The sequence below is a fragment of the Azoarcus sp. L1K30 genome (genome assembly GCF_018122735.1).
GTDB lineage: Bacteria > Pseudomonadota > Gammaproteobacteria > Burkholderiales > Rhodocyclaceae > Parazoarcus.
The window spans coordinates 1,792,823-1,908,165 of sequence record NZ_JAGRRD010000001.1; the positions used below are offsets into that span (position 1 = coordinate 1,792,823).

100 protein-coding genes and 3 tRNA genes (1 of these 103 cut by a window edge) are annotated in these 115,343 nt (G+C 63.3%); 37 read left to right on the forward strand and 66 right to left on the reverse strand.

Features of this window, described 5'->3' with window-relative positions:
• The 5 genes from J5J83_RS08170 to J5J83_RS08190 form a co-directional block, all read left to right on the forward strand.
• Nucleotides 1-1,835: RHS repeat-associated core domain-containing protein (locus J5J83_RS08170; RefSeq protein ID WP_212347693.1), on the forward strand; the 1,835-nt coding region annotated here is incomplete at its 5' end.
• Between the two features lie 864 nt (nt 1,836-2,699).
• Nucleotides 2,700-3,065, forward strand: a complete 366-nt coding sequence (locus J5J83_RS22920; RefSeq protein WP_212347696.1) for an RHS repeat-associated core domain-containing protein — start codon at nt 2,700-2,702, stop codon at nt 3,063-3,065.
• 291 nt (nt 3,066-3,356) lie between these two features.
• On the forward strand, nt 3,357-3,767 hold the full coding sequence (locus J5J83_RS08180; protein WP_212347699.1) for a hypothetical protein: 411 nt from the start codon (nt 3,357-3,359) through the stop codon (nt 3,765-3,767).
• A gap of 1 nt (nt 3,768) precedes the next feature.
• A complete protein-coding gene (locus J5J83_RS08185; RefSeq protein ID WP_212347702.1) occupies nt 3,769-4,374 on the forward strand; it encodes a hypothetical protein in 606 nt (201 codons plus the stop codon).
• 419 nt (nt 4,375-4,793) lie between these two features.
• Nucleotides 4,794-5,423, forward strand: a complete 630-nt coding sequence (locus J5J83_RS08190) for a hypothetical protein (RefSeq protein ID WP_212347705.1) — start codon at nt 4,794-4,796, stop codon at nt 5,421-5,423.
• 177 nt (nt 5,424-5,600) lie between these two features.
• Here J5J83_RS08190 and J5J83_RS08195 read toward each other — a convergent pair whose 3' ends face one another.
• The 3 genes from J5J83_RS08195 to J5J83_RS08205 form a co-directional block, all read right to left on the reverse strand.
• Nucleotides 5,601-5,999 (reverse strand): DUF192 domain-containing protein, encoded by a 399-nt coding sequence (locus J5J83_RS08195; RefSeq protein WP_249115930.1) that lies wholly within the window; start codon nt 5,997-5,999, stop codon nt 5,601-5,603.
• Between the two features lie 96 nt (nt 6,000-6,095).
• Nucleotides 6,096-6,713 carry a pseudouridine synthase gene (locus tag J5J83_RS08200; protein WP_212347708.1) on the reverse strand — a complete coding sequence of 206 codons (618 nt, stop codon included), beginning with the start codon at nt 6,711-6,713 and terminating at the stop codon, nt 6,096-6,098.
• Nucleotides 6,714-6,786: 73 nt separating this feature from the next.
• Nucleotides 6,787-7,728 (reverse strand): LysR family transcriptional regulator, encoded by a 942-nt coding sequence (locus J5J83_RS08205; protein WP_212347710.1) that lies wholly within the window; start codon nt 7,726-7,728, stop codon nt 6,787-6,789.
• 332 nt (nt 7,729-8,060) lie between these two features.
• Here J5J83_RS08205 and J5J83_RS08210 point away from each other — a divergent pair, with 332 nt between their 5' ends.
• The 6 genes from J5J83_RS08210 to J5J83_RS08235 all read left to right on the forward strand — a co-directional run bounded on the left by J5J83_RS08210 (nt 8,061) and on the right by J5J83_RS08235 (nt 15,076).
• Nucleotides 8,061-9,728, forward strand: a complete 1,668-nt coding sequence (locus J5J83_RS08210) for an ABC transporter substrate-binding protein (protein ID WP_249115655.1) — start codon at nt 8,061-8,063, stop codon at nt 9,726-9,728.
• A gap of 94 nt (nt 9,729-9,822) precedes the next feature.
• Nucleotides 9,823-10,776, forward strand: coding sequence for an ABC transporter permease (locus J5J83_RS08215; RefSeq protein WP_212347713.1), 954 nt, complete (start codon nt 9,823-9,825; stop codon nt 10,774-10,776).
• Nucleotides 10,773-11,675, forward strand: a complete 903-nt coding sequence (locus J5J83_RS08220) for an ABC transporter permease (protein ID WP_212347716.1) — start codon at nt 10,773-10,775, stop codon at nt 11,673-11,675. Before J5J83_RS08215 ends, J5J83_RS08220 begins: the two co-directional genes overlap by 4 nt.
• Before the next feature lie 15 nt (nt 11,676-11,690).
• Complete coding sequence (locus J5J83_RS08225; protein WP_212347719.1) at nt 11,691-12,767, forward strand: oligopeptide/dipeptide ABC transporter ATP-binding protein; 1,077 nt, start codon at nt 11,691-11,693, stop codon at nt 12,765-12,767.
• Between the two features lie 11 nt (nt 12,768-12,778).
• Nucleotides 12,779-13,822, forward strand: a complete 1,044-nt coding sequence (locus J5J83_RS08230; protein WP_212347723.1) for an ABC transporter ATP-binding protein — start codon at nt 12,779-12,781, stop codon at nt 13,820-13,822.
• Nucleotides 13,823-13,888: 66 nt separating this feature from the next.
• On the forward strand, nt 13,889-15,076 hold the full coding sequence (locus J5J83_RS08235) for an amidase (RefSeq protein ID WP_212347727.1): 1,188 nt from the start codon (nt 13,889-13,891) through the stop codon (nt 15,074-15,076).
• A gap of 84 nt (nt 15,077-15,160) precedes the next feature.
• Here the strand turns inward: J5J83_RS08235 and J5J83_RS08240 are convergent, their stop codons facing one another.
• The 4 genes from J5J83_RS08240 to J5J83_RS08255 form a co-directional block, all read right to left on the reverse strand.
• Entirely contained in the window at nt 15,161-16,444 is a 1,284-nt protein-coding gene (locus J5J83_RS08240) for a Zn-dependent hydrolase (RefSeq protein WP_349251870.1), read from the reverse strand.
• Nucleotides 16,445-16,458: 14 nt separating this feature from the next.
• Nucleotides 16,459-17,952 carry a CoA-acylating methylmalonate-semialdehyde dehydrogenase gene (locus tag J5J83_RS08245; protein ID WP_212347732.1) on the reverse strand — a complete coding sequence of 498 codons (1,494 nt, stop codon included), beginning with the start codon at nt 17,950-17,952 and terminating at the stop codon, nt 16,459-16,461.
• Between the two features lie 28 nt (nt 17,953-17,980).
• Nucleotides 17,981-19,288: an aspartate aminotransferase family protein gene (locus J5J83_RS08250; protein WP_212347735.1), complete on the reverse strand. Its 1,308-nt coding sequence runs from the start codon at nt 19,286-19,288 to the stop codon at nt 17,981-17,983.
• 247 nt (nt 19,289-19,535) lie between these two features.
• Nucleotides 19,536-21,395, reverse strand: coding sequence for an alkaline phosphatase PhoX (locus J5J83_RS08255; protein WP_249115656.1), 1,860 nt, complete (start codon nt 21,393-21,395; stop codon nt 19,536-19,538).
• A gap of 364 nt (nt 21,396-21,759) precedes the next feature.
• On the opposite strand from J5J83_RS08255, the gene J5J83_RS08260 reads away from it, so the two are divergent.
• From J5J83_RS08260 to J5J83_RS08280, 5 genes are all read left to right on the forward strand, one after another.
• Nucleotides 21,760-22,764, forward strand: coding sequence for a class I SAM-dependent methyltransferase (locus tag J5J83_RS08260; protein WP_249115657.1), 1,005 nt, complete (start codon nt 21,760-21,762; stop codon nt 22,762-22,764).
• A gap of 431 nt (nt 22,765-23,195) precedes the next feature.
• The gene (locus tag J5J83_RS08265) at nt 23,196-25,223 is read left to right on the forward strand and encodes a methyl-accepting chemotaxis protein (protein ID WP_212347743.1); all 2,028 of its coding nucleotides are present in this window, start codon (nt 23,196-23,198) and stop codon (nt 25,221-25,223) included.
• A gap of 84 nt (nt 25,224-25,307) precedes the next feature.
• The gene (locus tag J5J83_RS08270) at nt 25,308-26,756 is read left to right on the forward strand and encodes a PLP-dependent aminotransferase family protein (protein ID WP_212347746.1); all 1,449 of its coding nucleotides are present in this window, start codon (nt 25,308-25,310) and stop codon (nt 26,754-26,756) included.
• 156 nt (nt 26,757-26,912) lie between these two features.
• Nucleotides 26,913-28,340 carry a cytochrome c oxidase accessory protein CcoG gene (ccoG, locus tag J5J83_RS08275; protein ID WP_212347749.1) on the forward strand — a complete coding sequence of 476 codons (1,428 nt, stop codon included), beginning with the start codon at nt 26,913-26,915 and terminating at the stop codon, nt 28,338-28,340.
• 165 nt (nt 28,341-28,505) lie between these two features.
• Nucleotides 28,506-29,423 (forward strand): DMT family transporter, encoded by a 918-nt coding sequence (locus tag J5J83_RS08280; protein WP_212347752.1) that lies wholly within the window; start codon nt 28,506-28,508, stop codon nt 29,421-29,423.
• Nucleotides 29,424-29,845: 422 nt separating this feature from the next.
• Here J5J83_RS08280 and J5J83_RS08285 read toward each other — a convergent pair.
• The 10 genes from J5J83_RS08285 to J5J83_RS08330 all read right to left on the reverse strand — a co-directional run bounded on the left by J5J83_RS08285 (nt 29,846) and on the right by J5J83_RS08330 (nt 41,423).
• Nucleotides 29,846-29,921 (reverse strand) — tRNA-Ala (locus J5J83_RS08285).
• Nucleotides 29,922-29,970: 49 nt separating this feature from the next.
• On the reverse strand, nt 29,971-31,038 hold the full coding sequence (locus tag J5J83_RS08290; protein ID WP_212347755.1) for an L-threonylcarbamoyladenylate synthase: 1,068 nt from the start codon (nt 31,036-31,038) through the stop codon (nt 29,971-29,973).
• Nucleotides 31,035-32,201: a 5-(carboxyamino)imidazole ribonucleotide synthase gene (locus J5J83_RS08295; protein WP_212347758.1), complete on the reverse strand. Its 1,167-nt coding sequence runs from the start codon at nt 32,199-32,201 to the stop codon at nt 31,035-31,037. Before J5J83_RS08295 ends, J5J83_RS08290 begins: the two co-directional genes overlap by 4 nt.
• Before the next feature lie 13 nt (nt 32,202-32,214).
• Nucleotides 32,215-32,706 (reverse strand): 5-(carboxyamino)imidazole ribonucleotide mutase, encoded by a 492-nt coding sequence (gene purE, locus J5J83_RS08300; protein WP_212347760.1) that lies wholly within the window; start codon nt 32,704-32,706, stop codon nt 32,215-32,217.
• Nucleotides 32,707-32,724: 18 nt separating this feature from the next.
• A complete protein-coding gene (folD, locus tag J5J83_RS08305) occupies nt 32,725-33,579 on the reverse strand; it encodes a bifunctional methylenetetrahydrofolate dehydrogenase/methenyltetrahydrofolate cyclohydrolase FolD (RefSeq protein ID WP_212347763.1) in 855 nt (284 codons plus the stop codon).
• Nucleotides 33,580-33,705: 126 nt separating this feature from the next.
• The gene (locus J5J83_RS08310) at nt 33,706-34,308 is read right to left on the reverse strand and encodes an indolepyruvate oxidoreductase subunit beta (RefSeq protein ID WP_212347766.1); all 603 of its coding nucleotides are present in this window, start codon (nt 34,306-34,308) and stop codon (nt 33,706-33,708) included.
• Nucleotides 34,309-34,318: 10 nt separating this feature from the next.
• Nucleotides 34,319-36,184: a thiamine pyrophosphate-dependent enzyme gene (locus J5J83_RS08315; protein WP_212347769.1), complete on the reverse strand. Its 1,866-nt coding sequence runs from the start codon at nt 36,182-36,184 to the stop codon at nt 34,319-34,321.
• A gap of 75 nt (nt 36,185-36,259) precedes the next feature.
• Entirely contained in the window at nt 36,260-38,026 is a 1,767-nt protein-coding gene (locus J5J83_RS08320; RefSeq protein ID WP_212347772.1) for a potassium/proton antiporter, read from the reverse strand.
• Nucleotides 38,027-38,098: 72 nt separating this feature from the next.
• Nucleotides 38,099-38,737, reverse strand: coding sequence for a response regulator transcription factor (locus J5J83_RS08325; protein WP_349251871.1), 639 nt, complete (start codon nt 38,735-38,737; stop codon nt 38,099-38,101).
• Nucleotides 38,712-41,423: a PAS domain S-box protein gene (locus tag J5J83_RS08330; RefSeq protein ID WP_212347778.1), complete on the reverse strand. Its 2,712-nt coding sequence runs from the start codon at nt 41,421-41,423 to the stop codon at nt 38,712-38,714. The genes J5J83_RS08325 and J5J83_RS08330 overlap by 26 nt, the downstream gene beginning before the upstream one ends.
• A 196-nt stretch (nt 41,424-41,619) precedes the next feature.
• Between J5J83_RS08330 and J5J83_RS08335 the strand changes: the two genes are divergently transcribed.
• The 6 genes from J5J83_RS08335 to mltB all read left to right on the forward strand — a co-directional run bounded on the left by J5J83_RS08335 (nt 41,620) and on the right by mltB (nt 52,173).
• A complete protein-coding gene (locus J5J83_RS08335; RefSeq protein ID WP_212347780.1) occupies nt 41,620-42,825 on the forward strand; it encodes an ABC transporter substrate-binding protein in 1,206 nt (401 codons plus the stop codon).
• Nucleotides 42,826-43,199: 374 nt separating this feature from the next.
• Nucleotides 43,200-45,881, forward strand: a complete 2,682-nt coding sequence (gene aceE, locus J5J83_RS08340; RefSeq protein ID WP_212347783.1) for a pyruvate dehydrogenase (acetyl-transferring), homodimeric type — start codon at nt 43,200-43,202, stop codon at nt 45,879-45,881.
• 20 nt (nt 45,882-45,901) lie between these two features.
• Nucleotides 45,902-47,551: a dihydrolipoyllysine-residue acetyltransferase gene (gene aceF / locus J5J83_RS08345; RefSeq protein WP_212347786.1), complete on the forward strand. Its 1,650-nt coding sequence runs from the start codon at nt 45,902-45,904 to the stop codon at nt 47,549-47,551.
• Between the two features lie 12 nt (nt 47,552-47,563).
• On the forward strand, nt 47,564-49,351 hold the full coding sequence (lpdA, locus tag J5J83_RS08350; RefSeq protein ID WP_212347789.1) for a dihydrolipoyl dehydrogenase: 1,788 nt from the start codon (nt 47,564-47,566) through the stop codon (nt 49,349-49,351).
• A gap of 444 nt (nt 49,352-49,795) precedes the next feature.
• A complete protein-coding gene (locus J5J83_RS08355) occupies nt 49,796-51,130 on the forward strand; it encodes a transglutaminaseTgpA domain-containing protein (RefSeq protein ID WP_212347792.1) in 1,335 nt (444 codons plus the stop codon).
• Nucleotides 51,127-52,173 carry a lytic murein transglycosylase B gene (gene mltB / locus J5J83_RS08360; protein ID WP_212347795.1) on the forward strand — a complete coding sequence of 349 codons (1,047 nt, stop codon included), beginning with the start codon at nt 51,127-51,129 and terminating at the stop codon, nt 52,171-52,173. The genes J5J83_RS08355 and mltB overlap by 4 nt, the downstream gene beginning before the upstream one ends.
• Before the next feature lie 36 nt (nt 52,174-52,209).
• Here the strand turns inward: mltB and rpoS are convergent, their stop codons facing one another.
• The 26 genes from rpoS to J5J83_RS08490 all read right to left on the reverse strand — a co-directional run bounded on the left by rpoS (nt 52,210) and on the right by J5J83_RS08490 (nt 77,572).
• Nucleotides 52,210-53,145 (reverse strand): RNA polymerase sigma factor RpoS, encoded by a 936-nt coding sequence (gene rpoS, locus J5J83_RS08365; RefSeq protein ID WP_212347798.1) that lies wholly within the window; start codon nt 53,143-53,145, stop codon nt 52,210-52,212.
• Nucleotides 53,146-53,156: 11 nt separating this feature from the next.
• Nucleotides 53,157-54,074, reverse strand: a complete 918-nt coding sequence (locus tag J5J83_RS08370) for a peptidoglycan DD-metalloendopeptidase family protein (protein ID WP_212347800.1) — start codon at nt 54,072-54,074, stop codon at nt 53,157-53,159.
• Nucleotides 54,071-54,715, reverse strand: coding sequence for a protein-L-isoaspartate(D-aspartate) O-methyltransferase (locus J5J83_RS08375; protein WP_212347803.1), 645 nt, complete (start codon nt 54,713-54,715; stop codon nt 54,071-54,073). The genes J5J83_RS08370 and J5J83_RS08375 overlap by 4 nt, the downstream gene beginning before the upstream one ends.
• Nucleotides 54,712-55,455 (reverse strand): 5'/3'-nucleotidase SurE, encoded by a 744-nt coding sequence (gene surE, locus J5J83_RS08380; RefSeq protein WP_212347806.1) that lies wholly within the window; start codon nt 55,453-55,455, stop codon nt 54,712-54,714. Before surE ends, J5J83_RS08375 begins: the two co-directional genes overlap by 4 nt.
• A 224-nt stretch (nt 55,456-55,679) precedes the next feature.
• Nucleotides 55,680-57,041 (reverse strand): ATP-binding protein, encoded by a 1,362-nt coding sequence (locus tag J5J83_RS08385; RefSeq protein ID WP_349251872.1) that lies wholly within the window; start codon nt 57,039-57,041, stop codon nt 55,680-55,682.
• 13 nt (nt 57,042-57,054) lie between these two features.
• A complete protein-coding gene (locus J5J83_RS08390; protein ID WP_212347814.1) occupies nt 57,055-58,515 on the reverse strand; it encodes a nickel-dependent hydrogenase large subunit in 1,461 nt (486 codons plus the stop codon).
• A gap of 85 nt (nt 58,516-58,600) precedes the next feature.
• On the reverse strand, nt 58,601-59,596 hold the full coding sequence (locus tag J5J83_RS08395) for a HupU protein (RefSeq protein WP_212347817.1): 996 nt from the start codon (nt 59,594-59,596) through the stop codon (nt 58,601-58,603).
• 21 nt (nt 59,597-59,617) lie between these two features.
• The gene (locus tag J5J83_RS08400) at nt 59,618-61,063 is read right to left on the reverse strand and encodes a sigma-54 dependent transcriptional regulator (RefSeq protein WP_212347820.1); all 1,446 of its coding nucleotides are present in this window, start codon (nt 61,061-61,063) and stop codon (nt 59,618-59,620) included.
• Nucleotides 61,060-62,790 carry an enoyl-CoA hydratase-related protein gene (locus J5J83_RS08405; RefSeq protein ID WP_212347823.1) on the reverse strand — a complete coding sequence of 577 codons (1,731 nt, stop codon included), beginning with the start codon at nt 62,788-62,790 and terminating at the stop codon, nt 61,060-61,062. The genes J5J83_RS08400 and J5J83_RS08405 overlap by 4 nt, the downstream gene beginning before the upstream one ends.
• Before the next feature lie 10 nt (nt 62,791-62,800).
• Nucleotides 62,801-63,856, reverse strand: a complete 1,056-nt coding sequence (hypE, locus tag J5J83_RS08410; RefSeq protein WP_212347826.1) for a hydrogenase expression/formation protein HypE — start codon at nt 63,854-63,856, stop codon at nt 62,801-62,803.
• A 33-nt stretch (nt 63,857-63,889) separates the two neighbouring features.
• Nucleotides 63,890-65,032 carry a hydrogenase formation protein HypD gene (hypD, locus tag J5J83_RS08415; protein ID WP_212347829.1) on the reverse strand — a complete coding sequence of 381 codons (1,143 nt, stop codon included), beginning with the start codon at nt 65,030-65,032 and terminating at the stop codon, nt 63,890-63,892.
• Nucleotides 65,029-65,268, reverse strand: a complete 240-nt coding sequence (locus J5J83_RS08420) for a HypC/HybG/HupF family hydrogenase formation chaperone (protein ID WP_212347831.1) — start codon at nt 65,266-65,268, stop codon at nt 65,029-65,031. Before J5J83_RS08420 ends, hypD begins: the two co-directional genes overlap by 4 nt.
• Nucleotides 65,269-65,271: 3 nt before the next feature.
• Nucleotides 65,272-67,632, reverse strand: coding sequence for a carbamoyltransferase HypF (gene hypF, locus J5J83_RS08425; RefSeq protein ID WP_212347835.1), 2,361 nt, complete (start codon nt 67,630-67,632; stop codon nt 65,272-65,274).
• Complete coding sequence (gene hypB, locus J5J83_RS08430) at nt 67,632-68,567, reverse strand: hydrogenase nickel incorporation protein HypB (protein ID WP_212347838.1); 936 nt, start codon at nt 68,565-68,567, stop codon at nt 67,632-67,634. The genes hypF and hypB overlap by 1 nt, the downstream gene beginning before the upstream one ends.
• Nucleotides 68,568-68,624: 57 nt before the next feature.
• Nucleotides 68,625-68,966, reverse strand: coding sequence for a hydrogenase maturation nickel metallochaperone HypA (hypA, locus tag J5J83_RS08435; RefSeq protein WP_212347841.1), 342 nt, complete (start codon nt 68,964-68,966; stop codon nt 68,625-68,627).
• Nucleotides 68,959-70,092 carry a nickel-dependent hydrogenase large subunit gene (locus tag J5J83_RS08440; RefSeq protein ID WP_212347843.1) on the reverse strand — a complete coding sequence of 378 codons (1,134 nt, stop codon included), beginning with the start codon at nt 70,090-70,092 and terminating at the stop codon, nt 68,959-68,961. The genes hypA and J5J83_RS08440 overlap by 8 nt, the downstream gene beginning before the upstream one ends.
• Complete coding sequence (hybE, locus tag J5J83_RS08445; RefSeq protein WP_212347846.1) at nt 70,089-70,634, reverse strand: [NiFe]-hydrogenase assembly chaperone HybE; 546 nt, start codon at nt 70,632-70,634, stop codon at nt 70,089-70,091. Before hybE ends, J5J83_RS08440 begins: the two co-directional genes overlap by 4 nt.
• On the reverse strand, nt 70,631-70,843 hold the full coding sequence (locus J5J83_RS08450; RefSeq protein ID WP_212347849.1) for a rubredoxin: 213 nt from the start codon (nt 70,841-70,843) through the stop codon (nt 70,631-70,633). Before J5J83_RS08450 ends, hybE begins: the two co-directional genes overlap by 4 nt.
• A gap of 103 nt (nt 70,844-70,946) precedes the next feature.
• Nucleotides 70,947-71,804 (reverse strand): hydrogenase expression/formation protein, encoded by an 858-nt coding sequence (locus J5J83_RS08455; RefSeq protein ID WP_212347852.1) that lies wholly within the window; start codon nt 71,802-71,804, stop codon nt 70,947-70,949.
• A 13-nt stretch (nt 71,805-71,817) separates the two neighbouring features.
• Nucleotides 71,818-72,279, reverse strand: a complete 462-nt coding sequence (locus J5J83_RS08460) for a hypothetical protein (protein ID WP_212347855.1) — start codon at nt 72,277-72,279, stop codon at nt 71,818-71,820.
• Entirely contained in the window at nt 72,276-72,629 is a 354-nt protein-coding gene (locus tag J5J83_RS08465; protein ID WP_349251873.1) for a HypC/HybG/HupF family hydrogenase formation chaperone, read from the reverse strand. The genes J5J83_RS08460 and J5J83_RS08465 overlap by 4 nt, the downstream gene beginning before the upstream one ends.
• Nucleotides 72,589-73,212 carry a HyaD/HybD family hydrogenase maturation endopeptidase gene (locus J5J83_RS08470; RefSeq protein ID WP_212347860.1) on the reverse strand — a complete coding sequence of 208 codons (624 nt, stop codon included), beginning with the start codon at nt 73,210-73,212 and terminating at the stop codon, nt 72,589-72,591. The genes J5J83_RS08465 and J5J83_RS08470 overlap by 41 nt, the downstream gene beginning before the upstream one ends.
• A 170-nt stretch (nt 73,213-73,382) precedes the next feature.
• The gene (locus tag J5J83_RS08475) at nt 73,383-73,724 is read right to left on the reverse strand and encodes a HigA family addiction module antitoxin (RefSeq protein ID WP_212347863.1); all 342 of its coding nucleotides are present in this window, start codon (nt 73,722-73,724) and stop codon (nt 73,383-73,385) included.
• A gap of 58 nt (nt 73,725-73,782) precedes the next feature.
• The gene (gene cybH, locus J5J83_RS08480) at nt 73,783-74,490 is read right to left on the reverse strand and encodes a Ni/Fe-hydrogenase, b-type cytochrome subunit (protein WP_212347866.1); all 708 of its coding nucleotides are present in this window, start codon (nt 74,488-74,490) and stop codon (nt 73,783-73,785) included.
• Nucleotides 74,491-74,684: 194 nt separating this feature from the next.
• Nucleotides 74,685-76,475, reverse strand: coding sequence for a nickel-dependent hydrogenase large subunit (locus J5J83_RS08485; RefSeq protein WP_212347869.1), 1,791 nt, complete (start codon nt 76,473-76,475; stop codon nt 74,685-74,687).
• Nucleotides 76,476-76,477: 2 nt separating this feature from the next.
• Nucleotides 76,478-77,572 carry a hydrogenase small subunit gene (locus tag J5J83_RS08490; protein ID WP_212347871.1) on the reverse strand — a complete coding sequence of 365 codons (1,095 nt, stop codon included), beginning with the start codon at nt 77,570-77,572 and terminating at the stop codon, nt 76,478-76,480.
• 329 nt (nt 77,573-77,901) lie between these two features.
• Here J5J83_RS08490 and J5J83_RS08495 point away from each other — a divergent pair, with 329 nt between their 5' ends.
• From J5J83_RS08495 to J5J83_RS08525, 7 genes are all read left to right on the forward strand, one after another.
• Nucleotides 77,902-79,281, forward strand: a complete 1,380-nt coding sequence (locus tag J5J83_RS08495; RefSeq protein WP_212347874.1) for an L-serine ammonia-lyase — start codon at nt 77,902-77,904, stop codon at nt 79,279-79,281.
• A 184-nt stretch (nt 79,282-79,465) separates the two neighbouring features.
• The gene (locus J5J83_RS08500) at nt 79,466-81,610 is read left to right on the forward strand and encodes a bifunctional TVP38/TMEM64 family protein/FAD-dependent oxidoreductase (protein ID WP_212347877.1); all 2,145 of its coding nucleotides are present in this window, start codon (nt 79,466-79,468) and stop codon (nt 81,608-81,610) included.
• A 237-nt stretch (nt 81,611-81,847) separates the two neighbouring features.
• Complete coding sequence (locus J5J83_RS08505) at nt 81,848-85,846, forward strand: RHS repeat-associated core domain-containing protein (protein ID WP_212347880.1); 3,999 nt, start codon at nt 81,848-81,850, stop codon at nt 85,844-85,846.
• Nucleotides 85,847-86,253: 407 nt separating this feature from the next.
• Nucleotides 86,254-86,634: a hypothetical protein gene (locus J5J83_RS08510; RefSeq protein ID WP_212347883.1), complete on the forward strand. Its 381-nt coding sequence runs from the start codon at nt 86,254-86,256 to the stop codon at nt 86,632-86,634.
• A 416-nt stretch (nt 86,635-87,050) separates the two neighbouring features.
• Nucleotides 87,051-88,781, forward strand: coding sequence for an RHS repeat-associated core domain-containing protein (locus J5J83_RS08515; RefSeq protein ID WP_212347886.1), 1,731 nt, complete (start codon nt 87,051-87,053; stop codon nt 88,779-88,781).
• Complete coding sequence (locus J5J83_RS08520) at nt 88,769-89,149, forward strand: hypothetical protein (protein ID WP_212347889.1); 381 nt, start codon at nt 88,769-88,771, stop codon at nt 89,147-89,149. The genes J5J83_RS08515 and J5J83_RS08520 overlap by 13 nt, the downstream gene beginning before the upstream one ends.
• 24 nt (nt 89,150-89,173) lie before the next feature.
• Nucleotides 89,174-89,545 (forward strand): hypothetical protein, encoded by a 372-nt coding sequence (locus J5J83_RS08525; RefSeq protein ID WP_212347892.1) that lies wholly within the window; start codon nt 89,174-89,176, stop codon nt 89,543-89,545.
• Nucleotide 89,546: 1 nt separating this feature from the next.
• Here J5J83_RS08525 and istB read toward each other — a convergent pair whose 3' ends face one another.
• Both istB and istA read right to left on the reverse strand, forming a co-directional pair.
• A complete protein-coding gene (gene istB / locus J5J83_RS08530; protein WP_212352900.1) occupies nt 89,547-90,383 on the reverse strand; it encodes an IS21-like element helper ATPase IstB in 837 nt (278 codons plus the stop codon).
• Nucleotides 90,383-91,795, reverse strand: a complete 1,413-nt coding sequence (istA, locus tag J5J83_RS08535; protein WP_249115659.1) for an IS21 family transposase — start codon at nt 91,793-91,795, stop codon at nt 90,383-90,385. The genes istB and istA overlap by 1 nt, the downstream gene beginning before the upstream one ends.
• Nucleotides 91,796-91,814: 19 nt before the next feature.
• On the opposite strand from istA, the gene J5J83_RS23125 reads away from it, so the two are divergent.
• Nucleotides 91,815-92,702, forward strand: a complete 888-nt coding sequence (locus J5J83_RS23125; protein WP_212347895.1) for an RHS repeat-associated core domain-containing protein — start codon at nt 91,815-91,817, stop codon at nt 92,700-92,702.
• 14 nt (nt 92,703-92,716) lie between these two features.
• Entirely contained in the window at nt 92,717-93,082 is a 366-nt protein-coding gene (locus J5J83_RS08545) for a hypothetical protein (protein WP_212347898.1), read from the forward strand.
• Between the two features lie 668 nt (nt 93,083-93,750).
• Here J5J83_RS08545 and J5J83_RS08550 read toward each other — a convergent pair.
• The gene (locus J5J83_RS08550; protein ID WP_212347901.1) at nt 93,751-94,683 is read right to left on the reverse strand and encodes a LysR family transcriptional regulator; all 933 of its coding nucleotides are present in this window, start codon (nt 94,681-94,683) and stop codon (nt 93,751-93,753) included.
• A gap of 118 nt (nt 94,684-94,801) precedes the next feature.
• Between J5J83_RS08550 and J5J83_RS08555 the strand changes: the two genes are divergently transcribed.
• The 6 genes from J5J83_RS08555 to J5J83_RS08580 all read left to right on the forward strand — a co-directional run bounded on the left by J5J83_RS08555 (nt 94,802) and on the right by J5J83_RS08580 (nt 99,072).
• A complete protein-coding gene (locus J5J83_RS08555; RefSeq protein WP_212347904.1) occupies nt 94,802-95,788 on the forward strand; it encodes a 2Fe-2S iron-sulfur cluster-binding protein in 987 nt (328 codons plus the stop codon).
• A 72-nt stretch (nt 95,789-95,860) separates the two neighbouring features.
• Complete coding sequence (locus tag J5J83_RS08560) at nt 95,861-97,123, forward strand: aromatic ring-hydroxylating dioxygenase subunit alpha (RefSeq protein ID WP_212347907.1); 1,263 nt, start codon at nt 95,861-95,863, stop codon at nt 97,121-97,123.
• Nucleotides 97,120-97,611: an aromatic-ring-hydroxylating dioxygenase subunit beta gene (locus J5J83_RS08565; protein ID WP_212347910.1), complete on the forward strand. Its 492-nt coding sequence runs from the start codon at nt 97,120-97,122 to the stop codon at nt 97,609-97,611. Before J5J83_RS08560 ends, J5J83_RS08565 begins: the two co-directional genes overlap by 4 nt.
• A 10-nt stretch (nt 97,612-97,621) precedes the next feature.
• Complete coding sequence (locus tag J5J83_RS08570) at nt 97,622-97,936, forward strand: non-heme iron oxygenase ferredoxin subunit (protein ID WP_212347913.1); 315 nt, start codon at nt 97,622-97,624, stop codon at nt 97,934-97,936.
• Nucleotides 97,937-98,105: 169 nt separating this feature from the next.
• Nucleotides 98,106-98,561 (forward strand): hypothetical protein, encoded by a 456-nt coding sequence (locus J5J83_RS08575; protein WP_212347916.1) that lies wholly within the window; start codon nt 98,106-98,108, stop codon nt 98,559-98,561.
• Between the two features lie 277 nt (nt 98,562-98,838).
• Nucleotides 98,839-99,072: a DUF3460 family protein gene (locus tag J5J83_RS08580; protein ID WP_249115935.1), complete on the forward strand. Its 234-nt coding sequence runs from the start codon at nt 98,839-98,841 to the stop codon at nt 99,070-99,072.
• Nucleotides 99,073-99,268: 196 nt separating this feature from the next.
• On the opposite strand, the gene J5J83_RS08585 is transcribed toward J5J83_RS08580, so the two are convergent.
• The 20 genes from J5J83_RS08585 to rpsA all read right to left on the reverse strand — a co-directional run.
• A tRNA-Pro gene (locus tag J5J83_RS08585) sits at nt 99,269-99,345 on the reverse strand.
• A 48-nt stretch (nt 99,346-99,393) separates the two neighbouring features.
• Entirely contained in the window at nt 99,394-99,774 is a 381-nt protein-coding gene (locus tag J5J83_RS08590) for a MerR family transcriptional regulator (protein ID WP_212347923.1), read from the reverse strand.
• Nucleotides 99,755-100,066: an integration host factor subunit alpha gene (locus tag J5J83_RS08595; protein ID WP_108947619.1), complete on the reverse strand. Its 312-nt coding sequence runs from the start codon at nt 100,064-100,066 to the stop codon at nt 99,755-99,757. The genes J5J83_RS08590 and J5J83_RS08595 overlap by 20 nt, the downstream gene beginning before the upstream one ends.
• Nucleotides 100,063-102,453, reverse strand: a complete 2,391-nt coding sequence (gene pheT / locus J5J83_RS08600; RefSeq protein WP_212347926.1) for a phenylalanine--tRNA ligase subunit beta — start codon at nt 102,451-102,453, stop codon at nt 100,063-100,065. Before pheT ends, J5J83_RS08595 begins: the two co-directional genes overlap by 4 nt.
• A 7-nt stretch (nt 102,454-102,460) precedes the next feature.
• On the reverse strand, nt 102,461-103,492 hold the full coding sequence (gene pheS, locus J5J83_RS08605) for a phenylalanine--tRNA ligase subunit alpha (protein ID WP_212347930.1): 1,032 nt from the start codon (nt 103,490-103,492) through the stop codon (nt 102,461-102,463).
• Nucleotides 103,493-103,561: 69 nt separating this feature from the next.
• Entirely contained in the window at nt 103,562-103,921 is a 360-nt protein-coding gene (rplT, locus tag J5J83_RS08610; RefSeq protein WP_108947616.1) for a 50S ribosomal protein L20, read from the reverse strand.
• Nucleotides 103,922-103,933: 12 nt separating this feature from the next.
• Nucleotides 103,934-104,131, reverse strand: a complete 198-nt coding sequence (rpmI, locus tag J5J83_RS08615) for a 50S ribosomal protein L35 (protein WP_108947615.1) — start codon at nt 104,129-104,131, stop codon at nt 103,934-103,936.
• 152 nt (nt 104,132-104,283) lie between these two features.
• Nucleotides 104,284-104,808 carry a translation initiation factor IF-3 gene (gene infC, locus J5J83_RS08620; protein ID WP_212352905.1) on the reverse strand — a complete coding sequence of 175 codons (525 nt, stop codon included), beginning with the start codon at nt 104,806-104,808 and terminating at the stop codon, nt 104,284-104,286.
• Between the two features lie 26 nt (nt 104,809-104,834).
• On the reverse strand, nt 104,835-106,751 hold the full coding sequence (gene thrS / locus J5J83_RS08625; protein ID WP_212347933.1) for a threonine--tRNA ligase: 1,917 nt from the start codon (nt 106,749-106,751) through the stop codon (nt 104,835-104,837).
• 198 nt (nt 106,752-106,949) lie between these two features.
• Nucleotides 106,950-107,026, reverse strand: a tRNA-Val gene (locus J5J83_RS08630).
• 69 nt (nt 107,027-107,095) lie between these two features.
• On the reverse strand, nt 107,096-107,884 hold the full coding sequence (locus tag J5J83_RS08635) for a 3'-5' exonuclease (protein ID WP_212347935.1): 789 nt from the start codon (nt 107,882-107,884) through the stop codon (nt 107,096-107,098).
• Complete coding sequence (locus J5J83_RS08640; protein WP_212347938.1) at nt 107,884-108,294, reverse strand: YdbL family protein; 411 nt, start codon at nt 108,292-108,294, stop codon at nt 107,884-107,886. Before J5J83_RS08640 ends, J5J83_RS08635 begins: the two co-directional genes overlap by 1 nt.
• The gene (locus J5J83_RS08645; protein WP_212347941.1) at nt 108,291-108,482 is read right to left on the reverse strand and encodes a hypothetical protein; all 192 of its coding nucleotides are present in this window, start codon (nt 108,480-108,482) and stop codon (nt 108,291-108,293) included. Before J5J83_RS08645 ends, J5J83_RS08640 begins: the two co-directional genes overlap by 4 nt.
• A 39-nt stretch (nt 108,483-108,521) precedes the next feature.
• Entirely contained in the window at nt 108,522-110,492 is a 1,971-nt protein-coding gene (locus J5J83_RS08650) for a hypothetical protein (protein WP_249115660.1), read from the reverse strand.
• Between the two features lie 25 nt (nt 110,493-110,517).
• A complete protein-coding gene (gene cysM / locus J5J83_RS08655; RefSeq protein WP_349251946.1) occupies nt 110,518-111,414 on the reverse strand; it encodes a cysteine synthase CysM in 897 nt (298 codons plus the stop codon).
• A gap of 32 nt (nt 111,415-111,446) precedes the next feature.
• Nucleotides 111,447-112,769, reverse strand: a complete 1,323-nt coding sequence (locus J5J83_RS08660; protein ID WP_212347950.1) for a UDP-glucose/GDP-mannose dehydrogenase family protein — start codon at nt 112,767-112,769, stop codon at nt 111,447-111,449.
• A 33-nt stretch (nt 112,770-112,802) separates the two neighbouring features.
• Nucleotides 112,803-113,978 carry a lipopolysaccharide assembly protein LapB gene (lapB, locus tag J5J83_RS08665; protein ID WP_212347952.1) on the reverse strand — a complete coding sequence of 392 codons (1,176 nt, stop codon included), beginning with the start codon at nt 113,976-113,978 and terminating at the stop codon, nt 112,803-112,805.
• A gap of 5 nt (nt 113,979-113,983) precedes the next feature.
• Entirely contained in the window at nt 113,984-114,289 is a 306-nt protein-coding gene (locus J5J83_RS08670; protein ID WP_212347954.1) for a LapA family protein, read from the reverse strand.
• 83 nt (nt 114,290-114,372) lie between these two features.
• Nucleotides 114,373-114,657 carry an integration host factor subunit beta gene (locus J5J83_RS08675; protein ID WP_108947605.1) on the reverse strand — a complete coding sequence of 95 codons (285 nt, stop codon included), beginning with the start codon at nt 114,655-114,657 and terminating at the stop codon, nt 114,373-114,375.
• A gap of 11 nt (nt 114,658-114,668) precedes the next feature.
• Nucleotides 114,669-115,343, reverse strand: the 3' portion of a protein-coding gene (gene rpsA / locus J5J83_RS08680) for a 30S ribosomal protein S1 (RefSeq protein ID WP_212347957.1). 1,029 nt of this gene lie beyond the right edge of the window; only the last 675 of its 1,704 coding nucleotides appear in the window; the start codon falls outside the window, past its right edge; the stop codon is at nt 114,669-114,671.

A 115,343-nucleotide genomic window follows, 5' to 3' on the forward strand; every position in this document is an offset into this window, starting at 1 on the left:
ATTTCGCCTGGCGCGCCGATGGCCAGCTGGCCTCCTTTGCCAGCCCCACCGCCGAGGTGCGCTTCGCCTTCGATGCGGCCGGACGAGTGTTGCGCGAGTCGCAATCCCACTCCGCTCAGTCTCATGCCGATCAGGCGCAGACGGATCAGTGGCACTACGCCTGCACCCACCGCCACGGCCTCCTCGGCCAGCCCGAGGCCACCACCTATGGCGACGCCCCCAAGTGTGCGTGGCTCAGCTACGGCTCGGGCCACGTCCACGGCCTGCAGGTGGACGGCATCGCGATCGATTTCGAGCGCGATGCGCTGCACCGCGAGGTGTCGCGTAGCGTACGGCCCGAAGGCCCTGCGCTGGGCGGCACCCCCATCTTGAGGGAAACCCGCGCCTACACCGCGCTCGGCCAGCTTTCACGCAGCGCACTGGCCACGACCCACGCCGAGCCCTTGATACGCGAGTACGCCTACGACGCCCACGCGCAGCTCGCCTCGATCCGCCAGCGCGATGGCGCCGGCACCCGCGCCATCGCCTACGCCTACGATGCCTCGGGCCGGCTCATCGCCAGCCAGCACGGGGAGCAGCGCCACAACTACCGCTTCGACCCGGCCGGCAACCGCCTCGATGTCACCATCCCCGACGGCACGCTCTCAGCCCCGGCCGATGACGACTGGGCCCGCACCGTGGCCCGTAACCTGAGCGACCCCGAGTTCAACCTGCTCGGCAATAGCAAAGACGGCCGTCCTACCCCGAACACCGCACACTGGCCCGACAACCGCGTCACCGACCTCGCCGGCGTCAGCAGCCGCTTCGATGGCGCGGGCAATCTGGTCGAGCGCACGCTCGCCGATGGCACGCGGCTGCAACTGGGTTACGACGGCGCGCATCGCTTGGTGGCGCTCGAGCGGATCGCCCCCGACGGCACCCGAACACAGGCCATCTACGCTTACGACGCCCTCTCGCGCCGCATCGCCAAGACCGTCACCACCGGCCACGACACCCGCACCACCCGCTACGGCTGGGACGGCGAGCGGCTGGTGTGCGAGGCGACCGACACACTCACCACCACCCTCCTCTACGAGCCCGCCAGCTTCGTGCCGCTCCTGCGAATCGAACAGGACCGGGTCGAACCCGAGGACGCGGAAGACCGGGAGAATGCACGCGAGGAAAGCGCGCTCTTTGCGCAGATGTCGACGCTGCTGGCCGCGCACGGACTGGTCGTACCCAACCCGTTCAAGCCCCAGGCCCCGACAGCACGCGTGAGCGTGTTCGTGACCGACCATCTGGGTACGCCGTTGCGGCTGGTGGATCACAATGGCAAGACGCGCTGGGCGGCACAGTCCGATGACTGGGCGGCAGTCGCGGAAGAAAACGGCGTCAGACAGCCGATCCGGTTTCAGGGGCAGTGGCTCGATGAGGAGTCCGGGCTTTATTACAATCGGTACCGGTACTACGATCCACGGCAGGGGCGGTATGTGACGCAGGATCCGATTGGGTTGATGGGGGGTGTAACCTCCTATTCATATGGCAAGGAAAATCCAATTAGTTACATCGATGCAAGAGGACTCTCTCCTGATCCAATAGGGAAATGCAACAAAGGCGCAGACGCACAACTAAAACAATGTCTTGAAATTGCTCACGATCTATATAGCGACATGGAGGGAAAATTTGATAACGCATGCAAAACCGCTTGCAGCAATCTCGGCCCTGAATATGGAGGAAACGCCTCTTGCGAGGTGATATGTGGGGCAGGACTAGAGCCTTCAGTCGCCTTAACCTATCTTCAGTACATGGGAATGGTTGCTGGTTGCTATGCCGTCTATAACGCAAAGTGTCTTTAGGTGAGGTTTCTACAGTGCTCCCCATTTATGAAAATAGTCGCGACCATTTGGAGGGCGCAAAAATTCTATGGTGGCTTATTCAAATCAATGCTGCCTTATGGTTTCTTATGCTAGGCACGCTTGCTCGGGAAGATGAATCGTTATCAAATACTGGAATGGCCATCATTGGATTACTCTTCGCAGGAGTTCTCGAATATATTTCATACAAAAATATTTACAAGAAGTATATTCGCCAGATAAACAACTAGTTCTTACTAAAAAGAAGGTTGGGTGCCGTACATGAGCATTCCTCTGAAATCCGCTCTACAGCTGGTTTTCGAGAAACATCGTGCCGGAATTCCATGTACGGTTACCAACCTACTTCTTAGTAACGCTCAGAAAATTTAGGACAGGCCGAGTCAAACCACATTTAATGGAGACGCCGGTGTGATGGACAAATCTGCGTTACATTCGGTCTTTTCGGTAGCCTACCCACACCATCACTCAGCGTAGGTGGAATGGACGAATGAACTTGTCACTGGGCGCGCTCGCAATCGCAGTCACACTTAACCTTGCCTATGCCATCCTTGGCATAATTGCCTTTACACACGCTGACCGGAAAAATGACTCAGGACTATCTCCCATTCTTTCTCTCACCCTATGGTGGCCGTTCTATGACATATATGATGAGCACGGGAAACGGCTCTGCACGGCGGGTCGTTTGACTCTCCTGCTGACTGGGGCAATGTACTTGATTGCGTGGCAGATCCCAGACACTTGGTAAGGATCGATATAGCTCGTCGTCAAGAATGGGGAGCCAAGAATAGAAGTAGACCACATTAGTACCACGACCTCCTCGGCCAGCCCGAGGCTCCGAAAGCACCGGTGATCGTGTTCGTGACCGACCATCTGGGCACACCGTTGCGGCTGATCGATCACAACGGCAAGACACGCTGGGCGGCGGTCGCGGAAGAAACTGGCGTACAGCAGCCGATCTGGTTTCAGGGGCAGTGGCTCGATGAGGAGTCCGGGCTTTATTGCAATCGGTACCGGTATTACGATCCATGGCAGGGTCGGTATGTGACGCAGGATCCGATTGGGTTGAGGGGTGGAGTAAACACCTACAGCTATGTTAACGAGAGTCCGGTTTCAAGAATCGACCCGCTTGGACTTTGGAATTTTGTTTTCAATGCTGGAGCCCACGGCATTGGAAGCTCTTTACCATTGAGCGTAACAGTACCCGCAAAGTAATCAAAATGCTAGATGCTATCGGTATTGGACTTGTTATTGCGGGAGTGCTCGTAGCCCTCATCGGAGACAAGGCAGTAGCTACTACAAAAGGGCCGCTAGGCAAACTGTTCTCTAGGCCACCTAAAATGGCTAGCCGCTTAAAGGTGGCTATTGTGTTAGCACTGATTTATTCCGGATTAGTGCTTTTGACATCAACAAACCCCTCCTAGCAGGGCAGGGCAATCGCACCTTCACGTTAAGATCCCGAGCAACTCGGCCCTGAACCCGTCAATCGTCGAAGCAAATATGTGCTTGGGTTTGATACTCGCTTGTTTGATGAAAATTTGGGCAGAGATCATTGAATGCCACGGTCTGAAAGCCCTGCGCTGGGCGGTGCTCCCATCCTATGAAAAACCGCACCTACACTGCGTTCGGCCAGCTATTCTCTGCGTCCGTACAGTCGGAGATAAGTGCGGGGACGAAGAAATCGGGATCGGCACCAACTGGATGAAGGAGAAATTCAAGACCGTGAAGAAATGGCCGGGGCTAGGCGACTGGGTTGATGTCTCTGGCGACATCCTTTGTATCGATCCGAACGCGGCGGTGAAAACAGTCGCAGGTGAGACAACGCACCAGCTCGAGAATAGCGGCGGATTGCTGGGTGGTGCGACGGATGCTGCCAAAAACCGAAACCGTAGAATCGACGAAGCATCAGGATACTGACATGCCCAAGCATATACGGATAATCACCCTTTCCATGGCGGTAATCTACGGTCTTGTGGCTCTTGCCATCAATATCTACTTGCCCTACGGAAATCACGTCTTCACTGCTGCAAGCGGTCGCTCTCCTAAAGGCATGGAGCGCCTCTTCTTGTCTCCTGTTGTGTCACGTTTCTTTCTTTCCGTTTTTCCGATCCAGTGCGGTTACTCCGTGATGGATGAAGCCTGGGTCATCCACAAGGATACGGCGGACAACCTCGGTCTGATTGCAATAATTCGCATCATTGACGAGAAGATCAAACTGGGAGAATTGTCCGAATCTGACTTCAGCCTGGTCTTCGCACGCCGCCTGATTGGCCAGTGCAACCCCAACGATTTTCCGCCTGATGACTATCCACCACTATTTCACGCGATCTTGACCCAGAGGGAGGACCTTGTTCGCTACCTTGTGGCGAACAAGGCCGATCTGAAGCTACGAATTTTGCAACCGGGGAAGCCGACGGATGGGATGAGCGCACACGACTTCTCGATTCATCTCATGAATAGAGCTACTGATCCAAAATCGAAGGAGGCGCTATTCAGAATCTCAAATCTATTGATGACTGACTGATCGGTTGATTGAGAAGTGAGAAAGGTCGTCAATCGCAGAGTCCAACGAGTTAATCAGCCGTCTGCTTTGCACAGTAGAGATCGCTACTTTGCAGCGAGACCTAATCGCTCTGATCGCTGCGGTGGCGTCGGAGCAGACACCGTGGGCAGGTCCTAGCATAGTGGCGGCCGGCTACGGCTCGAGCCACCTCCACGGCCTGCACGTGGTCGGCATCGAGATCGATTTCGAGCGCGATACGCTTCACCGCGAGGTGCCGTGCAGCGTACGGCCTGAAGGCCCTGCGCTGGGCGGCGCCCCCCATCCTGAGGGAAGCCCGCGCTTACACCGCGCTCGAGCAGCTTTTCACTGGGTCAATACAGTCTGAGAGACGTGCGGGGACTAAAATAATCAGGACCGGCACTAAGGTGAGGGTTTCGTTCGTGAAGAAGGTTGCTTGGTGGACAGCAGGAGTGGTAAGTGTGTCGGTTGTCGGATACGCATTTGTTGATAATGCGCGGCTGCCGTATGGAGATCACATCGTAGTTGCAACGAACTTGATGGGGCACGCATTCCCGAAACATCCACTTATCTCGAGGTTCTTCTTGTTGGCAAAAAAGGATCCGAACTGTCGGTTGGTCGGGACGGCTAACAACGCAATGATCTCAATCGAGAACGGGCGCTTACAGTTCTTGATGGCGGCATGGGAGCGGGAGATCGCAACTGGTTGGAAGCGAAAAGTTGATCGGAATTTGCTTCGATCAATGTTATACGAGGCAATCGCAGAGTGCGATCCGAATAGTTTTTCTAAAGCTATTGGCCCGTTCCGACCTTTAACCTACGCCATTTTGTCGCGAGACACAGATTTGGTGGAGAAGTTATTGGATCGTGGTGCTGATCCTATGTTGAGGATTGATACACCAGGACGGCGTGCCGATGGAGTAAATCTGATCGAATTCGCGGAAATAACTGGGGACAAGCTGACGAGTTCAGATGATGTGGAAAGCCTTAACCGGATCATCTGGCTCATGCGGTCGCATGTAATTTCGCGCAAAGAGTTGAGACACAAATAGAGCGGCGCCGAGGTCAGGTCTAGCTTAGTGGCACCCGGCTACTGCTCGAGCCACCTCCACGGCCTGCACGTGGACGGCATCGATTTCGAGCGCGATACGCTTTACCGCGAGGTGTCGCGCAGCATACGGCCCGAAGCCCCTGCGCTGGGCGCCTCTCCCGACTTGGCCACAGACACGTCAGCGCCCGGCCGGCAGGCGCTCGATGCCACGCACCGCATCGCCCACCTTGAATCCACGTTCGCGAAACCAGCCCTGGTTCATTTCCAGCGCATAACGTGCGGGCCCGGCAGCGCAGTGGCTGTCCTCGGTCTGGGGCAACATGTCCTCGATATTCAGGATGCGGCCCTTGTCATCGAGAAAGGCCACCGACAGCGGCAGCAGCGTATTCTTCATCCACATGCAATGCCTCGCATCCTGGGTGAACACGAACACCATCCCATGCTGGAGCGGCATGCTCTTACGGTTCATCAGGCCGAGCTGCCGGTCCTGATCGGTGAAGGCCACCTCGGTTTCGATGCGGAACATCCCCAGCCCCAACTCGGTCGTCGGCATCTGTGCGCCGACCATGGCGGGCATCCACGCCGCCAGCACGCAACCGACACGAAGGACCCGCCCGACCTCACGCCTCATGTTCATCGACTCCATCCGTCACCCATTGAATTGGCGCCGATTCTAACGCCTGTGGCTGCCTTGCCGACGGCCGTCGCGCGAACGCAACGGCGCCGCCGCACGCTGCGCCATTGCGGCCGGCACCGGCACCTCGCGCCACTGTCCAGGCAGGAGGCCATCCAGCGTCCACTCGCCGATCCGTGTGCGCACCAAGCGCAGCGTGGGCAGCCCCACCTTCGCCGTCATGCGCCGAACCTGGCGATTCTTGCCTTCGCGCAGCACGATCTCCAGCCATGCGGTGGGCACCGTCTTGCGAAACCGTACGGGCGGGTCACGCGGCCACAACCAGTCCGGTTCGCCCGCTACCCGCGCTTCGCACGGCAAGGTGACGAAATCGCCGAGGTCGACGCCCGCGCGCAGGCTGGCGAGCGCCCCGTCGTCCACTACCCCCTCCACCTGCACCAGATAGGTCTTGGGCAGCTTGTGGCGGGGGTCGGCAATGCGGTGCTGAAGACCCCCATCGTCGGTCAGCAACAGCAAACCTTCACTGTCGGTATCGAGCCGACCGGCGGCGTACACACCGGGTACCGCGACATGGTCCTTGAGCGTCGCCCGCCCGGCCTCGTCGGTAAACTGGCACAGCACGCCATAAGGCTTGTTCAGAAGAATCAGTCGGGTCATCTTGCGGTCCCCGTGCCGCACGGACAGCGCACTTGCTGATATCGACATCGCATCGACATGCGTCCACCTGCGCTCATCCCAACGTCACCTCACTGGCAGGCGCTCCATGCAACACGCGCAGACGGCTGGTGAAATGACGGGCGATTCTCCCCGGTGCCGGGCTGCGAGCAATCGACACATGCCAGTCACACCGATACTGCAAGGTATCGGAGGGTATACGTTTCAGCACCCCTGCCTGCTCGAATGACAGTGCGTAGTGTTCGGGCAAGAAGCCCAGGTAGCGCCCCGAACGGATCAGTACCACGCTGCCTTCCTGCTCGTGCGCCCTCGCGGCGGGCTGCAGCCCGAGCCGCCAGAAATGTTCCATGTTGGGCGAATGATAGCCGAGGCCGACAAAGTCGGCCTTACGCAGGGTAGCGTCGTCGAGCGCAATGCCCGCGCGCAGCAACGGATGATCGGGCGCCCCATACAACGACATCTGTTCCGAGAACAGGGGCCAGCTCAGAAGGCTCTCGCTGGCCCGGTGAAAAGGATGAATCGCCACCTGGAACAGGCCTTCAAGCAGCCCCTTCTCGATCGCGATCGTCCCCGACACGTGAAGGTTCAGCGTGACGCCGGGCGCTTCGACGCCAAAAGCGGCGATGGCTTCCGCCAGTTTGCATTCCGGATTGGTCACGAACTTGTCGAACACGGCCAGATTCAACTCACCACGCATGCCGCCATGCAAACCGGCGACTTCGCGCCGGAACCCCTCGATCTGCGACAGCAGCCGCCGGGCCGCGTCGAGAACCGTCCCGCCCTCCTCCGTGAGCGCAAAACCTGAGCGGCCACGCTCGCACAGGCGCACACCGAGGCGGATTTCAAGGTCTTTCAAATGACGGCTGATCACCGAGCGACTGATGTTCAGTCGCAACTCGGCAGCAGCAAGACCACCGGATTCGGCAATCGCAATGAATATTCTCAGCAAGCGAAGATCCGCTTCGGCAAGGCTGGTGAGCAAGGCACGGGGTTTCATGCCGAAATTGTTTCACAAATCGGAAACCCAGCTTTCGCTATTTGTAGTTTTTTGCACCAAACACAGCCTCTAAGGTTTGCCCAAGTCCTGTGACTCGGATTCATGACCCGCCAAGTTCGCTGGCAAGCAATATCCCCGACTTGGTGCATCGAAGGCAGGGCCGCAACGAGCGAAGAGACAAGTCGGCCCCGGATAGCTCTGAATAATCCATTACAGAACATGAGTTTACTTTTTTTGTATGCATTTTCATGGAATTGGCACGGTGCTTGCGCTGACACGATCGGGCCTGTTCTCGAATTTCGACTTTTCCACTACCTCAGCAAGGAATCACCATGAGCACACGTAATCGGCCCACCCGTCGGCTGTCCGCCATGATCGGCAGCACCCTCCTTGCACTGTCCTTCGCTTCCGGTGCCGTCATGGCACAGGAAAAGGTGCTGCGCATCGGCATGACGGCCGCGGACATTCCACGCACGCTTGGTCAGCCCGACCAGGGCTTTGAAGGCAACCGCTTTACCGGCATCCCGATGTACGACTCGCTGACGCAGTGGGATCTGTCGAAGGCAGATGCGGCCAGCGTCATCATTCCCGACCTCGCCACCTCCTGGGCCGTCGATGCCAAGGACAAGACCAAATGGGTGTTCAAACTGCGACCGGGGGTGAAGTTCCACGACGGTTCGGCCTTCAACGCCGATGCCGTGGTGTGGAACGTTCAGAAGGTGCTGGACAAGACCGCGAAACACTTCGACGCCAGCCAGGTCGGCGTGACCGCTTCGCGCATGCCCACCTTGCGCAGCGCACGCAAGATTGACGACCTCACGGTCGAACTGAGCACCTCGGAGCCGGACGCCTTCCTGCCGATCAACCTCACCAATCTATTCATTGCGTCGCCGACCCAGTGGGAGGCCAAATTCAAGGCGGTCGATGCATCGGTGAGCGATCCGGCCGAGCGTGCCAAGAAAGCATGGACGGCATTTGCCGCAGACGCTTCCGGCACCGGTCCATTCAAGATGTCCGCCTTTGCGCCGCGCGAACGTCTTGAACTGGTCAAGAACGCCGGCTACTGGGACCCCAAGCGCACGCCCACCATCGACAAGGTCGTGATGCTGCCACTGCCCGAGGCCAATGCCCGCACCGCTGCGCTGCTTTCGGGCCAGGTGGATTGGATCGAGGCGCCGGCGCCCGACGCCATGGATCAGATCAAGAGCCGCGGCTTCACCATCTACTCCAACCCGCAGCCCCACATTTGGCCGTGGCAGTTGTCCTTCGCGGAAGGCTCGCCCTGGCTGGACAAGCGCGTACGTCAGGCCGCAAACCTGTGTATCAACCGTGGCGAACTCAAGCAGCTGCTCGGCGGCATGATGGGTGAGGCGAAGGGCATCGTATCGCCCGACCATCCGTGGTGGGGCAATCCGAAGTTCGACATCAAGTTCGACCCCGAGACGGCAAAGAAGATGATGGTCGAGGCCGGCCATACGGCGGACAAGCCGCTGAAGGTGAAGATCCAGGTATCGGCTTCGGGTTCGGGCCAGATGCAACCGTTGCCGATGAACGAGTACATCCAGGAAAGCCTGAAGCAGTGCTACTTCGACGTGCAGCTCGACGTTCTGGAGTGGAACACGCTGTTCACCAACTGGCGCAAGGGCGCCAAGGACCCGTCGGCCAATGGCGCCAACGCCATTAACGTGTCGGCGGCGGCGATGGACCCCTTCTTTGCCATGGTGCGATTCGTCAGCACCAAGGCTTTCCCCCCGGTCTCGAACAACTGGGGCTACTTCGGCAATGACGAGTTCGACACCCTGGTCGCCACCGCACGCACCAGCTTCGACGACAAGGCACGCGATGCCGCGCTGGCGAAACTGCATGCCCGCATCGTGGAAGAAGCGCCCTTCATCTTCGTCGCGCACGACGTCGGCCCGCGCGCCATGTCACCCAAGGTCAAGAACGTCGTCCAACCCAAGAGCTGGTTCATCGACATCGCCACGATGAAGATGGACTGATGGTCCCGACGCGCCGCCGCATTGCGGCGCGCAGCGGACTTGCCGCCGGCCGGCGCGCCGGCGGTTTCAACCACCCGACCCATGGGGCCGAACGATGATTTTCTATCTCCTGCGCCGCATCGTCTACACGATTCCGATCATGATCGGTGTCGCCTTTTTTTGCTTTCTGCTGGTCCATATCTCACCCGGCGATCCGCTGGTTTCCATCCTGCCTCCTGACGCATCCATCGAGTTGCAGAAGCAGTTGATGAGACTGTACGGTTTCGATCGCCCCTGGTACGAACAATTCGCCACCTGGTTCTGGCGTGCGCTCAACGGTGATCTCGGCACTTCGATCGCCTCGGGTCGTCCGGTGGCCACCGAAGTCATGCGCGCCGTGGGCAACACCTTGATGCTCTCCTGCATGGCCACGCTCATCGGCTTTCTGTTCGGTGGCTTGTTCGGCTTTGTCGCCGGCTACTTTCGCGACTCCTGGGTGGACCGCGTCGCCTCGGCCTTTTCGGTGCTCGGTGTCAGCGTGCCGCACTACTGGCTCGGCATGGTGCTGGTCATCATCTTTTCGTCGTGGCTGATGTGGCTGCCCGCCACCGGCGCCGGTCCGGGCGGTTCGGGTGAATGGGCCTGGGACTGGGCGCACATCCAGTTCATGGTGCTGCCAGCGATCACCATGTCGGTGATTCCAATGGGCATCATCGCCCGCACCGTGCGTGCGCTCGTAGCCGACATCCTGGCTCAGGAGTTCGTGGTCGGACTGCGCGCCAAGGGCTTGACCGACCTCGGCATCTTCCTCCACGTGGTGAAGAACGCCGCCCCTACCGCGCTGGCCGTGATGGGCCTGCAACTGGGCTACCTGCTCGGCGGCTCGATCCTGATAGAAACCGTGTTCTCGTGGCCGGGCACCGGCTTTCTGCTCAATTCGGCCATCTTCCAGCGCGACCTGCCACTGTTGCAAGGCACGATCCTGGTCCTCGCCACGTTCTTCGTCGTGCTCAACCTGCTGGTGGACGTGCTGCAGACCACCCTCGACCCGAGGATCCAGAGATCATGAACACCAATGTCAGCCTCACCCTCCCCGCGCCGACAGCAAAGGTCGAGGCCATTGAACGATCGCCGGGATTCTGGTCCGGCGTCATCGCAAAGCTCATGCGCGATCCGGTGGCGCTCGGCGCATGCGCCGTGCTGTTCGCGCTCATTCTGATTGCCGTATTCGCTCATCAACTGGTGCCTTCCGATCCGTACCAGACCTCGATGATCAAGCGTCTGAAGCCGATCGGCTTCGACGGTTTTCCGCTCGGCACCGACGAGCTCGGTCGCGACATGCTGTCGCGCCTGATGCTGGGCACGCGACTGTCGCTGTTCATGGGCATCACCCCGGTGCTGATCGCCTTCGTCATCGGCAGCGGCATCGGCATCCTTGCCGGTTATGCGGGCGGGCTGATCAACACCCTGATCATGCGCACCATCGACATCCTCTACGCCTTTCCTTCCGTGCTGCTGGCAATCGCGCTGTCGGGCGCGCTCGGTGCGGGCATCGGCAACGCCCTGCTATCCCTGACCATCGTTTTCATCCCGCAGATCGCGCGCGTGGCCGAAAGCGTGACGACCCAGGTCAGGGGGCGTGACTATGTCGAAGCTGCCCGCGCCTCCGGTGCCCGCCCCTTCACCATCGTCCGCGTGCATGTACTGGGCAATGTGCTGGGGCCGATTTTCGTCTTCGCTACCAGCCTGATCGCAGTATCCATGATTCTCGCCTCCGGCCTCTCTTTCCTCGGACTTGGCGTACGACCGCCCGAGCCCGAGTGGGGGCTGATGCTCAATACGCTGCGTACCGCCATCTACACCCAGCCCTGGGTGGCCGCGCTCCCCGGCGTGATGATCTTCATCACCTCGATTTCCTTCAATCTGCTGTCCGACAGCCTGCGATCGGCGATGGACGTCAAGAGCTAACCCAGGGGGTCAATCATGAGTATCGGAATCAGCATCGACCATATCGGTGCGGCGACAGGTGGCGACCGTGGCGGCCCCGCACAGCCACTGTTGACCGTCAACAGACTGGTCAAACACTTCGACCTCAAGAAGAGCTTCATCGAAACCCTGATCGGCGGCGGCAAGGTCGTGCGTGCGGTCGACGGTGTCGACTTCAGGATCATGAAGGGCGAAACGCTTGGCGTGGTGGGTGAGTCCGGCTGCGGCAAGTCGACCACCGCGCGCCTGCTGATGCATCTGATCGCCCCCTCGGCCGGCGAGATCGTATTCGACGGCGAGACCGTCGGGTCACCCGCCCTGCCCCTGCGCGAATACCGACGACAGGTACAAATGGTGTTTCAGGACAGTTACTCGTCGCTCAACCCCCGCCTCACCATCCAGGATTCGATCGCCTTCGGCCCCCAGGTGCACGGTGTGCCCAAAATTGAATCCATCTCCCGCGCCCGCGATCTGCTCGCACGCGTCGGGCTGGAACCGCGTCGCTTTGCCGGTCGCTACCCGCACGAACTGTCGGGCGGCCAGCGTCAACGTGTAAACATCGCACGCGCGCTGGCCAGCAAGCCGCGCCTGGTCATCCTCGACGAAGCGGTCTCGGCGCTCGACAAATCAGTCGAAGCGCAGGTGCTGAACCTGCTGATGGATCTCAAGGACGAATTCGGTCTCACCTACCTTTTCATCAGCCATGACCTGCACGTGGTGCGTTACATCTCGGACCGCGTGATGGTCATGTACCTTGGAAAAGTCGCAGAAACAGGCCCTGCCGAGGCGGTATTCGAGCAGCCGCTCCATCCGTACACGCGCGCACTGCTATCGTCGATGCCCTCAATGGACCCCGACCACCGTACCGAAGAAGCGGCGTTGGTGGGCGACCCGCCCAACCCCATCGATCCGCCGCCTGGCTGCCGCTTTCATACCCGCTGCCCGCAGGCCGAGGCCATCTGCGCGCGCACGGTACCCAGCCTGGAAGCCACTGACGGGCGTGAAACGGCCTGCCTGATCCACGAACCCGGCAGCGGCCACTCCCGGGCCGATGCAGTGATTTACGCAGCGTGACCGGAGAGACCATGAACGCAAGCACAGACTCCGCAGCCAAAGAAGCCATCGTGTCGGTGCGCGACCTTCACGTCACCTTCACTGCCGGCAAGAAGCCCGTCGAGGCCGTCAACGGTGTTGATCTGCAAGTCGCCCGCGGCGAGACCGTTGCGCTGATCGGCGAATCCGGATCGGGCAAGAGCGTCACGCTGCGCTCACTGCTGCGCCTGCACCCGGCGCGACACACGCGCATCGAGGGCCGCATCGAGGTGGCTGGCGCGAACGTCCTGTCGATGGGCAGCCGCGCGTTGGCTGACTACCGTGGCCGCGTGGCCTCGATGATCTTCCAGGAACCGCTGCTGGCGCTCGACCCGGTCTACACCGTGGGCGCCCAGATCATCGAATCCATCCGCCGCCACGAGAACATCAGCACCGCCGATGCACGCAAGCGCGCACTGGAGCTTTTCGAGCGGGTGCGCATTCCCAGCCCCGAGCGAAGACTCGATGCCTATCCTCACGAGATGTCCGGCGGTATGCGCCAGCGGGCCATGATTGCGCTCGCATTGGCCTGCCGCCCGCAGGTACTGCTGGCCGACGAGCCCACCACCGCGCTCGATGCCACGGTACAGATCCAGATTCTGTTGCTGTTGCGCGAACTGCAGCGCGAACTTGGCCTGGCCATCGTCTTCGTCACCCACGACATGGGCGCCGCAGTCGAAGTGGCGGATCGCTTTGCAGTGATGTACGCCGGCCGCATCGTCGAGGAAGGCCCCACCCGCGAGGTGATCCGTAATCCTCGCCACCCCTACACGCTCGCGCTCATGCAGGCGCGTGCCGATGGTGCGATGGAGAAAGGCGCACGCCTGGCCAGCATCCCCGGCGCGCCGCCCGACCTTGCGCATCTCCCGATGGGCTGTGCCTTTGCCGAGCGCTGCACCTTCGCCCAGCCCGCCTGCCTGCAGACCCGGCCTGACGCGGTCGAACTCGGCGGTGACCATCGCGCACGCTGTCTGCGCACCGACGCCACCATCCAGTTCGGGCGCCCCCGGATGGAGCGCCCCGCCATCCCGGCCTGATCATCGCGCAATGTTCAATTCAAACGTCACCAATCCGCCTCCCCTTACGCTCTCACGGAACCCCACATGCTGATCGATCGCGACCCTGCCCATGCCTTTGTCCCCTACCCCGCAGTCGAACTGGCGCATGCGGCGGAAGGCCCGCTTGCCGGCCTCAGCTTTGCCGTGAAAGATCTTTTCGACGTCACCGGCTACCCCACCGGCGGCGGCAACCCGCATGTGCTTGCCCTGTCTGGCATCAAGACACGGACGGCGCCCACGGTGCAGCGCCTGCTCGACAGCGGCGCCCGCTTTGTCGGCAAGACCTATACCGATGAACTTGCGTTTTCGATGAACGGCATCAATGCCCACTTCGGTGCGCCGATAAACGGCGGTGCCCCCGAGCGCATCACCGGCGGATCCTCGTCCGGCTCGGCGGCGGCCGTCTCCAACGGCCTGGTGGATTTTGCCCTCGGCACCGACACCGGCGGCTCCGTGCGCTGCCCGGCCAACCATTGCGGTCTCTTCGGTCTGCGCCCGACCCACGGTCGCATCAGCCTCGAGAACTGCCTGGATCTCGCACCCAGCTTCGACAGCTGCGGCTTCTTTGCCCGCGACGCCGGCACCTTCGCCCGTGTCGGTGACGTGCTGCTGGGGATCGACACGGCGCCCTTGCCCGCACATGTGCGCATGCTGTATCCGGAGGACGGCTGGGGCCTGCTCGAAGACATCGTTTGCGATGCCCTCAAGCCCGCCCTTGACCGCATCGAAGCACTGTTCGGCAAAGCCGCCTTCATGCAGATGGCGCCCAAGGGCTTCGATCGCAACTACTGGGCCTTCCGCTATATCCAGGGACGCGAAGCCTGGCAGACGGATGGCGACATGATCGAACGCCACGGCCTCGCCCTCGGCCCCGGCGTGCGTGACCGCTTTGCCTGGTCGAAGCAGGTGACCGATACGCAGGTCGAGGAAAGCGAGGCGATTCGCAGTGAGGTCACCGCCGTGCTGAGCCATGTGTTGGGCGAGGATGGCGTCATGGTCCTGCCCACCATGCCCGATATCGCCCCGCTACTGAGTACAGACGAAGCCGGGCTCGAGGACTACCGCAACAATGCGATCAAGCTCTTGTGCCTCGCCGGCCTCAGCGGCTTTCCGCAATTGTCGATGCCCTTGGCGACGCGCCTCGGCGCACCGCTGGGCATCTCCTTGCTCGGCCCCGCAGGCAGCGATCGAAGCCTCATCGCCATGGCGCAGAAAATCGCGTCTGCGGCGTAACCGCGCCCGCGAAATGAGATGGCTCCGGCATCCGCCAAGTGCGGGCCGGAGCCATCTCATTGACGCCCTCAAGAATGTCGCAACTCAGCCGGCGACGCCGGCCCGCGCCAGCACCGCATGCAGCAACACATTGGCACCTGCCGCCAGGTGAGCGGGGTCGGCATCCTCGATCTCGTTATGCGAAATGCCGTCCTTGCACGGCACGAAGATCATTGCGGTCGGTGCCGTTGCCGCCACATACACCGCGTCGTGTCCCGCACCGCTGACGATGTCGAGATGGCTGCAGCCCGCACGCACAGCCCCATCGCGGATCGCATCGACGAGCTCGGGCGCGAACGCGGCCGGGGCGTAGTACACCACCTGTTCGACCGCCACCTGCACCGGGAAGTCGCGCTGCAGCGCATCGGCCGCCTGCCGCAATGCGGCGTCCATCGCCAGCAGTCCCTCATCATCGCCATGGCGAAAGTCGACCGTAAACGTGACTTTGCCCGGAATGACGTTGCGCGAATTCGGGTACACGTGCACGCAACCCACTGTCCCGCGCCCATCGGGCTGGTGCGCAAGCGCGATGTTCACCACATCCTGCATCAGGTGGGTGGCAGCAAACAGGGCATCCTTGCGCAGTCTCATCGGGGTGGGGCCGGCATGCGACTCCATGCCACTCACGGTGACGTCGTACCAGCGCTGACCGAGCGCACCGGTGACTACGCCAATGGTGATGTTCGCATCTTCGAGTACCGGCCCCTGCTCGATATGCGCTTCGAAATAGGCACCGAAGCGCGACGCGCCGGCATTCACCGAAGCCGGCGCCGAACCGGCATAGCCGATGGAAGTCAGCGCTTCGGCCACGGTGACGCCATCGTGATCCGTGCGGCTGAGCGCATGCTCGAGCGAGAACGCGTCGATATACACGCCGGAACCCATCATCACCGGCACGAAGCGCGAGCCCTCCTCATTGGTCCACACGCACACCTCGACCGGTGCTTCGGTACGGATGCCATGCTGGTTGAGCGTACGCAGGACTTCAAGCCCGGCCATCACGCCATAGTTACCGTCGAACTTGCCACCGGTGGGCTGGGTGTCGATATGACTACCGGTGGCAATGGCGGGCAACTCGTCGCGCACGCCGGCTCGGCGGGCGAAGATGTTCCCGATCTGGTCGATGCGAATGCTGCAGCCCTCGGCGCGGCACCATGCAACAAACAGATCGCGCGCCTGACGGTCGAGTTCGGTGAGCGCCAGACGACACACGCCACCCTTTGCGGTCGCGCCAATCTGCGCCAGGTCCATCAGCGACTGCCACAGCCTGTCGCCATCGATGGCAAGGGCTGCTATGGACGTGTTTACAGCGGGAAATCGATCATTCACGACGTCAGCTCTCATCAACCGTTGCTGGGAAAGGCAAACTGCGCCTTCTCGATACCGGCGCTCGGCCAGCGCTGGGTCAGTGTCTTGCGCCGGGTGTAGAAGCGCACCGCGTCCGGACCGTAGGCATAGAGATCGCCGAACAGCGAGCGCTTCCAGCCACCGAAGCTCTGGCACGCCACCGGTACCGGCAACGGCACGTTCACGCCGACCATGCCGACCTGCACGCTGTCGGTGAAGTGACGGGCGACGGCACCATCGCGGGTAAAGACGCAGGTGCCGTTGCCGAACTCATGGGCGTCGATGAGCGCGATGGCTTCGGCCAGGCTGTGCACCCGCACGATGGCGAGCACCGGACCGAAGATCTCTTCCTTGTAGATGCGCATCGTCGGCTTGACGTGGTCGAACAGCGTGCCGCCGAGGAAGAAACCGTTCTCGTGCCCGGCCACTTTCAGTTTGCGGCCGTCGACGAGCAGTTCGGCCCCCTCTTCCGCGCCGAGGTCGATGTACCCTCTGACCTTGTCACGGTGCGCGCCGGTGACCAACGGCCCCATGTCCAGCCCGCGCGCACTGCCATTGCCGATCACCAGCGCCTCGACCTTGGGCTTGAGGCGCGCCACCAGTGCGTCGGCCACGGCGTCGCCCACCGCCACCACCACCGAGATCGCCATGCAGCGTTCGCCGCAGGAGCCGTAAGCCGCACCCATCAGCGCATTGACGGCGTTATCGAGGTCGGCATCCGGCATCACCACGGCGTGGTTCTTGGCCCCACCCAGCGCCTGCACGCGCTTGCCGTGCGCCGTGCCGGTGGCATAGATGTACTCGGCGATCGGGGTCGAGCCGACAAAACTCACGGCCTTCACCCGCGCATCGGTCAGCAGGGTATCGACGGCTTCCTTGTCGCCATTGACGACGTTGAACACGCCCGGCGGCAAACCCGCCTCGGTAAGCAGTTCGGCCAGGATCATCGGCGCCGACGGGTCCTTCTCCGATGGCTTGAGGACGAAGCAGTTGCCGCACGCGATCGCCATCGGGAACATCCACATCGGCACCATCGACGGAAAATTGAACGGGGTAATCCCGGCCACCACGCCCAGTGGCGGAAATTCCGACCAGGAATCGATCTCGGGACCGACGTCGCGACTGTGCTCGCCCTTCAGGAACTCCGACGCGCCGCAGGCGTACTCGACCACCTCGATGCCGCGCTGCAGTTCGCCTTGGGCGTCCTCCCACACCTTGCCGTGCTCCTCGACAATGGCGGCGACGATGCGGTCGGCATGCTTGTCGAGCAATGCCTTGTAGGCGAACAGGATGCGTGCGCGCTTGAGCGGCGGCGTCTTGCGCCATGCCGGGAACGCAGCCTCGGCGGCGGCGATGGCCTGTTCCACCGTGGCGCGACTGGCCATCGCCACCTGGCGCACGGGCTCGCCCAGCGCGGGATTGAACACCGGTTGCGGGCGGTTGCTGTCGGTGATCGACTCGCCATTGATGTAATGACCGATCGTATTCATGGTTTCTGTCTCTCTGTTGTTCGGGGGTTCAATCGACCACGCGCAGCGCCTGGCGGACGGTTTCGAAGATACGGCCGAGTTCGTCCGGCGTCGAGTCGAGGAAGGGTGAAAACTGCAGGATGTCGCCGCCATTCCGGATGACGACCCCCGCCTCGAAACACTTGAGGAAGACCTCGAACCCGCGCGCACCGGGCGCACCCGGACGCGGCGCGAGTTCGATCCCGCCCATGAGGCCGAAGTTGCGGATATCGATCACATGCAGCGCGCCCTTGAGGGCATGGATACTCTCCTCGAAGACTGGCTCCAGCGCCTGCGCACGGGCGAAACTGTCTTCTTCACGATAAACCTTCATCGTCGCCAGCCCGGCTGCCGCCGCCAGCGGATGCCCGGAGTAGGTGTAGCCGTGAAAGAGCTCCACCGCGTTGTCCGGCCCCTGCATCAGCGCCTGGTAGATGTCCTCGCGCACGATGACTGCCCCCATCGGCACCACGCCGTTGGTCAGCCCCTTCGCGGTAGTGATGATGTCGGGGGTGACGCCGAAGCGGGCCGCCGCGAAGGGTGCGCCGACACGGCCGAAGGCGGTGATGACCTCGTCGAAGATCAGCAGGATGCCGTGTCGGTCGCAGATCTCGCGCAGGCGCTGAAGGTAGCCGATCGGGGGTACCAGAATGCCAGTGGACCCCGCCACCGGCTCCACGATCAGAGCGGCGATGTTCGACGCATCGTGCAGGCCGACCAGACGCTCGAGGTCTTCTGCCAGATCGCCACCCCAGGTCGGCTGCCCTCGGCTGAATGCCATGTCGTCGCGGCTGTAGGTATGGCGGATGTGATCCACGCCTGGCAGCAAGGCCGCACTGAAGACCTTGCGGTTACCCGGAATGCCGCCGACCGACATGCCACCGAAGTTGACTCCGTGATATCCGCGCTCGCGTCCGATCAGCCGCGTGCGCTGGCCCTGGCCCCGTGCACGATGATAGGCCAGCGCGATCTTGAGTGCGGTATCCGCCGACTCCGATCCGGAGTTGGTAAAGAACACCCGGTCGAGCCCGGCCGGCGCCAGTTCTGCAACCTCGCGCGCCAATGCAATTGCACGGTCGTTTGCAACCTGGAAACTCATGCAGTAGTCGAGTGTCGCAACCTGGTCTTGCACCGCAGCCACGATCGCAGGATGGCAATGACCCAGTCCCGAGGTCCACAGGCCGGAAAAGCCGTCGAGCAGTTGTCGACCGTCCTCGGTGGTGTAGTAGTGACCACGCGCCGACTTGATGACGCGGGGCGTTTTCCAGAATGCGCGGTTGGCGGTATACGGCAGCCAGAACGCTTGATCGTGACTCATGACAGCACCTGTGATGGAATACTTTCATCATAGGCATCAATTCACGTGCAAAAAACCACTGGATACGTCACCGAAGTTTCAGCCAGCCGAAACGATATCCGGCCATCGGGCGACGAAGCACGTCTGGCAGGAGAACCATTCTTCAAAAAAACAGGGCCTCCCCGAAGGAAGGCCCGCGCAAGCACTGCTCAGAATCTTGTTATTCTGCGATGACGCCACCGTGGTTGGCGGCGACAGTCAGAAGGGCTCAGTCGAGTTCCGGCATCCCGGTGATATAGCCCACAGCTGCGCCAAAGCGGTTCTTGTAGTTTGCCTTCACCAGTGGATCCAGGGTGTCCTTCACCACATCATGCAAGGGGCTCTCCCAGTCACCTGCGTGCTGGAAGTTGCTCATGATGTAGGTCCAGCCATTGATCTCGTCCACCGCATGGAGGCCCGTGCATTCGGCACCTGCCGGGCAGGACAGCACTCGCGACAGCGTCTTGGTATCGACGTTGTAGGCCCACAGGAAGTTATTGACGTGGTTGCCGCTGTCTTCACCGATGAACAGGGTACGCATCTTCTCTGCGTACTTGATGTTGTCCGGGTTGGCGATCTTGTTTGCATTGGCGAGGTTGCCGAGCGCATCGGCAGTGGCCAGATCCTCGCCGGTCACGCCGGCAGGTGCCGACATGTGGGTGGACACCCATTCGCTGTTGATCGCAGCACCGCCACTGTCCTTCTGGCCGCCCGCCAGCACATGCTCGTACACCGCACCTGCAACGGGACCTTGCACATGGATGTCATTCTTGCCATCGGTCATGGTCTTGTAGATGTAGGACATGGCCGAATAGGCGATCTTGTCCTTGACGTTGACCGTGGTGCCCTCCATCTTGGTGAAGGCCATCGACCCGCCCATCAGGCCTGCGTACCGGTGGGTCTCGAGGAAGGCCGCTGCCTTTTCCATGCCGGGGACGAGCTTGACCCACTGATTCTTGCCGTTAAACCAGATCTTGGTATAGCTCGCGTCCGAAGGATCGGAAGTCTTGACATCCATGATGTCGGACGACTTGATGCCGCCATCCACCAGCGCCTTGATCTCGGCGCTGGTTGCGTGCCCCAGCCTGATCCACGAGATATCGCCCGCGCCGGGACCGACGCCCGATACCTGCGTCCACTTGGCGACATACAGCGTACCGGCCGACAGATCACGCGCGGTATCGGCGATGAACATGAACAACCCACCGCTGGTGGCGTCGTCTCCCATCAGTACGGTGCGCTCGTCCGGCATGACCTGCACCAGCTCGTGCGAGATGCGGCCCATGCAGTAGTGCTTCTTGATCGTGCCGGTACCATCCGGATTCACCGTCACTTCCGGCATGTGGCCATAGTCGTAAGGCTTGGCCGTCGCGGCGTCGCCGAACAGGTTGGTACTGAAGGCCTCGAGTTGCGCGTTGCTGGCGAGGGTGGCGTCCGGCTCGTACTCTTCGCTGGAGAGGTGGGTGTTCCACGGCGACAGGCTGGCACCACAGGTGATCCACAGGCCCTTGGCGGCACTGGTATCCACGTTGTGATATTTCACCAGACTGAGGTGGCCGGTCTTCGGATCCTGGCTCAATGTCAGTACCGCAATCGGCGACGGCAGCTTGCCGTACATGCTGTCACCGGCGGCATTGCGAGAGGTGTACTCGAACTGGACAACGGCAAACACCGTGTTGCCGCTGACGCCCGCGACGCTGGCGTTGTTCAGCTTCAACAAGCTGGAACCGTCGGGGCAATCGGAAAAGAACTGGTCGCCGTTGGCATCCAGGATCGGCGCGCCATTGATGTCGAAGTAACCGCCCGCACGAATTTGTCCGCCCTTGCCGTCCGACACCAGGTCACCGGTCACGAAGAAGGGCTGGTATCCGAGCGCATAGGTCTTGGAGGTGCCGTTGGAGTAATTCACCACCATCGACGATTTGACGCTAGTCGTTGCCATCTCGGCAGCATTGCTCAACGTCGGCGCGGCCATCGACGTGAAGCTGACGGACTCGAACTTTGCCGACGACGAAGACGACGAACCGCCGACGCAACCCGCAAGCATGAAGCTCGAGGCACCTGCGACACCGGTTGCCAACGGCAGCATGGGAGCACCAGCAAGGAATTTGAGGGTACGACGACGGCTTTGATCGATCGAATGAGACATGGCTTGAGTGAATCCTTGTACGTTTCGGCAAGATTGAGCGGATTGGAATTTCCGGCCGACGCAGTGCATGCACGGGCGTCGGGCGCAATTGCAGCGCGCCCAATCGTAGATTCCGCCAATGACACGCTTTTTACAGATATATGACTCGCTGTCATACCCGCAGCGCAACTCCGGTCCGCCCGCATGCGCCCCCCGTATCGGCAAAGCCCGCTCTGAGGCATACTCACGGCCCAGCGACTCTTACCGCGTCCGGTCGCGCGTACGCCATGCGACGCGCGCCTCGCCGCCACTCATGCACACTGCATTGCTCGCACGAATTGACGCGGCCCTCTCCGTCCGCGCGCCCCTGATCGCACAACTGGCCGCGGAAGAAACCGACGCCTACCGCTTGTTTCACGGCAGCGTCGAGGGCGAAGCAGGTCTGACCATCGACCGCTACGGCAGCGCCCTGCTCGCGCAGACATTCCATCGCTCGCTCGAAGCGGACGCATTTGCCGCGATCCAGGCCTTCTACGCCGAGGCCTTTCCCGGCCTGCCGCTGATCCTGAACGACCGCAGCCCGGCCAATTCGCGCATCGTCAACGCGCTCACACCCGAGCAAATCGAGATCGCGCAGCAAGCGCGCGAATTTCGCGAGCTGGGCGTTCGCTACCGTTTCCAGGCCCGCCATGAGGGCCAGGATCCGTGGCTTTTCCTGGACCTTCGCGCCGGACGCCGGCGCGTCATGCAGGAAGCCGCGGGCAAGTCCGTCCTCAATGTATTCGCCTACACGTGCGGCATCGGCATCGCCGCGGCACGTGCAGGTGCGCGCCACGTGGTCAATGTGGATTTTTCCGAGTCGAGCCTTGCGGTCGGCAAGGACAACGCCCGCCTCAACGATCTGCCGATCCGTGTGCGCTTCGTCAAGAGCGACGCCTTTGCCGCATTGCGCCAGCTCTCTGGCCTCGGCCAGCCGAAGATGGTGCGGGGCAAGCGCATGCCCCCCTTTCCGGAACTCGAACCGCACCAGTTCGATCTGGTCTTTCTCGATCCCCCGCGCTACGCCCGCAGCCCATTCGGCGTCGTCGACCTGGTCAAGGACTACCCCGCCCTGCTCAAACCCGCACTGCTGTCGACGGCCGAAGGTGGAACCCTGATCTGCTGCAACAACGTGGCCCAGGTCAAGCGCGACGATTGGATCGACCAGCTCCAGCGCAGCGCGGCGAAGGCAGGGCGGCCGATCCGCGAAGTGGAGTGGATCGAGCCCGAAAGCGACTTCCCGAGCCCGGACGGCAATCCACCGCTGAAGATCGCGCTGCTCAGGGTCTGAGCCAACACCACGCAACGCGCTCGGACCTGGACAACGGCGCTGAGCAGGAAGGACGCCAACGTCCCTTCGCGATACAAGGCAGTGTTCCGTTCTGGCACAAGGTACGCGGCACGGCTCATCGCAAGTCCAATGCATCGGCGGCGACAGGCGCCCCCTGGCGGTAGCGGGCAGGAACGCCGCAAACGACGTTTTCGCGTCACCACACGCCCCGCAAAGTCGAATTCGGCGCGTTCTGCGTGCGCACCAGGCGATCCATCGCTGCGCGGCGACGAATCCGCCACCCGGTGGGCGCAGGCCTGTGCCCATATTTCCCTCTTTCCCGCGTCAGACAAGCACGCTTCTTGCTGAATCCCGGGGATTCAAGCTTTCGGCGCGCATGCCGTTAGCGGTCATGCGGAGAGGGCAGCCATCGCTGCCGACAAGGGGGAATCATGAGACTGTTCAACAACAGGGCGGCTCGCAGCACTGCCGGCGTCACCACGCTTCAGGCCCGCTCGGGCGAGCTCGCCGCAGCACTTGTACGGGTATCCATCAAACCGACCTTCATCACCGCCTTTGTTTCGCCGAACATCAATATCGACACCGTGGCCAGCGAGCTCGGACGACGATTTCCCGGTACGCCGATGGCTCTCTGTACGACGGCCGGCGAACTGTGCAGCGAAGACGGGCCGGCGCTCTACTGCGACACCGGAACCGGCTGGGACCGCGTGGTAGTGCAGTGCTTCGACGCCAGCATCATCAGCCAGGCCGAGGTCGTGACCATACCGCTCGGCAGCGAAGACCTCCGCAGCGGCTCGACGGCGGTCGACCTGGGCGCACGCATCGACCGTCTGGTCAACAATATCCGCAGCACCCGCAGCTCGATCGACATCGACCACCGCGACACCTTCGCCTACGTCCTGTTCGACGGTCTGTCGGCCTCGGAATCCTTCTTCATGGAGGCGCTCTACGAGTCCGGGCGCTTCCCCTGCCTGTTTGTCGGTGGCTCGGCCGGCGGCAAGCTCGACTTCCAGAAGACCGCCATCCATGACGGCCGCAAGCAGCTCGAAAACCATGCGCTGCTCGCCTTCGTGAAGACGGCGCCGGGCATCCGCTTCGGGGTCTTCAAGAGCCAGAACTTCGAGCCCGAAAAGCTCTCCTTCCACGTGTTGCACGCATCACTGGAGCGCCGCCATGTGGCCCAGGTCATCACCCATACCGGCACCATCCTGCCCATGGTCGATGCCTTGTGCGAAGCGCTGCGCTGCGCCCCGGAGGCGCTCGAGCAGAAGCTGGCCGACTACTCCTTCGCCATTCGCGTCGGCGATGAGCTGTTCGTACGCTCGATCTCGAAAATCGACCTGCAAACCAAGCTGGTGCATTTCTACTGCGACATTGCCTCGGGCGAGGAACTCGTGCTGGTGCGACGCACCGGCTTTGTCGCCACCACCGAGCGCGATCTGGGCAAGTTCATGCAGGGTAAGCCGGGCAAGCCGATTGCAGGCATCATGAACGACTGCATCCTGCGCCGCCTGTACAACCAGAGCGAGCTCAAAGGCATCGACCGCCTCGTCGCCGGCATCCAGATTGCCGGCTTCTCCACCTTCGGAGAAATTCTCGGTCTCAATCTCAACCAGACACTCACCGCGATCTTCTTCTTTCGGGTGCCCAAGGGCACCCACTTTGCCGATGAATACGTGGACAATTTCGTCGCCCACTACGGTGAGTTCAAGGCCTTCTTCCTGCGCCGGCAGATCGGCAAGCTGGCCGGCCTGTCGCAAGTCATGCTGCAGCAGATTGAAGGCTACAAGGCCGAGCGCTTCGACGACGCCCTCGACCCCGAGGATTTCGACGGCAACTACGCACCTGTCGTGCGCGGCCTCAACGATCTCGGCGCCACGCTGCAGCAGGCCAACGCCTTGCGTCAGGCCACATCGAACCAGCTCGAGTCGTGCGCTACCGACCTCTACACATCGATGGACAGCCTCACCCGACAACTCGGCCAGCAGGAAGAGGTCATCCACAGTGCCGGCACCACTGTCAGCGCGCTGACCCGGCAGGCCGGCACCGTCGCCGACAGCGCGCGTGAGCTCGCCACTGCCAGCGGCCGCATCAAGGGCGTTGTGGAGGTCATCCAGCAAATCGCCGACCAGACCAATCTGCTCGCCCTCAATGCCGCCATCGAAGCCGCGCGCGCGGGCGAAACCGGACGCGGCTTCGCGGTGGTTGCCGACGAGGTGAGAAAGCTTGCCGAGAAATCGCGCAACAGCGCCGGCGAGATCGGCTCGAACATCTCGGCGCTGGCCAACGATATCGGCGAAGTCGCGCAATCGATCGAGCGCCAGTCGGCGGACGTCTCCCACCTCTCGGGCATGCTCGACTCGATCCAGTCGTTCAGTAGCGAGACGGCCCTCGCCGCAGGACACACCAAGAGCGTGGCCGACACGCTGAAGGAGCTGACCGGGGCAAAGGTGGGGTAGCGGCTGCGAAACGGCGATTCCGCGCAAGCTTGTGTCAGTATGTCGCCCGGCGCCGCGCGGCGCGTCTGGCGTATTGCCACACCCATGACCCTGTACGAAAACCTCGCCTTCGAAATCGAGAAGCACATTGCCGACGGCGTATTGCGCGTCGGCGACCGCTTGCCCTCGGTGCGCAGCACGTGCAGATCGCAGCGCCTGAGCCCGTCGACCGTGCTCAAGGCCTATTACCTGCTGGAGAGCCGTGGGCTGATCGAGGCGCGGCCTCAGTCGGGATATTACGTGCGGCCGAATTTGCGTGCGGGGCTGGCAGAACCGGAGATCACGCGGCCGCGAGGCGCCTCGACCGAACTCAAGGTGAGCGATTTCATGTTCGAGATCCTCGAATCGGTCAAGGATCCTGCAGTGGTGCCGCTGGGTTCGAATTTCGCCAGTCCTGCGCTCTATCCGCTGGACAAGCTCGGCCGCTTCCTCGCCTCGGCTGCGCGCCACATGAACCCGCGCGCCACGGTGACCGACCTTCCGCCCGGCAACGAAGAACTGCGCCGTCAGATCGCACTGCGCTACCTCTCCCGCGGCGCCTCGGTACAGGCCAGTGAGATCGTCGTCACCAACGGCGCCATGGAAGCGCTCAATCTGTGTCTGGAAGCGACCACTTCTCCAGGCGATCTGGTCGCCATCGAATCCCCAGCCTTCCACGCCAGCCTGCAGATGATCGAGCGCCGCGGCTTGCGCGTGATCGAGATTCCCACCCATCCGCGCACGGGCGTGAGTCTGTCCGCACTGGAGGACGTGCTGCGCCATCACCCGGTGAAGGCCTGCCTGTTGATGCTCAATTTCCAGCATCCGATGGGCAGCCTGGTGCCGGACGACACGCGCCGGCAGATCATCTCCGTACTCGGCCAGCATGACGTGCCGCTGATCGAGGACGACACCTATGCCGAACTCCATTTCGGGCGCGAGGCGCCACTCGCGACCAAAGCCCTCGATACCGACGGCCGCGTGCTGCACGTATCGGGCTTCTCGAAGTGCCTCGCCCCCGGTTACCGCGTCGGCTGGGTCGCCGCCGGCCGCTATGCGCAGAAGATCCAGCGCCTGAAGTTCTCCGCCAGTCTTGCAACGACGATACCGGTACAGATCGCCATTGCCGACTTTCTCAAGCAGGGCGCGTTCGATACCCACCTGCGCCGCCTGCGCGCCGCCCTCGAACAGCAGGAGATGCGCATGGCCGCGGCGCTCGACCGCCACTTCCCGGCGGGCACCCGGATCACCCGGCCGCGCGGCGGCTATTTCGTGTGGGTGGAACTGCCCGCCTGCTTCGATGCACTCACGCTCCACCGCAGCGCGCTCGACGCCGGCATCAGCATCGCCCCCGGCCCCCTGTTCTCTGCCAAGCAGGATTACCGCAACTGCATTCGGCTCAACTTCGGACATCCATGGTCGGACGAGATCGAGAACGCCGTCGAAAAACTTGGCCAACTACTGCAGCAACAACGCTCAGGCGGCACTGGCGTCGATCGGGACAGCCCTCACTGAGCACGCTGCCCCGAGCCAAGACGCCTCACCGCAACTGTTATGCTCGAATTACCTACCAGCTGAGACTGTTACGCTGCACGCACGAGTGGTTTACTCGCGCCACTGCGCCGCACACCCCATGTCGAAGGTGCTGCGGGTCGCAATGGAGAACCACGCATGCAACCGCCGCTCAAGCAAGCCCATGGCGCCCGGATCGAGTTCTACAACAAGACCGGCAAAATCCACCCTCGCACCACCTCCGGCCGTTTCAACACCCTGCGCTGGAGCATGGTATGGCTAACCCAGATCGTCTTCTATGGCCTGTGCTGGCTGCCATGGGGCGATCGCCAGGCGGTGTTGTTCGACATCGCCGAACGCAAGTTCTATCTTTTCGGCCTCGTGCTGTGGCCACAGGACGCCATGCTGCTGGCGGTGATGCTAATCGTCGCAGCGACCGGACTGTTCTTCGCCACCGCGCTGGCCGGGCGGGTGTTCTGCGGCTTCGCCTGTCCACAAACCGTGTATACCGCCGTCTTCCGCTGGGTCGAGGCCAAGGTCGAAGGCGACCACCTGGCGCGGATGCGGCTCGACCAGTCCGCGCCAGGCATGCGCAAGTTCGCGCTCAAGGCGACCAAACACGCCATCTGGCTCACGATCGCGTTGTGGACATCGATCACCTTCGTCGGTTATTTCACCCCGATTCGCGAACTGCTCGCACGCATGCTGCCCGGCGAACTCGGCCCGTGGGAAGCATTCTGGGTGTTTTTCTACGCCGCCTTCACCTATCTGCTGGCCGGCTTTGCACGCGAGATGGTGTGCATGCACATGTGCCCCTACTCGCGCTTCCAGGGGGTGATGGGCGATCCGGATACGCGCAACGTCAGCTACGACACGCGCCGCGGTGAGCCGCGTGGCGCCCTCTCGCGCCGCCAGGCTAAGGGCGCCGCCGCGCAGGGCGACTGCATCGACTGCGGCCTGTGCGTGCAGGTCTGCCCCACCGGGATCGACATCCGCCAAGGGCTGCAATACGCCTGTATCAATTGCGGGCTGTGCATCGACGCCTGCGACGAGGTCATGACGCGCATCAAGGCCCCCACGGGGTTGATCCGCTTTGCCAGCGAACGAGAACTGGCAGCATCCGCAGCGCCGGCCAGGCCGCGCCCCGCCCTGCTGCGTCCGCGCGTACAGGTATACCTGGCCACCCTCGTGGCGTTTTCCGCTGCAGGGGTGGTGATGCTTGCCGAGCGCACGCCGCTTGCCGTCGATGTGCTGCGCGATCGCCACGCGTTGCTGCGCATCGACGACGACGGCCGGATCGAGAATGACTACCTGCTGAAGGTGGCCAACATGCTCGAGCAGCCGCGCCGCTTCCGCCTGCAGGTGGCGGGCCCGGCCGACGTGCGCCTGGCCGGACGCGACGTCTTCGAGGCTTCGGCGGGCAGCATCACCACCCTGTCGGTGAGCGTGTCCGGCGTCGCGGATCCGTCCCTGCGCGGCAGCCAGCCCATCCACTTCACGGTGGAGGATCTCGACACGCCGACGACGCGGGCGGTCGAGAAATCGTCCTTCCTGCTCCCCATGGGCCTGCCCGGTGCCGGCAGTTGATCCTGCGCAAGGGAGCACAGCGTGATCTGATGAACGCAGGCCGGGACGATTTGGCACGATGGCGGTAAGATCCCTGCCTTCGCTGCATAAGCGTTCCCGCTGCCCACAAGGCACCCCCAAGCACACTCGCCGGCCACCGCCGTCAGCACCACAGACAAGGATCACATGCAATCACAGCCGGCCTCTCCGTCCGGGCACCGCGGCCTCTCCGACATCCAGAAAGGTACGCTTGCCGGCGTCATCGTGGTGTTGTGCTGGTCGGGCTTCAACATCGTGTCCCGCTTCGGCAGCACCGGCAGCTTCACGCCGTTCGACCTCGCTGCGTTGCGCTACAGCATCTCCGGCCTGATCGCGCTGCCGCTCTTCCTCACCCGCGTTGCGGTACGCGACTGGCCGCGCTACATGGTGCTCACGCTGTTCGGCGGTCTGGGTTACGCACTGCTGGTGTACTCCGGCTTCAGCTTTGCACCCAGCGCGCATGCGGGCGTGTTCGTCAATGGCGGCATCCCGTTCTGGACCGTGATCATCCTCGGCGTGGGGGCCGGTTTCCGCATCCCGCGCATGGTGCTGATCGCCCTGCTGCTATCGACTTGCGGCCTGCTGCTGATCGCGTCCGAAAGCCTGTTCGCGCCGCGCCACGGCACCGAGTGGATCGGCGACGTGCTCTTCCTCTCCGCCGCACTGACTTGGGCAATTTTTGGTCTGTTGATGCGAAGCTGGCAGATCCAGCCCAAACTCGCCGTCCTCGGCATCGCCAGCTTCGCGGCGGTGAGCTACATGCCGGTATATCTGCTGTGGCTGCCCAAGACCATCGGCAATGCGTCATGGGGCGACCTGCTGCTGCAAGGCAGCTACCAGGGGGTGATCGCCGCGCTGCTCGCTGCCGGAATGTACAGCTACGCCAATCAGAAGATCGGCGCCAGCCAAGCGTCCATGATGCTCGCGCTGGTGCCCGCCGTCTCCGCCATCGGCGCCTTCTTCCTGCTTGGCGAATCGATCAGCCTGACCGTGGCCCTCGGCATCGTCGTGGTGTCCGCGGGTGCGGCGCTGGGGGCGCTGCCCAGTCGGGAGGCGGTGCGCTAGGGTGCTGGCGAATCAACCTTAGCCATGTCCCCCCACGTCGTCCAACCGCAGACGCTTCTGCACGAACTTCTGAACACTACCCCAGGGGGCTACCCGCGAGCCTGAGGCGACGCAGGTGTTCCAACTCGGTCACCACATCCACCCCTTGCCGGTGGCGCTGCGCAAGGTGGTGGCAGGGCTCGATGCCTGACCAGTCGCCTTGGTTGGCAACGAGCAGTGCTCGTAAGTTGTGGATTTTGCATGACTCCTATCTACACCTACCCGCAGACCAAACGGAAAACGGGGACGGCTCTGACGGAGAAAGTGGCCGATTTCGGGCGTTTCGGCTGCAGGCCACCCGCAACACAGATGGCCTGAACCCCGCGTGACGCGGAGATTTCAGGCAAGAAAAAGGGCCCGGAGTTATTCCGGGCCCTTGTGTATGGTGGACCGAATGAGGATCGAACTCACGACCTCCGCATTGCGAACGCGGCGCTCTCCCAGCTGAGCTATCGGCCCGTAGAGGCCGCATTATATGAAACCGCTCCCCCAAAGAAAAGCCTTGGATTCAGGTTTCGTCCTGTTCAGCGCCCGAGCCGACGACGGCGCGGCCAAGGCGGTCTGCGATGGCACGCCAGTCTTCGCTTGCGGGCAGGGCTTCCAGCAGGATGAAATCGGCGCCGCTCGCATCGAGTTTTCTCAGGTTGGCGTACAGGTCGTGACCATAGGCTGCCGCGTCGCATTGAACGGACTGCCAGATGAGGCGAGCGTCGTGCGGGTCGGCAACCGTATGCGCCAGCACCGCGACGCGACTGCCTTCCCCGGCGAGCATCGCGGCCTCTTCGATCAGCTTCTCGGCGGGCAGCAGTCTGAGCGGCGTGGCGGGAGCGTAGTGGGCAGCGAGTGCGCCGGACACGCGCGGTGCGTGCGACAGCGCCGCGGCTTCCTGCACGCTCTCGCCCATCTCGCCACGCACACGCGGCCGCCGGCCGATGACGCCGGCAATGTCATCCGCGGTGATGGCGCCGGGACGCAGGATTTCGGGCGTGTCGCGCGAAAAATCAACGATGGTCGATTCGATGCCGACCGCACAGGCTCCGCCGTCAAGCACCATCGCCACCTTGTCGCCGAGTTCTTCATGCACGTGCTCGGCAGTGGTCGGGCTGATGCGGCCAAAGCGGTTGGCGCTAGGCGCAGCAATGCCGGAATCGAACACCTGCAACAGCGCCAGCGCGATCGAATGTGAAGGCACGCGCAGGCCGACCGTATCCTGACCGCCGGTCACCTCGTCCGGCACGCCGTCGGCGCGTTTCAGGATCAGGGTGAGCGGGCCGGGCCAGAAGGCACGTGCAAGCGCGATGGCATCCTTGGGAATGCTTGCGGCCCATCGCACCATGTGACTGGCGTCGGGGAGATGGACGATCAGCGGATGATCGGCAGGTCGGCCTTTCGCGGCAAAGATTTTTTTCACCGCCTCCGGGTTGAGCGCGTCCGCCCCCAGGCCATAGACCGTTTCGGTCGGCATGCCCACGATGTCGCCCGCGCGCAGCAGATCAGCTGCGTGCCGGATGGCGGTCAGCGTAGGTGGTTCGATGCGGCCACGCGCAGGTGCGGGCTCGGCGTTCGGCTTGATCATTCGTCGCCGATACCGATTGCAGCGCGTGCCTGACACGCAAGCGCGAGCACCGCGTCACCGTCGTCACCCGTGACGGTGAAATGTCCCATCTTGCGGCCAGGGCGCGCATGGTGCTTGCCGTAGAGATGCAAGCGCAGGCCGGGAACCCCGTGCAGCACCGACCAGTCGGGCTCGCGATAGCTGCCGTGCCCCTTGCCGTCCTCGTACCACAGTTCGCCGAGCAGATTGACCATCACCGCAATCGAATGCTGGCGCGGTTGCGCAAGCGGCAAACCGCACAATGCCCTCACCTGCTGTTCGTACTGGCTCGCATCACAGGCATCGATGGTGTGGTGGCCGCTGTTGTGCGGGCGCGGCGCCATCTCATTGACGAACAATTCTCCGCCACAGACGAAGAACTCGACCCCGAGGGTGCCGACATAACCCAGCTTGCCAGCCAGGCGCAGGGCGATGTCCTGGGCCCGCACCTGGACCGCCTCGGTGACGCAGGGGGACGCCTGAGCCGGGGCGATGGTGATGTCGAGAATGCCGTTGCGGTGACGATTCTCGCCCGCTGCAAAACAGCGCACCACGCCCGCCTCATCGCGCGCGAGCACCACCGACACCTCGTAATCGAGCTCGAGCATCCTCTCCAGCACACAGGGCTCGCCCTTGAAATGCTGGAAGGCGGCGAGCGCCTCGTTGCGATCGGCGACGCGAGCCTGCCCTTTTCCGTCATAACCGAAACGGGCGATCTTGAGCACGGCCGGAAACAATGCGTCTGCTGCCTCGCGGATATCGTCCTCGCAGCGGATGATGGCGAAGGGGCCGTGCGGTACGGCGTGATCCGCGAGAAAGGTCTTCTCGGCGATACGGTTCTGGCACACCGCCACTGCACTTGCAGATGGATGCACCGGAATGAACTTGGCCAGGTAATCCAGCGTATCCGCGGGAACGTTCTCGAATTCGGTAGTCACTGCGGCGCATTGCGCCGCCATGGCATCGAGCGCCACATAGTCGTCGTATGCGGCCACCAGATGCTGATCCGCGATCAAGCCTGCCGGGCTGTGCGGATCGGGATCGAGCACGCAGACCTTGTAGCCCATCTCGTGGGCGGCCGAAACAAAGAAGCGGCCGAGCTGGCCGCCGCCGAGCATGCCAAGCGTAGCGGGCGGAAGAATCATGATCGTGCGCCTTTCAGTCCAGCTTCATGTCCAGCACCGTCTGCGTCTGGCGGGCGCGGAACGCCTCGAGTTTCTCTGCCAGCGCCGTGTCGGCAACAGCCAGCAGCGCAACCGCGAACAGGCCCGCATTGGCCGCACCAGCTTCGCCGATGGCAAACGTTGCAACCGGAATGCCCTTGGGCATCTGCACGATGGAAAGCAGCGAATCCTGGCCCGACAGCGCCCTGGACTGCACCGGCACCCCGAGCACCGGCAGCGTGGTCTTGGCGGCCACCATCCCGGGCAGATGCGCCGCGCCGCCGGCGCCGGCGATGATCGCCTTCAGGCCACGACCGCGTGCATGCTCGGCATATTCGAACATGAGATCGGGCGTACGGTGGGCGGAGACGACGCGCGCCTCGAAAGGCACACCGAATTCTTCCAGCATCCTCGCCGCGGCCTGCATGGTGGGCCAGTCGGAGTTGGAGCCCATGATGATGCCGACGACCGGCTTCGATTCGCTCATTGTATTGTCCTTGGAGACTTACTTGCCGGCCGCGCGTGCGGCGGAGATCACGGTGTTCTCGAGCAGCATGGTGATGGTCATCGGGCCGACGCCACCAGGCACGGGCGTGATCAGGCCGGCGACTTCCTTTGCGGAGTCGAAATCCACATCGCCGCAGAGCTTTCCGTCCGCCAGGCGGTTGATGCCGACATCGATCACGGTGGCGCCCGGCTTGATCATGTCACCGGTCACGAAACGCGGCTTGCCGATCGCCGCGACCAGAATGTCGGCGCGGCGGGTATGGAAGAGCAGATCACGCGTTTTCGAGTGACACACGGTGACCGTGGCGCCGGCGTTGGTCAGCAGCATTGCCATCGGCTTGCCGACGATGTTGGAGCGACCGATGACCACTGCCTCGGCACCGGCAAGCGCCACGCCCTCGGCCTCGAACATCTTCATCACGCCATGGGGCGTACAGGGCAGGAAAGCGTCCTGATTCTGCGACAGGCGTCCGACGTTTTCGGCATGAAAACCATCGACATCCTTGGCCACGCTGATCGCTTCGAGCACGGCGGCTTCGTCGAACTGCGGCGGCAACGGCAGTTGCACCAGGATGCCGTGCACGGCGGGGTCGGCATTGAGTTCGGCCAGCTTGGCCATCACCTCGGCCGGCGCGACATCGGCTGCGTAATCGAGCCGCAGCGAGCGGATGCCGGCCTTCTCGCAGGCCGACACCTTGTTGCGCACATAGACGGCGGAAGCCGGATTCTCGCCCACCAGGATGACCGCAAGACACGGTTGCACACCACGTGCCGTCAGCGCGGCAGCACGTTGGGCAATTTCGCCACGCACCCGGGCCGAAAGGGCATTGCCATCAATAATGCGAGCGGTCATCGCTATAGCCTCGAAAAAGCTCGCAATTTTAACAGCAACGGCGGGGACTGCGAGCCAGCGCGCGAAATCTGTCAGTGCAGAACCGCCGCCGGCCGATGGCAGGATTGTGTGCGCCGCGCGTTGTTCTCAGGCCACTGCCGCTTTCGCCACCGCGTCCCGCCCGCGCTCGAAGGCCTTGCGATTGAGTTCCAGCAGATCAGGTTTGCGCCGCGCGAAGCGCGCGAGTACCGCATCGCGCAGCACATCGGCGGGAAACGGCAGGCGATCGGCCATGGCGCCGAGCATCACGGTGTTGCCGAGGCGGATATTGCCCAGCTGCAGTGCCAGCGCGCTGGCATCGAACGCATGGGTGCTGACCCCGAGTGCTCGCATCTGTTCGACCGGTTGCTCGGGATACGGATACAGGCCGAGATTCACCACCGGTGGCACCAGCCGCCCAAGGTTGACCAGCGCCGTCGCCCCGGGACGCAGCATATGCACCCAGCGCAGCGCCTCGGCAAGCTCGAAGCCGACCAGCAGATCGGCCTCGCCGGCCGCAATCTGCGGTGACAGCACGCGGTCGCCGAAGCGCAAGTGCGAGCTCACGACGCCTCCGCGCTGGCTCATCCCGGCGACTTCGGTCTTCTTGACATCGTACCCCAGCGATAGCGCCGCCTCGGCGAGGATCTCGGTCGCCGTCATCACGCCCTGCCCGCCAATGCCGCAGACCAGAATATTGGTGAGTTTCATCGGTCTGCCCTCACAGTTTGCGCAGAAACGCCACCGGATGCTCCGGTACCGCATGGACGATGGCCTCGGGCGCACAGGGCTGCACGCACAGGCCACACCCGGTGCAGGCGGCGGTTTCGATGCGCACGAAAGACAGGTCGACCTCCTTGCCCGAAGCTTTGACCGCTTTCTCGCGCCGGGTTACGTGAATGGCAGGACAACCGACATCCACACAGTTACCGCAACCCGTGCAGCGTTCCGCAACCACCTTGTAGGCGCGCTCCGCCTCGTAGTCGTCGATCAACACGCAGGGACGGTCGGTGATGATCACCGAGGGCTCGGCGATCTTCGTCTCTTCGCGCAAGGCCTTGAACAACACCGGCAACTGATAGGGGTCGACCACGCGAATACGATCCTTGCTGACCCCGAGCGCCTCACACAGCCGGGCGAAGTCGATGCGCGGCGCCGACTTGCCGTGGATGTCGCGCCCGGTGCCGGGATTGTCCTGCCCGCCGGTCATGCCCACGGCCCGATTGTCCAGCAACAGCACGGTAACGTTGCCACGATTCCAGGTGATGTCGAGCAACCCCTGCATGCCCATGTGGAGGAAGGTCGAATCACCGATCACCGCCACCACACTCTTGTTTGCATCGTTGGGACCACGCCCCTTGTCCATGCCGAGTGCAACGCCCATCGACGCCCCCATCGAGATGCAGGTGTCGAGCGCATTCCACGGCTGACCTGCACCCAGGGTGTAGCAGCCAATGTCGCCCGAAATCGAAATATTGCGCAGTTGCGACAAGGTGTAATAGACGCCCAGATGTGGGCACGCCACACACATCGTCGGCGGCCGAGGAAATACCGTTTGCGCAGGCAGCGCGGCGGACGCCACGGCCGGCTCGCCGCGCAGGCGCGCGATGGCAGGGCGCAGCACGTCCGGCGAAAGCTCGCCGAGACGGGGCAGCACCTCTTTGCCGATGCAGGCAATGCCTGCCGCACGCAATTCGGTTTCCACCAGCGGCTCGGTCTCCTCCGCCACCACGACCTGTTCCACGCTGGCAGCAAAGTCGCGGATACGGTCGATCGGCAGCGGATGCGACAAGCCGAGCTTGAACACAGGTGAATCGGGAAATGCCTCGCGCACATGCATGAAGGCCGGTCCCGAGGCGATGAAACCGATGCGTCGATCGCTGCCGCCCACGCTGGCGTTCTGGACACTGGCTTCGGACTCGGCGCGCAGCGCGGTATCACGCGCCAGCATCAGCGACAAACGCGGCTTGGCGTTGCCGGGCACCATCACCCAACGCGCGGCGTCCTTGGCAAAACCGGTCGCCACGTGCGTTTTGCGCGCGGCAGCCAGCACCCTGCCCTTGACGTGGCAGATGCGCGTCGTCAGGCGCAGGATGACCGGGCAACGCTGGCGTTCGGACAGGGCGAAGGCCTCGCGCGTCATGGCATAGGCCTCCTGAGCATCGGCCGGCTCGAACACCGGCAGATGTGCGAATCGCCCCCAGTAACGCGAATCCTGCTCGTTCTGCGACGACGACATGCCCACATCGTCGGCCACCGCGATGACCAGCCCGCCCTCGGTGCCGGTGACGGTCATGGTCATCAGCGCATCCGAAGCGACATTGAGGCCGACGTGCTTCATCGCACAGAAGGCACGCGCGCCAACCATCGACGCGCCAAGGGCGACTTCCAGCGACACCTTTTCATTGACCGACCATTCCGCGTACACCTCGGAATAGCCGGATAGCACCTCGAGTATTTCGGTGGAAGGTGTGCCGGGATAGGCCGCGGCCACATTGCAGCCGGCATCGCGCACGGCAAGCGCTACCGCCTCGTTACCGGACAGGAAGAGATACTGGGAAGTCGAGGCTGGCAGGGGGGCACCCATGAGCGTTGCTCCGTCGTCGATCAGGACAAAGGAACAAACCTTACCGCCCGGTCAATACTCTCCCGTTGATGCAGATCAACCCGGACCCGAATCGCCCTCGCCGGCCTTCGCAGGCCCCGGACATTTGAGGCCGAGTTGGGTGATCGCGCCGCGCGCGTCTACATCGCGCACGGTGAGCACGAAACGGCCGAATCCGATCCGGTCGCCGATCACCACGCGTCCACCAAGCCGGTGCAGCATCAAGTCGCCCAGCGTCGCCACCGCCTCGGCCGGTTCCAGCTCGAGACCGTAGATGCGCGCGAGTTCTCCGGCAGGCACCGCGGGATCCACCACGAACTCACCGAAGAAGCCTGCATTGGCAGAGAGCTCACCGGCCTCGATCGCACCGAATATTCGGGCAAGCGGCTCGGCATGACGGTCATCTGCGACAAACCACACCGCATCGCCGCAACGCAAGCGTGTGTCCCGCTCGACCGCCCGCAAGCGCCCCGCCTGCACCAGCGAGACGAAACGGACCGCCCCGTCGCCATAGGCCGCCGCGACGTCGTCCGGGTGCATGCCTTCCGCGCGCGAACCGGGTGCCACCCGGTACTCGAGCAGATCGAGCGCAGCCTCGTCCCCGACCCACACCTCACGCCGGTCGACCGGCTCTTCACGGGCGGGAACCTCGACCTTGAGCCAGCGCGCCGCAATCGGCACGGTCGCCCCCTGCACCAGCAAGGACACCAGTACAACGGCAAAGGCAACATCGAACAGCAATCGCGACTCGGGCACGCCCATCGTGACTGGTACGATCGCCAACACGATCGGGACCGCACCCCGCAGACCGACCCAGGACACGTAGGCCACCTCGCGCGGCAGGAAGCGAAAGGGCAGCAGCCCGCTCGCTACGGCCAGCGGACGCGCGACCAGCATCAGAAATACGGCCATGACCAGTGCATCGGCGCCATGCTCGAGCAGATGCGAAGGCGTCACCAGCAGTCCGAGCACCAGGAACATGCCTGCCTGCGCCAGCCACGCCAGGCCATCCATGACCCGCAGGACGTGTTCGGTGGCATGGCAACGCCGGTTGCCCACCATCAGACCGGCAATATAGACCGCCAGGAATCCGCTGCCCTGGATGAGATTCGACGCGGCAAAGACCATCAAACCGCCGGAGACGATCAGCAGCGCATACAGTCCCTCTGCGAGTCTCAACCGCCCCAGCAATCGTGCCAGAACCCACCCCCCTGCAAACCCCAGCGCCGCGCCGATCAGCAGTTGCGACACCAACATCCACAGAAAGCGCCCCACGCCTGCCTGCTCTGGCATGAGCAGGGTCTCCACCAGCGCGGTGACAAGCAGAATGGCCATCGGATCATTGGCGCCCGACTCGATTTCGAGCGTCGACTTCACCCGTTCGTTGAGGCGCACCCCGCTGTTGCGCAGCAGTGCGAAGACGGCAGCGGCATCTGTCGAGCCCACGATGGCGGCCAACAGCATGCCCATGCGCCAATCCACGCCGAGCAGCCAGGTCGCGAATATGCCCAGCAGGAGTGCGGTACACACGACGCCCCAGGTCGCCAGTACCGTCGCTGGCCACAGCGCCACACGAAAACTTGAGATGCGGGTGCGCAGACCGCCATCGAGCAGGATCACTGCGAGGGCGAGATGACCAACCAGCGTCGCGGAGTTGAAATCGTCAAAGCGAATGCCTCCCGGGCCGTCCTCGCCCGCCAGCATGCCGATGATCAGGAACAGCAGCAGCAAGGGGAGCCCAAGCCGCGCAGAGAGGGTACTGGCCAGCACGCTGACGAACAGCAGGACGCCGGCCAGCAGAAAAAGTGCATTGAGTGCAGTCATGAAAACGGAGGTGACGGTGAATGCGCATCCCGTATGCGCCTGTCACCTTCGTCCGCTGCCGACCGCAACAGTTCAACGCACGGTACCTGCCGGCTCCACGGTAACCACGTGCTGCACGAGTTCGGCCAGGGAATGCGCCCCCATTTTTTCCATGACCCGGGCCCGGTGCACCTCGACGGTCTTGATGCTGATGCCGAGTACGTCCGCAATCTGCTTGTTCAGCTTGCCGACGATGATGAGATCGAGCACTTCGCGTTCGCGCTGAGTGAGGTGCTCAAGCCTGCGCGCGGTGTCGGCCTCGAGCCTGCGTTGCGAGCGGCTTGCGCGCTCCTGCGTCAGGCATTGTTCGACCAGCCGCAGCATGTCCTGATCACCGAACGGCTTCTCGATGAAGTCCACCGCCCCCCTCTTGAGGGCCGAAACCGCCATCGGCACATCGCCATGCCCGGTGATGAAGATGACGGGCAAGGTGCAGCGCTGACGACCCAGCTCCTCGAACAATTCGAGCCCGCTCATTCCCGGCATGCGCACGTCCAGGACGAGACAGCCCGACATCGCTTCCTCGTAGACGGCCAGGAACGCCTCAGCCGATTCGAAGGCTGCCACCGCGTAACCACTGGACTCCAGCATCCAGACCAGGGAGTCACGCAATGCTTCGTCATCGTCGACGATGAAAATCTGTTGATCAGGCGCGGCGTGCGACTCGCTCACTGGCGGCCTCCGTGGGCAGGGTAAAGGAGAATATGGTACCTCCTTCCGGGTTGGCATCGACAATCAGGCGGCCATCGTGAAATTCGATGATGGAACGGCAGATGTTGAGCCCCATCCCCATGCCCTCGGTCTTGGTGGTGTAGAAGGGCGTGAACAGCCTGGCACGATCGTCCTCGCTGATGCCGTGGCCACGATCGATCACGGCGACCTCCACCGCATGGGGGCCAAAATCGCGCGCCCGCACAAGCAGTGTGCGCTCTTCGGGCAGCACATCCTTCATCGCATCGAGTCCGTTTCGCACGAGGTTGAGCACCACTTGTTCGATCATGATGCGATCGGCAAAGACCGGCGACAGGCCCGGGGCGACGTCCACGATCAGGCGGATGCCAAGGCGGCGGGAATCGATCTCGGCAAAACCGATGGCGTCGTCGAGCACATCGGCGATCTGCACTGCGCTGCGCCGCGGTTCGCTCTTCTTCACGAACTCGCGGATTCGACGGATGATCTTGCCCGCGCGCTCGGCCTGGAAGCTGGCCTTCTGCATCGCCGCCAGCAGGTCTTCGGGCTTGCTGTTGCCCGCCTGCATGCGAGTGACACATCCGGCGCAATAGTTGGCAATGGCGGCAAGCGGCTGGTTGAGCTCGTGCGCCAGGGTCGAGGCCATCTCGCCCATCGTGATCAGTCGCGCGGTGCGCTCGAGACGCTCCTCCTGCTGGCGGGAAATCTCCGCCGTCTGCTTGCGATCGGTGATGTCGGTGGCGATACCCATGCGTACAACCCGCCCATCGACCCAGCGTGTGGCCTGTTCACGCACGTGATACCAGCGCCCTGAAAGCGGATGCTGCAATTCGCCGTCGAACAGTTCGCGTGGCAGGTCGCCAACGGTGAGGGAGCGTGGATCGACCCGATAATCGCCGCGCTCGGGTTGCGGCACAGCCACGCCGCGAACGGTACGCCCGACCGCATCGAAACCGTGTATGGCCTTGAATGCACGGTTGGCGAACAGGATTTCGTCGGTGCGGGCGTCGGACACGAACACCGCAGCATCGAGACCATCGATAACCGCCTCGAAACGCTCGTGCGCCGCTTCGAGCGCGGCACGCACGCGCTTGGGTTCGGTGATGTCGGTGACCGACGCCATCCAGCCGGTCTGGCGTCCGGCGAGATCGATCAACGGCGACAGATAGAAGCGCGCATCGAGGCGCTCACCATTCTTGCGCCGGATACGCATCTCGAAGCCGCTCGAGGGCGCACGTCCGGCCAGCGTCAGCTCGAGGTTTCGCGCGCACACCGGAATTTCCTCCGATGGCCAGTAGGGAAACGGGGCCTCGGCACCAATGAGCTCGCCTTCATCGAAGCCGACCATGCGGCAGAAAGCGGAGTTGACATAGATGATGCGGCCGCTCAGGTCGATGGCACGCAGACCGGTCATCACCGAATCCTCCATCGCCTTGCGGAAGGCGGACTCCGCGCGCAGCGCCTCTTCGGCAGCCTTGCGTCCGGTAATGTCGTGCGCGACCGCATAGACCAGTTTTTCGGTACGGACCGGATTGATGCTCCACACCAGCCACTTGTAACTGCCATCGGCGCAAAGGCAGCGGTTCTCGTACTTCACCGGGTGCCCGGCGGCGAGCAGGCGCAGTTGCTCGAGCGTCGCCGCGACATCTTCACGATGCACGATATCGAGCATGGGCGTACCCGGCAGCGCTGCCGGCGAATAGCCGAGAATGCGTTCGAACGCCGGATTGCAGCGCCTGAAAGTGCCGTCGATACCGACCACGCACAGCATGTCGAGCGACAGGTTGAACAGGCGGTCACGCTCCTTTTCGACCTGCACCCGGCGCTGGACGTGGGTGCGCAGCATCCACAGGCTCCAGAACACCAGCACCGACAGCCCGATGATCAGAATGGTCGGCAAGGCCTGCGGAAGCTGCTCGCTGGTGCGGAAAGCCGTCGCGCGCAGCAGCAAGCCGTTTCCGGGGGGATCGAGCGGAATCTCGAAGCCGATGCTCTCATCGAGATCCTTGAGCATCGAATTCACCGCCAGCGTCTCGCCGTTCGCGTTCAGCAAGGCAAGGCGGTATTTCTCCGCAAACCATCCGGGCACCAGATGACGGACGATGCGCTCGATGGAGTAGACGCCGACGATCGCCCCACGAAACTCGCGCCCATGCCGGATCGGCACGTAAACCTCGAGCACCGTTACCCCGCGCGGTGACAGATAGGCCTCCCCGTAACTCACCCGGCCGTCATCGCGCGCGCGCTGGAACACCCCGGTCTGCTGCACCGACAAACTCTCTCCGGTGAGCCAATCGGTCGTATCGAAAGGCGCCGACCACCGCACATTGCCGTCATCTCCAACCCAGGCGATGTTCACGAGCTCGCCATTGTTGGCAATGTGTTGATTCGCGCGTAGCTGGAAAGCATCCGAATCGAGCGCGTTAGCAGCAAGGTCACGCGCGAGCTGTCCCAGAAACTCTTCGGTACCCTGCATGTGCAGGCGCATGGTCTGTTCCGCCCACTGCACGTCACGCGCCACGGCATTGCGCTGGCTTTCGAGCTCACGCGTCTGCAACAGCCCCACCAGCGCGAGCATCGACAGCGCGAATACGACCACGGCCACATAGGGGGCGGTCCAATACCAGCGGTTTGGTGCGGCCTGCGCAGGGTCGTCAATCTCGGTCATGTCATATCTGCAAAAGAAGCTACGTGGTTTCTGCAACGTTGAGCACAATATTCCTGTGTGGCTGACAGGCAGTTGCATTGTTGTTTGGCCCCGGAAGGACCGACATCGGGAAATACCCCTAGCGCGGGAGCGCTTCGGGTTTTCGCCAATTTTTTGTCAATGCGCTTCATCACACAATGCGCCAATGTCCCTATGCATGATCTTTCGGATCGTGGCCGCCATGGCCCTCGCCTCGCTGAGCATCGGAACTGGTTTCGCACAGGCGGGCGCCGAAGCCATGCAGCCAGTCAGATTCGGCGTAACGGGACCGTTTACCGGCGGATCGAGCCCGATGGGCATCTCGATGCGGGAGGGTATCCGCATTGCCGTCGCCGAAATCAATCGCAAGGGTGGCGTTCTCGGGCGCCCGGTCGAACTCGTCGAACGTGACGACGAAGCCCGCAATGAGCGCGGTGCACACGTCATTCAGGAGCTTATCCAGAAGGAAGGCGTTGTCGCCGGCCTCGGCATCGTCAATACCGGCGTTGCCCTCGCGAGCCAGCGCCACTACCAGTTGGCGCGGATTCCGATCATCACGTCGGTCGCCACCGGTTCGCTGGTCACGAAGCAGTTTCTGCCGCCCGAGTACGCGGAGAATTACGTGTTCCGCGTCTCGGCAAACGACACCCTGCAGGCCGCCATGATCGTCGAGGAAGCGGTCGACCGGCGTGGCCTCAAACGTGTGGCGATCTTCCACGATGCGACCAATTACGGCGTCCTCGGACGCGAAGATCTCGAATCCGCGCTCGATCGGCGCGGCATGCGAGCCGTGCTCGTCGAGCGCTTCCAGTTGCGTCAGTCCGACATGACCCAGGCGTTGTTGCGGGCTCAGGAGGCAGGCGTCGACGCCATCCTCACCTATGGAATCGGACCCGAGCTGGCACAGATTGCCAACGGCATGGCACGGCTGAACTGGAAGGTTCCCTTGATCGGCAGCTGGACGCTAGCGATGTCGAACTTCATCGACAATGCAGGCCCCAACGCGGAAGGTGCCCGCATGCCTCAAACCTTCATCCAGGAAGCGAGCTCCCCGCGCAGGAAAGCCTTCCTCGATGCGTGGAAGGAATTGACCGGCACAGAGAGAATTCCTGTTCCACCAGCCGCGGCGCAAGGTTATGATTCAGCCCTTCTGTTGGCGGCGGCCATAAACCAGGCTGGCTCTACCGACGGTGACCGCATCCGGGATGCGCTGGAAAATCTCCGGTCACGTGTCGAGGGCCTGATCATGGATTACGACAAACCGTTCTCCAGAAGCAATCACGAGACCATTTCCTCGCCCGGTCAGATCTTCATGGGCGAAGTGCGCAAGGGCCGCGTCGTCTTCGCCTACGACGAAGACCGTCGGCGAGTCGGGCGCAAATGATGCAGATCTCACACGCTTTCCCGATCGGCCGGGGGTCTCTCCCTCCCTCCCTCATCCCCGGCCGATTTTTTTCCATCAGTGCAGACCATCAGGGCTCGCGCAGCAATGCGCGGGCCCTGATGCCTTATTGCATCCGGCGCCGACGCTTGTCGATCATCAGCCACCGGAGCAATCCTTCCCGGAGGGCCGCGGCCATGACCTGAAGCACATGGTGATGCGCCATCTTCTTGACACTTTTTCTATTGCACAATGCGAAACATCGTTTTATAGTTCGAAACGCTGCTCGATCGGGCCCATCTCTGTTCGCGCGCAAAACGACCGCACCCGCCCCAACAGGGTGGATTTGCCAACCAGAAGTCATGAGGAGACAAGCCATGACCGGAACAACCAACGTCCTTCTGCAACCCGACCCGGACACTCAGGAAACGCAGGAATGGCTGGAGGCCATCGCCGCAGTCATTGAAAACGAGGGCCCCGAGCGGGCGCATTACCTGATCGAGAAGCTGATCGACAGCGCGCGCGAGGAAGGCATCAACCTGCCCTACTCCGCCACCACTCAGTACATCAATACCATTCCGGCCGACCAGCAGCCCAAGTATCCTGGCGATGCCGACATGGAGATCAAGCTCCACTCCTATATCCGCTGGAACGCGATGGCGATGGTGGTACGCGCCAACAAGCACACCAACGTCGGCGGCCACATCTCCTCGTTTGCTTCATCCGCTGCCCTCTACGACGTGGGCTTTTCGCATTTCTGGAAAGCGACGGACCACGAATCCGGCGGCGACATGATTTTCTTCCAGGGCCACTCGGTCCCCGGCGTCTACGCCCGTGCCTACATGCTCGGCCGCCTGACCGACAGCCAGCTCGACGGCTACCGTCAGGAAGTCGACGGCACCGGCATTTCGTCCTACCCCCACCCCTGGCTGATGCCGGACTTCTGGCAGTTCCCCACGGTCTCGATGGGCCTCGGCCCCTTGTGCGCGATCTACGCCGCACGCTTCACGAAGTACATGGCGAGCCGCGGCCTGATCGACGCAAAGAAGGCCGAACAGCGCAAGGTGTGGGCTTTCCTCGGCGACGGCGAGACTGACGAGGTCGAGTCCCTCGGCGCCATCGGCATGGCCGCGCGCGAGAAGCTCGACAACCTGATCTTCGTCATCAACTGCAACCTGCAGCGCCTCGACGGCCCGGTGCGCGGCAACGGCAAGATCATTCAGGAACTCGAAGGCGAATTCCGCGGCGCGGGCTGGAATGTCATCAAACTGGTGTGGGGCACCCATTGGGACGCCCTGTTCGAGCGCGACAAGACCGGCATCCTCAAGAAGCGCATGATGGAGCTGTGCGACGGCGAGTATCAGACTTTCAAGGCCAAGGACGGCGCCTATGTGCGCGAGCACTTCTTCAACACGCCCGAGCTGAAGGCGCTGGTTGCCGACTGGACCGACGACGAGGTGTGGCAACTGAACCGTGGCGGCCACGATCTGTTCAAGATCTTCGCTGCCTACGATGCCGCTGTAAAGCACAAGGGCCAACCGACCCTGATCCTGGCGAAGACCATCAAGGGCTTCGGTCTGGGCCAGTCCGGCGAAGCGATGAACATCGCCCACAACACCAAGAAGCTCGACGTCGAGTCGATAAAGCGCTTCCGCGACCGCTTCGGCCTGCCCGTGCCCGACGACAAGGTTGCCGATCTGCCTTATCTGAAGTTCGACGAGGATTCGGCTGAGTACAAGTACATGCGTGAGCGCCGCATGGCGCTCGGCGGTTTCCTGCCCAGCCGCCGTACCAAAGCCGAAGCATTGCAGGTACCCGCACTCGACACCTTTGCAGCGCTGCTCAAGGCGTCCGGTGAAGGTCGCGAACTGTCGACCACCATGGTCATGGTGCGCATCATGAACACCCTGCTCAAGGACAAGCAGATCGGCAAGAACATTGTGCCGATCGTGCCGGACGAGAGCCGCACCTTCGGTATGGAAGGCATGTTCCGCCAGTACGGTATCTGGAACCAGGAAGGCCAGAAGTACGTACCTGAAGACCATGACCAGCTGATGTTCTACAAGGAGTCGGTCACCGGACAAGTGCTTCAGGAAGGCATCAACGAGGCCGGCTCGATGGCAGACTGGATCGCAGCCGCCACGGCCTACTCGGTGCATGGCGTGCAGATGGTTCCGTTCTATATCTGCTACTCGATGTTTGGACTGCAGCGCACCATGGACATGTGCTGGGCGGCTGCCGACCAGCGTTCGCGCGGCTTCCTGATCGGGGGTACCGCCGGTCGCACCACGCTGAACGGCGAAGGCCTGCAGCACGAAGACGGCCACAGCCAGATTCTGGCCAATGTCATCCCCAACTGTGTCAGCTACGACCCCACCTTCCAGTACGAGCTGGCAGTCGTCGTGCAGGACGGTATGCGCCGCATGTTCGCCGAGCAGGAAGATGTGTATTACTACATCACGGTGATGAACGAGAACTACGAGCACCCGGAGATGCCCGCCGGTGCCGAGGCCGACATCGTCAAGGGAATGTACGCATTCAAGAAGGGCGCCGAGGGCAATGGTCCGCGTGTGCAATTGCTGGGCTCTGGCACCATCTTCAACGAAGTCATCGCCGCCGCGGACCTCCTCAAGAACGACTGGGGAGTCGACGCCGATCTGTGGGGCTGCCCCAGCTTCAACGAACTGGCCCGCGATGGTCAGGCCGCTGCGCGCTGGAACCTGCTCCACCCGCTGGAGGAGCCGAAACTGTCGCATGTCGAGCGCAAGCTCGCCGACGCCAAGGGACCGGTCGTTGCGGCAAGTGACTACATCAAGCTCTTCGCCGAACAGATCCGCCCCTTCGTCAAGGGCACCTACGTGACGCTCGGCACCGATGGTTTTGGCCGGTCCGATACGCGCGAGAAGCTTCGCCACTTCTTCGAGGTGGATCGCCACTGGGTCACGCTGGCCGCCCTCAAGGCACTGGCCGACGAAGGCAGCATCGACCGTGACAAGGTTGCCGCTGCGCTGGTCAAGTACAACCTTGACCCGTCCAAGCCGAACCCGATGTCCGTCTGAGCGCCGAAGGAGACAAGAAGATGAGCCAACTGATTGAAGTCAAGGTTCCGGATATCGGCGATTTCTCCGATGTGCCGGTGATCGAACTGTTCGTCAAGGTCGGCGACACCATCAAGGTCGACGACTCGATCGCGACGCTTGAATCCGACAAGGCAACGATGGACGTACCGTCGTCGGCGGCCGGCGTCGTCAAGGAAGTATTGATCAATATCGGCGACAAGGTGTCGCAAGGCACACTGATGATCAAACTTGAAGCAAGCGACGGTGCCGCGGCCCCCGCTCCCGCTGCTGCCCCTGCGCCCGCGGCGGCGCCGTCACCAGCCCCTGCAGCCGCGACGGCGCCCGTCGCCACGGCCTCGGGTGGCATTGTCGAAGTGAAAGTGCCCGATATCGGTGACTTCGACGCGGTGCCGATCATCGAGCTCTATGTGAAGGCTGGCGATACGATCAAGATCGATGACGCCATTGCCACCCTGGAGTCGGACAAGGCCACGATGGACGTGCCGTCGTCCGCCACAGGCGTGATCACCGACGTTCTGGTCCAGCTCGGCGACAAGGTGTCGGAAGGCACCGTCCTCATCAAGGTGCAGGCCGCCGGTGCCGCAACAAGTGCCTCGGCACCCGCAGCCAGCGCCGCAGCACCCGCTGCCGCACCGGCCGCACCGGCGCCCGCACCGACCGCCACCGTCGCTGCGCCCGTCGCCGCCGCAGCAGCGGCACCGAGCGCAGTCAAACTCGGCGGCAAAGTGCATGCCAGCCCCTCGGTACGCGCCTACGCACGCGAACTCGGTGTCGACCTGTCCACGGTGAAGGCGTCAGGCCCGAAGAACCGCATCCTGAAAGAAGACGTCACCGCGTTCATCAAGGGCGCAATGAGCACAGGCGTGGTTCCGGGCAAGACGCCGGCCGCTGCCGCTGTGGGCAGCCTGGGCGGTGGCCTGGATCTGTTGCCGTGGCCGAAGATCGATTTCGCCAAATTCGGCGAAGTCGAAGTGAAGCCCCTGTCGCGCATCAAGAAGATCTCGGGCCAGAACCTGGCCCGCAACTGGGCAATGATCCCAGCGGTGACCTACCACGAAGACGCCGATATCACCGATCTCGAAGCCTTCCGCGTTCAGATGAACAAGGAGTACGAGAAATCCGGCAAGAAGCTCACCATGCTCGCCTTCATCATCAAGGCCTCGGTGCGTGCGCTGCAGGAGTTTCCCGAATTCAACACCAGCCTCGATGGCGACAACCTGGTATACAAGAAGTACTTCAACATCGCCTTCGCCGCCGACACGCCTAACGGCCTGGTCGTGCCGGTCGTCAAGGACGCCGACAAGAAGAGCGTGTTCGAGATTGCCGCGGAAACCGGCACACTGGCCAAGAAGGCGCGTGATGGCAAGCTCGGCCCGGCAGACATGTCTGGCGCGTGCTTCACCATCTCGTCGCTGGGCGGTATTGGCGGCACCTATTTCGCACCCATCGTGAATGCGCCCGAAGTCGCCATCCTCGGCGTCAACAAGTCCGCCATGAAGCCGGTCTGGGATGGCAAGCAGTTCGTCCCGCGCCTGACCTTGCCGATGTCACTGACGGCCGATCACCGCGTGATCGACGGCGCATTGGCGACCCGGTTCAATGTCTATCTCGCTCAACTGCTGGCCGACTTCCGTCGGGTCATGCTGTAAGGAGGCCACACCATGAGTCAGATCGTTGAAGTGAAAGTCCCCGACATTGGCGATTTCGATACGGTTCCGGTCATCGAACTCTTCGTTGCCGTTGGCGAAACCATCAAGGTCGATGATGCCATCTGCACGCTGGAGTCTGACAAGGCCACGATGGATGTGCCGTCGAGCGTGGCCGGCGTCGTCAAGGAAGTCCTGGTCGCGATCGGCGATAAGGTTGGCGAGGGCAGCGTACTACTGAAGGTCGAGGCTGCGGGTGCCGGCGCGACCGCACCCGCGGCTGCCCCTGCTGCTGCTGCTGCGCCCGCACCCGAAGCGAGCACGCCGCCCGCTGCTGCACCGGCCGCTGCAAGCCATGGCGGTACGGCCGATCTCGAGTGCGACATGCTTGTGCTCGGCGCCGGACCGGGTGGATACTCCGCCGCTTTCCGTGCCGCCGACCTGGGCCTCAAGACCGTGATCGTCGAGCGCTACCAGACCCTGGGCGGCGTTTGCCTCAATGTCGGCTGCATTCCGTCCAAGGCGCTGCTGCATGTAGCTGCCGTCATGGACGAGGCCAGCCACATCGGCACCGCCGGCATCAGCTTCGCCAAGCCCGGCGTCGATGTGGACGCCCTCCGCAAGCACAAGGATGGCGTCATCGGCAAGCTCACGGGCGGTCTAGCGGGTATGGCCAAGGCCAGAAAGGTCGAAATCGTGCGCGGTTACGGCAGCTTTCTCGACCCCAATCACATCGAGGTCGAGGCCACCACTGGCACCGCCCAAGACAAGACCGGCGACAAGAAAGTCATCCGCTTCAAGCAGTGCATCATCGCAGCGGGCTCGGCAGCCGTGCATCTGCCGTTCATCCCGCGCGATCCACGCATCGTCGATTCCACGGGCGCGCTCGAGCTTCGCCAGATACCCGCGAAGATGCTGGTCATCGGCGGTGGCATCATCGGTCTCGAAATGGCTACGGTGTACTCCTCGCTGGGCAGCCGCATCGATGTTGTCGAGATGCTCGACGGCCTGATGCAGGGGCCCGATCGCGATGCAGTCAAGGTTTGGGAAAAGCAGAACGCCCACCGCTTTGACAAGATCATGCTGAAGACCAAGACAGTTGCCGTCGAGGCAAGGGACGATGGCCTTTACGTGAGCTTCGAAGGTGAAGGTGCGCCGACCGAACCGGTCAAGTACGACATGATCCTCCAATCGGCAGGTCGATCGCCCAACGGCAAGAAGATCGCGGCGGAAAAAGCAGGGGTCATCGTTGGTGAGCGCGGCTTCATTCCGGTCGATGCGCAGATGCGCACCAACGTACCGCATATCTTTGCCATCGGCGACGTCGTCGGTCAGCCCATGCTCGCCCACAAGGCAGTGCACGAGGCCCACGTTGCAGCAGAAGTCGCGGCGGGACAGAAGGCCGCCTTCGATGCAACCGTGATTCCGGGTGTAGCGTACACACACCCGGAAGTGGCCTGGGTCGGTTACACCGAAGCACAGGCCAAAGCCGAGGGTAAAAAGGTTGAAACCGCCAAATTCCCCTGGGCGGCAAGCGGCCGCGCGATCGCCAACGGTGCCGATTATGGTTTCACCAAACTGATCTTCGACGCCGAAACCCACCGTGTGATCGGCGGCACGATCGTCGGACCATCCGCGGGTGACATGATCGGTGAAGTTTGCCTGGCAATCGAAATGGGCGCCGACGCTGTCGACATCGGCAAGACGATCCATCCGCACCCGACGCTGGGTGAAACGGTCGGTATGGCAGCAGAAGTCGCCCACGGCAGTTGTACAGATCTACCACCGATGCGCAAGAAGTAAGCAGAACTCTCGTTTCTGGACGCGAAAATGGCCCGCAAGTGCGGGCCATTTCTTTGCCTATCGTCCCGACGAACAGCTCGGCCACAAACTCAGCGATCACTTATCAACAGCGTTTGTCACCGCGGTCGTGCGACACGCGCGAAACCGCGGGCCGGCTCGCTACTGGTTCGAATGCGGGGCTTGCACTGCAACCGTACCGCAAGACCGTACCGGTCGCCGCTATGGACTCGCTCCCGCATCCAGCGGCGCACTTGTTTCGCGTTCAGTCCATTGGGAAGCGCAACGCCAGCCACCGATGCGCCTGTCTCCCGACAGGCCGCGAGCACGCCCAGTAGGCGAGCGCCTGCGTCGCGCTGGTTTGCCGACTTCCATAGTGTCCACCACCAAGATTAGTGGACACGATCTTCAGCGGACTACACCGCAATGAACAGGTGAGTTTGCCGGGTGCTTACGGTGCTTACGCAGCAAGTGCGCGCAGGGATCTTCGGATCCCTGTTCGCTTACGTCGTAAGCGCCCGGCGAACCCGTCTTGCCGTTTCGCTCAGGCGCAGTGGGAGTCTCTTTGACGGAACGACTTGGCGGGCCGCGCGCCACCCCGAGAGCGACACCCCCGCCTATACACCGACCGGTCCCCGGCTCGAGTACCGACTGACACTCGAACCCCACAACCAGCGCTGGCTGCTCGCCCTCGATTTCCCCGCCGACGCGCCGGCCGGCACCCGTTACAGCGCCGCCTTCCAGGCCATGGGCCGCGAGCCTGTGCGCACGCGGACCCGACTCGATCTGTCCGCCTACCCCGACACGCCCGTCGGCATGCAGGAGCGCAGCAACGTGCTCGAGCAGGCGCTGCGCCTGCCCGCAGCAATCAACCCGCGCACCCGGGCGCTGGCCACCGAGCTGATCGCCGGCAACCCGCCTGCCGCAGACATCCTGACGCGGGCGCTGACGCGCCTGAGCGAACTGGGCCTCGTCTATACGCTGCGCCCGCCGCTGACCGCCAGCAATGGCATCGACAGTTTCCTGTTTGACACCCGCCGGGGGTTCTGCGAACACTTTTCGTCCGCCTTCGTGTTCCTGATGCGTGCCGCAGGTGTGCCTGCGCGCGTGGTGACCGGCTACCAGGGCGGCGAGATCAATCCGGTCGACAAGAGCCTCATCGTGCGTCAGTCCGACGCCCACGCCTGGGCCGAGGTCTGGCTGCCGGATCGCGGCTGGGTGCGGGTGGACCCCACCGCGCTTGCAGCCCCGGGACGCATCGAGTCCGGTCTCGCGGGTGGCCTGCCCGCCGGGGAGGCCCTTCCGCTGCTGATGCGGCCGCAATTCTCCTGGCTTCGCGACCTCCGTTTTCGCTGGGAGGCGGCATCCAATCTCTGGAACCAGTGGGTTCTTGGCTACAATCCCGAACGACAGCGCGAACTGCTGTCACGCATGGGCTTCGGCGAGCCGGCCTGGCGCACCTGGATCGTGGTGCTGGCAGCGGCCGCAGCGGGACTGATGGGTTTGCTGTTCCTGTGGGCAATTCGGCAAGGACGCGCGGGTGACCCGGTCGACCGGCTCTGGGCCCGATTCTGTACCCGTCTCGCCCGCCACGGGCTGGCCCGTCACCCGGCAGAAGGGCCGCTTGATTTCGGGCGCAGAATTGCCAGCGCAATGCCGGAGAAGGCTGCTGAACTCAACGACATTACACATCGCTACGCGCGCCTGCGCTACCGACCGCCCGCCAGCCCGGACGCGGTTCGCGAGCTGAAACGACGTATCCGGAACCTGAAACTGACATGAATCGATTGACCACGGCACTGCAACGCACAATCCTCGCAGGCGCACTCGCAACAAGCTGTGCGCTGAGTGCCAGCCATGCCCTGGCCGACGACGCTGGCTACACCCAGCGCGAGGACGTCCAGGCCTTCATCACCGAACTCGCCACCCGCCACGGCTTCGATCCCGAGCAGGTCCGCAGCGAACTGGCGCGCGCCGAACGGCTGCCCCGCGTCATCGACCTCATCACGCCGCCCTCCAAGCGTGGCGTGCGTTCATGGACGCGCTACCGGGCACGCTTTCTGGACCGCATCCGCATCGAACGCGGCCTCGATTTCTGGGATACCTACGCGCCCATCCTGCAAGCCGCCGAAGAACGTTACGGGGTACCGGCGGAAATCATCGTTGCCATCATCGGCGTCGAAACCGTGTATGGGCAGCACACCGGAAATTTCGAAACGCTATCGGCACTCGCGACCCTGGCCTTCGACTACCCGCCACGCGCGGAACTCTTCCGCCGCGAACTCGAAGCACTTTTCCTGCTCGCGCGCGAACAGGGCCGGGAACCCTCGAGCTACGCCGGCTCCTATGCCGGTGCCATCGGCTACCCCCAGTTCCTGCCCAGCAGTGTTCGCAGCTACGCAGTGGATTTCGACGGCAATGGCAGAATCGATTTCAACGATACGCCGCTCGACGCCATCGGCAGCGTGGCCAACTATCTGCATGTTCATGGATGGCAAGCCCACGCGCCGGTCGCCGTGCGTGCGCGCCTCGCCGCCGATGCGAACCCGGGGCCGCTGGTTGCCGCCGGCATTGAACCCACGCTGAACGCCGACGCGTTGCGCGCCGCCGGTATCGAGCCGGAAAACGCGCAAGCGCCCACCGAACCCGTCACCCTGGTCGACCTCGAATCGCCCGGTGCCGATACCGAATACTGGCTGGGATACCGCAATTTCTACGTCATCACCCGCTACAACAAGAGCAGCTTCTACGCCATGTCCGTGTACGAGTTGGCTCAGGCTATCCGCAACCGAAGATTGGCGGCGCAAGTCAGCAGGCAGGACTGACCGCCGCGCGGGGCAGCAAGGCCGCTGCCGCCCAACTCAGAAAAGCGCGTCCTTCGGGATCCCCCGCCGTCTAAGCGTACGCCGCAGCTGCCCGAGCGCCTCGAGCTGTATCTGCCGGACGCGCTCTCGCGTGAGTTCGAGCCGGGCCGCGAGCTCTTCCAGCGTAAGCATTTCGCATTCATCGATACCATAGCGATGACGGATGACGAGACGCTGCTTTTCATTGAGCATGTCGATCCAGCTGCGCAGCAGGGTCTCGATCTCTGCACCGTGAATCAGCCCTTCGGGCGTATCGGCATGATCATCGGCCAGCGATTCGCCGATCGACAGGCTGGGGTCGATATCCAGCGGTGCATCGAGCGAAGCGGTGTGTTCGCTCAAGGCCAGAATGGCGCGCACCGTTTCGATCGGCTTGTCGAGTCGCTGGGCGATCTCTTCCAGGGTCGACTCGCCGTTGGAATCGGCCTCGATGCTGCGCTGCGCGCGCAAGACCTGGTTGAGCTCCTTCACCACGTGCACCGGCAGGCGAATGGTGCGAGACTGGTTCATGATCGCGCGTTCGATGTTCTGCCGGATCCACCAGGTCGCGTAGGTGGAAAAGCGGAAACCGCGCTCCGGGTCGAATTTTTCCAGCGCGTGGATCAGCCCCAGATTGCCCTCTTCAACCAGGTCCAGCAGGGGAATGCCGCGGTTCAGATAGTGCTTGGCAATATTGACCACCAGGCGCAGATTGCGCTCGATCATCTTTTGCCGTGCATCGAAGTCGCCCTTGCGGACACGTCGCGCGAGATCCGCCTCCTCGACCGCCGTCAGCAGCGGGTTGGCACCGATCTCGTTGAGGTAGATCTGGGTGACATCGCTCAGGAATTCGTTCTCGACGACCGGCGCCTGGCGGTCGGAAAAAACCTCGACCTCAAGGGGAAGATCCGGTTCTTGACTCTCAATTTCGTCAGGGTTCTCCGGCTCTTCCATGTGCCTCCTCGTCAGTTTGCGGGCAGGTACTTCATCGGATCAACCGGCTGTCCCTGCTTGCGAATCTCGAAATGCAGCTTGGGCCGATCTGCGTCGGTACTGCCAAGCTCGGCAACCTTTTGTCCTTTTGTAACCTCGTCGCCTTCCTTCACCAGCAGCTGCTGGTTATGCGCATAGGCTGTCAGGTAGTTAGCGTCATGTTTGATGATGACCAGTTTTCCAAGACCGCGCAAGCCGCTGCCCGAATAGACCACCTTGCCCCCGGCAGACGCAAGCACGGGGGTTCCGGGGGTACCTGCGATATCGATGCCCTTGTTGCGCAGTTTGGCGTCCCCGGCGACGGGCTCGTCGAAGCCGACGATGATCTTGCCCTTCACTGGCCACAGCCATTCACCGTCCGGCCCCGGCAGGCGCGGCGTATCGGGTGCTACCGCGGGTGCCGGCGGTTGTTTCGCGTCGACTGCCGCGGCATCGCCTGGTCGCTGCAGTTTCTGCCACGCCTCGTCCGAGTACGGCAACTTGCCACCGCGCGGCTCCTGTTTGATCGGCACCGCTGCACTCATCGGCGCCTGCGGCGCGATCGGGGCGACCACCACGGGCTCGGGACCGATCGGAATCGCCTGCGCAACCGGCTGATTCTCAGGCGCCACCCTCAGCGCCTGACCCACGGAAATCTGGTTGGGATTGGTGAGTGCATTCCAGCTCACCAGATCGGCCACACTGACGCCATACTTGCGCGACAGCGCGAGCAGGTTTTCGCCCGGCTGCACGATATGGAAGCCGACCCGTTCGCCCGCGCTCTGCGCCGGCGGCGGTGTGCCGGTATCGCGAATGGGGGCAGTCACGCGGCTGGCGCAGCCGCCCGTCAGTGCAAGCAGCGAAGCCAGGCCAAGCAGTGCAAGGCGGGAACGAAAAATAGCTGTGTTCATTCTGTACCAGTCAATAGCGGCACGAAGCGAACTGCCTCGCACCAGCTCTCCTTGAATACGTTGCCCTGCCGCTCTATCAGCAGCAGGCGTTGATCTGCGGCACCGACCGGAATCATCAGCCGGCCACCCGGCGCCAGTTGATCCTTCAGTGCCTGCGGAACGCCGATGGCGGCCGCGGCGACAATGATGGTATCGAATGGCGCAGCTTCGGGCAGCCCGACACTGCCATCCGCATGTTTCAGACGCACATTGGGCAGGCGCAGGGGGCGCAGGTTTTCCCGCGCCCGGTCCAGCAGCGGGCGAATGCGCTCCACCGCATAAACTTCGACTGCAATCTTCGACAACACCGCAGCCTGATAGCCGCAGCCGGCTCCGATCTCGAGTGTCCGCCCAAGTTCCCGCCCGGCGCGCAAGAGTTCGATCATGCGGGCAACGACGAAGGGCTGCGAAATGGTCTGCTGAAAACCGATCGGAAGTGCCGTGTCGTCGTATGCGCTGTACGCCAGCCCTTCCTCGACAAACTGGTGCCGCGGAACCTGCGCCATCGCCGACAGTACCTTTTCGTCGCGGATGCCCTGCGTCCGCAGGCGATCGACCATTCTGGCCCGGGTCCGTGCCGCATCGGACGTTCGTGCGTTCATTGCGCCAGCCAATCCATCACCGTCGCGATCTGAGCCGTGTGCGTGAGATCGATCTGCAGCGGCGTGATCGACACGAACCCGTTCGCCACCGCGTGAAAGTCCGTACCCTCGCCCGAATCGGCCGCCGCACCCGCTGCCCCGATCCAATACACCGTGTCGTTGCGCGGGGTCACGCTACGGATGACCGGTTCAGCCTTGTGGCGCTTGCCCAGACGGGTCACCTGCGTACCCATGATCTGCTCGTAGGGCAGGTCTGGAACATTGACATTGAGCAATGCCGGACGGGGCCAGGGATGGCGCATGAAGCGGGCGGCGAGATCCCTTGCCACCCGCGCGGCGACGGTGAAGTCGGACGCGCCCTTGCTGACCAGCGACACCGCGATCGAAGGCACGCCAAGCAGAAAGCCCTCGGTCGCCGCCGCCACCGTACCGGAGTAAATCGTGTCATCGCCCATGTTGGCGCCGTGATTGACGCCCGAAACCACCATGTCCGGCATATGATCGAGCATGCCCGTGACTGCCAGGTGAACGCAGTCCGTCGGCGTGCCATTGACGAAGTGAAAGCCGTTTGCCGCACGCCGCAGCGACAGAGGTCGATCGAGTGTCAGTGAATTGCTGGCACCGCTGCGGTCGCGCTCCGGCGCAACGACGGTCACATCGCCGATTTCGGCCAGCGCTTCGGCAAGCGCAGCAAGGCCGGGGGCGAAGTAGCCGTCGTCGTTACTGACCAGAATACGCATCTTGAATCCGTTCGGAATAATCCCTGTCGATCGAAAGGGTCGGCCGATGTTAGCACAGCGCCACGCGCCGCTTCCGGACGCAGCAGAACAAAAACCGGCCGTGGCCGGTTATCGTCATCATTGTAGCGGGACTGACTCACGCCCAGCCCCGCCGGTACGCGCACTGCGCGGTTGAGCGATTATCGCATGCCCGTGCGGCGAGCGGCAGACGGCGGACGCCGACATCAGCGGGAAAGGGGAAGGTCGACGGTAAACACTGCGCCGCCGCTGGGCAGGTTCGCGACCTGCAGCGCGCCGCCATGGCGCTCGACGATGCCATAGCTGATGGACAGGCCCAGCCCAGTGCCCTGGCCCACCGGCTTGGTGGTGAAAAAGGGGTCGAAGACGTGCGCAAGATGTGCGGGCGCGATACCGGGACCGTTGTCCTCGAAGCGCAGCACCATCCGCGCCTCGCCGTCGCGCTCTAGCGTCCGGGCACCGACATGGAGCGCGGGCATGTCGCACTGACTGGTCGCGTCGGCAGCGTTCTGCACCAGATTCATCACCACCTGCTGCATCTGCCCCGCGGAGCCGACCATGGGCAGCGGCCCGGGCAGCGACAACGTGACCTTGAAATTCTTGCGCGCCGCCTGGCACACCCAGCGCACAGCACGCTCGACGATCTCGGCAAGATCGAAACGCTGCTGCTCGTCGCGATCGACCGCCGAAAAGCGCTTCAGGCCATCGACGATATGCCGTGTGCGCTCGGCCCCCTCGATCGTGCCTTCGATCAGCGGATCGAGATCGGCCAGGATGCGGTCGATGCGCAGGCGCTTGCGCAGGTCACCAAGCGTGTCTGCCGACGCACCGCTGTGCACGGCGGCAAGGTATTGCTCGAGGCGCTCGGCGTAACGGCGCAAGGCATGGACATTGCCGATGATGAAACTGATCGGATTGTTCAACTCGTGCGCAACGCCCGCCACCAGACGCCCGAGCGACGCCATCTTCTCCGAATGCAGCAACTGCTGCTGCGTACGTTTCAGATCGTCATGCGCCTGGGTCAGCGCCTGATAGGCCTTGCGCAACTCGCCCACCGGACGCCCGGTGACCACCATCCCCATCGACTTGCCCACCGCATTGAAGCGCGGCGTGCAGTTGAAGGAGACCGGTACCGATGCGCCATCATGCGTGCGCAGCGCAAGCTCGCAGTCGTGTACTTCCTGCTCACCGCTCGCTGTCAGTTGCGTGCGCGCCTGGGCGCGCGCGCCGGCGTCGGCGAACAGGTCGAAGAGCGACGTCCCCCGCAGATCGGCCCCCTTGCGCCCGGTAATGACCTCCAGCGCCGGATTTACGTCCTCGATGGTACCGTCGCGCCCGCAGATGACGAGGATGTCCGACATCGCCGTCAGCACGCTGAGAATGAACTGTTGCGACTCCTCCAGCTTGGCGTTCTTTTCCTCCAGCGCCACTTCGTACTGGAGGAGATCGGAGTAGACCTCGTCCATCTTCTGGATCACATCCATCCACACATCTTCGCCGACACCGATGAGTTCGCCCGGATGGCCGGTGTGTCCAACCTCACGCGCGGGATCAACAGCCTTTTTCACGCCTGCCATCCTGTCAATGCACGGTACACACCATGCAGGGATCAAAGGAGCGCACGATGTGCTGCACCGCCAGCGGCATGGCCTCACCTTCCGCGACCGGGGTGTCGACCAGGGCCTGTTCGAGTGCACCGGGCACACCGCCCGCATCGCGCGGCGAGAAGTTCCACGTCGTCGGCGCAATGATCTGGTAGCGCTGGATACGGCCCTTGCGGATCACCACCCAATGCCCCAGTGCGCCGCGCGCGGCTTCTACCAGCCCCACACCCTGCGCCGAATCGGGCATGTCGAAACTGGCGCAGAACGGTTCGCCCGGTGCAAGGCCGAGCGCCCAGCGCTCCATCTCCGGCACCACCCGTGCGATCTCGAGCAGACGTCCGACCACGCGGCTAAGAACGTTTCCGCCACCCTGTGTCACCAGATCGCGGGCCAGCGGATGGCCATCCACTACCTGCCGCGACAAGGCGCCGCATTGCACCACGGCACCGCGCCAACGCGGCGCCTTGCACCAGCTGTACGCGGCGTCGCGATCGATATCGGGCAGGGTGAAGCCCGACAGCGGATGCCGCGCGCCCTCACCGGCCATCCATGCGTGTGACACATCCTCGCTCACATCCTCGTGCGCAAACCCGTTCATTTCAGTCTTCTCGCCGTCCCACACCCCGCGCGCAAACAGGCGGCCCCCGTCGATCACATAGTTGCCGTAACTGAGATAACGCTCCGCACCGGGGCAACGCCCGAGTCGGTCGAGGCCCTGCGCGCGGGCGATGTCGAGAAAACGGGCGAAATCGCCGCGTACCGGACCACGCTCGTCAAGCCACGCCCACAAGGCCGTCACGGAGTCGATCGCGCTCACCGCCTCCAGCGCATCGCCGAACAGGTAGCGCTCGAGCCAGGCGCGGAAGCTGCGGATCAGCGACACCATGCGCACCCTTTCGCTTGCGCTGACGGCACGGGCGGAACCGCCCGGCTGCACGCTCAGGGTATGCGGCCACTTCCCCGCCAACATGCCGAGCATCTGCATGAACTGTGCTCTGGCCGGCAACACGTCGGCCACGGCCGACCCGCTGACCGCCTTGAACCGCGCATGAACCGGATCGAACCATGTCGATTCCCGATAGGCGTCGCGGGCAAAATCGGGCATGAAGAACAGGTAGAAGTGGGTCAGGTGGTCCGCGAGGTTCTCGGTTGCCAGCATCAGACTGGTCGCGCGCTGGCCATTGGGCGGCGTCTCGACACCTGCCGCATCTGCCAGGGCGCTTGCTGCAGCGACCGATTGCGACACCGAGCAGATGCCGCAGATGCGCGGCACGATCACCAGCGCATCGGTCGGCGTCTTGCCTTCGAGAATCTGCTCGAACCCGCGATACAAGGGCGAATTGACCCGGGCGGCCGTCACCACGCCGTCTTCGGCGTCGAGGCTGAGTTCGAGATCGCCCTCGACACGATTGAACGGTCCGAGCACTCGCCGGCTCATGTCCATTCTCCCGCGATCATCGGTACGTGCCGCGGTAGCGGGCGGCGCATGACCGGCATGCTCGTCGACCTCGACATTTCACTGCTCACTTCAGCCCGGTCTTGCGGATGGCCGGCGTCACCACGGCATGATCCGCGGTCGAATTGGCCCGCACCCGCTTCGGCGTGGCCGACTTGGACAACGCGGCGAGCGCCACGAACCAGGCCTTCGGCATGTCCGTCGGCAAGCCGATCGGGATGCCGCCTACCTTGGGGGTCTCGAAGAAGGGATGGCCAGGCTCCTCGAAGCCGGGCTCGGTGCACGAGATGCACGGATAGCCGCCGCTGGTGCATGACCCCGCGCCATTCCATGGCCGCACATTGCAGTCGGCGTGAGCCTGGGTGCCCTTGCATCCCATGTGCTCCATCATGCAACCGAGGTCGGAGGCCTTTTCCGCACTGGCTTTGAACTCGTAGAACTCGTTGCGCGAGCAGCCGTGATGGACCAGCTGATCGGCATAGAAGCGCGGGCGTCCCAGCGCGTCGAGTGCGCTCGCCGTGAAGTCGCCAAGCGCCAGCGCCAGCAGGGTTTCGAGCACCCAGCCCGGATGGGTCGGGCAACCGGCGACATTGATCACGGGCAAGCCGCGCCCACTGCGGTAGCCACGACCGAGCAGCCCCCCGGCGACATCGCCTTCATACTGCAGGCCGCAGGCATCGGTGGGATTGAGCGAGGCGGCGGTGACCCCGCCAAACGCGGCACAGGTTCCCACTGCCACGGTGTACTGCGCGCGTACGGCGAGCGCACTCACCCAGTCGATCATGGCCCGCCCGGTTCCCGCCAGCATGTGAAAGCGCCCGGTGCCGTGCGGTCCGCGCAACAGCGCACCTTCCACGCACAACACGTCGAGTGGTGTGGTGCCGGCGATACAGGCCTCGAGAATCCCGACCACTTCCGTGCCGCTGGCCTCGGACAGGCTCGGATGCCACAGCAGGGACAGGCCCCCGCCCGCCAGCGTGGCCAGCACGTCGGGCGACTCCGCGCACAACAGGGACATGGTGCAGCCGCCACAGCCACCGGATTGAAGCCAGAGTATGTTCATGGGCGGTATTGAAGCACAGGATCAGTCCTTGTCGAGACCGTAGCGGGCGAGCTTGTTGCGCAGGCCCACCCGCGACAGGCCGAGTTCGCGCGCCGCGTGCGTCTTGTTCCAGCGATGACGTACCAGGCTTTCCCTGACGATGCGGGCCTCGAGCGCATCGAGCCTGGCCTTGAGGTCGCCGTCGAGCCCCGCCAGAACATCGAGCGCCGGCTCCTGCTCCACCGCCGCTGCACGCAGCACGCGCGGGCTGAGATCTGCCGCACGGAGCGCGCCCCCGTCGGCGAACGCCACCATGCGCAACACCTCGTTGCGTAGCTCGCGCACATTGCCCGGCCAGCGATAGGCCGCCAGGCAGGCTCGCACCTCGTCGTCGAGGCCTTGTGGGGAAAGACCCGCCGCGGCGAGGGTCTCGTCGGCGAAGGACTGCGCGATCAGGCCGATATCCATCGGCCGTTCCCTAAGCGGTGGAACCTGCAGGGTGATCGCGGCGATACGGTAGTAAAGGTCCTCGCGAAACCGTCCGTCACGTACATCGGCCTCGAGATCACGGTTGGTCGCGGCCACCACCCTCAGATCGACCGGCAACGGACGGGGTGCGCCGATCGGACGTACCTCGCCCTCCTGCAGTACGCGCAGCAGCTTGACCTGGAAGGCCGGGGTGGTCTCGCCGATCTCGTCGAGCAGGATCGTGCCGCCATCGGCCTGCTTGAACAGCCCCACGCGGTCCTCGTAAGCGCCGGTGAAGGCGCCGCGCTTGTAGCCGAACAGCTCCGATTCGAGCAGCTGGTCCGGCACTGCACCACAGTTTTCGGTGACGAAGGCGCTGCCGCGGCGTGGGCTGGCAAGATGCAGTGCCCGCGCCAGCAGCTCCTTGCCGGTGCCCGATTCGCCGGCAAGGAGCACCGGCACATCGAGCCGGGCCACTTTGCACAACAGATCGCACACCGCGTTCATCGGCGAATCGGGCGCGCGCAGCAAGGTATCGACAGCGAAGCGCTTTTCGAGCACCTGGCGCTTGCTCACCACGCGCTGGCGCATGACCGGACCGGTGACCTTCAGATCGACCGAAAGGCGCTGGTTTTCCGCCTGCAGACGATAGAGTTCCGCCGCCCCCCGCAATGTGAGCAGCAATTGCTCCGGTTGCCAGGGCTTGAGCAGGTACTGGTAGATGCCGGCCTCGTTGATACCGGCAATGATGTCTTCCGAATCGGTATAGCCGGAAATGATGATGCGCACGGCGTCCGGCCACTTCTCGCGCACCTCGCGCAGGAATTGCACACCCGACACCCCGGGCATGCGCTGATCGCAGAGCACGATCTGTATCCATTCACGCGCCATGATCTCGGCCGCATCGGCCGCCGAAGATGCGGTGAAGACGTTGAAATCCTCCTCGAGGGTGCGACGCAGCGCTTCCTGCGACCGCAATTCGTCGTCCACCACCAGCACGCCGGGCATCTCCGCGCTCATGTGGCCGCCTCCGCCTCGTCTTCGGGTACGCGCCACCCCGTTTCGCGGTGCAGCGCAAGATGGCGGGGCGTCCATGACTGGGCGGACTTGTTTACGAAGTGGTAGCGCGCGACATGGTAGCTGGGATCGAATCCGTAGAAATTGCGCCGCATCTGCGCCAGTTCCGCCTCGCGGTAAGCCGCAAGCGGCTTTTCCGCTTCGTCGGCCGCACGTGCCGCACGCTTGCACGCCAGCCGCGCCGGATAGTCGCCGGCCCCGGCGAGGGCGCCGGCGCGCGCGGCCACCTCGCGCTCGAAGGCGGACAGGTCGCGACCGAAACAGGCGTCGATCAGACCGGCTTCGACCGCCCGCCCGGCCAGCAGCGGCAGACGGTCGGCCATGATCGCCCCTGCGGCGCCTGTGCCGACGCGGCGCGGCAGCAGGTAGGTCCAGTACTCCGAGCCGTAGAGATTGCCCATGTTGCGATAGTGTGGATTGAGGACGACGCCTTCGCGGGCCCAGACGACGTCGGCGGCCAGCGCGAGAAAGCAGCCCCCCGCGCCGGCATTGCCGCGCATCGCCGCGACCGTCAGTTTGTCGGTCGCCAGCAGCAGGGTCAGGCAGACGTCATTCATGGCATTGATATTGGCCCAGGATTCATCGGCCACCGAGCGCGCCGCTTCGACGGTGTTGAGGTGAATGCCGTTGGACCAGAAATCGCGCCCGCCCTCGAGCGCCAGCACCCGCGTCGGACGCGCAAGCGCCTGCTCGAGCGCAACACGCAAGGCTTCGCATTGCGCCGTGCTCATCGCGCCGTTGTAGAAGTCGAAACGCAGGAATCCGACATGACCATCTGCGCTCTCGCGATAGCCGATCGCTTCGGCATCGGCGTCCGCCGTCAGCGGCAGCGCTGCCACCTGCTGCGCAAACGCAATCTGTACCGGAAGCTTGAAGGGATGCGCGCCCGCACTGCGCCTGACATGGCCGATCCACACGGCACCGTCCACCGTTGCACGCAAGACCGCGCCGTCGGCCCGGCGCCCCACCACCGCACCCGCGGTGGCCCCCTCGGATGGCGGACCCGGCTGGGCGTCGAACAGCCAGCATGCCTCCCCGAAGAGCGCATCGGCCACCCCCGGATATCCGTCAGCCGCGCACAGCTTCGCCATGACCGTGGCAGTACCGTCCCGCGTCCAGTCGATGCTGCGATCGGCCTGCCGCATGGCCGGGCGCCAGTCACCCTGCTCGCCGGCGCATTCATCGGCCGGACACGGCACCCAGCGCCCGGCTCGCCACGCATCGACCCGCGCGAGTGCCTCGCGCACTGCAGCCACGGCCGCGGCGGTGACTTCGTTGCGATACAGGCTGGCCTTGGTCGCCGCCCGCATCGGAAAGCGCCGCGCCGCCCACACCGGGCCTGCATCCATTTCGGCCTCGGCCTGCAATACGGTCACCCCCCATTCGGACCGACCTTCATGGATCGCCCAGTCGAGCGCGGACGGCCCGCGGTCGCCGACAACACCCGGGTGCACGATCAAGGTCAGGTGTTCGCGCCAGATCGACGCCGGTACGGCACGCTTGAGAAACGGGCAGACGATGACATCGGGCCGGAACAGCGCCACCGCCTCTTCCGCCACCGCATCGGCGATATCGAACTCGACCGAGACCTGGTGGCCGTCCGCCCGCAGCTCGGCAAACAGGCGCTGGCTCAGGCTGTTGAACGCATGGGTCAGGAACAGGACGCGCATCGCCCTGGCCTCAGCAGATGCGGGGCAATTGCTCGCCCGACAACCAGTCGACCATGCGCCGGCCGCCAAAGCCGGTGCGGATCTGAACGAAATGGTTGGGATCGGCGATCACCTCGCCGATGCGCGCGGCTTCGGTCCCCAGGGGATGCGCGCGCAGCGCGGAAACGGCCGCATCGGCGTCGTCCGCGGCGCAGATCACCACCAGCTTGCCCTCGTTGGCGACATACAGCGGGTCGAGACCGAGAAACTCGCATGCGGCCTCCACCTGCGGATGGACCGGAATCGCGGCCTCCTCGAGGCTGATCCCGACACCCGACTGGACCGCGATCTCGTTGAGCGTCGTCGCCAGCCCGCCGCGGGTGGGGTCGCGCATGACCCGGATGCCGGGTACGGCCTCGAGCAGATCGGCAATCAGGCCGTGCAGGGCTGCAGTATCGGAAACGATCTCGGTGTCGAAGGCGAGTGATTCGCGCTGCGACAGGATGGCCGTGCCATGGTCGCCGATACTGCCCGACACGATCACCACATCGCCCGCACGCGCATTCGCGCCGCCGATGTCACGCCCCGCCGGCAGGGCCCCCACGCCGGTGGTGGAAATGAACACACCGTCGCCCTTGCCAGCCTCGACCACCTTGGTGTCTCCGGTCACGACCGGCACCCCCGCCTCACGCGCCGCCGCCGCCATCGAGTCGACGATGCGCACCAGGTCGGCCAGCGCAAACCCTTCCTCGAGAATGAAGCTCGCGGCAAGGTAGAGCGGGCGGGCGCCCATGACCGCCACATCGTTGATGGTGCCATGCACCGACAGGCAACCGATGTCTCCGCCGGGGAAAAACAGCGGAGAGACCACATGCGCGTCGGTCGCCATCACCAGGCGCTCGCCGGCGGCAGGTGATGGCAGCACCGCTGCGTCATTGCCCTGCCCCAGCCATTCGTTGGCGAACGCGCGCGCAAACACTTCGTCGATCAACTGCGCCATCGCGCGACCGCCTGCCCCGTGCCCCATGTCCACCCGGCCCTGCTTCAGGTCGAGCGGGCGGACGTAGCCTTTCTTTACCTCACCCATGTTGCAGCCCCCAGCGTCGCATCCAGCCTCCCGTCACGCTGCCACCACCGGAATGTCGCGGAAGCGACCGTAGTTGTAGTGGGCCGCGCAGGCCCCTTCGGACGACACCATGCACGAGCCCATCGGGTTCTCGGGCGTACACACCGTGCCGAAGATCCTGCAGTCGGTCGGTTTTTTCACCCCGCGCAGAATCGCACCGCATTCGCAGGCTTTGTTGTCCGCCACACTGCGGTAGGCGATGTCGAACTTCGCCTCGGCATCGAAGGCGGCGAAACGTTCGCGAATGCGCAGCGCCGAGTACGGCACTTCGCGAAGGCCACGCCATTCGAAGCTGCGGCGCAGCTCGAACACCTCGCTCACCAGCGCCTGCGCCTTGAGGTTGCCGTCTGCGGTAACGGCGCGGGTGAATTCGTTCTCGACCTCGGCGCGGCCGTCGTTGACCTGGCGGATCAGCATGCGTATCGCCTGCATTACGTCCAGCGGCTCGAAACCGGCAATCACCACCGGCTTGCGATACTCCTCGGCAAAGAAGGCATAGGGCCGGCTGCCGATGATGGTCGATACATGCGCCGGTCCGATGAAGCCATCCAGCGGCACGCTGCCGATGTCGCGCACCTCGGGCGATTCGAGGATGGTGACGATCGCCGAGGGCGTCAGCACGTGGTTGCAGATCACGCTGAAATTGGTCAACCCGAGCGCTTCGGCCTGTCGGATGACCAGCGCGGTGGGCGGCGTGGTGGTCTCGAAACCGATGGCAAAGAACACCACCTCGCGTTCGGGGCTGGCCTGCGCCAGCGCCAGTGCGTCGCCCGCGGAATACACCATGCGGATGTCGGCGCCACGGGCCTTGGCCTTGAGCATCGACAAGCCCTCCGAGGCCGGTACCCGCAGGCAGTCGCCGTAGGTGCAGACGATCACCTCCGGCCGCGCCAGCGCCAACCCGATCGCCATGTCGATGCGACCGATCGGCAGCACGCACACCGGACAGCCGGGGCCGTGGATCATGCGCACATTGGGCGGCAGCAGGTCAGTCACGCCATAGCGCGAGATGGCGTGGGTATGGCCGCCGCAGAACTCCATGAAGGCGTAGTCGCGCCCCGCATCGGCTTCGCGGCGGATGGCGGCGGCGAGCTGCCGTGCCAGCCCGCCATCGCGGAACTCGTCGACGTATTTCATGCCCCGGCTCCGCCATCGACGCCGATGCCGGCTTCGGCGAACAGCGCAAGCGTGCGCTCGGCTTCCTCGGCATCGAGCCGGGACAAGGCGTAGCCGACGTGCACGATGACGTAATCACCCACGGCGACCCCTTCGACCAGCGCGAGCGAGATCTCCTTCTTCACCCCACCGAGATCGATGCGGGCATTGTCGCCGTCGAGCAGTTCGACGACACGGGCGGGAATCGCAAGGCACATGGTTCAGTATCCCGTTTGCAGTTGCTGGATCGCCACCCAGGCCTGACCGAGGGCGATGCCGCCGTCGTTGCAGGGGGCCTGGCGCGCGCCAAGAACAGTGAGACCGCGTGCGGCAAGCCGGCGCGGCAGTTCGAACGCAAGCTGACGGTTGAGAAAACAGCCGCCGCCCAGCGCAACCGTCGTGAGCCGCTCGCGCCTGGCGACGCCGACGATCCAGTCCTCCAGCGCGGCCAGCAGCGTCGCATGAAACACCGCGGCGCCCCGCGCGGGGTCGGCCACCGTCACCAGTTCGGCAAACACCGGCAGCAAGTCGAGCACGGTCATACCATCGGCCTCGCGCAGCAGCCATCCGGGATGCGCCCGCAAGGCCGGGCCGTAGGATGCGGCAAGACTCTCCAGCCGCATCGCGGCTTCGGCCTCGTAGTGCATGTCCTCGCACACCCCGAGGACGCCGGCGGCCGCATCGAACCAGCGCCCCATGCTGGTGGTGGACGGACACAGGTGGGTCTTGTGCAGCAGCGCGCCGATCTGCGCCGCCCCCTTGTGGCCGGCGAAACGCACTGCGATGTCGCCCGTCTGCCCCATCCGGTGCAGAACGGCTGCAGCCATCCGCCATGGTGCCTTGGCCGCGCGATCCCCTCCGGGCAACGGCAAGGGCGCAAGATGCCCCAGACGGTCGAAGCCCGCCCCGTCCACCCTGATCAACTCGCCCCCCCACGCCGTACCGTCTGTCCCCATGCCGACGCCGTCGAGCGCCACGCCGAGCGCCGGACCGCCGTGTCGATGCTCGGCGAGCACCGCGGCAATGTGGGCATGGTGATGCTGCACGCCGAACGCCGGCACACCGAGCCGCTCAGCCAGCGCCAGTGCCGCGCGCGTGGAGTGAAAATCGGGATGCAGATCGTGCGCCACGGCTGCCGGGCGCACGGCGAGAATGCGCTGCAAGTGCTCGGCGGCAGCATCCATTGCCTCGCATACGCCGGGATTGTCGAGATCGCCGAGGTGCTGGGAGAGAAAGGCCTCATCGCCCCGCGTCAGGCACAGCGCATTCTTGAGCCACGCGCCGAAGGCGAGCACGGGCGGCGCCTTGCGACCCAGCCGGATGGCGCGCGGCGTATACCCGCGCGCACGGCGGATGAGGCGCGGCTGCGCTCGATCCGGTTCCAATGGCCCGCGCGCCACCATCACGATGGAATCGTCGCAACGGGTCAGAATGTCGCGATCGTGAAGCAGGTAGGCATCGGCAATGCCGTTGAGGCGTCGCAGCGCATCGTCGTTGTCGATCACCAGTGGTTCGCCACCCGGATTTGCCGACGTCATTACCAGGACGAGATCCTGCACCTCGCCGAGCCAATCGGTGCCCGCAGGGCGACCAGCATTGTCGTGAAACAGCAGATAGTGGATCGGGGTGTAGGGCAGCATCAGGCCGATGCTGTCGAGATCGGGCGCGACTCCCCACAGGTCCGCATCCACGTCGGGGCGCTTTTCGCACAGCACGATGGGGCGTTCGCCCGCACTCAGCAGGACTTCTTCGCTGCTGGCAAGGCGCGCCCAGCGTCGCGCCGAGGCGAGATTGGCCACCATCAACGCAAACGGTTTGGCTTCGCGGCCCTTGCGCACGCGCAGGCGCTCAACGGCCTCCGGATTGCGCGCATCACATGCCAGGTGATAGCCGCCCAGGCCCTTGATCGCGACAATCTCGCCGGTCAGCAGGCGCAGCAGCGTGTCCGCCACCGGATCGCGCGTGGCGACACGCACACCGGACGCCTCCAGCAAGACGAGATGCGGACCGCAATCGGCGCAGGCGTTGGGCTCGGCATGAAAGCGGCGATGCTCGGGCGCGTCGTATTCGTGCTGGCAGGTCGGGCACTGCACGAAAGTGGCCATGCTGGTGTTGCTGCGATCGTAGGGCAGCGCGCGGGTCATCGTGTAGCGCGGACCGCAGTGGGTACAGTTGATGAAGGGATAGCGCCAGCGCCGGTCGGACGGATCGAAGAGTTCGCCGAGGCATTCGCTGCACACGGCACTGTCGTGACCGATGGTGGTGCTGACCCCACCGCGTTCGCTGCTCCGGATGGTGAACCCGCGATCCTCCGGGTCTGCCTCGCACAGCCGCGTATGAATGGAATCGATGCGCGCCAGCGCAGGCGCTTCCGACCGCATCCGCGCAATCAGCGCTGAGACATTGCCGGGCAGCCCCTGACCTTCGAGTTCGACCCCCTCGCCATCGTTTCGCACCCAGCCGGAGATCCCCAGGGTCTGCGCCAGTCGATAGACGAAAGGACGAAAACCCACCCCCTGCACCACCCCGCGCACCCGGATATGGCGGCGCTCGACCCGGGCTTGAACGCTTTCGGCTGTCATCAAACGCACTCACCCGCGGCGGTCCGGTCCGACTGCTGCCGCGCCGTGGCGGCCAGGCCGTCGGCAATCCAGCGCAGCCAGTCGTCGAAGCCTTCGCCCGTGGTCGCGGACACCTTGATCACGCGCAGACGCGGATTGACCCGAAGCGCGAAGTCGACGGCCCTGTCCACATCGAAACTGAGGTAGGGCAGCAGGTCCACCTTGTTGACGAGCAGCAGATCTGCCGCAGCGAACATGTCGGGATACTTGAGCGGCTTGTCTTCGCCCTCGGTCACCGACAGGATCACGACCTTGTGCGCCTCGCCCAGATCGAAGGCCGCCGGGCACACGAGGTTGCCGACGTTTTCGATCAGCAGCAGCGAGTCTTCGGCAAGCGCCAGGCGCGGCAGGGCCTGCCCCACCATGTGCGCGTCAAGATGGCAGCCCTTGCCGGTATTGATCTGCAATGCGCGCACACCGGTCGCACGGATGCGCTCGGCATCGAAGTCGGTCTGCTGGTCGCCTTCGATCACCGCCACCGGCACGCGCGTACCCAACTCGGTGATGGTGCGGCACAACAGCGTCGTCTTGCCCGAACCGGGACTGGACACCAGATTCAGCGCGAAGATGCCACGCGCGCTCAGCCACTGACGGTTGGCGTCGGCCAGGCGATCATTCTTGCCCAGGATGTCCTGCTCGATCCTGACCATCTGGCCCTGACTGAGGCCGGGCGCGTGCGCATGGGCCGGCCCGTTGCCATAGTCGACGGTATCGCCGTCGATACGGGGCGCATGGCCGGTTTCGCCCGCGTGTTCATGCGCCTGCCGTTCCTGCCTCGCGCCCGCGTCAAGCGGTCGCCAGGCCAGGGTCCGGCCCGCGCGGGGCCCGGCTGAAGGCCGTGCGTTCGCCCAGCCAATGCTCACCTCACCCGTCCCGCAACCACATACCGTACACATGCTCTCTGCTCCTCGAACAACGGGGCAGTCCGGCTGCCCTCTCTCCGATTGATCCGATTAGTCGACTTCCAGTTCTCGTACCCGCATCTCGGTCCCACCCGTCGGCTGCACCTGGTAGCTGCCGCATTGCGGACACGGGTCGTACAGGCGGCTGACGACCACTGTCTGCGCACACTGCATGCACCAGCCGCTGCCCGGCACCCTGACCACCTCCATCCTTGCGCCCTCGGCCGGCCCGCCCTTCATCACCGCCTCGAAGCAGAATGCGAGCGCGTCCACTTCGACCGCGGACAGCTCACCGATTTCGACCACGACTGACCTGACCCGGCCCAGTTGCTGGCTGCTCACCGCATCGTCCACGATGCTGCGAATACCCTCGGCGAGCGACATCTCATGCATCGCCGGCGTCCTCGGCCACCACCTCGAATGCCACGCAGGGGTCGAGCGACAGGGCCAGCCAGTCGAGTCGCGCCAGCGCCGCCTCTCGGCTTTCCGCCTCCCAGCCGGTGGCTTCGCACAGGAACGCCCCTGCCGGCGCGAAATTCCATTCGGTGGGCGCGATGATGCGATAGTCGGCAACGATGTCACCTTCGAGCCGCACGGCGTGCAGCAGCACGCCGCGCGAGGTCTCCACACAGGCGAGGCCGGCCCCCTCGCCCAGCGCCGCGGCATCGACACATGCCTGCATGTCGCGGGCGAGCGGATGACGCAGGCGGCTTGCATCGTCGGACAGATCGACCACCTGCGCAAACACACGTGCCGCAATCCGGTGCCCATACCCCAGCAACGACGCGACCAGCGGCGAGCGGCACTGGCGCGCCAGCGCGCCGGTTTCGTGCGCGGCCGCGCCGGACTCATCCCGCCACGCCGGCGCGCGGTCGAAGTCTTCGTCCGGCATGCCGCCGCCGAACATCCGCGCCCAATCCGCTGCGGCATGCGCGACCAGCAGCGGCGCCACCCTGTCGTTTGCCGGCGTCCATCGTCCGGCCTCGATGAGTTCGGCCAGCGTCTCGCCAACGAGCCCCCCGTAGCGCGTCGCACTGATGAACTCGGCAAGACTGGCGGGCTCACGCATCGACAGGAAGAACCCGGACAGCAACTCCTTGGCGACGAAATCGAGCAGCACGCCGCCAATATCGAACGCAGTGCCAGCATCGCTCACCTTCGACAAGCGGTGATGCAACTGCGCAAAGCGGGTGCGCTGGGGCAAGCGGCCAAAACGGACCGGCCAGTCGAGCAGCAGCCGCCACAGGTGTTCCTGCGCAGCCTCGCAACTGACGGCACGCTCGTCTTCGGCACTCGGCAGATAGGGCTCGCCGCGCGCAGCGCCAACTGCCGCCCGCGCGGCGATGCCCTGGGCGCGTCCGCACAGGCTGAACAGCGCCGGCACCAGACGCAGCGCTTCATCCACCGAACGGCCGACCAGCAGGCCCGCGGCGCGCGGTCGTGAATTTTCGATTCGCGCCGCCAGACAGCGACCATCCTCGATACGGGCGGCGATGCGCAGGGTGCCGGCTGTGCTCATCCGCGCCCCCGCAAGAACGAACCGCCACGCAGGAACTCGCGCCGCGACACGGGCGCCGCAGCCAGCGACTTGCCCTGCAATCGCCGCTGTTCCGCGACTGCTTCGGCAGCGCCCAGGGGCCGCTCGAACAGCGCATCCAGCGCCGCAAGTGCCACGGCCTCCGCTTCCGCCTGGGTCGCAAACTCGAACACCGGCGAATAGAGCGAGCACAACTGATAGGGGCCGATCTCCGGCTCGCTGTTGCCGACAAACTCGTACTCGCCCGAGGGCAATGTCCAGCACTGGTGCTGCCCTAGACTCAGGGTACGAAAGCGCCCGCCGCCGCCCGGCACCAGCATCAGGCTGAGCGACCATGGCGTCAGCAAGGCGCCCAGCCACTCGCCCTCCCACTGCCGAAAACCCAGTGCTGCAACCGCGAGCGCCGGGTTGCACAGCGGCAGGTCGGCCATCTGTCCGGTGGCGATGCGCCTGAAGCAGGCGGCGATCGCAGGCGCTGGATCCCGCTCCAGATCGGCACGCGCGTCGGGTGAAAACGCAGTCATGCGTCCCCCACCACCATGAACTTGTGGCGCGGAGCGTCGCAGTTGGGGCAGGACCAATGGTCGGGCAGGGCCGAAAACGGCGTACCCGGCGCAATCTGCCACACCTCGTCACCTTCGGCCGGATCGTAGACATGCCAGCAGATGCCGCATTCGAGCCGGGCGTCCTCCGCGATGCGACTTCCGTCGCCAAGATAGCTGCCTTCAAACATGTGCTGAATTCCTGTTGTGCGGCAGCCCCCCCGGCCCCGCCCGTCTCCATGCGTTCCGATGGTACGCCTAAGCCGTGGGCAGGAGCAGTCGGGACTCCCCGCATCATTCTGCCCCGAGGGTGTCGATCCATTGTGCGAGACGCTCGACGCTGTCGGCGAAATCCTCGGCCGCGGCGGGCACCACGTCGGGCATGGCGGTGACCTCGATGGTATTGAGGATGAGCGTGTCCGCGCTGTTGAAGTATTGCACCCACCAGGTATTGGCCAGCTGCGTGCTGCTGACACGGCAATTGCCGTATCCACGCGACAGCACCACCACGCTGCCGGCGCCGAGCGCGCCGTCGAGGTAGGCCAGATCCTCGGGCACCAGTGGCAGCAGGGTGAGATTGACGATGTGTGCGCTGTCGCCTGCCTGCCAGCGCCCGGCAGCATCGACCAGCTCGGCGAGCACGGCGGGCGCATTCATCACACCCGGCGTTGGTGCCGGCAGCGCGACCTTTGTCTTGCTCGACACCCGCGCACAGACGCCGACCGCGCCCGGTACGGGCGCCGCGGAAACAGTATCGCGGATCTGCCGACCGGCAGCATCGAATCCGAGTTCGCGCCAGACGCCGGCAAAAACCGTTTCCTGAATGCGCAAGGCGGCGCCATCCGCTTCGGCGACGATGCTCACCTCTCCCTGCCCCAGGGCCTCGTTGACCAGCTTCAGCGCCGCAGCGGAGAGGCCGGAAAGGTCGATCTCCGGATAGTCCGGATCGCCGAACGACCAATCGCGCATTGCGCCATGCAAGCGCAACAGCAGCGCGACAGCTTCGTCGCGGACGGCCGGATCGACATCCTCCGGCAGAACGGGGACGTTGAAGGTACTCATCGCACCAGGTGACGGAATGTACTCGAGCGCGGTGTCTTCCTCTTGCGTGCCGGGGCCGAGCGCAACGACCGGAATGGGAAATGTCTTCATGACCCGGCTCCGTTCAATGACAGCCGGCATCGGATGCCGGACCGCGGACCGGGATGCCGACGGAAGGCGCGCGAGAAACAGGCGCTTCGAGCTTGCGTGCGACCGCGCCGCCCCATTCATCCCAGTTCAGCATTCCCTCGAGCACGCCGACATACTCACCGTCGCGCAGGAACAGCTGAGCCGGATAGCGGGTGATGCCGTAGCGCGCCGCCAGTGCCCGGCTAGGCGCCGGCATCAGGGCCGCGCCACGCAGACGGCGGCCGAATGACTTCAGTATCTCCGGCAGGATTACCGCCACATCCCAGGTTTCGGGGCTGCGAGCAGGATCTTCGGTGAGCAGGACGAGGACATCGCCCCCCACTGCAGCAAAGGCGTCGAGTTCATCCTGACCGATACAGGCCAGACCGTGCAGCGACTCCTGCCGCTGCAGCAAGGCAGCCAGCGCGTCTTCGGTGGGGGCGGAAAAATCGTTCATGGGCGTGTTCCTCGCAAAAATTCGGGTAATTGGGGCGCGCGATCGATCAAGTCAGCAAAGGCGGCATCGAGGTCGACCGCTTGACCTGCCATCAGACCGGACAGTGCATCGAGTGCAGCACCTACGCGCGCCGCGTGCGCGGCATCGACGACTTCGCGCGCGGTTCCCAGAAAACTCATCAGCCACACGCCCGCTGGCTGGGGGCCGACGAGCAAGGTGTCGATACGGTGTTCTGCGCCGCTTCGGTCGATGCACACCGCGTCGCTGCCGTCCATGCGCAGTACCTGCAGCGGTACGCCGACACACATCTCAGGCCTCCTCGGTAGTGGTGACGAAGCGCAGGTCGCCATGGCGGCAGGCGGCGTCCGCGGGCGGGCGACCCGCCTCGTAGAGATCCATCGCGAGCGCGACATCGTTGAGCCGTGCGGCAGCATCGGCGCGCGCCTCTGCCCTCACGCCCCAGGTTCGCAGCCGCTCCACTGCGTGCGCGACAGCCGGTTCGATGCAGGCGCGCACCACCGGGCGCAGGCTGCCGCCAAAGTCATCGAGCTCGACCGGCTGCACCCCGATCAGCAGCATGGACTCGGGCAGGCGATCGAGCATCTGTGCCGACGCCAGCACCTCCTGAAAGCCGGTCTGGTGCAGACTCATCTTCTTTGCGCCCATGAAACGGGGCACCTCACCATCCTCGACCAGGCGCATGGTGCCGGGCGCGAGGCCGTAGTCCACCGCATCGAACACGATCAGGCGCTGAGCCTCGGTGACATAAGGCAGCAGATACAAGCCCTGGGTGCCGCCATCCATCACCGTGACCTCGTCGCCGAACTGCCAGGCGGCATTGAGCGCTTCCACGCAGCGCACGCCAAACCCCTCGTCGGCCCATAACAGATTGCCGATACCAAGAATCAGGACTGAACTGGATTGCGTGCGCATGTCGGCTCCGGATGTAACGAATGGGGTTACAGTTGCACGCACCGTGCCAGCGCTGGACGCGGAGAGACGTTCAATAAAAATCAATGACTTGCCGACATATCGACGGTATTCACCGGATGGCGAGCGCGCGCGATGACTTACAACTTTCCGCCAAAGCGGAAACCTGCTTTTCAGCGCTCCGTCCGAGTACCAAGCGCAACGCGCAGGCTGCGCCACGCAAGATGAGTATCCCACGCAGCCTGAAGATGCATCCACAGCAGGGCATCGGTACCGAAGAAGATCGCCAGCCGCACCGCGGTATCCGGCGTGAAGGCGCGACGACCGCGGGTCAGCTCGTTCACCCGCCGCCGCGAGATGCCGAGCGCGCGTGCCAGGGCATCCTGCGAGATGCCCGCCGGGCGCATGAAACGGGTCTCGAGAAAGCGCCCGGGGTGCTGCGGCGCACGCCCCGGCACGCGTGCCGCGACCGAAAAAAGACGCGGGCCAGAGCCCGCGCGAGTCGTCGTCATCATGAGGAGAGAGAGACGAAATCGAAAACCATGAGGTCGGGCATCCGGCGCCGCGGCCCTGTCAGTCCTTGAACATCCGCCAGCCCGAGATCATGGTGGAGATCAGGCTCTGCCGGCTCATGATGTCCTCACGGATGGCCGCGTAGACATGCACGATGACGAAGGAGACTGTGACCCACATGCCCAGGCGGTGGAGGTTGTGAACCTGCAGGCTGTTGCCGCCCACGGCGGAGATCACCCAGCCGAACATCGACTCCGCCCAGCTGCCCTCGCCCAGGCCCTCGCCATACAGCGCAAAGCCGGTGCAGATCATGTATACCGCGCCGATAGTGAAGAACAGGAACATCATCAGTTGCGCGAGCGGGTTGTGGCCGACGTATTTCTTCGGTTCGCGCACCAGAAAGAGGTACCAGCGCAACTCGTAGAACACCTCGCTCCACCACTTCAGGCTCCACACCGGCACCAGGAAGATCTGCCGCGCATGGTGGTTGCCGACGATCGCCCAATAGATGCGGCCGAGGAAGCCGATGGCGAAGATGTAGGCGGCGGCGAAATGGGCGAAGCGGATGTAACCCATGAGGAAGTTCGCGCTCGCCTCGCCCGGCACCGACGGCAAGGGTTTGCCGATGAAGTAGCCGGTGATGGCCAGCACCGTGATGGCGAGCGCATTGACCCAATGCCACAAGCGCAGTGGCGCCTCATAGACGTAGACCGCCTTGACCAGCCGCGCCTGACGCTCGGCCTCGAATGCATCTTGTTCTGCCAGCATGTCGTTCTCCGTCGTGATGTCGGGCCGAAATCGGGACCCGCCGTTTTCACCCTCCCCTTCAAGGGGAGGGATGGGGTGGGGATGGGTTTCGTTGGCGGCACTTCAAACCCATCCCCATCCTGTCCTTCCCCTTGCGGCGAAAGGCACCTGCCAATGAAGTTCAGTGAAGCCCGCCGTTCAGTGCCGGCGGCCGTTCATCTCACCTTCACCTTGCTCAGCTCCTGGCCATCCGGGCTCATGACATGGGTCGAGCACGCCAGACAGGGATCGAAGGAATGCAGCGTGCGCAGGATCTCGAGCGGCTCGTCGGCCTTGGCCACCGGCGTGTTCATCAGCGACGCCTCGAAGGCGCCGATCTGGCCCTTGTCGTCGCGCGGACTGCCGTTCCAGGTGGTCGGCACCACTGCCTGGTAGTTGTCGATCCTGCCGTCCTTGATGCGGATCCAGTGCCCCAGCGCGCCGCGCGGCGCCTCGGTAAAGCCCACGCCCTTGGCCTCGGCCGGCCACGTCGACGGATCCCACTTGTCGACGTTGGCGGTCGACTCGTCGCCAGCCTTGATGTTGGCCATCATCTTGTCGAAGAAATAGCGCATCTTGTGCGCCGCCCACGACGCCTCCAGGCCCCGGGCGGCAGTGCGCCCCAGCGTGGAGAACAAGGCCTGCAGCGGCAGTCCGAGATCCGTCAGCAGCTTGTCGGTCGGCTCCTTGAACTCGGGCTTGTTCTGCACGTAGCCAATGATGTAGCGCGACAGCGGCCCGACTTCCATCGCATGCCCGCGCCAGCGCGGCGACTTGATCCAGGAATACTTGCCCTCCTCGTCGAGCGACTCGATGCGCGTCTTCGTCCCCTTGGTGTTTTTGCCGAGCACGAAGTTGGGCTCGGTGATGCCGTCCCAGGGATGAAGGCCCTTGGTCTCGTCGGGGTAGCTGTACCAGCTGTGGGTGACGAACTCCTGCACCTGCTCGGGATCGCGCAGGTCGATCTCGTGCACCTTGCTCAGGTCGCCATTGATGATGGCGCCGCGCGGCAGCAGCAGGTTGGACGCGGAGTAGTCGTTGGCACGGTCGGGAATGTCGCCGTAGGACATCACCGACAGCGAGGAAATGCCACCGCCGTGCAGCCAGTCCTTGTAGAAGCTGGCGATGGCGGTCAGGTCGGGAATATAGACCTGGTCCACGAACTCGATGCAGCGGTCGATGATGTAGCTGACCTGATTGAGCCGCTCCATGTTGATCGCGCCCACCGCACCGGTGTCGTGCACATTGATCGCGCACGGCATGCCGCCCACCAGCCAGTTCGGATGCGGGTTCTTGCCGCCGAAGATGGTGTGGATCTTGACGATCTCCTTCTGGAAATCGAGCGCTTCCAGATAATGGGTGACCGCCATCAGGTTGGCTTCGGGCGGCAGTTTGTAGGCCGGATTGCCCCAGTAGCCATTCATGAAGGGGCCGAGCTGGCCCGATTCGACGAACTTCTTCAGCCGGTTCTGGATGTCGCGGAAGTAGCCCGGCGAACTGTTGGGCCAGTTCGAAATGCTCTGCGCCAGCGCGGAAGTCGCTTTGGGATCGGCCTTCAACGCCGACACCACGTCGACCCAGTCGAGCGCATGCAGATGATAGAAATGCACCAAGTGATCGTGCACCTGCAGCGTGAGCTGCATGATATTGCGGATGGAATTGGCATTCTCGGGGATGTCGATCTTCAGCGCATCTTCCACCGCGCGCACCGACGTCAGCGCATGGGTGCCGGTACACACCCCGCAGATGCGCTCGGTGAAGGCCCACGCGTCGCGCGGATCGCGCCCCTTTAGGATCACCTCCAGCCCGCGCCACATGGTGCCGGTGGACACCGCGTTGCGGATCACGTTGTCGGCATCGAGGTTCACCTCGACCCGCATGTGGCCTTCGATACGGGTGACCGGGTCAACCACCACGCGCTTGCCGCTATTGTCGAGCTTGAAGCCCTGCGTCTCGTACGACCCCATGATCACTTGTCTCCGGATTGCGGTTTGTTGTCGAAGCTTGGTTTGCTGCGCGCGCGCGCCAGCGCGGTGACCGCGGCGTGTGCCGCCACCGAGGCGCCGACCACGCCGGCGGCGGTGGCACCGACCTTGTCGGCATTGGCCTCGATGCCGAACTGCTTGATGTCGGTGACGCGATCGTAGAAACCGCCCTTGTCCCAGAAACCGTCTTCCGAACAGCCGATACAGCCGTGACCCGACTGAATGGGGAAGGACACGCCGTTGTTCCAGCGCACCGTGGAACAGGCGTTGTAGGTGGTCGGCCCCTTGCAGCCGACCTTGTACAGGCAGTAGCCCTTGCGTGCGTTGTCGTCGTCCCACTCCTCGACGAACTGCCCTGCATCGAAGTGCGGGCGGCGATAGCACTTGTCGTGGATGCGCTGGCCGTAGAACATCTTCGGCCGCCCCTGGCGGTCGAGTTCGGGAATGCGGTCGAAGGTGAGCATGTAGGTGACGACGCCCGTCATGACCTCGGCGATCGGCGGGCAGCCCGGCACCTTGATGATGGGCTTGTCGAAGATGACCTTGTGAACCGGCGTGGCGCGCGTGGGATTGGGCTTGGCCGCCTGCACGCAACCCCACGACGCGCACGACCCCCAGGAGATGATCGCCTTGGCGTCCGCTGCGGTTTCCTTCAGCACTTCGACGAAGGGGCGGCCGCCGTGAATGCAGTACATGCCGTCCTCGTTGAGCGGCGGGTTACCCTCGACGGCGAGAATGTAGTTGCCCTTGTACTTGCGTTTGACCTCTTCGATGATGGCCTCGGCCTGGTGTCCGGCAGCCGCCATCAGCGTGTCGTCGTAATCGAGCGACAGCATCGACAGCACCACGTCCTTGGCCAGCGGATGCGCGGAACGGATGAAGGACTCCGAGCAGCAGGTGCATTCCAGACCATGCAACCAGATCACCGGCGTGCGCGGCTTGGTCTCGAGCGCGTGCGCAATCCGGGGCGCAGCCGCCGAGCCGAGCCCGAGCGAGGTCGCCGTCAGGCTGCAGAACTTCAGGAAACTGCGGCGTGTGATGCCTTGCCGGCGCAACACGTCGTAGAAGGTTTCAGTCATGGAGAGTCTCCCTCGAAGGTCTTTTTTCTGACCCCGCAGCCAGGGCAGCGCGGCGGCACATGGTCAAAGGCAGTACAAGAAGCATGCCAAACCTCGATCAAGACGATTTTTCAATATATATCAACACCTTGTGAAATTTTCCGGACCACCTCGGTGCCGCCTTGCAGGCAAGAAGATTTCCACTTCCGCAAAGCAGCTGATCGGCGGCGGGACATGGGCAAACACCGATTGCCCCCCCCCGGCTTGCCCGACAGAATGCAGTGCATGTGTCGCACCTGCATCACGTCATCCCGCCCAGTGCGACCGGGGCACATCCACGAGAGGGCGCAATGTCCATCAGCGTTCTTGATCTGTTCAAGATCGGCATCGGCCCGTCGAGCTCCCATACGATGGGGCCGATGCGCGCCGCCTGCGATTTCGTCAATGCACTCGAGCGGCAAGGACGCCTCGATGCAGTACGCCGGGTAGAAATCAGGCTCTACGGCTCGCTGTCGGCAACCGGCATCGGGCACGGCACCGACCACGCCGTGATCGTCGGCCTGATGGGACAGCGTCCCGACGAGATCGACCCCGATTTCATCGCGCCCGCCGTCGCGCGCGTGCGTGATACCCAAAGCCTGCAACTGGCGGAAAAGGTGAGCATCGCCTTCGACTGGGAGCGCGACATGCGTTTGCTGCCTATCGCCCTGCCCTACCACCCCAATGCGCTGCGACTGATCGCCCATGGGGTGGATCGGACAATCTGCGAGAACACCTATTACTCGGTTGGCGGCGGGTTCGTCATCGACGAGGCGCAGATCAGCGCGGGTGCAAGCCTGGTGCCGCTCACGCAGCTGCCCCATGAATTCGATTCCGCCGCCGATTTGCTGTCGATCTGTCGCCGTCGGTCCATGCGCATCTGCGAGGTGATGCTGGAGAACGAACGCACCTGGCGCAGCGACGATGACACCCGCGCAGCCTTGTCACGGATCTGGCAGGCAATGCGGAATTGCGTGGCACGCGGCATCGCGCAGGAAGGCGTGTTGCCGGGCGGACTGAAGGTCAGACGCCGTGCCCATGCGCTGCACGAAAAACTGATCGCGCGCGAACACGGGCGCAATCTGATCAGTGACACCCTGGTCGCGCTCGACTGGGTCAATCTCTATGCGCTTGCGGTCAACGAGGAAAACGCCGGCGGCGGACGCGTGGTGACCGCGCCCACCAACGGTGCAGCTGGCATCGTACCGGCGGTGCTGCACTACTACATGGACTTCCAGCCCGGCAGCAGCGACAGGAACGTCACCGACTTCCTGTTGACCGCGGGCGCGATCGGCACGCTGTTCAAGAAGAACGCGTCGATATCCGGCGCCGAAGTGGGTTGCCAGGGAGAGGTCGGATCGGCCTGCGCGATGGCCGCGGCGGGCCTGACCGAGGTGATGGGCGGCACCCCGGAACAGGTTGAAAACGCAGCGGAGATCGGCCTCGAGCACAATCTCGGCCTGACCTGCGATCCGGTGGCGGGCCTGGTTCAGCTGCCGTGCATCGAACGCAACGCGATGGCGTCGATCAAGGCCATCAATGCGGCCCAGCTTGCGCTGCGCGGCGACGGCTCGCATGCCATTTCCCTCGACCATGCAATCCGCACAATGCGTGACACCGGGCGCGACATGCTGGACAAATACAAGGAAACCTCGCTCGGCGGGCTCGCGGTCAACTATACCGAGTGCTGATCGGGTGCTGCGGCGCCCATGTCCCATGGGCGTGACCCGCGAGACGAGTACCGCGAGGACCGCCCCCTTCGCGCCAGACGGGGCGTGACCGGCGGTCCGCCTGTAAGCTATCGGGTCATGGTACGACTCAGCTGCAGGTGCCGAATCCTGATTCCGGCAGTGCTTCACCTTTTCGGGGCTTCCAATGCACGCGCGCAAACTGGCAATGCTGACGGCGGTCATGCTGATCGTTGCGCTCTTCTTTATCTTCGATCTCGGTCAATACCTCAGCCTGCAAAACCTGAAGGCACAGCAGACCAACATCGAGGCTTTCCGCACCGAGCGCCCGTTTGTCAGCGTCGCAATCTATTTCGTCATTTACGTCATCGTCACCGCGCTCTCGCTGCCCGGCGCAGCGCTGCTCACCCTGGCGGGCGGCGCCGTGTTCGGACTGTTGTGGGGCACGGTCATCGTGTCCTTCGCCTCGACCATCGGCGCCACTCTCGCCTTTCTGCTGTCGCGCTATCTGCTGCGGGACTGGGTGGCACGGCGTTTCGGCCAGCGCCTGAAGGCCATCGACGACGGCGTACGCCGCGAGGGCGCGCTCTACCTGTTCACCTTGCGCCTGGTGCCGGCCTTTCCCTTCTTCCTGATCAACCTGCTCACCGGTCTGACCGCGATGAAGACCCGCACCTTCTATTTGACCAGCCAGCTCGGGATGCTCGCCGGCACCGTGGTGTTCGTGAACGCCGGCACCCAGCTCGCCCGCCTCGAATCGCTGTCGGGCATTCTCTCGCCAGGCCTGCTCGGCTCGTTCGCGCTGCTGGGCGTGTTTCCGCTCCTCGCGCGCCGATTCGTGGCGATTGTCCGCATGAAAAAGGCATTCGCCCACTGGAAGAAGCCAGCACGCTTCGATCGCAACCTGGTGGTGATCGGCGGCGGCAGCGCAGGCTTGGTGACCGCCTATATCGCGGCTGCCGTCAAGGCCAAGGTCACGCTCGTCGAGAAACACAAGCTGGGCGGCGACTGCCTCAACACCGGCTGCGTGCCCTCCAAGGCGCTGATCCGTTCGGCCAGGTTCCTCTCGCACCTGTCCCGCGCGCAGGAATTCGGCATCGAGTCGGCAACGGCCAAGGTCGATTTTACGCAGGTCATGGCGCGGGTGCAGTCTGTCATCAAGCGCATCGAACCCCACGACTCGGCCGCGCGCTACACCGAACTCGGGGTCGATGTGGTTCACGGCGTGGCGAAAATCGTGTCGCCGTGGGCGGTCGATATCACCCTCGAAGATGGAAGCACCCGCCGCCTGACGACGCGCAGCATCGTCATCGCCAGTGGCGCCCGGCCCTTCGTGCCGCCCATTCCGGGCATTGATGACGTCGGCTACCTGACCTCGGACACCCTCTGGAACCTGCGCGAGCTGCCGCGCCGCCTGGTGGTCCTCGGCGGCGGTCCCATCGGTTGCGAACTGACCCAGGCCTTCGCCCGCCTCGGTGCTGCAGTGACCCAGGTCGAGATGGAAGCACGCATCATGGGCCGCGAAGACCCCGAGGTTTCCGAGCTCGTGGCGCAGCGCTTCCGCGCAGAAGGCATCGCGGTGCTGAGCGGTCACAAGGCCAAGGCCATCGTCATCGACAACGGGGAGAAGATCCTGATTGCCGAACACGCGGGAAAGGACGTCCGGATTCCCTTCGATGCCGTGCTGGTCGCCGTCGGCCGCGCCGCCAATCTGAAGGGCTTCGGCCTCGAAGAACTCGGCATCGTCACGGACCGCACCATCGGCACCAACGCCTTCCTGCAGACCAACTACCCGAACATCTATGCTGCGGGCGATGTTGCGGGCCCCTTCCAGTTCACCCATACCGCGGCCCACCAGGCCTGGTATGCAGCCGTCAATGCGCTGTTCGACCCGCTGAAGAAATTCAGGGCCGACTACTCGGTCATCCCGTGGGCCACCTTCGTCGAACCGGAGGTGGCCCGCGTCGGCCTGAACGAGCAGGAAGCAGCAGACAAGGGCATCGCCTACGAACTCACCCGCTACGACATCGACGACCTCGACCGTGCCATCGCCGACGGCGAAGCCCACGGCTTCATCAAGGTGCTGACGGTACCCGGCAAAGACCGGATCCTGGGCGTCACCATCGTCGGCGAACATGCGGGCGACCTGATCGCCGAGTATGTGCTGGCAATGAAACAGGGAATCGGCCTGAACAGGATTCTTGGCACCATCCACATTTACCCGACGCTCGCCGAGGCCAACAAGTACGTCGCCGGCAACTGGAAGAAGGCGCATGCGCCGCAGGGTTTGCTGCGATGGGTGGAGCGGTTTCACGCGTGGCGGCGCGGCTAGACGCTTCGCGCCCAAGGGTGGAGCCAATCGCCGATACGCCGGCATCGTGATTGCTTCTGCATAATTCCTAACGCGTAAATTGGTTACAATGCAATCATTCGAATTGCATTGAGCAAGCGCCCCCATGCCTCCAGCTTTCCCGCGGCCTTCCCTTCCAAGGCCCGGTGCGCCTGACCCCCGCCCTGATCGAGATTCTCTCGACGCTGGTCAAGATCAACGCCTGACAAGGATCCCCTCATGAGTGGCAAACCCGCCGCCCGCATCGGCGACTCGGTCGTCAAGGGCAAGATCGTCACCGGCTCGGCCACGGTGCTCATCGGCGACGCCGCCGAAGGCGCAGCCGACCGCTGCCCCACCTGCAAGCCCACCGTCGGCTGGCCCGTGAACCCGGTGCTCGGGGTCAAGCTGCTGCCGGCCGAGACCGACTTCGCCCTCGCCGCCCCCGTCCCCTTCGCCTTTACCCGCAGCTATGTGTCGAGCGACGCGCGCGACAGCGCCCTGGGCCCGGGCTGGTCCATCCCCGGCGAGGGCCTCGGGCTGGAGGTGAGCGACACCGCTACCGTGCTCATCGACGCCCAGGGCCGGCGTATTACCTTCGGTCCGCTCGCGCCCGGCGAGGCCCGCTTCTCGCCGTCCGAATCCCTGTGGATCCGCCGCGGCGGCCCGGTCGTCCCGCAGGCCGAGGCGCTGGCGCCGTGGACCGGGCGCTGGGCCTTCATCCCCGAGGCGCTGCAACACCAGCCCGAGGCGATCTTCGTCGTACGCGGCACCGAGGCCCTGCACTTTGCCCCCCAGGGCGACGCCTGGCGGCTCGTGGCCGAGTTCGACGCCCACGGCTACCGCACCGAGTTCGGCTGGCGCCAGGGCCGCCCGGCGACCGTGCTCGATAGCGCCGGGCGTCGCTATCTCTTCTTCTACGCCGTTGTGGCCGAACGCACTCGCCTGCACGGCGTGGCGCTGGTCCCCGCCTGCCCCTTGCCCTTCGCACCGCGCGATACGCCGCGCACGCCCTACGGTGTCGACCCGCACGCGCCCGAGACCGACTGGCTGGTGCGCTACGACTACGACAGCGCCGCCCGTCTCGTGGCCGTGCGTGACCGCAGCGGCCAGATCGTGCGCGAATTCACCTGGACCGGCTCCGTCATGGCCGGCCACAGCCAGCCCGGCGGCATTGCGCTGCACTACGAGTGGGATACCCCGGGGCCCGAGGGCCGGGTGCTGCGCCAGACCGAAACCGATGGGCTGAGCCGCCCGTTCGCCTACCATACCGGGTACACCGAGGTCACCGACAGCCTGGGGCGCACCGAGCGTTACCATTTCGAAGGCGAAGGCGCCGACACGCGCTGGACCGGCCACACCCGCGCCGATGGCTCGCAGCTGGCCTTCGAGTACGACGGCTTCGGCCGTCAGATCGCCAGCATCGACCCCCTGGGGCGGCGCACCACCTCGCGTTACGACGGCCAGGGGCGGCTCACCGCGCGCAGCCTGCCCGATGGCAGCGCCTGGCACTATGCGCTCGATGACGACACCGGCGCCGCGCGCGAGATCCGCGGCCCCGAGGGGATGACCTGGAAGATCCAGCGTGATGAACGCGCCCGCCCCGTGGTCGTCACCGCACCCGACGGCACCACCACCGCCTACACCTACGACGACATCCGCCTGCCCGACCGCCCCACCACCATCACCGATGCCCGCGGCGGGGTGCGCCGGCTCGAGTGGAACCGGCTGGGCCAGCTCACCACCCACACCGACTGCTCGGGCCGCAGCCACCACTTCGACTACGACGGCGAAGGTCGGCTACTGGCCGAGCGCAACGCACTGGGCGAGGCCACCCGCTATGAACATGACCGCCTCGGGCGCGTGACCACTGTCTTGCGCCCCGACGACAGTCGCATCGCTTACCAGTACGATACCTTGGGCCGTGTCACCCAGCTCACCCGCAGTGCCAAAGGCGAGGCGCATCCGCGCACCGACACCCTGGTGTGGGACCGCTTCGGGCGCCTCACCGCCTATCGCGATGCGGGCGGACTCACCCAGCGTTATCGCTACGATGAGGCTGGGCGCATGCTCGCCCTCATCAACGAGAACGAGGCCCAGACCCACTTTGCCTACGACGCGCTGGACCGCCTCATCACCGAGACCGGCTTCGACCGCCGTACCCAGCACTACACCTACAACGCCGCGGGCGAACTCATCGCCCGCACCGAGGCGAGCCTGCCCGGGGCGCCGGTGACGCGTTACGAACACAACGCCGTGGGCCGGCTCATCGCCCGTCACCTGCCAGCCACCGCGTGTGCGCCGGCGATCACCGAGCATTTCGCCTGGCGCGCCGATGGCCAGCTGGCCTCCTTTGCCAGCCCCACCGCCGAGGTGCGCTTCGCCTTCGATGCGGCCGGACGGGTGGTGCGCGAGTCGCAGTCGCATACGGACCAGACCGCGGATCCATGGCACTATGCTTGCGCCCACCGCCACGGTCTCCTCGGCCAGCCCGAGGCCGCCACCTATGGCGATGCCCCCGAGTGTGCGTGGCTCAGCTACGGCTCGGGCCACCTCCACGGCCTGCGCGTGGACGGCATCGAGATCGATTTCGAGCGCGATGCGCTGCACCGCGAGGTGTCGCGCAGCGTACGGCCCGACGGCCCTGCGCTGGGCGGCACCCCCATCCTGAGGGAAACCCGCGCCTACACCGCGCTCGGGCAGCTCTCCCGCAGCGCACTGGCTACACCCCACGCCGAGCCCCTGATACGCGAGTACGCCTACGACGCCCATGCGCATCTCGGCTCGATCCGCCAGCGCGATGGCGCCGGCACCCGCGCCATCGCCTACGCCTACGATGCCTCGGGCCGGCTCATCGCCAGCCAGCACGGGGCGCAGCGCCACGACTACCGCTTCGACCCGGCCGGCAACCGCCTCGATGTCACCGCCCCCGACGGCACGCTCTCAGCCCCGGCCGATGACGACTGGGCCCGCACCGTGGCGCGTAACCTGAGCGACCCCGAGTTCAACCTGCTCGGTGATGCCAAAGACGGCCGTCCTACCCCGAACACCGCACACTGGCCCGACAACCGCGTCACCGAGCTCGCCGGCGTCAGCAGCCGCTTCGATGGCGCGGGCAATCTGGTCGAGCGCACGCTCGCCGATGGCACGCGGCTCAAGTTCGGCTACGACGGTGCGCATCGGCTGGTGGCGCTCGAGCGGATCGCCCCCGACGGCACCCGAACACAGGCCATCTACGCTTACGACGCCCTCTCGCGCCGCATCGCCAAGACCGTCACCACCGGCCACGACACCCGCACCACCCGCTACGGCTGGGACGGCGAGCGGCTGGTGTGCGAGGCGACCGACACACTCACCACCACCCTCCTCTACGAGCCCGCCAGCTTCGTGCCGCTCCTGCGAATCGAACAGGACCGGGTCGAACCCGAGGACGCGGAAGACCGGGAGAATGCACGCGAGGAAAGCGCGCTCTTTGCGCAGATGTCGACGCTGCTGGCCGCGCACGGACTGGTCGTACCCGACCCGTTCAAGCCCGAGGCCCCACAAGCACGGGTGAGCGTGTTCGTGACCGATCATCTGGGCACGCCGTTGCGGCTGGTGGATCACAACGGCAAGACCCGCTGGGCAGCGCAGCCCGATGACTGGGCGGCAGTCGCGGCAGAAAACGGCATCAGACAGCCAATCCGGTTTCAGGGGCAGTGGCTCGATGAGGAGAGTGGGCTCTATTACAATCGGTACCGGTACTACGATCCACGGCAGGGGCGGTATGTGACGCAGGATCCGATTGGGTTGGCGGGAGGTGTGAATGCCTACGCGTACGTTGACGGGAATCCTGTTTCGCACATCGATTCACTCGGTTTGTTCAATCCAGCAAAGGCAACTAGCGCTTTAGGAAACGCGGTGATATCAGGAGCCTCGGCAGCTTCTGGCGGGATCAAGATCGCCATCGCAGCGGGCACATCGCCAGCGGCCGCAACAGGTGTTGGTGCGCTCCCTCCAACCGCATTGCTTGGATGGGGCACTTGGAATGTGAAATCGTCCATATCTGCTTGGAAAAGAGCTCGGCAGCAATGGAATGAGGCACTTTGCGAAGACTCGTCTCAAGCTGCATGGAAGAATTTCTATGGAATGCTGCCCGGCGGCACTCACTATGACGATCCGGGAGAAGCGACCGGTCCAATCAACTACATCGAAAGCCAAGGCTGGTGGAAGTTTATTAGCGAGTTTGGGTATCTATGATCGCCGTTGATCTACTCCTTGTGGTGCTAAGTGTAGTGACTGCATCAATCATAGTTTTATATGCCACATGGTTGTTCGCACATCGACTCAGGTTAGGCGAATCCAAGACGAAGAGTTTCCGAGAGTGGGTCAAACACATTCTTGAAGCAATCATGGGCTTGTAACGTGATCCATAGTGTTGGCCCGGGGCGCCGGTCACGCGTTACGATCACAACACTGCAGGCCGGCTCAACGCCAGTCACCTGCCGTCTATCGCGTGTGGGCCGGCGATCACCGAGCATTCGGCCTTACGCGCCGATGGCCAGCTGGCTGTAACGCAGCTGATCGACGCAAGTAGTATCTACGGGTATGTAAGGGGAAATCCGTTAAGCAACGTGGACCCGACAGGCCTGAGCTTCGCGTCGGCAATGAGCGATGCAACCGGTGGGTGCAGCAGCAACAGCTTCGTTGACGATGTAGTGAGCAACTTCGTCAACGTGCAAGACAGCACGTCACTGCTCAAGGCTGGGACATCCCTTGCCCTTGGCGGCCAGTTTGCGAAGCAGTACGGAGGACTAACCTTCGGCGGTGCTGCGATGGGGCTCGCCCGGGAGATGAGAAGTGGGTTCACGATGACCGGTATCGGTTCGCGGACCTTCTTGCAAGCTGCGGTTACGTCTGGTGCCACCTGGGCGGTCAACAGTGTTCTCATCAAAGGTGTGTTTGACGCTGGTGTCTTAGCCGGCTCCATCCTCAGGACGGCAGTGAATCGCGCAGCTTCCAGTGCAGCATGCACATGCAAAAAGTGACAATTTTACAAATTCGGCAAGGCGATTCACTGCCCTTGGTCAAAGGGCAGCAGTGGAAGCTCGGGCTTGCCGGAATCTTCCTAGCCATCGCAGGCGCTGGCCTCCTGATGCCTGATGGAATCGGAAGGGTACTGGCTGTTCCCGGTGGTGCCGTAGAGCTTGGAGCGACGGCGCTCTGCTGTGTAAGCTTGGCGTGGGCTGCCTATGCCATTCGATGCAGGTATTGTGGACTGAGACTCGTGACCTACGCGATGTCGCACCAGAGCATTGGACAATGGCTGCGTTGGCTATTGGCTGTGAAACGGTGCCCGAAGTGCGGCGCAGACCATGGCGGAAGACAACAGTGACATGCTTCGCTTCATGCCGCAGCGGCACCGGGGAAGCAGTGCGAGGGCGCCGGAATCAGGTCTAGCGTAGTGGCGCCCAGCTACGGCTCTGGCCACGTCCACGGCCTGCGCGTAGACGGCATCGAGATCGATTTCGAGCGCGATGCGCTGCACCGCGAGGTGTCGCATAGCGTACGGCCCGAAGGCCCTGCGCTGGGCGGCACCCCCATCCTGAGGGAAACCCGCGCCTACACCGCGCTCGGCCAGCTTTCACGCAGCGCACTGGCCACGCCCCACGCCGAGCCCCTGATCCGCGAGTACGCTTACGACGCCCATGCGCATCTCGCCTCCATCCGCCAGCGCGATGGCGCCGGCACCCGCGCCATCGCCTACGCCTACGATGCCTCGGGCCGGCTCATCGCCAGCCAGCACGGGGCGCAGCGCCACGACTACCGCTTCGACCCGGCCGGCAACCGCCTCGATGTCACCACCCCCGACGGCACGCTCTCAGCCCCGGCCGATGACGACTGGGCCCGCACCGTGGCGCGCAACCTGCGCGACCCCGAGTTCAACCTGCTCGGCAATAGCAAAGACGGCCGTCCTACCCCGAACACCGCACACTGGCCCGACAACCGCGTCACCGACCTCGCCGGCGTCAGCAGCCGCTTCGATGGCGCGGGCAACCTGGTCGAGCGCTCGCTCGCCGATGGCACGCAGCTGCAACTGGGTTACGACGGCGCACATCGCTTGGTGGCGCTCGAGCGGATTGCCCCCGACGGCACCCGCACACAGGCCACCTACGCTTACGATGCCCTCTCGCGACGCATCGCCAAGACCGTCACCACCGGCCACGACACCCGCACCACCCGCTACGGCTGGGACGGCGAGCGGCTGGTGTGCGAGGCGACCGAGACACTGACCACCACCCTCCTCTACGAACCCGCCGGCTTCGTGCCGCTCCTGCGTATCGAGCAGGACCGGGTCGAGCCCGAGGATGACGAAGACCGGGAGAATGCGCGCGAGGAATCCGCGCTCTTTGCGCAGATGCCGACGCTGCTGGCCGCGCACGGACTGGTCGTCCCTAACCCGTTCAAGCCCGAGGCCCCACAAGCGCGGGTGAGCGTGTTCGTGACCGACCACCTGGGCACACCGTTGCGACTGGTCGATCACAACGGTAAGACACGCTGGGCGGCGCAGTCCGATGACTGGGCGGCAGTCGCGGAAGAAAACGGCGTCAGACAGCCGATCCGGTTTCAGGGGCAGTGGGTCGATGAGGAGTCCGGGCTTTATTACAATCGGTACCGGTATTACGATCCACGGCAGGGGCGGTATGTGACGCAGGATCCGATTGGGTTGGTGGGGGGAATGAATAAATATGCCTATGTCAACGGGAATCCACTGAGACTTACGGACCCTTATGGCCTGCAAGCGTCGGGCGGTGGCGGAGGTGGTTCTGGCCCATGCTTCGACTTCGATAAATTTGCGAATCAAATCGAGGAGAACCGTTCCGGTACAGCGGCAGACTTGGCTACCCTCGCAGGCGCGGAGGCTGCCGGGACTATGCCCAAGACCCCCGGGGAGCTTCAGGGCCTCGGGGTACCGAAAAGCGAATTGAACCCTTGCACCAGCCAAATGAGCCGTTGGTCGAACCGGCTAGGCATGCGTGAACTCAGGACATTCGGGCGCACGGCTAAAGGAGTGGCACTCGGTGCAGTTGCTACGGGCGCGCTCATCTTTGACGGCTTCTACAACTGGGGAGTCATTGGGAAGGCTGCGTGGGATGCGACATCATTAGGAGGGAACTGCGGATGTCAAAAATAGACCTCCAAGCTCCCATGATCCACTCTGAAGAGGTGGTTCGGCAACACGCCTTGCAGAGGTTGGCAGAGGTGTTCCGTTTCCCCGAAAGCTCGCTGTCGAATGAAGCACGATTCGGCCACGAGTTGAAGGCTGCGCCGGCATCCGACTTCAAGTCAAACGAGTTCGATATCATTGACGACGACATCAAGGATGTGGCTGATAGTCTGCTTCTGAAGAAAATGTTGCAGGGGGTGCTTGTGATTCGTACCGTCGGCGAATACTGCGATCACATGGTGAAGTGCAGTTCGCTCAAACCCAAAGAAGTGGCGCGGGTTCTTCGCCTACCAGTCGAGGGGGCAGAGCAAACCGGGGCAGCCCACGACATCTGAAATGAATAGAGCTGCGGAAGAATATTGGTCAGACCACATTTAGTACCACGGCCTCCTCGGCCTGCGCGTGAACGGCATCGAGATCGATTTCGAGCGCAATGCGCTGCACCGCGAGGCGTCGCACAGCGCGATGGCACCCGCGCCATCGCCTGCGCCCCCGACGGCACCCGAACACAGGCCACCTATGCTTACGATGCCCTCTCGCGACGCATCGCCAAGACCGTCACCACCGGCCACGACACCCGCACCAACCGCTACGGCTGGGACGGCGAGCGGCTGGTGTGCGAGGCGACCGAGACACTCACCACCACCCTCCTCTACGAGCCCGACAGCTTCGTGCCGATCCTTCGCATCGAACAGGTGTCAAGGGCAAGCGAATTTTCCCCAGTGTGGTAATTCAAATTTCCCCACCCGGTTGAGATTGGTCGTCGAATGAACGGACGAGTCCGGCCTTGAGCTTTTCCTTGAGGCGATAGGAATTGCCCCGGATGTTCAGCGTTACGGCGTGATGCAGAAGGCGGTCGAGGATCGCGGTTGCGATCACCCGATCGCCAAACACCTCGCCCCAGGCGCCAAAGCTCTGGTTGCTGGTCAGGATCATCGGGCCGCGCTCATAGCGACGGCTGATCAGTTGGAAGAACAGGTTGGCGCCGATACGGTCAATCGGCAGGTAGCCGATTTCGTCAATGATCAGCAGGCGCGGTGTGGTGTAGAACTTGAGCTTCTCGTCCAGACGGCCGTCGGCCAAGGCCTTGCTCAGGGTGGCGATCAACTGCGCGGCCGAAGTGAAGAACACCCGATAGCCGGCCTCGATCGCTTTCAGGCCGAGCGAGACGGCCAAGTGTGTCTTACCCACGCCGGGCGGCCCGAGCACGATCACGTTGTCGCCGTGCTCGATGTACTGGCAACCAGCCAAGCTCAGTACCTGGCGTTTGTCGATGGAGGGCTGGTAGGCGAAGTCGAAGGTCTCAAGCGGTTTGACGAAAGGGAAGCGCGCCATGGCGGTGCGCATCGACACATTCTTGGCCGTCTTGGCCGCGACTTCCTCGCCGAGCACCTGCTCGAGGAAATCCGCGTAAGGCAGTTCCTGGGCTGCCGCATGCTGCAACAGCGCCTCCAGGCGTTCGGCGCTCTTTTGCAGGCGTAGCTTGTGCAGATGCTCGCCCAGGCGCTCCAGTTGAGCGGGTGTGGTGACCACGGTGGCGGTCGTGGATGAGCTCGCCGTTCGGGTCATCATGCCACCTCCCGCAATCCGTCGCCCAGCGCCCCGCTTTGCAGCAAGGTGTCGTAGATGGCCAGATCGCGCACCTCGACCGAGACGTCGTCGGGCAATCGCCGCAGGCCATCGGTCGCCATGGCGGCCGATGCATCCGCGTGGCGCTTGCGCGCATTGCGCATGGCCGCGCCGGGACCGTGCTGGGGGCAGACCGAGAGTTGGGCGCGGCCGGCCAGAACCGGGTGCTCCGCGACCAGTCGCCCACGGTGGTGAATCAGCCAGGTGCCGCCGGCGCGCACGACCTCGACGGTGCGGCCGATCAGGCCAAACGGAACGGAGTAGCGGTTGCCGTCGATCGACACCAGCCAGTCTTCGGCGACCACGCGGGAACGCACCATCGCCTGCAGGAAGCTCGCCTGGCTGGCAGTCGGCACAAGGGCGGGCACCTCGTCACCAAAGCGGTCGATGGGGCGCTGGTGGGTTGTGCCGTGGATGCGCAGGTCGGCGACCTGCGCCTGCCAGCACGCCAGTTGCCGGTTGAAGTCGTCCAGGTCGGCGAAGGTCCGGCCGGGCACGAAGTTGCGCTTGACGTACTTTACGCCAGACTCGACCTTGCCCTTCGTTTGCGCCCGATACGGCCGGCACAGCCGCGGCGTGAAGCCCCAGTGATCGGCAAAGGCGGCGAACGTCGTGTTGAACTGCGGGCGCCGATGGCCGTCGGTGTCGGTTACCGTGCCCAGGACCACGGTGCGCATGCGGTCGTAAAGCAGGCACTCGCAGCGACCACCGAAATGGGCAAAGGCTCGTTCGTGGGCGGCCAGCAGATCGGGGATGCGCTCGTGCAGGAAGCCTTCGGCGTACCCTCGTCGGCGATAGCCAAGGGTCATGACGAAGATGTGGACCTTCGTGCGCTGCTCGCCGAAGCGAACGCTGATCTGCCCCCAATCGACCTGCGCTTGCTCACCGGGCCCGGTCTCGAAACGGCGCTGGGTCAGGCCAGCCAGGCAGGCCTGGGCACGCAGGGGGCGAACAGCCAGTTTGACGGTCTCGTAACTGCCGGTGAAGCCGCGCTGCCCGCGTAACTCCTGGTACAGGATGCGTGCAGAGTAATTCACCTGCGGCGCCCGCTCGACGAGCCATGCCCGATGGGCATCGAGAACCCTCCCTGCGCCTTTCTCCCTTCGATACGGCGACCATGCTGCCTGTCGCAGAACGCCACGCACCGTCTTTCGATCCAGGTCGAACTCGCGGGCAATGACCGAGATGTTCGCACCCGCACCCCGCCGCTCATGAATCGCCTTCCATTGTTCGCGTCCGATCACGTCGCCCTCCGTGTCCGGTTTCAACCCGGACACGGTAACGCCAATGCTGGCCAGCGCCCTCGGGCGCTGGCCAGCATTCACACCGGACATCCTTTCTTCCCTTTCCATCACGTACTCCTTCAGGTGGATGGGTGGGGAAAATTCGATTACCACGAGTGGGGATTATTGGATTACCACTGACAAACAGGACCAGGCCGAACCCGAGGATGCGGAAGACAGGGAGAATGCGCGCGAGGAAACCGCGCTCTTTGCGCAGATGTCGACGCTGCTGGCCGCGCACGGGCTGGTCGTGCCCAACCCGTTCAAGCCCGAGGCCCCAAAAGCACGAGTGAGCGTGTTCGTGACCGACCATCTGGGTACGCCGTTGCGGCTGGTGGATCACAACGGCAAGACACGCTGGGCGGGGCAACCGGATGACTGGGCGGCAGTCGCGGAAGAAAACGGCATCAGACAGCCAATCCGGTTTCAGGGGCAGTGGCTCGATGAGGAGTCCGGGCTTTATTACAATCGGTACCGGTACTACGACCCAAAGCAGGGTCGGTATGTGACGCAGGATCCGATTGGGTTGATGGGGGGAGTAAACATTTATGGCTATGTCCGGGCGAATCCAGTTTCGAAAACTGACCCTACTGGTTTGGTAGAAGGATACGCACAAGCGGGGTATGGAGCTTCAATAATGGCCGGCTTGCTTGGGGGCAGTATTTCAGGCGGAGTATGTACGACAGGGAAGGAGGCTTGTACATATCAGACGGTTTGTATTCGCGTTGGTTTAGGAGTCTATGCAGGCTATGGTGGCCAAGTCGGCGGCGGCCTAGTTAGTAGTGGAATAGGTGACCTCGGAGGAGGAAGTCTTGGCATAGGCGGGGATTTGGGAGCGGGACCATCTGCAGGCGGCGGTGCTAGCGTAGGGATACCCAATGGTGGTGCTGTTGGCGGCGCCAAAGGACGAGGAGGAGCTGGCGTTGGCGTAGATGCTGGAGTTGATATGTGCTACACGTGGCTGCAATGTAAATGATGAGTCGGACAAAAATGCCGCAACTACCCCCGTTCTTACGCCTACTAATGCATCCGAGCCAGCTTGTACATCTATTGTGTTTGGCTGCTCTGTCCATCGTTATCTACGAGAACACTGCTCAAGGAAATCTGGCGTTCATGCTGCCGGTGTTATTCATGGGATTCTCTCTGGCTGCCGCCGGAATGTATCGCCTACTTTCACGCAGAGCGTTGATTGCTGACGCTATTGCCAGCCTTTCAATAACAGGTGCGATATCTATTTTGGTCACTGTCGGTCCGGTGACTTCAATGGAAAGGGCGTTGCTAAATGTGTTAATCCTGATTGGAGCAATAGCAATAGCCGTACAAATCAGGATTAACTCGGCTGATCGACGCAAGTAACATCTGGGCGCCTCGAAGAACCTCGGCCCTCAGGGGCAACGCAATTAATTGTCATTGTCCTAATCGAATATACCATAAGAATACTTCACCCATGAAAGCCATTCCCCATCCACACTTGCAGATACATAGTGTGTGAATCAAAAGTGTCAGAGTCGTTTGAAGCCGCTGGGCCGGCTCATTGCCCGTCACCTGCCGGCCACCGCGTGTGCGCCGGCGATCACCGAGCGTCTCACCTGGCGCGCCGGTGGGCACTTGGCATCCTTCACCAGCCACACTCGCTAGGCGCGCTTCGCCTTCGATGAGAAAGAGATTTCTGGGCGTACTCTGGCTACTCCTTGGCACAGGGCTGATTTTCTGGGCCGCAGGGAATGTGATCGGTGGCGACCTTTCGGTTGGAGGCAAGTACAGCCCTGCGGGTCGAGACAACGGGGGCGTTATCCTCATTGCACTCATCGGCATATGCTCAGTAGCCTATGGAGCGTTTGAACTACTCTTGGGACACGAAAACGGAAGATCTGACAAGGATAGCAAGTAGCTCCGGACAACGGAACGAGCCGGGTCCCGTAAGAGCCGCAAGCCGTCTCACCCAGCTCGCTGTCATAAGCGTCACCCCAGCTGCTCAAATGCCGCACTACACCGCCGGCCGCAACGTACTCGGTGTGGCGGAATTACCCATCGACTGCAGGCCCTAGCTTCGCACCATCGCTGAAGCGCTCGAACAGCAACTGACGCAACCAGCGGTTGGCCGGATCGCGGTGGTACTTGGCATGCCAGAACAGGTTGATCGGAATTTCCGGCAACGTGGCCGGATGCGCTGTGGTGACCAGATCGAAGGGCCCGGTGCAGCAGGCGGCGAAGCGTTCGGGTACGGTGGCGATCAGGTCCGTGCTTTGCAGGATGTGCCCCACCGCGATGAAATGCGGTACGACCATCCGCACCCGGCGGCGAACGCCGGCGCGGTCGAGCAGCGTATCCACTTCGCCGTGCCCGGTGCCGGCGGACACCACCACCACGTGCTCGAGTGACTGGAACCGGTCCAGCGTCATCGGTTCGTTCGCCGCAACATGCCCGCGCCGGAACAGGCAGACATAGCGCTGCCTGAAGAGCCGTTGCTGGAAGAAACCCGCCTGCAGCTGCGGCAACAGACCTACGGCCAGATCGACCCGGCCCGCCTCCATGTCTTCCTTGAGGCTTGCGCCGGTGTTGCGCACCGTGCTGATCCGTATGCCGGGTGCGGCCGAACTGACAACGCCCATCAGGGTCGGCAGGAAGTAGATCTCGCCGATATCGGTCACTGCCAGGGTGAAGGTGCGATCGCTCGAAGCCGGATCGAAGGTCGACTGCTGATTGAGCGCACTGTGGATCGCACTCAGCGCGTAGCTGACGGGTTCGGCCAGCTGCAGCGCATACGGTGTCGGCTCCATGCCGCGCGCAGTGCGCACGAACAACTCATCCCTCAGATGGGTACGCAGGCGTTTGAGCGCGTTGCTGACCGCCGGCTGCGTCAATCCGAGCGCTTCGGCCACGGCCGACACCCGCTTGTCGATCAGCAGCTGGTTGAATACGAGCAGCAGATTGAGGTCGAGGTCACGCAACTGCATTCGGCTTTACCTATATTCACAGCAGTGATGTGAAAACTATACATACGTTTATCGACTGATATTACATCTTTATCCATGATGTGCCCAACGCCTCACCACGCTTCGGGACACTGCAATCATGGAACTCCTCGTACGCCCCTCGAATCGGCGCCTCGCCTTCTCCAGCGGCTCGAACCTGCTTGACGTACTGCGCAAGAACGAGGTGCCCGTGTCCTACAGCTGCATGTCGGGACGCTGCGGCACCTGCCGTTGCCGCGTCATCGACGGCGACATCATTGACGAGGGCCCGGAGGCCGGCCGGCCGAACCTGATCGGCGAGCGCCACGTGCTGGCGTGCCAATCCGTGCTGACCGGCAATTGCGCCATCGAAATTCTCGAAGCGGACGAAATCGTGAATCACCCGGCGCGGATCATCAAAGGCACCGTGGTCGGCATCGAGCCGGTGACGCATGACATCATCAAGCTGCGGATGCGCCTGGCCAAACCGCTCGAATTCTCGCCCGGGCAGTACGCGACGCTGCAATTCAGCCCGGACCATGCGCGTCCGTATTCCATGGCGGGCTTGCCATCCGACGAGGAGATGGCGTTCCACATCCGCAAGGTGCCGGGCGGACGGGTGACGGAGTACATTTTCTCCACGATCAAAGCCGGGGCGGCGATCAAGGTGAGCGGGCCGCTCGGGACAGCGTATCTGCGCCGCACGCACACCGGCCCGATGCTGTGCGTCGGCGGCGGGACCGGCCTTGCGCCCGTGCTGTCGATCGTGCGCGGCGCAATCGAAGCGGGCATGCGCAATCCGGTCCATCTCTACTTCGGCGTCCGCAGTGAGGCGGATCTTTATAACGCCGATGACCTGCAGGCCCTCGCGGCAAGCACGCCGAACCTCACCGTGCACATCGTCATCGCCAGCGGCAAGGCGGGCCAGGGGCAGCGCAGCGGACTGGTTACCGACGCCATCGAACACGATCTGCCCGACCTGAACGGCTGGCGCGCCTATCTGTGCGGCGCACCGGCCATGGTCGAAGCGCTCAGCCTGCTGGTGACGCGCCTGGGGATCAACCCGTCCCATGTGCATGCCGACGCTTTCTATCCCAGCGGTACCTGATCCCGCCCGCCGCCTGGCGGAGAACCGCGGGGCACCGCCCGCACATTCAAAAAACACAGAGGAGACCACATCATGAGCGGAATTCCGACGGTATTTCCCACGAATCCCAAGTGGCAGGGCGACGGCTCGAGCCGCATTCCCTTCTGGGCCTATACACGCGAGGACCTGTACCGGAAGGAACTGGAGCGCTTCTTCTATTCGGGCCACTGGTGCTATGTCGGCCTCGAAGCCGAGATTCCCAACCCGGGCGATTTCCGCCGCACCGTCATCGGTGAACGCTCGGTGATCATGGTTCGCGACATGCAGGGCGAGATCAGCGTGGTGGAAAACGTCTGCGCGCACCGCGGCATGCGCTTCTGTCGAGAGCGTCACGGCAACCGCAAGGACTTTTTCTGTCCCTATCACCAGTGGAACTACAGCCTGCAGGGCGACCTTCAGGGCGTGCCCTTTCGCCGTGGCGTCAAACAGGACGGCAAGGTCAATGGCGGCATGCCAAAGGAATTCAAACTCGAGGAACACGGGCTGACCAGACTCAAGGTGGCGACACGCGGCGGGGTGGTGTTCGCCTCGTTCGATCAGGATATCGAATCGCTCGAGGACTTTCTCGGCCCCACCATCCTGCAGTACTTCGACCGCGTCTTCAACGGTCGCACACTCAGGATTCTCGGCTACCGCCGCCAGCGCATTCCCGGCAACTGGAAGCTGATGCAGGAGAACATCAAGGACCCTTACCACCCGGGTCTGCTCCACACATGGTTCTCGACTTTTGGCCTCTGGCGTGCGGACAACAAGTCGGAACTCAAGATGGACGCGCACTTTCGTCATGCGGCGATGATCTCGACCCGAGGTCAGGGCGGAAAGAATGAAGAAGTGGTGAGTGGCGTCGACAGCTTCAAGGAGAAGATGCAGGTCAACGACCCGCGCCTGCTCGACATCGTGCCCGAGCCGTGGTGGAACGGCCCGACCGCGGTGATGACCACCCTCTTCCCCAGCGTCATCATCCAGCAACAGGTCAATAGCGTGTCGACCCGTCACATCCAGCCCAACGGTCACGGCTCATTCGACTTCGTGTGGACGCACTTCGGCTTCGAGGACGATTCCGAGGAGTGGACGCAGCGCCGGCTCATCCAGGCCAATCTCTTCGGTCCTGCGGGCTTCGTCTCGGCCGACGACGGCGAAGTCATCGAGTGGTCGCAGGAAGGCTTCGAGCAGAACCCGTCGCACCGAACCGTCGTCGAGATGGGCGGCTACGAGATCGAAGACACCGACCACATGGTGACCGAAACGCTGATCCGAGGCATGTACGCCTACTGGCGCAAAGTGATGGGGGAATGATGATGATCGACTTTCAGACCTATTTTGAACTGCTGAACCTCTACGGCGACTACGCCATGGCCGTCGATTCCTCCGACTGGGAGAAGTGGCCCGAATTCTTCGTCGAGGATGGCACCTACCGCCTGCAACCGCGGGAAAATCTCGAACAGGGATTGCCCCTGTGCCTGCTTGCGCTGGAAAGCAAGGCGATGATCAGGGACCGGGTCTACGGGGTAAAGGAAACCATGTATCACGACCCCTACTACCAGCGCCACATCGTCGGCATGCCGCGAGTGATCTCGGTAGAGCGCGGCCGCGATGCCGACACCATCCACGCCGAAGCCAATTACACCGTGATCCGTACCAAGTACGACGGCGAGTCGACGGTGTTCAACGCGGGCTACTACCGCGACGTGATCGTACGAACACCCGAGGGCTTGCGACTGAAGTCCCGCCTGTGCGTGTACGACACCGAGATGATTCCGAACTCCATCATTTATCCGATCTGAGGCCGACGTCATGACATTCAACTGGATAGACGCCATCGACGTCAGCGCCGTGCCGGCCGGTGATGTGCTCGGCATCGCGGTTGCCGGACGCGACGTCGCACTCTACGAAGTCGACGGCGAAATCTTCGCCACCTCGAACATCTGCACCCACGGCCATGCCCGCATGAGCGACGGCTTTCTCGAAGGCCGCGAAGTCGAGTGCCCCTTGCATCAGGGCAGATTCGACGTCTGTTCGGGCAAGGCCCTGTGCGCCCCGCTGACCGAGGACATCCCGATTTACCCCGTCAGGATCGAGAACGGCCGGGTCTTCATCTGCCTCGACTGAACGCCCCATCGCGGCCGACCAAACGGCCGCCACTACGTGAGTGAGAGAGACATGAAAAGCCTTCGGAAATGGCCCCTTCCCGCGCTGATGCTGGCTGCCGCGTCGGGCATGCGTACTGGGTGCATGAGCCGCACCCGGACCTGACAGGCAACACCAGGGAGCGGATCGCATGAGCGAACCTGAATCCACCGCATTGTGCATCATCCGCGCCGAGCGCCGCGCGCTGGCAGCCGTCATCAACACCATGAGAACCATGATCGGCGAAATTCGAGCGGGTCGCATGAAGCCTGACTTCCGCCTCTTCTGGGGCATGGTTCAGTACATCGATGCCTTTCCTGAACGAGTTCGCCACCCCAGGAAAGAGGACTGGCGCTTCGATCGCATCCGCCAGCGCACACTTCTCGCCGACGCGCTGATCGCCGAACTGGGCACGCAGCACCGCACCGAAGGACAACTGGGCGCATTGCGAAAATGCCTCGGTGACTTCGAAGCAGGCATAACAGGTGCGCTTGAGGGACTGGATGCCGCCATCGAGACGTATGCCGAATACTCATGGGCACACGTGGATCTGGAAGCGCTTGAACTGCTGCCCCGTGGCGAGGCTCTGCTAACCGATGCCGACTGACAAGACATTGTCGATGTCATCGAACTTGACGGTAGTCCGCTCATTGGCCGGACGGCGGGCGAGCGCTTTGCCCGACTGTTCCACAGCCATGTCGAGCCCCCCATTGGACTCGGTAGCAGATGTTCGGGGACGGCGCACCGGCCCCGGATCTGAAAGCAACGCCCGCAACATGGCACGTCCGTCGGATTCTCGGAACCGGTAGATCGTTGTAACCCTCTACCCAATGTAGGCCGGTCACCGCCGGCCATGGTGCCCAACGTTACGAAAGTGGGGCGTGATGCATCTATTTGACCGCCACAACGCCACCAAGCAGCGCGCCTACGTGTCTGATTTCACGCGTCTCATGGACGAATTCATGGCCGCGCATCCGGAAGAGCGCCGCTCACAGCGTGAGGGTTGGTACATCTTCTGGGACAGGCGGGTCGATTTGAAGGCGCAACGTGAGCACGAGGAAAGCGAGGTGCCAACACCGGCATATTACTACTTCGAGTTGACCGACACCCACCATTAAGGACGCCGCGCGTTGAGTATCGGGCCATGGTGCCGCACGGCCAGATCAGACGTCGCCAGGCAGTTTCCCCGTCATCCCTGACCTGGCCGTGCCGCCCGCCTCGACGGCTGGCGTCGTCAATGAAACGGGTCGGGAGACGAACACCCCGCGCAAAACAAAGGCCACTCCGAGGAGTGGCCAAAGTTCTTGATTCTGTTGGTCGGGGCGGTGGGATTCGAACTCACGACCCCTTGCACCCCATGCAAGTGCGCTACCAGGCTGCGCTACGCCCCGACACAAGCCGGCATTATAGCAGGCCATTTGAACTTTACCAGCAAAAAATCAGGTCTTCAGCTGGGCAAGCAGTGCTTCGATTTCCGCACGCACCTCGGCCAGCGTCGCCTTGTAACGTGCTTCGGCCTCAGCCTCTTCATGCTGATGAATGGCGGCTTCCCCGAGCCGGTTACGCGCCCCGGAAATGGTGAATCCCTCGTCGTACAGCAGATGGCGGATGCGGCGTACCAGCAGCACTTCGTGATGCTGGTAGTAGCGCCGGTTGCCACTGCGCTTGACCGGCTTGAGCTGGGTGAACTCCTGCTCCCAGTAACGCAGCACATGCGCCTTCACCCCGCACAGCTCACTGACCTCACCTATGGTGAAGTAGCGCTTGGCAGGAATCGGCGGCAGGGCTGCCGTCGCCGGTTCAGGGTTGCTTGCTTGCATCGCTGAGTTCCTCTACCGCGGCCTTGAGCTTCTGGCTGGCATGGAAGGTCACCACCCGACGAGCCGTAATCGGAATTTCCTCTCCGGTCTTCGGATTACGCCCCGGACGCTGAGGCTTGTCGCGCAGCTGGAAGTTACCGAAGCCGGACAGCTTGACGCTGTCGCCCCGTTCCAGCGCGGTCCGGATCTCCTCGAAGAAACCCTCGACCATGTCTTTCGCTTCACGCTTGTTCAAACCGACCTGCTCGAAGAGCAGATCGGCCAGTTCCGCCTTGGTCAACGTCACATTCATTCTCCAGACCCACGCAGTCGCGCACCCAGCGTGAGCTCGGCATGGCGGAGCAAGTCAGACATTGCGGTCTCTACCTCTGCATCTTCAAGGGTCCGTTGAGTATCTTGCATCAACACACTGAAAGCAAGGCTCTTCTTGTCGGGGTCGATGCCCTTGCCATGGTAGACATCGAACAGGCTGATTTCGCGCACGACCGCCGGCGCGGCTTCACGCAAGACCGCCAGCACGCGTGCGGCACTGACGTCCTGACCGACCACCAGCGCGAGGTCACGGGCGACCGCAGGCATGCGCGACACCCCGCCTGAGACGGGCAGCACGGCCTCCAGCGCCGCATCGAGCTCGACCTCGAACACGACCGGGGCCGTGCCCAGGTCATAGCGCTGCACCCAGACCGGATGCAGCTCGCCAATGACGCCGATTCGCCGCCCTTCCAGCATGACCACCGCCGCCCGTCCCGGATGCAGGGCCGGATCGGACAGTCGCTCGAAACCGAGCACGCGCGGCGCGAACAAGGCCTCGAGGTCGCCCTTGAGGTCGAAGAAATCCACCGGACGGCTGCGCTCGCCCCACTGCTCGGGCACCACGGGTCCGGCCGCCAGCGCGCTCACCCGACGCGGCTGGTGAAAGCCGCTCACCGGCTGACCATCGGCCTTGCGTTGGAAACAGCGCCCGAGTTCGAAAACCCGGACACGATTCAACTGACGCTTGCGGTTGGTCGCCAGATTGGCCACCAATCCCGGAATCAGGCTCGAGCGCATCACGCTCATCTGGCTGGCAATCGGATTCGCCAGGCGAATCGGGTTCTCGTTGGCGCAGAAGTCGCGCTCCCAGGCCTCTTCGACGAAGGCGAAATTGACCACCTCCTGGAAGCCACGCGCCGCGAGCAGATGGCGAACATCCCATTCGCTGCGGTCCGACTCGCTGCGTTCGAGCATGACCAGACGACCCAGCGGCGCCACCGCCGGAATGTTGTCGTAGCCGTGCAGGCGTGCCAACTCCTCGATCAGGTCTTCCTCGATCTCGATGTCGAAACGGAAGGATGGCGGCGTCACGCGCAGCGACTCGCCTTCCTTGCTTACGTCCAGATGCACTCGTTCGAGCAGCGCCTGCATGGCTTCGTCGGCCATGTCGATGCCAAGCACCCGGCGTGCGCGCGCCGGGCGCAGTGTCACCGCCGGGCGTACGGGCAGGGAGCCCGCTGCCAGGGCTTCCTCCACCGGACCAGCAGCGCCACCGCAGATATTCAGGATAAGTGCCGTGGCACGCTCGATGGCCGGACGGGCGAGCTCGAAATCCACGCCACGTTCAAAACGGTGCGAGGCGTCGGAGGAGAAGCCGTAAGCGCGGGCGCGTCCCGCGATGGCGTCGGGCGCAAAGAACGCGCTCTCGAGGAAGACATCGGTCGTCTCGAGCGTGATGCCGCTGTCTTCGCCCCCCATGATGCCGGCCAGCGCCAGTGCGCAGCGCTCGTCTGCGATCAGCAGCGTATCCGCCGCCGGCGTCACGGTCTGCTCGTTGAGCAACAGCACCTGTTCGCCAGCCTTCGGCATGCGTACATGGATCGCGCCGTCGAGACGGGTATTGTCGAAGGCGTGCAGCGGCTGTCCGAGTTCGAGCATGACGTAATTGGTGATGTCGACCAGCGCGCTAATCGAGCGGATGCCGCTGCGTTGCAGACGTTGCTTCATCCAATCGGGTGTCGGCGCCTTCGCATTGACACCCTTGAGCACTCTGCCACAGTAACGCGGACAAGCCTGGGGCGCATCGAGCACGATCGCCCGGCGATCATCGATCGACGGCGCCACCGCAGCAATTTCGGGTCGCACCAGCGCCACGCCGGTCAGTGCAGCCACTTCGCGCGCGACGCCGCTCAGGCTCAGACAGTCGGAACGGTTCGGCGTGAGCTTGATGGTAAACAGCGTGTCGTCGAGGGCGAGATAGTCGCGAATGTCCGCGCCCACCGGCGCATCGTCGGGCAGCGCATACAAGCCGCCATGATCGTCGGAAAGGCCGAGCTCGCGCTCCGAGCACAGCATGCCGAAGGATTCGATGCCGCGCAGCTTTGCTGCCTTGATGGCGAAATCGCCCGGCAGCATCGCGCCGACCTTGGCACACGGCACCTTCATGCCGACGGCCGCATTGGGCGCGCCGCAGACGATCTGCAGCAGTTCGCCGGTGCCCGCATCGACCTTGCACAGCTTGAGCTTGTCGGCATTCGGATGCTTCTCGGCCTCGACGATCTGCGCGACAACGATGCCGGTGAACGCCGGCGCCACGGCATCAGCCTCCTCCACCTCGAGACCAGCCATGGTCATCAGGTGACCCAGCGCAGCGCTGTCAAGAGGCGGATTGGCAAAGGTCCGCAGCCAGTTTTCGGAAAATTGCATGATTCACTTACCTGAATTGGCTCAAGAAACGCAGATCGCCCTCGAAGAAGAGACGCAGATCGTTGACGCCGTAGCGCAGCATGGTGAGACGGTCCGGCCCCATGCCGAAGGCAAAGCCGGTGTAGCGCTCGGGATCGATGCCGCCAAGACTGAGCACGTTGGGATGGACCATGCCGCAACCTGCGATCTCCAGCCAGCGCCCTTCGAGCGCACCGCTCATGAACGCGACGTCGATTTCAGCCGAAGGCTCGGTAAACGGGAAGAACGACGGGCGGAAACGAACCTGAAGATCGTCGGTCTCGAAGAACTTGCGTAGGAAATCCGCGATCACGCCCTTGAGGTCGGCGAAGCTGACGTTCTCGCCCACCCACAGACCTTCGACCTGATGGAACATCGGCGAATGCGTGGCATCGGAATCCACCCGGTACACCCGCCCCGGCGCAATGACACGGATGTCGGGCATGGTGTCGAGGTGCCTGTAGCGCTCGACATGCGCCATCATGGCGCGGTTCTGCACCGGACTCGTATGCGTGCGCAGCAGGACGTCGCTGCGGCCTTCGAGATAGAAGGTGTCGTGCATCGAACGCGCGGGGTGATTCTCCGGCGTATTCAAGGCGGTGAAGTTATGCCAGTCGGTCTCGATTTCCGGTCCGTCGGCGACCACGAATCCGATCGAACGGAACAGACTCTCGACGCGCTCGAGCGTGCGGCTGACCGGGTGCAAACCACCGCCGATCCCGCCCCGCCCCGGCAAGGTCACATCCAGCGCCTCGGCCGCGAGCTGTTGCAGCAATGCCGCCTCGCGCAAGGCCTGACGGCGCGCCTCGAGCGCGGCTTCGATCGCGACCTTTGCGCGGTTGATCGCAGCACCCGCTTCGCGCTTCTGTTCAGGCGCGAGCTTGCCGAGCGCCTTCAGCTGTTCCGTCAGCGAGCCACTCTTGCCAATAAAACGCGCCTTTGCCTGCTCAAGCTGGGCGCCATCGGCAGCCGCGGAGAATGCCTCCTCAGCCTGTTGAACCAGTTGATCGAGCTTATCCATGTCCCTGCCATCTGGGGAAATTCAGAAAAAAAAAGGAGGCCAGGCCTCCTTTTTTCGGGCTGCGAGCAATTACGCAGCGATTTGGGCCTTGGCTTGCGCGACGAGCGCTGCAAACGCCGGCTTGTCGAACACGGCCAGGTCGGCCAGCACCTTGCGGTCCACTTCCACAGCAGCCTTCTTCAGGCCGTTCATGAACACGCTGTAGGTCAGACCGCACTCACGCGCAGCGGCGTTGATACGGACGATCCACAGGGCACGGAACTGACGCTTCCTTTGACGACGGTCACGGTAGGCGTACTGACCGGCCTTCATCACCGCCTGCTTGGCGATGCGATAGACGTTCTTGCGACGGCCGCGGTAACCCTTGGCCTGTACGAGGACTTTCTTGTGACGTGCGCGGGCTGTTACACCACGTTTAACTCTGGGCATGGCGGTCTCCTATCAAGCGTAAGGCAGCATGGCGCGAATCAGCTTTTCGTCGGCCGCATGAATTTCCTTCATGCCGCGCAGCTGGCGCTTGCTCTTGGTGGTCTTCTTGGTAAGGATGTGGCGCTTGAACGCCGATGACCGCTTGATCCCACCGCTGGCGCGAACCTTGAATCGCTTCTTGGCTCCGCTCTTGGTCTTCATCTTGGGCATTTCTGAGACTCCGAGTTTATAGAATGCCGTCAGGTAGTACCGATACAGGTACGTTTGACACCCAACACCACTTGTTTTCCGCCGTCACCCATCAACTGGATGACGCCGGCTTCGCTCCCGGACAACCGGGAGCAAATCCTGAAACCGCGCGATCAGCGATTCTTCTTGATCGGCGCGATGACCATGACCATTTGACGCCCTTCCATCTTGGGCATCTGCTCAACCTGACCGAGCTCTTCGAGATCGGCCTTCACTCGCTCAAGCTGACGCAGACCGAACTCCTGGTGCGCCATTTCACGTCCGCGGAAGCGAAGGGTGACCTTGCACTTGTCGCCCTCGTCCAGGAAGCGCTTCAGATTGCGAAGCTTGATCTGGTAGTCGTTCTCGTCCGTACCCGGACGCAGCTTGACTTCCTTGATCTGGATCTGCTTCTGCTTCTGCCGTGCCTCGTGGGCCTTCTTCTGCTCCTGATACTTGAACTTGCCCAGATCCATCACCCGGCAAACCGGGGGTTCCGCCATCGGCGCGATCTCGACAAGGTCCAGCCCGATTTCTTCTGCTGCTTCGAGGGCAATTCTCAGGGGAACAATACCCAGCGGTTCACCGTCTTCACCGACCAGCCGAACCTCAGGCGCGGTGATCTCCCCGTTGACGCGCTGCTTTTTTTCTTGAGCGATGGTTCAATTCTCCACAAATACCAATATCAGACCGAGCCGGCTTTCGCTTCGATTTCGCGATGCCAGCGTTCGATCAGCGACTCTAGGGACATTTGGCCAAGATCCTGGCCACCCCGGACGCGCACAGCAACCACCCCGGCGGACTTTTCCTTTTCGCCGATCACAATCTGGTAAGGCAGCTTGTGCACGCTATGTTCGCGGATTTTATAGTTAATCTTTTCGTTACGCAAATCCGCCTCGACCCGGAAGCCCGCTTTCTTGAGTGCCTGCACGACTTCCTGCGTATATTCGGCCTGGCCTTCCGAGATATTCATCACGACCGCATGAACCGGCGCCAGCCACAGCGGCAAAGCGCCCGCGTGATGCTCAATTAGGATACCGATGAAGCGCTCGAGCGATCCCAGGATGGCGCGATGCAACATCACCGGATACTTCTTGGTATTGTCTTCCGCGACGTATTCGGCTTCGAGACGAACCGGCAGATTGAAGTCCAGCTGCAGCGTACCGCATTGCCACACGCGACCCAGACAGTCCTTCAGCGAAAACTCGATCTTCGGACCGTAGAAAGCCCCCTCGCCCGGCTGCACTTCATACTCGAGCGCCTGCGCATCGAGCGCAGCCGCAAGCGCCGCTTCGGCCGCATCCCATTGGGCGTCGTCACCGACACGCTTGTCCGGACGCGTCGACAGCTTGACGATCACATCGTTGAACCCGAAATCAACGTACACCTTCTGCAGCAGGCGAATGAACTCGGCCGCCTCCTCCTGCACCTGCTCGTCGGTACAGAAGATGTGCGCGTCGTCCTGCACGAAATTGCGCACACGCATGATGCCGTGCAGCGCCCCGGAGGGCTCGTTGCGGTGACAGGAGCCAAACTCCGCCATCCGCAGCGGCAAATCGCGGTAGCTCTTCAGACCCTGATTGAAGATCTGGATGTGACAGGGGCAGTTCATCGGCTTCACCGCGTAATCGCGCTTCTCCGACTGCGTCGTGAACATGAGGTCGGAATACATGCCCCAGTGACCGGACTTCTCCCATAACGAGCGATCGACGATCTGCGGCGTCTTCACCTCCTGATAACCGCGATCGTTGATGGTCTTGCGCAGATACTGCTCGACCTGCTGCCACAGCGTCCATCCCTTGGCATGCCAGAACACCATGCCCGGCGCCTCTTCCTGCATATGGAACAGGTCGAGCTGACGACCGAGCTTGCGATGGTCGCGCTTCTCGGCCTCCTCCAGCATGTGCAGATAGGCCTCGAGATCTTCCTTCTTGACCCAGGCCGTGCCATACACGCGCTGAAGCATCTCGTTCTTCGAATCACCCCGCCAGTAGGCCCCGGCGAGCTTGGTGAGCTTGAACACCTTGAGCTTGGCCGTGCTCGGCACATGAGGGCCACGACACAGGTCGATGAAATCGCCCTGACGATAGAGCGAGACATCCTCATCGGACGGGATCGACGCAATGATCTCGGCCTTGTAGTTCTCGCCGATGCCCTTGAAAAACTCGACAGCCTTGTCCCGCGCCCACACTTCGCGCGTCACCGGAAGCTCACGCTTGACGATCTCCGCCATGCGCTGCTCAATGGCCGCCAGATCCTCCGGCGTAAACGGGCGCTTGTACGAAAAATCGTAGTAGAAGCCATTGTCGACCACCGGACCGATCGTGACCTGGGCGTCGGGGAACAGCTCCTTGGCCGCATGCGCGAGCAGGTGCGCCGTGGAATGGCGAATGACCTCCAGCCCTTCCGGATTCTTGTCGGTGATGATCGCCAGCGCGGCATCGGACTCGATACGGTGCGACAGGTCGACCAGCTTGCCATCGACACGCCCCGCCAGCGAGGCCTTGGCCAAACCCGTACCGATCGAAGCAGCGACCTCACCAACCGTAACCGGATGGTCGAATTGACGAATTGAACCATCGGGGAGCGTGATGTTCAGCATGATCTATTGGCCTCTGACTGGATGAACCACCGATTCACGGCAATTCTGATAATGCGCTCTTGGTTGCACTGCACAAAACGTGGACGAAAAAAAAGTGCGGTCGAACCGCACTTTTTCTTCAAGCAGACAAGCGGACCCGACCTGTTCAGTTTCCGGCCTCGGTAGTAGTTCGGAACATGGCAAATCGACTCCAAGTGTTGGTAGGCGCGATTGGACTCGAACCAACGACCCCCACCATGTCAAGGTGGTGCTCTAACCAGCTGAGCTACGCGCCTGCTAAGAGCCGCGAATTATAGGCACTTTCCGGAAAGTGTCAAACAATTTCTGAATAATTCTTCAAAGACTCATGTTTCGTTCCATTCGGCCAGGAAGGCCTCCCAGTGCGGCGCACCGATCCGCTCCAAGGCTTCACGCACGACCGCATGCTCGCTGGCCAGGCCGGCGGCGTCCAGACGCCCGCGCATTTGCTGAAAACGAAGGAAAACGAGGTAGGTATTGACGACGTCGGTTTCGCAGTAATCGCGAATCTCCGCGATCCTCCCTGCTTGCCACGCGCTCCAGACCGCAGAACCATCCATGCCGAGCTTGCCCGGATAGCCCATGAGCTTGGCCAGGTCGTCCAGCGGCGCATTCGCACGCGGCGAGTACATCGCCAGCATGTCCATCAGGTCCAGGTGACGGGTGTGATAGCGACTGATGTAGTTGTTCCACTTGAAGTCGCGCGAATCGGCAAAGTCACCGTCGCCGAGATCCCAGTAGCGTGGCGCCGACACGCCGTGCAGCATGCCGCGGTAGTGCAGCACCGGCAGATCAAAGCCGCCACCGTTCCACGACACGATCTGCGGGGTGAAGCGCTCCACGCCATCGAAAAAGCGCTGGATGATCTGCCCCTCGTTCGACTCCGGTTCCGACAAAGAGAACACACGGAACTGGTTGGCGTCGCGCATGGCGCACGAAATGGTGACCACACGCTGCAGGTGATGAGGCAGGAAATCCGTGCCATGGCTTGCCCGCCGCTGCTGAAAGGCAAATTCGGCAACCTCGAAGTCAGACAAATCGTCCGGCAGTTCGTTGAGCCTGCGGATACCATCGACATCGGGAATGGTTTCGATATCGAAGACAAGGGTCGGCATCACTTCTGCACCCAGCCTCCACCCTGTTGCACCCACCAACCCGGCTGCGCGCGCTGCACCCAGCGCTCGGCAAAGGTCTTGCGTACATCGCCCTCCCACTCCGGATGGCCGTTGGCTCGTGCGATCTCCCGGTACAACGCGCTGCGATCGGCATTCTCGGCCGAAATCAGCGCATTGACCTGGCCACGCTGCGCCAGCGGCACGCTGGCCGCGCTACGCAAGGCCACCGATCCGTCTGCCGCAATCCCTACGGCGCCGGACTGGTAAAGCGGCGCCAACTGCGCGTGACGCTGCTGCATGGACTGTTTCAGTGCCCCGATGGCAGGAGAGTCGATTTCGAGATTGCCCTGGGCCACGGCCGACAGTGAGGCGCTCATCAGCACCGCACAGACAAGGTGGGCGATTTTCATGGTTTCTTTCCTTCTGCGGGCTGCCGGGCCGGCGCACTGGCGCCATCACGCAATTGCCAGACTTCGTCGATGATCCGGTCAGCCGCCTTTTCTGCCGCAGCGGCCGGAAAATAAATATTGATCGTGACGCAGGCGCTGGCAGTCAGCACCAACACACCCAACATCAGTTTGCGCACGTTCGGCGACATGTCACCTCCCTGTTATCGCGGCAACGCCTGCTGCCGGTATCAGCGCACTTCGGCGGCCGTATTGCCGGCGATGACGCGCTGAAGGCGATCGACCAGCACGGGCCAATCGACACGCGGATTGTAGCCGATGACATCCAGGGCCGGGATGCCGCCACCGCTGACGATCACGAAGCGCCCATCCGCACCGGGCTTGCCGATGCCATCCATCTCGCACACGCCCGCGTGCAATTCGCAACCGAACCCGATCCTGCTGTAGCCAAAGGTGTCGAAGAAGCCAAGGATGCCGCGCTGAATCGCCGCCATCGCTCCTGCGCCGCCGAGTGCGCTGATGTTCTGTACCGCACGCTGGCTGATGCGCCGCCGGTAATGCCCCGGGCTGCTGTCGATGCGGGCGGCGAAACCCACCGGCTTCCAGCGCACGAGTTCCAGCGCACGAATATCGGCATCGACGAATCCGGAGATACTGCCGAAGCTGAATGTCTCCGTCAGTTGCGCCAGATCGATGTGGCGCGCCTCGATATCGGCAAAGAGGTGCGAACCGACGCCGAAGGGTTCAAGCAGCCTGAGTCCGGTCGCGCGCAGATAGCCGTCGAATACGGACACCACCATTGCCCCGTCCAGCGCCACTTCACCCGGCGATACCCGCAGACCGGGTATTGACGCCGACAACACCCCCGACATCGATGGCAAGCCGATCGCCTCGGTCAGCAGCGGCATCGACAGCGGCTCGACCACCAGACTGCCGCCGCCGACCCACCCAACATCGCCATCGTTCAGACTCAGGTCGTCGAACACCAAAGCGCCATCGAGGACAGGGATACGCAGTCGGTCGACGCGCACCGCCCTTCCCTCGATCCTGGCATCGAGATCGAACGCGCCGAGCGCAAGCTTTTGCCACCACCCCCCGCCAATATGCAGGGATGCCTGCGTCGACCGGTTCTCACGCCAGGGAACATGGCCGCTCATGGGACCGAAGGCCAGCCCCGGCCCACCGTCTCCGCCAGCGAGACTGAAACCCGCCTCGTCGAAGACCGCATCGAGCGCGCGCAATTCGCCGTGCTCGAACTCCATCGCCCCACTGACCCGACCGGCAAATTTCAGTCGATCACCCGCCGCGGGCGCGACCAGCGGCGCCACCCATTTCGGCCCAACCACCGCGAGATCCGCATTTGCAAGGGCCACCGCCGCGCGCACCAGCGAACCAGCGCGAAAATCGATTACAGCCGAGGCGGCGAGCTGTTCCACACCTTCGAGCGAGATGGCGGCCTCGCGCACGTTGAGTCTGCCATCGGAAAAATCACCGTGCGCACGCGCCCAGATTCCGGCTTCGACATAGAAAGGGTGCAGGTAAGCCGCGCCATCCTGCCAATCCAGCGTCGCCTGCCAATCCCAGCCTCCGACACCGGGCGAAAGCCGGATCGACACCTCGACACCGAGATTCTCCGCGGCCTGAAGTCCATCGCGTGTTCCGAAATGCCCGCCGTCGAGGCGGCCGCTGAGCTCGATATCGCGTGATGGGCGCCAATTGAAAACGCCGTCGAACCGCCCGCCCGGCGACACGCTTGCAAGCCCCGGGACCCACTCCCTCAACAAGGTCAGGTCCAGCGCGGACACATTTGCACGCGCACTGCCATCGGCAAACAGCTCGATCGCAATCCGGCCGCGCGTTGCCACCGACAGTTCGAGCGTGCCAGCGCGGGCAACCATATCCAGCGCGAAGTCGACGCGCACTGATTCGCGCACACCCGGCAAGCGCAATACGCCGCGTTCGCAGCGCAGGACGGCCGCGTCGAACCCGCCGCCAGCGCACTCAAGACGCAACCTGCGCCAGCGGTGATCGGCAATGCGCAGCGCACCGATGCTCAGACTGACGCGCCCATCAGATGGAAAATCGAAGCTGAGGTTAGCCAGACCAAACGCCGGATGCTCGACCCGGTCGATCTTCAGGCTGAGCACCCCGAGTGCAGTCGCGGCGGGCGACCACATCAGCAGCGCCGTGCACAAGAACATGCACAGCCGCCGCATGGGGCGCAACTCAGCCGGGAAACACACCCGTCGACAGATAACGGTCGCCACGATCGCAGATGATCGTCACGATCACCGCATTCTCGACACGCTCCGCCAGACGCAGCGCGACATGCAGCGCACCACCGGACGAAATGCCCGCGAAGATACCCTCTTCGCGCGCAAGGCGTCGGGTCATCTCCTCGGCATCAGCCTGACCGACATACTCGAGTCGATCGACCCTGGGTTTTTCGTAGATCTTCGGCAGATAGGCTTCGGGCCATTTGCGGATGCCCGGTATCTGCGATCCCTCCTCAGGCTGGCAGCCGATGATCTCGATCGCCGGATTCCGCTCCTTGAGGAAGCGCGACGTACCCATGATGGTGCCTGTCGTGCCCATGGAACTGACGAAATGCGTCACGCGCCCGCCAGTCTGCTCCCAGATCTCCGGGCCAGTGCCCTCGTAATGCGCGAGCGGATTGTCCGGGTTGCCGAACTGGTCGAGAATGATGCCCTGCCCCTCGTCGCGCATCTTCTCCGCAACGTCGCGAGCCATCTCCATGCCGCCTTCCCTCGGCGTCAGCACGAGTTCCGCGCCAAAGGCCCGCATCGACTGTCGGCGCTCCACACTCTGGTTCTCGGGCATCACCAGGATCATGCGGTAACCGCGCATGGCGGCCACCATCGCCAACGCAATGCCGGTATTGCCGCTGGTCGCCTCGATCAGGCAGTCACCAGGGTGGATGAGCCCACGCGCCTCGGCATGCATCACCATCGACAGCGCAGGCCTGTCCTTTACCGAGCCAGCCGGATTGTTACCCTCGAGCTTGCCCAGGATGACGTTGTTGCGCCCGCCATTGATGCGTTTGAGCCGTACCAGCGGCGTTTGCCCAACGTAATCCTCGAGCGTCCTGAAATCCATGTCGATACCCTTCCGTTTTCGTCCGCGCGACCGCGCGCTCAGCGTCGACCAATGCCGTGGTATTCGATGCCAGCCCGGCGCATTACTGCCGGATCGTACATGTTGCGCCCATCGAAGATCACCGGATTCTTCAGTGTCTTCCCGATGGATTCAAAATCAGGACTGCGAAATTCCTTCCATTCGGTCACGATGATGAGCGCATCTGCCTGCTCGAGGGCCGCCATCGGCCGCTGGGCATATTGCAGCCTCGGTTCGTCGCCGAAGATCCGCCTGGCCTCGTCCATCGCGACCGGATCATAGGCTGTAACCGTCGCTCCGCGCTTGAAGAGTTCATCGACGATGACCCTACTCGGCGCATCGCGCATGTCGTCCGTGTTGGGCTTGAAAGCAAGCCCCCACAGTGCGAAGCGCATCGAGGACAAGTCCTCGCCGAAGCGCGCCACGAGCTTGTCCACCAGGCGCAGTTTCTGCGCATCGTTAGCCGCCTCGACCGCGTTGAGGAGCAGCAGATCGTGGCCATGCTCACCGCCAGTGCGCACCAGCGCCTTGACGTCCTTGGGGAAGCAGGACCCGCCATAGCCGCAGCCTGCATAGAGAAAGTGCCAGCCGATGCGCGGATCGGAACCGATCCCCTGGCGCACCAGCTCGATGTCCGCACCAAGGGTTTCGGCCAGATTGGCAAGTTCGTTCATGAAACTGATGCGCGTTGCCAGCATCGCGTTCGCCGCGTACTTGGTCAGCTCCGCGCTTCTGACGTCCATCGCCAGCAGCTTTTCGTGGTTGCGCTGGAACGGTCCATAGAGTTGCCGCATGAGTTCGATCGCGCGCTCATCGTCCGCGCCGACGATGATGCGGTCCGGACGCATGAAATCGTCCACCGCGGCGCCTTCCTTGAGAAACTCGGGGTTGGACACCACGGAAAAATCGGCATTGACACCACGCCGGGCGAGTTCTTCGGACACGGCCGCGCGCACCTTGTCGCCGGTTCCCACCGGCACCGTGGACTTGTCCACCACCACGCGGTATTCGGTCATGTAACGGCCGATGTTGCGCGCCGCCGCCAGGACATACTGCAGATCGGCCGAACCGTCCTCGTCGGGCGGGGTACCGACCGCGATGAACTGCACCAGACCATGATTCACTGCGCGTTCGACGTCTGTCGAAAAGGACAGGCGCCCGGCCTCCACGTTACGTCGCACGACCTCGAGCAGACCCGGCTCATGGATCGGAATGCCGCCCTGCTCCAGGATACGGATCTTTTTCGGATCCACATCGAGGCACAGCACGTCATTGCCCACATCGGCCAGGCAGGCGCCACTGACGAGTCCGACGTATCCGGTTCCGATAACGGTAACCTTCATGCACTTCCCCTGTACAAGACCGGAGCGTGGCGCTCACGGCGTGAGATCGAATTCCTCGGTGCGGCGTGGCGGGTAGGTTTCCCAGCCACCACACGCCGGACAACGCCAATGAAACTGACGTGCCTTGAAACCACAGGTGTCGCAGCGATAGCGGGCGACTTTGCGGGTGTGACCATGAATCAACTGCTTGATCATTTCGATATCGGCACGCTGCTCCGTCGGTGCCGCGAGCACCGCTGCCTCGAGCAGCTTGTCCAGCCCAAGCAGGGTCGGATTGCGGCGCAGCTCTTCGCGTACCAGTTCGTAGGCCGCTTTCGCGCCCAGTTTATCCATTTCCCAGTGAAACAGTTCATCGAGCAGGTCCAGCGAGGAATGTCGCTGCAGCCACGAGCGCAGCAACTGATGTCCCTGCTCGATACGCCCCAGGCGTCCATAGGCATCCATCACCCTCTGTGCGGCCAGCGCCAGGTAGACAGGGTCCTGATTTTCAATGCGCTTCCAGGCCTCGAGCGCTTCTTCATCGCGCCCCTGCGCAAGCAGCAGATCTCCCTGGATCAGGCTCGCGCGCACGCAGCGCCGATTGATGGCGAGCGCCTCGTCGACATGACGTCGCACGTCGTCGAAGCGCGAATTGGCCAGCGCCTGTGTGGCCAGTTCGCAATGAAAATTAGCAACATCGGTACGCCAATGGATGCTGTCGTGATCGGTCAGCGACGCCGCGACCTCGATCGCCTTTCCCCAGTCTTTTTCCTGCTGATAGATCTCGAGCAGATAGCGCAGGGCCACATCATCGGCACGGGTGCCACGCAATCTCAGAAAGACCGCCTCGGCACGGTCGAGCAAACCGGCCTTCAGAAAATCCTGGCCGAGTTCCCCCAGGGCCTGCAGGCGCTGCTCCTCGGAGAGATCCTCCCGATCGACAAGCAACTGGTGCATGCGGATCGCGCGATCCGTTTCGCCGCGCCGCCGAAACAGGCTGCCAAGCGCAAAATGCAGTTCGATCGTCTGCGGATCAATGCGGACTGCCTCGACGAACGCGTCGATGGCCTTGTCAGGCTGCTCGTTGAGCAGAAAATTCAGCCCGCTCAAGTACGAGCGTGGCAAGGCCCGCGATTCGTGTACGACCTGGCGGATATCGATACGGGCGGCGAGCCAGCCCAAGCCAAAAAACAGCGGCAGCGCGAGCAGCCACCAGAATTCGATTTCCATGGATGTCAGAGTGTCTCGGGGGCTTGCGCCTCGGCAACCGGCGGCCTGGCCTCGGCGCGTTCTCGCCCCGCGCGTTCAAGCTGCTTGCGCAGTCTGGAAATCTCGCGTCGCTGCCGCAGCAAGGATCCGAAGGTTGCCGTCACCCCGAGCAGCGCGCCTGCCGCAAACGCAATCAGGATGATGAAGACAATGGGCAGGTGCCATTCACTGCCGAAGAAGAACCTCAGACTGGCCAATTGGTCGTTCTTGACCGCAAAGCCGAAGAGGATGAAAAACAGCAGGAGGCGAAGGAACCACATCAATACGCGCATCGCGACATTATCCCCGAGCAGATGACAAAAAAGAAGGCAGCCGAAGCCGCCTTCCGAGATTCATTCCACCGATCGCCGCGCGGTCAACCGCCGATGTCCACCCGCTCGCGCAACTCTTTGCCGGCTTTGAAATGGGGCACGTACTTTTCAGGCACGTGAACCTTATCACCTGACTTGGGATTGCGTCCCGTCCGCGGAGGACGATAGTTCAGCGCAAAACTTCCAAACCCGCGGATCTCGATGCGATCCCCGCGCGCCAGGGCGTCGGTCATCGCATCGAGAATCATCTTGACCGCGTAATCGGCATCCTTTGCAACCAGCTGCGGAAAACGCGCCGCCAACTGGGCAATCAACTCCGATTTGGTCATGATCGGCTGGATTACTGCTTCTGCTCGTTCATCTTGGCCTTGAGCAGGGCACCGAGGTTGGTCGTGCCCGATGCAGCGGCACTCTCGGAAGCCATCTTGTTCATGACTTCGCTCTGCTCAACCTGATCCTTGGCACGGATCGACAGGTTGATCGAACGGGTCTTGCGATCGACGTTGATGACGACGGCTTCAACTTCCTGGCCTTCCTTCAGCACGGTCGTCAGATCATCGACACGATGCGTCGCGGCTTCGGAAGCACGCAGGTAGCCCTCGACCTCGTCACCCAGGGCGATCACGGCGCCACGCGGTTCGACCGACTTCACGGTACCGGTCACGAGGCTGTTCTTCTCGTGGGTGGCAATGAAGTTGGTGTACGGATCGCCTTCCATCTGCTTGATGCCCAGCGAGATACGCTCGCGCTCGACGTCGATGGCAAGCACGATGGCTTCGACTTCGTCGCCCTTCTTGAAGCGGCGCACGGCATCTTCGCCGGTTTCGCTCCAGGACAGGTCGGACAGATGGACGAGGCCGTCAATGCCGCCTTCCAGACCGATGAACACACCGAAATCGGTGATCGACTTGATCTGACCGCGAACCTTGTCACCCTTCTTGTGGTTCAGGGCGAAATCGTCCCACGGGTTCGAAGCGCACTGCTTCATGCCCAGCGAGATACGGCGACGGTCTTC

Coding starts and splice junctions, on each gene's coding strand:
- J5J83_RS08185 (WP_212347702.1), top strand. CDS start 3,769: ATGCCCAAGCATATACGGATAATCACCCTTTCCATGGCGGTAATCTAC.
- J5J83_RS08195 (WP_249115930.1), bottom strand. CDS start 5,999: ATGCCCGCCATGGTCGGCGCACAGATGCCGACGACCGAGTTGGGGCTG.
- J5J83_RS08200 (WP_212347708.1), bottom strand. CDS start 6,713: ATGACCCGACTGATTCTTCTGAACAAGCCTTATGGCGTGCTGTGCCAG.
- J5J83_RS08205 (WP_212347710.1), bottom strand. CDS start 7,728: ATGAAACCCCGTGCCTTGCTCACCAGCCTTGCCGAAGCGGATCTTCGC.
- J5J83_RS08210 (WP_249115655.1), top strand. CDS start 8,061: ATGAGCACACGTAATCGGCCCACCCGTCGGCTGTCCGCCATGATCGGC.
- J5J83_RS08215 (WP_212347713.1), top strand. CDS start 9,823: ATGATTTTCTATCTCCTGCGCCGCATCGTCTACACGATTCCGATCATG.
- J5J83_RS08220 (WP_212347716.1), top strand. CDS start 10,773: ATGAACACCAATGTCAGCCTCACCCTCCCCGCGCCGACAGCAAAGGTC.
- J5J83_RS08225 (WP_212347719.1), top strand. CDS start 11,691: ATGAGTATCGGAATCAGCATCGACCATATCGGTGCGGCGACAGGTGGC.
- J5J83_RS08230 (WP_212347723.1), top strand. CDS start 12,779: ATGAACGCAAGCACAGACTCCGCAGCCAAAGAAGCCATCGTGTCGGTG.
- J5J83_RS08235 (WP_212347727.1), top strand. CDS start 13,889: ATGCTGATCGATCGCGACCCTGCCCATGCCTTTGTCCCCTACCCCGCA.
- J5J83_RS08245 (WP_212347732.1), bottom strand. CDS start 17,952: ATGAATACGATCGGTCATTACATCAATGGCGAGTCGATCACCGACAGC.
- J5J83_RS08250 (WP_212347735.1), bottom strand. CDS start 19,288: ATGAGTCACGATCAAGCGTTCTGGCTGCCGTATACCGCCAACCGCGCA.
- J5J83_RS08255 (WP_249115656.1), bottom strand. CDS start 21,395: ATGCTGCCGTTGGCAACCGGTGTCGCAGGTGCCTCGAGCTTCATGCTT.
- J5J83_RS08265 (WP_212347743.1), top strand. CDS start 23,196: ATGAGACTGTTCAACAACAGGGCGGCTCGCAGCACTGCCGGCGTCACC.
- J5J83_RS08270 (WP_212347746.1), top strand. CDS start 25,308: ATGACCCTGTACGAAAACCTCGCCTTCGAAATCGAGAAGCACATTGCC.
- ccoG (WP_212347749.1), top strand. CDS start 26,913: ATGCAACCGCCGCTCAAGCAAGCCCATGGCGCCCGGATCGAGTTCTAC.
- J5J83_RS08280 (WP_212347752.1), top strand. CDS start 28,506: ATGCAATCACAGCCGGCCTCTCCGTCCGGGCACCGCGGCCTCTCCGAC.
- J5J83_RS08290 (WP_212347755.1), bottom strand. CDS start 31,038: ATGATCAAGCCGAACGCCGAGCCCGCACCTGCGCGTGGCCGCATCGAA.
- J5J83_RS08295 (WP_212347758.1), bottom strand. CDS start 32,201: ATGATTCTTCCGCCCGCTACGCTTGGCATGCTCGGCGGCGGCCAGCTC.
- purE (WP_212347760.1), bottom strand. CDS start 32,706: ATGAGCGAATCGAAGCCGGTCGTCGGCATCATCATGGGCTCCAACTCC.
- folD (WP_212347763.1), bottom strand. CDS start 33,579: ATGACCGCTCGCATTATTGATGGCAATGCCCTTTCGGCCCGGGTGCGT.
- J5J83_RS08310 (WP_212347766.1), bottom strand. CDS start 34,308: ATGAAACTCACCAATATTCTGGTCTGCGGCATTGGCGGGCAGGGCGTG.
- J5J83_RS08315 (WP_212347769.1), bottom strand. CDS start 36,184: ATGGGTGCCCCCCTGCCAGCCTCGACTTCCCAGTATCTCTTCCTGTCC.
- J5J83_RS08320 (WP_212347772.1), bottom strand. CDS start 38,026: ATGACTGCACTCAATGCACTTTTTCTGCTGGCCGGCGTCCTGCTGTTC.
- J5J83_RS08330 (WP_212347778.1), bottom strand. CDS start 41,423: ATGACCGAGATTGACGACCCTGCGCAGGCCGCACCAAACCGCTGGTAT.
- J5J83_RS08335 (WP_212347780.1), top strand. CDS start 41,620: ATGATCTTTCGGATCGTGGCCGCCATGGCCCTCGCCTCGCTGAGCATC.
- aceE (WP_212347783.1), top strand. CDS start 43,200: ATGACCGGAACAACCAACGTCCTTCTGCAACCCGACCCGGACACTCAG.
- aceF (WP_212347786.1), top strand. CDS start 45,902: ATGAGCCAACTGATTGAAGTCAAGGTTCCGGATATCGGCGATTTCTCC.
- lpdA (WP_212347789.1), top strand. CDS start 47,564: ATGAGTCAGATCGTTGAAGTGAAAGTCCCCGACATTGGCGATTTCGAT.
- mltB (WP_212347795.1), top strand. CDS start 51,127: ATGAATCGATTGACCACGGCACTGCAACGCACAATCCTCGCAGGCGCA.
- rpoS (WP_212347798.1), bottom strand. CDS start 53,145: ATGGAAGAGCCGGAGAACCCTGACGAAATTGAGAGTCAAGAACCGGAT.
- J5J83_RS08370 (WP_212347800.1), bottom strand. CDS start 54,074: ATGAACACAGCTATTTTTCGTTCCCGCCTTGCACTGCTTGGCCTGGCT.
- J5J83_RS08375 (WP_212347803.1), bottom strand. CDS start 54,715: ATGAACGCACGAACGTCCGATGCGGCACGGACCCGGGCCAGAATGGTC.
- surE (WP_212347806.1), bottom strand. CDS start 55,455: ATGCGTATTCTGGTCAGTAACGACGACGGCTACTTCGCCCCCGGCCTT.
- J5J83_RS08390 (WP_212347814.1), bottom strand. CDS start 58,515: ATGAGCCGGCGAGTGCTCGGACCGTTCAATCGTGTCGAGGGCGATCTC.
- J5J83_RS08395 (WP_212347817.1), bottom strand. CDS start 59,596: ATGAACATACTCTGGCTTCAATCCGGTGGCTGTGGCGGCTGCACCATG.
- J5J83_RS08400 (WP_212347820.1), bottom strand. CDS start 61,063: ATGAGCGCGGAGATGCCCGGCGTGCTGGTGGTGGACGACGAATTGCGG.
- J5J83_RS08405 (WP_212347823.1), bottom strand. CDS start 62,790: ATGCGCGTCCTGTTCCTGACCCATGCGTTCAACAGCCTGAGCCAGCGC.
- hypE (WP_212347826.1), bottom strand. CDS start 63,856: ATGGGTGAGGTAAAGAAAGGCTACGTCCGCCCGCTCGACCTGAAGCAG.
- hypD (WP_212347829.1), bottom strand. CDS start 65,032: ATGAAATACGTCGACGAGTTCCGCGATGGCGGGCTGGCACGGCAGCTC.
- J5J83_RS08420 (WP_212347831.1), bottom strand. CDS start 65,268: ATGTGCCTTGCGATTCCCGCCCGTGTCGTCGAACTGCTCGACGGCGAC.
- hypF (WP_212347835.1), bottom strand. CDS start 67,632: ATGACAGCCGAAAGCGTTCAAGCCCGGGTCGAGCGCCGCCATATCCGG.
- hypB (WP_212347838.1), bottom strand. CDS start 68,567: ATGTGTACGGTATGTGGTTGCGGGACGGGTGAGGTGAGCATTGGCTGG.
- hypA (WP_212347841.1), bottom strand. CDS start 68,966: ATGCATGAGATGTCGCTCGCCGAGGGTATTCGCAGCATCGTGGACGAT.
- J5J83_RS08440 (WP_212347843.1), bottom strand. CDS start 70,092: ATGAGCACAGCCGGCACCCTGCGCATCGCCGCCCGTATCGAGGATGGT.
- hybE (WP_212347846.1), bottom strand. CDS start 70,634: ATGACTGCGTTTTCACCCGACGCGCGTGCCGATCTGGAGCGGGATCCA.
- J5J83_RS08450 (WP_212347849.1), bottom strand. CDS start 70,843: ATGTTTGAAGGCAGCTATCTTGGCGACGGAAGTCGCATCGCGGAGGAC.
- J5J83_RS08455 (WP_212347852.1), bottom strand. CDS start 71,804: ATGAAGACATTTCCCATTCCGGTCGTTGCGCTCGGCCCCGGCACGCAA.
- J5J83_RS08460 (WP_212347855.1), bottom strand. CDS start 72,279: ATGAACGATTTTTCCGCCCCCACCGAAGACGCGCTGGCTGCCTTGCTG.
- J5J83_RS08465 (WP_349251873.1), bottom strand. CDS start 72,629: ATGGCGACCTGCGCTTCGTCACCACTACCGAGGAGGCCTGAGATGTGT.
- J5J83_RS08470 (WP_212347860.1), bottom strand. CDS start 73,212: ATGCGCACGCAATCCAGTTCAGTCCTGATTCTTGGTATCGGCAATCTG.
- J5J83_RS08475 (WP_212347863.1), bottom strand. CDS start 73,724: ATGATGACGACGACTCGCGCGGGCTCTGGCCCGCGTCTTTTTTCGGTC.
- cybH (WP_212347866.1), bottom strand. CDS start 74,490: ATGCTGGCAGAACAAGATGCATTCGAGGCCGAGCGTCAGGCGCGGCTG.
- J5J83_RS08485 (WP_212347869.1), bottom strand. CDS start 76,475: ATGGGGTCGTACGAGACGCAGGGCTTCAAGCTCGACAATAGCGGCAAG.
- J5J83_RS08490 (WP_212347871.1), bottom strand. CDS start 77,572: ATGACTGAAACCTTCTACGACGTGTTGCGCCGGCAAGGCATCACACGC.
- J5J83_RS08495 (WP_212347874.1), top strand. CDS start 77,902: ATGTCCATCAGCGTTCTTGATCTGTTCAAGATCGGCATCGGCCCGTCG.
- J5J83_RS08500 (WP_212347877.1), top strand. CDS start 79,466: ATGCACGCGCGCAAACTGGCAATGCTGACGGCGGTCATGCTGATCGTT.
- J5J83_RS08505 (WP_212347880.1), top strand. CDS start 81,848: ATGAGTGGCAAACCCGCCGCCCGCATCGGCGACTCGGTCGTCAAGGGC.
- J5J83_RS08510 (WP_212347883.1), top strand. CDS start 86,254: ATGAGCGATGCAACCGGTGGGTGCAGCAGCAACAGCTTCGTTGACGAT.
- J5J83_RS08520 (WP_212347889.1), top strand. CDS start 88,769: ATGTCAAAAATAGACCTCCAAGCTCCCATGATCCACTCTGAAGAGGTG.
- istB (WP_212352900.1), bottom strand. CDS start 90,383: ATGACCCGAACGGCGAGCTCATCCACGACCGCCACCGTGGTCACCACA.
- istA (WP_249115659.1), bottom strand. CDS start 91,795: ATGGAAAGGGAAGAAAGGATGTCCGGTGTGAATGCTGGCCAGCGCCCG.
- J5J83_RS23125 (WP_212347895.1), top strand. CDS start 91,815: ATGGGTGGGGAAAATTCGATTACCACGAGTGGGGATTATTGGATTACC.
- J5J83_RS08545 (WP_212347898.1), top strand. CDS start 92,717: ATGCCGCAACTACCCCCGTTCTTACGCCTACTAATGCATCCGAGCCAG.
- J5J83_RS08550 (WP_212347901.1), bottom strand. CDS start 94,683: ATGCAGTTGCGTGACCTCGACCTCAATCTGCTGCTCGTATTCAACCAG.
- J5J83_RS08555 (WP_212347904.1), top strand. CDS start 94,802: ATGGAACTCCTCGTACGCCCCTCGAATCGGCGCCTCGCCTTCTCCAGC.
- J5J83_RS08560 (WP_212347907.1), top strand. CDS start 95,861: ATGAGCGGAATTCCGACGGTATTTCCCACGAATCCCAAGTGGCAGGGC.
- J5J83_RS08565 (WP_212347910.1), top strand. CDS start 97,120: ATGATGATGATCGACTTTCAGACCTATTTTGAACTGCTGAACCTCTAC.
- J5J83_RS08570 (WP_212347913.1), top strand. CDS start 97,622: ATGACATTCAACTGGATAGACGCCATCGACGTCAGCGCCGTGCCGGCC.
- J5J83_RS08575 (WP_212347916.1), top strand. CDS start 98,106: ATGAGCGAACCTGAATCCACCGCATTGTGCATCATCCGCGCCGAGCGC.
- J5J83_RS08580 (WP_249115935.1), top strand. CDS start 98,839: ATGCATCTATTTGACCGCCACAACGCCACCAAGCAGCGCGCCTACGTG.
- J5J83_RS08590 (WP_212347923.1), bottom strand. CDS start 99,774: ATGCAAGCAAGCAACCCTGAACCGGCGACGGCAGCCCTGCCGCCGATT.
- J5J83_RS08595 (WP_108947619.1), bottom strand. CDS start 100,066: ATGAATGTGACGTTGACCAAGGCGGAACTGGCCGATCTGCTCTTCGAG.
- pheT (WP_212347926.1), bottom strand. CDS start 102,453: ATGCAATTTTCCGAAAACTGGCTGCGGACCTTTGCCAATCCGCCTCTT.
- pheS (WP_212347930.1), bottom strand. CDS start 103,492: ATGGATAAGCTCGATCAACTGGTTCAACAGGCTGAGGAGGCATTCTCC.
- rplT (WP_108947616.1), bottom strand. CDS start 103,921: ATGCCCAGAGTTAAACGTGGTGTAACAGCCCGCGCACGTCACAAGAAA.
- rpmI (WP_108947615.1), bottom strand. CDS start 104,131: ATGCCCAAGATGAAGACCAAGAGCGGAGCCAAGAAGCGATTCAAGGTT.
- thrS (WP_212347933.1), bottom strand. CDS start 106,751: ATGCTGAACATCACGCTCCCCGATGGTTCAATTCGTCAATTCGACCAT.
- J5J83_RS08635 (WP_212347935.1), bottom strand. CDS start 107,884: ATGCCGACCCTTGTCTTCGATATCGAAACCATTCCCGATGTCGATGGT.
- J5J83_RS08640 (WP_212347938.1), bottom strand. CDS start 108,294: ATGAAAATCGCCCACCTTGTCTGTGCGGTGCTGATGAGCGCCTCACTG.
- J5J83_RS08645 (WP_212347941.1), bottom strand. CDS start 108,482: ATGTCGCCGAACGTGCGCAAACTGATGTTGGGTGTGTTGGTGCTGACT.
- J5J83_RS08650 (WP_249115660.1), bottom strand. CDS start 110,492: ATGTTCTTGTGCACGGCGCTGCTGATGTGGTCGCCCGCCGCGACTGCA.
- J5J83_RS08660 (WP_212347950.1), bottom strand. CDS start 112,769: ATGAAGGTTACCGTTATCGGAACCGGATACGTCGGACTCGTCAGTGGC.
- lapB (WP_212347952.1), bottom strand. CDS start 113,978: ATGGAAATCGAATTCTGGTGGCTGCTCGCGCTGCCGCTGTTTTTTGGC.
- J5J83_RS08670 (WP_212347954.1), bottom strand. CDS start 114,289: ATGCGCGTATTGATGTGGTTCCTTCGCCTCCTGCTGTTTTTCATCCTC.
- J5J83_RS08675 (WP_108947605.1), bottom strand. CDS start 114,657: ATGACCAAATCGGAGTTGATTGCCCAGTTGGCGGCGCGTTTTCCGCAG.